This is a genomic window from Butyrivibrio sp. AE2005, assembly GCF_000686965.1.
Taxonomy (GTDB): Bacteria; Bacillota; Clostridia; order Lachnospirales; family Lachnospiraceae; genus Butyrivibrio; species Butyrivibrio hungatei_A.
The window spans coordinates 1-115,343 of record NZ_JMMD01000006.1; the positions used below are offsets into that span (position 1 = coordinate 1).

At 40.2% G+C, this 115,343-nt stretch carries 98 protein-coding genes, 3 tRNA genes, 1 pseudogene and 2 other annotated features (1 of these 104 running past the window's edge); of the genes and pseudogenes, 18 read left to right on the forward strand and 84 right to left on the reverse strand.

The features are described from left to right. The 3 genes from DL92_RS18490 to DL92_RS0106730 form a co-directional block, all read right to left on the reverse strand. A partial coding sequence (locus DL92_RS18490) for an IS200/IS605 family transposase (protein WP_034468629.1) occupies positions 1-165 on the reverse strand: 165 nt, incomplete at its 3' end. Positions 166-356: 191 nt separating this feature from the next. Next, positions 357-1,049, reverse strand: a complete 693-nt coding sequence (locus tag DL92_RS0106725; RefSeq protein WP_026667259.1) for an SdpI family protein — start codon at positions 1,047-1,049, stop codon at positions 357-359. Continuing rightward, complete coding sequence (locus DL92_RS0106730; RefSeq protein ID WP_026656397.1) at positions 1,046-1,315, reverse strand: autorepressor SdpR family transcription factor; 270 nt, start codon at positions 1,313-1,315, stop codon at positions 1,046-1,048. Before DL92_RS0106730 ends, DL92_RS0106725 begins: the two co-directional genes overlap by 4 nt. Positions 1,316-1,538: 223 nt before the next feature. On the opposite strand from DL92_RS0106730, the gene DL92_RS20155 reads away from it, so the two are divergent. Further along, complete coding sequence (locus tag DL92_RS20155) at positions 1,539-2,426, forward strand: helix-turn-helix domain-containing protein (RefSeq protein WP_051625248.1); 888 nt, start codon at positions 1,539-1,541, stop codon at positions 2,424-2,426. A gap of 105 nt (positions 2,427-2,531) precedes the next feature. On the opposite strand, the gene DL92_RS0106740 is transcribed toward DL92_RS20155, so the two are convergent. After that, entirely contained in the window at positions 2,532-3,074 is a 543-nt protein-coding gene (locus DL92_RS0106740) for a hypothetical protein (protein ID WP_034462134.1), read from the reverse strand. Beyond that, a complete protein-coding gene (locus DL92_RS0106745; protein WP_026667260.1) occupies positions 3,061-3,957 on the reverse strand; it encodes a LysR family transcriptional regulator in 897 nt (298 codons plus the stop codon). Before DL92_RS0106745 ends, DL92_RS0106740 begins: the two co-directional genes overlap by 14 nt. A gap of 325 nt (positions 3,958-4,282) precedes the next feature. Between DL92_RS0106745 and DL92_RS0106750 the strand changes: the two genes are divergently transcribed. Continuing rightward, positions 4,283-4,807 carry a hypothetical protein gene (locus tag DL92_RS0106750; RefSeq protein ID WP_026667261.1) on the forward strand — a complete coding sequence of 175 codons (525 nt, stop codon included), beginning with the start codon at positions 4,283-4,285 and terminating at the stop codon, positions 4,805-4,807. A 115-nt stretch (positions 4,808-4,922) separates the two neighbouring features. Here DL92_RS0106750 and DL92_RS18500 read toward each other — a convergent pair whose 3' ends face one another. The 15 genes and pseudogenes from DL92_RS18500 to DL92_RS0106820 form a co-directional block, all read right to left on the reverse strand. Next, positions 4,923-5,213, reverse strand: coding sequence for a hypothetical protein (locus DL92_RS18500; RefSeq protein WP_051625249.1), 291 nt, complete (start codon positions 5,211-5,213; stop codon positions 4,923-4,925). Positions 5,214-5,228: 15 nt separating this feature from the next. Then, positions 5,229-7,802 (reverse strand): ABC transporter permease, encoded by a 2,574-nt coding sequence (locus tag DL92_RS0106760; RefSeq protein ID WP_026667262.1) that lies wholly within the window; start codon positions 7,800-7,802, stop codon positions 5,229-5,231. Continuing rightward, positions 7,799-8,494, reverse strand: a complete 696-nt coding sequence (locus tag DL92_RS0106765; RefSeq protein ID WP_026656391.1) for an ABC transporter ATP-binding protein — start codon at positions 8,492-8,494, stop codon at positions 7,799-7,801. The genes DL92_RS0106760 and DL92_RS0106765 overlap by 4 nt, the downstream gene beginning before the upstream one ends. Positions 8,495-8,607: 113 nt before the next feature. Then, entirely contained in the window at positions 8,608-9,606 is a 999-nt protein-coding gene (locus DL92_RS0106770) for a sensor histidine kinase (protein WP_026667263.1), read from the reverse strand. Positions 9,607-9,754: 148 nt separating this feature from the next. Then, positions 9,755-10,159: a GNAT family N-acetyltransferase gene (locus DL92_RS0106775; RefSeq protein WP_026656389.1), complete on the reverse strand. Its 405-nt coding sequence runs from the start codon at positions 10,157-10,159 to the stop codon at positions 9,755-9,757. Positions 10,160-10,168: 9 nt separating this feature from the next. Next, positions 10,169-10,246: pseudogene (locus DL92_RS21785) on the reverse strand (GNAT family N-acetyltransferase); the annotation flags it as partial. 374 nt (positions 10,247-10,620) lie between these two features. Continuing rightward, positions 10,621-10,764 (reverse strand): acetyltransferase, encoded by a 144-nt coding sequence (locus DL92_RS20680; RefSeq protein WP_081811920.1) that lies wholly within the window; start codon positions 10,762-10,764, stop codon positions 10,621-10,623. Next, on the reverse strand, positions 10,745-11,269 hold the full coding sequence (locus DL92_RS18510) for a virulence RhuM family protein (protein ID WP_081816845.1): 525 nt from the start codon (positions 11,267-11,269) through the stop codon (positions 10,745-10,747). The genes DL92_RS20680 and DL92_RS18510 overlap by 20 nt, the downstream gene beginning before the upstream one ends. Further along, on the reverse strand, positions 11,266-11,472 hold the full coding sequence (locus tag DL92_RS0106790) for a helix-turn-helix domain-containing protein (protein ID WP_026667264.1): 207 nt from the start codon (positions 11,470-11,472) through the stop codon (positions 11,266-11,268). Before DL92_RS0106790 ends, DL92_RS18510 begins: the two co-directional genes overlap by 4 nt. A gap of 71 nt (positions 11,473-11,543) precedes the next feature. Further along, positions 11,544-12,023, reverse strand: coding sequence for a GNAT family N-acetyltransferase (locus tag DL92_RS0106795; protein ID WP_026667265.1), 480 nt, complete (start codon positions 12,021-12,023; stop codon positions 11,544-11,546). Then, positions 12,016-13,599 carry a 23S rRNA (uracil(1939)-C(5))-methyltransferase RlmD gene (rlmD, locus tag DL92_RS18515; RefSeq protein ID WP_081816846.1) on the reverse strand — a complete coding sequence of 528 codons (1,584 nt, stop codon included), beginning with the start codon at positions 13,597-13,599 and terminating at the stop codon, positions 12,016-12,018. The genes DL92_RS0106795 and rlmD overlap by 8 nt, the downstream gene beginning before the upstream one ends. 15 nt (positions 13,600-13,614) lie before the next feature. Continuing rightward, complete coding sequence (gene trmL / locus DL92_RS0106805) at positions 13,615-14,106, reverse strand: tRNA (uridine(34)/cytosine(34)/5-carboxymethylaminomethyluridine(34)-2'-O)-methyltransferase TrmL (protein WP_026667266.1); 492 nt, start codon at positions 14,104-14,106, stop codon at positions 13,615-13,617. A 9-nt stretch (positions 14,107-14,115) separates the two neighbouring features. Next, entirely contained in the window at positions 14,116-15,552 is a 1,437-nt protein-coding gene (locus DL92_RS0106810) for a sensor histidine kinase (protein WP_026656385.1), read from the reverse strand. Next, a complete protein-coding gene (locus DL92_RS0106815; protein ID WP_026656384.1) occupies positions 15,553-16,254 on the reverse strand; it encodes a response regulator transcription factor in 702 nt (233 codons plus the stop codon). It abuts the gene before it with no gap. Between the two features lie 15 nt (positions 16,255-16,269). Continuing rightward, entirely contained in the window at positions 16,270-18,663 is a 2,394-nt protein-coding gene (locus DL92_RS0106820; protein WP_026667267.1) for an endonuclease MutS2, read from the reverse strand. Between the two features lie 147 nt (positions 18,664-18,810). Between DL92_RS0106820 and DL92_RS18520 the strand changes: the two genes are divergently transcribed. Together DL92_RS18520 and DL92_RS0106830 are read left to right on the forward strand one after the other, a co-directional pair. Continuing rightward, on the forward strand, positions 18,811-20,172 hold the full coding sequence (locus DL92_RS18520) for a S1C family serine protease (protein WP_051199098.1): 1,362 nt from the start codon (positions 18,811-18,813) through the stop codon (positions 20,170-20,172). Positions 20,173-20,192: 20 nt separating this feature from the next. Continuing rightward, positions 20,193-21,140: a 3'-5' exoribonuclease YhaM family protein gene (locus tag DL92_RS0106830; RefSeq protein ID WP_026667268.1), complete on the forward strand. Its 948-nt coding sequence runs from the start codon at positions 20,193-20,195 to the stop codon at positions 21,138-21,140. Between the two features lie 47 nt (positions 21,141-21,187). On the opposite strand, the gene DL92_RS0106835 is transcribed toward DL92_RS0106830, so the two are convergent. From DL92_RS0106835 to DL92_RS0106850, 4 genes are all read right to left on the reverse strand, one after another. Then, positions 21,188-22,345 (reverse strand): pyridoxal phosphate-dependent aminotransferase, encoded by a 1,158-nt coding sequence (locus DL92_RS0106835; RefSeq protein ID WP_026656381.1) that lies wholly within the window; start codon positions 22,343-22,345, stop codon positions 21,188-21,190. Then, positions 22,342-22,824: an Lrp/AsnC family transcriptional regulator gene (locus DL92_RS0106840; RefSeq protein WP_026656380.1), complete on the reverse strand. Its 483-nt coding sequence runs from the start codon at positions 22,822-22,824 to the stop codon at positions 22,342-22,344. The genes DL92_RS0106835 and DL92_RS0106840 overlap by 4 nt, the downstream gene beginning before the upstream one ends. A gap of 74 nt (positions 22,825-22,898) precedes the next feature. Continuing rightward, a complete protein-coding gene (locus DL92_RS0106845; RefSeq protein ID WP_026667269.1) occupies positions 22,899-23,879 on the reverse strand; it encodes an AIR synthase-related protein in 981 nt (326 codons plus the stop codon). Between the two features lie 26 nt (positions 23,880-23,905). Then, entirely contained in the window at positions 23,906-25,555 is a 1,650-nt protein-coding gene (locus tag DL92_RS0106850) for a VanW family protein (RefSeq protein ID WP_026656378.1), read from the reverse strand. A gap of 204 nt (positions 25,556-25,759) precedes the next feature. On the opposite strand from DL92_RS0106850, the gene DL92_RS0106855 reads away from it, so the two are divergent. Further along, positions 25,760-26,335 (forward strand): hypothetical protein, encoded by a 576-nt coding sequence (locus tag DL92_RS0106855; protein ID WP_026667270.1) that lies wholly within the window; start codon positions 25,760-25,762, stop codon positions 26,333-26,335. Between the two features lie 247 nt (positions 26,336-26,582). Here the strand turns inward: DL92_RS0106855 and DL92_RS0106860 are convergent, their stop codons facing one another. From DL92_RS0106860 to DL92_RS0106920, 13 genes are all read right to left on the reverse strand, one after another. After that, positions 26,583-27,737 carry a toxic anion resistance protein gene (locus DL92_RS0106860; protein WP_026656376.1) on the reverse strand — a complete coding sequence of 385 codons (1,155 nt, stop codon included), beginning with the start codon at positions 27,735-27,737 and terminating at the stop codon, positions 26,583-26,585. 27 nt (positions 27,738-27,764) lie between these two features. Continuing rightward, positions 27,765-28,970 (reverse strand): 5-bromo-4-chloroindolyl phosphate hydrolysis family protein, encoded by a 1,206-nt coding sequence (locus DL92_RS20160; protein ID WP_051625250.1) that lies wholly within the window; start codon positions 28,968-28,970, stop codon positions 27,765-27,767. Positions 28,971-29,149: 179 nt separating this feature from the next. Next, positions 29,150-31,630: a glycogen/starch/alpha-glucan phosphorylase gene (locus DL92_RS0106870; protein ID WP_026667271.1), complete on the reverse strand. Its 2,481-nt coding sequence runs from the start codon at positions 31,628-31,630 to the stop codon at positions 29,150-29,152. Positions 31,631-31,790: 160 nt separating this feature from the next. Further along, positions 31,791-34,982, reverse strand: a complete 3,192-nt coding sequence (gene ileS, locus DL92_RS0106875) for an isoleucine--tRNA ligase (RefSeq protein ID WP_026667272.1) — start codon at positions 34,980-34,982, stop codon at positions 31,791-31,793. Between the two features lie 47 nt (positions 34,983-35,029). Then, positions 35,030-35,280 (reverse strand) — a binding site (T-box leader). Between the two features lie 83 nt (positions 35,281-35,363). Next, the gene (locus DL92_RS0106880) at positions 35,364-36,434 is read right to left on the reverse strand and encodes a threonine aldolase family protein (protein ID WP_026656373.1); all 1,071 of its coding nucleotides are present in this window, start codon (positions 36,432-36,434) and stop codon (positions 35,364-35,366) included. Positions 36,435-36,458: 24 nt separating this feature from the next. Next, on the reverse strand, positions 36,459-36,929 hold the full coding sequence (locus DL92_RS0106885; RefSeq protein ID WP_026656372.1) for a GAF domain-containing protein: 471 nt from the start codon (positions 36,927-36,929) through the stop codon (positions 36,459-36,461). A 122-nt stretch (positions 36,930-37,051) separates the two neighbouring features. Beyond that, positions 37,052-37,990 carry an ABC transporter ATP-binding protein gene (locus DL92_RS0106890; protein WP_026656371.1) on the reverse strand — a complete coding sequence of 313 codons (939 nt, stop codon included), beginning with the start codon at positions 37,988-37,990 and terminating at the stop codon, positions 37,052-37,054. Then, entirely contained in the window at positions 37,974-39,110 is a 1,137-nt protein-coding gene (locus tag DL92_RS0106895; RefSeq protein ID WP_026667273.1) for an ABC transporter ATP-binding protein, read from the reverse strand. Before DL92_RS0106895 ends, DL92_RS0106890 begins: the two co-directional genes overlap by 17 nt. A gap of 6 nt (positions 39,111-39,116) precedes the next feature. Then, on the reverse strand, positions 39,117-40,172 hold the full coding sequence (locus tag DL92_RS0106900; protein ID WP_026656369.1) for an ABC transporter permease: 1,056 nt from the start codon (positions 40,170-40,172) through the stop codon (positions 39,117-39,119). Position 40,173: 1 nt separating this feature from the next. Next, the gene (locus DL92_RS0106905; RefSeq protein WP_026656368.1) at positions 40,174-41,109 is read right to left on the reverse strand and encodes an ABC transporter permease; all 936 of its coding nucleotides are present in this window, start codon (positions 41,107-41,109) and stop codon (positions 40,174-40,176) included. A gap of 80 nt (positions 41,110-41,189) precedes the next feature. Further along, positions 41,190-42,884, reverse strand: coding sequence for a peptide ABC transporter substrate-binding protein (locus tag DL92_RS0106910; protein WP_026656367.1), 1,695 nt, complete (start codon positions 42,882-42,884; stop codon positions 41,190-41,192). A gap of 218 nt (positions 42,885-43,102) precedes the next feature. Then, positions 43,103-43,175: transfer RNA gene (locus tag DL92_RS0106915), tRNA-Gly, on the reverse strand. A gap of 142 nt (positions 43,176-43,317) precedes the next feature. Beyond that, the gene (locus DL92_RS0106920) at positions 43,318-44,538 is read right to left on the reverse strand and encodes a class I SAM-dependent rRNA methyltransferase (protein ID WP_026667274.1); all 1,221 of its coding nucleotides are present in this window, start codon (positions 44,536-44,538) and stop codon (positions 43,318-43,320) included. Between the two features lie 153 nt (positions 44,539-44,691). On the opposite strand from DL92_RS0106920, the gene DL92_RS0106925 reads away from it, so the two are divergent. The 3 genes from DL92_RS0106925 to DL92_RS0106935 all read left to right on the forward strand — a co-directional run bounded on the left by DL92_RS0106925 (position 44,692) and on the right by DL92_RS0106935 (position 48,180). Then, positions 44,692-44,764 (forward strand) — tRNA-Gly (locus DL92_RS0106925). 83 nt (positions 44,765-44,847) lie between these two features. Beyond that, complete coding sequence (locus DL92_RS0106930) at positions 44,848-46,413, forward strand: hypothetical protein (protein ID WP_026667275.1); 1,566 nt, start codon at positions 44,848-44,850, stop codon at positions 46,411-46,413. Positions 46,414-46,488: 75 nt separating this feature from the next. Beyond that, positions 46,489-48,180: a hypothetical protein gene (locus DL92_RS0106935; RefSeq protein WP_026667276.1), complete on the forward strand. Its 1,692-nt coding sequence runs from the start codon at positions 46,489-46,491 to the stop codon at positions 48,178-48,180. A 63-nt stretch (positions 48,181-48,243) separates the two neighbouring features. Here DL92_RS0106935 and DL92_RS0106940 read toward each other — a convergent pair whose 3' ends face one another. The 16 genes from DL92_RS0106940 to DL92_RS0107015 form a co-directional block, all read right to left on the reverse strand. Next, complete coding sequence (locus tag DL92_RS0106940) at positions 48,244-49,389, reverse strand: ABC transporter permease (protein ID WP_026667277.1); 1,146 nt, start codon at positions 49,387-49,389, stop codon at positions 48,244-48,246. Positions 49,390-49,404: 15 nt separating this feature from the next. Then, complete coding sequence (locus DL92_RS0106945) at positions 49,405-50,097, reverse strand: ABC transporter ATP-binding protein (protein WP_026667278.1); 693 nt, start codon at positions 50,095-50,097, stop codon at positions 49,405-49,407. After that, positions 50,088-50,807: a hypothetical protein gene (locus DL92_RS0106950; RefSeq protein WP_155841063.1), complete on the reverse strand. Its 720-nt coding sequence runs from the start codon at positions 50,805-50,807 to the stop codon at positions 50,088-50,090. Before DL92_RS0106950 ends, DL92_RS0106945 begins: the two co-directional genes overlap by 10 nt. Next, entirely contained in the window at positions 50,779-51,273 is a 495-nt protein-coding gene (locus DL92_RS0106955; RefSeq protein ID WP_051594198.1) for an RNA polymerase sigma factor, read from the reverse strand. The genes DL92_RS0106950 and DL92_RS0106955 overlap by 29 nt, the downstream gene beginning before the upstream one ends. Before the next feature lie 152 nt (positions 51,274-51,425). Continuing rightward, positions 51,426-53,555 carry a transglutaminase-like domain-containing protein gene (locus tag DL92_RS0106960; protein WP_026656360.1) on the reverse strand — a complete coding sequence of 710 codons (2,130 nt, stop codon included), beginning with the start codon at positions 53,553-53,555 and terminating at the stop codon, positions 51,426-51,428. 64 nt (positions 53,556-53,619) lie between these two features. Further along, complete coding sequence (locus DL92_RS0106965) at positions 53,620-54,690, reverse strand: DUF58 domain-containing protein (RefSeq protein WP_026656359.1); 1,071 nt, start codon at positions 54,688-54,690, stop codon at positions 53,620-53,622. Next, positions 54,687-55,610, reverse strand: coding sequence for an AAA family ATPase (locus tag DL92_RS0106970; RefSeq protein WP_026656358.1), 924 nt, complete (start codon positions 55,608-55,610; stop codon positions 54,687-54,689). Before DL92_RS0106970 ends, DL92_RS0106965 begins: the two co-directional genes overlap by 4 nt. Positions 55,611-55,700: 90 nt before the next feature. Further along, on the reverse strand, positions 55,701-56,018 hold the full coding sequence (locus DL92_RS0106975; RefSeq protein ID WP_026656357.1) for a hypothetical protein: 318 nt from the start codon (positions 56,016-56,018) through the stop codon (positions 55,701-55,703). Positions 56,019-56,156: 138 nt separating this feature from the next. Continuing rightward, positions 56,157-57,293, reverse strand: coding sequence for a helix-turn-helix domain-containing protein (locus DL92_RS20165; protein WP_051594197.1), 1,137 nt, complete (start codon positions 57,291-57,293; stop codon positions 56,157-56,159). 1,009 nt (positions 57,294-58,302) lie between these two features. Then, positions 58,303-60,009 carry an ABC transporter ATP-binding protein gene (locus DL92_RS0106985; RefSeq protein ID WP_026667281.1) on the reverse strand — a complete coding sequence of 569 codons (1,707 nt, stop codon included), beginning with the start codon at positions 60,007-60,009 and terminating at the stop codon, positions 58,303-58,305. A gap of 4 nt (positions 60,010-60,013) precedes the next feature. Next, positions 60,014-60,274 carry a CXXX repeat peptide modification system protein gene (locus DL92_RS18535; RefSeq protein ID WP_034468640.1) on the reverse strand — a complete coding sequence of 87 codons (261 nt, stop codon included), beginning with the start codon at positions 60,272-60,274 and terminating at the stop codon, positions 60,014-60,016. A gap of 18 nt (positions 60,275-60,292) precedes the next feature. Next, positions 60,293-62,467, reverse strand: a complete 2,175-nt coding sequence (locus tag DL92_RS0106995) for a radical SAM peptide maturase, CXXX-repeat target family (protein WP_026667282.1) — start codon at positions 62,465-62,467, stop codon at positions 60,293-60,295. A 226-nt stretch (positions 62,468-62,693) separates the two neighbouring features. Next, positions 62,694-62,978, reverse strand: coding sequence for a transcriptional regulator (locus DL92_RS0107000; protein ID WP_026667283.1), 285 nt, complete (start codon positions 62,976-62,978; stop codon positions 62,694-62,696). Next, positions 62,968-63,651 carry a hypothetical protein gene (locus tag DL92_RS0107005; RefSeq protein WP_026667284.1) on the reverse strand — a complete coding sequence of 228 codons (684 nt, stop codon included), beginning with the start codon at positions 63,649-63,651 and terminating at the stop codon, positions 62,968-62,970. The genes DL92_RS0107000 and DL92_RS0107005 overlap by 11 nt, the downstream gene beginning before the upstream one ends. A 59-nt stretch (positions 63,652-63,710) precedes the next feature. Continuing rightward, complete coding sequence (locus tag DL92_RS18540) at positions 63,711-64,397, reverse strand: ABC transporter ATP-binding protein (RefSeq protein ID WP_081816848.1); 687 nt, start codon at positions 64,395-64,397, stop codon at positions 63,711-63,713. Continuing rightward, positions 64,394-65,716: an FtsX-like permease family protein gene (locus tag DL92_RS0107015; protein WP_026667285.1), complete on the reverse strand. Its 1,323-nt coding sequence runs from the start codon at positions 65,714-65,716 to the stop codon at positions 64,394-64,396. The genes DL92_RS18540 and DL92_RS0107015 overlap by 4 nt, the downstream gene beginning before the upstream one ends. A 388-nt stretch (positions 65,717-66,104) precedes the next feature. Here DL92_RS0107015 and DL92_RS18545 point away from each other — a divergent pair, with 388 nt between their 5' ends. Then, positions 66,105-66,887: a LytR/AlgR family response regulator transcription factor gene (locus tag DL92_RS18545; RefSeq protein WP_051625252.1), complete on the forward strand. Its 783-nt coding sequence runs from the start codon at positions 66,105-66,107 to the stop codon at positions 66,885-66,887. Between the two features lie 466 nt (positions 66,888-67,353). Here the strand turns inward: DL92_RS18545 and DL92_RS0107025 are convergent. The 17 genes from DL92_RS0107025 to DL92_RS0107105 form a co-directional block, all read right to left on the reverse strand. Beyond that, positions 67,354-67,427 (reverse strand) — tRNA-Pro (locus tag DL92_RS0107025). A 71-nt stretch (positions 67,428-67,498) separates the two neighbouring features. Then, entirely contained in the window at positions 67,499-68,572 is a 1,074-nt protein-coding gene (locus DL92_RS18550) for an AAA family ATPase (protein ID WP_051625253.1), read from the reverse strand. Positions 68,573-68,647: 75 nt separating this feature from the next. Then, a complete protein-coding gene (locus DL92_RS0107035) occupies positions 68,648-70,306 on the reverse strand; it encodes a DUF5722 domain-containing protein (RefSeq protein ID WP_026667286.1) in 1,659 nt (552 codons plus the stop codon). Positions 70,307-70,367: 61 nt separating this feature from the next. Continuing rightward, positions 70,368-71,570: an FprA family A-type flavoprotein gene (locus DL92_RS0107040; protein WP_026667287.1), complete on the reverse strand. Its 1,203-nt coding sequence runs from the start codon at positions 71,568-71,570 to the stop codon at positions 70,368-70,370. Between the two features lie 88 nt (positions 71,571-71,658). After that, positions 71,659-74,757 (reverse strand): hybrid sensor histidine kinase/response regulator, encoded by a 3,099-nt coding sequence (locus DL92_RS20170; protein WP_197027240.1) that lies wholly within the window; start codon positions 74,755-74,757, stop codon positions 71,659-71,661. A 17-nt stretch (positions 74,758-74,774) separates the two neighbouring features. Continuing rightward, positions 74,775-76,070 carry an ABC transporter substrate-binding protein gene (locus DL92_RS0107050; protein WP_026667288.1) on the reverse strand — a complete coding sequence of 432 codons (1,296 nt, stop codon included), beginning with the start codon at positions 76,068-76,070 and terminating at the stop codon, positions 74,775-74,777. 27 nt (positions 76,071-76,097) lie between these two features. After that, positions 76,098-76,604 (reverse strand): flavin reductase, encoded by a 507-nt coding sequence (locus DL92_RS0107055; protein WP_026656353.1) that lies wholly within the window; start codon positions 76,602-76,604, stop codon positions 76,098-76,100. Between the two features lie 25 nt (positions 76,605-76,629). Beyond that, positions 76,630-77,133 (reverse strand): GreA/GreB family elongation factor, encoded by a 504-nt coding sequence (locus DL92_RS0107060; RefSeq protein WP_026656352.1) that lies wholly within the window; start codon positions 77,131-77,133, stop codon positions 76,630-76,632. Positions 77,134-77,217: 84 nt separating this feature from the next. Next, entirely contained in the window at positions 77,218-78,081 is an 864-nt protein-coding gene (gene fba, locus DL92_RS0107065; RefSeq protein ID WP_026656351.1) for a class II fructose-1,6-bisphosphate aldolase, read from the reverse strand. 116 nt (positions 78,082-78,197) lie between these two features. Further along, the gene (locus tag DL92_RS0107070) at positions 78,198-80,291 is read right to left on the reverse strand and encodes a glycoside hydrolase family 13 protein (protein ID WP_026667289.1); all 2,094 of its coding nucleotides are present in this window, start codon (positions 80,289-80,291) and stop codon (positions 78,198-78,200) included. 254 nt (positions 80,292-80,545) lie between these two features. After that, a complete protein-coding gene (gene ftsH / locus DL92_RS0107075) occupies positions 80,546-82,405 on the reverse strand; it encodes an ATP-dependent zinc metalloprotease FtsH (protein WP_026656350.1) in 1,860 nt (619 codons plus the stop codon). A 43-nt stretch (positions 82,406-82,448) separates the two neighbouring features. Further along, the gene (gene hpt, locus DL92_RS0107080) at positions 82,449-82,973 is read right to left on the reverse strand and encodes a hypoxanthine phosphoribosyltransferase (protein ID WP_026656349.1); all 525 of its coding nucleotides are present in this window, start codon (positions 82,971-82,973) and stop codon (positions 82,449-82,451) included. Next, positions 82,966-84,342 carry a tRNA lysidine(34) synthetase TilS gene (gene tilS, locus DL92_RS18560; RefSeq protein WP_051625255.1) on the reverse strand — a complete coding sequence of 459 codons (1,377 nt, stop codon included), beginning with the start codon at positions 84,340-84,342 and terminating at the stop codon, positions 82,966-82,968. The genes hpt and tilS overlap by 8 nt, the downstream gene beginning before the upstream one ends. A 122-nt stretch (positions 84,343-84,464) precedes the next feature. Continuing rightward, complete coding sequence (locus DL92_RS0107090; RefSeq protein ID WP_026656347.1) at positions 84,465-84,776, reverse strand: FtsB family cell division protein; 312 nt, start codon at positions 84,774-84,776, stop codon at positions 84,465-84,467. 59 nt (positions 84,777-84,835) lie between these two features. Then, positions 84,836-85,075, reverse strand: a complete 240-nt coding sequence (locus DL92_RS0107095) for an RNA-binding S4 domain-containing protein (protein WP_026656346.1) — start codon at positions 85,073-85,075, stop codon at positions 84,836-84,838. Next, positions 85,076-86,905: a PEGA domain-containing protein gene (locus DL92_RS0107100; protein WP_026667290.1), complete on the reverse strand. Its 1,830-nt coding sequence runs from the start codon at positions 86,903-86,905 to the stop codon at positions 85,076-85,078. Between the two features lie 24 nt (positions 86,906-86,929). Further along, positions 86,930-88,264, reverse strand: coding sequence for a CCA tRNA nucleotidyltransferase (locus DL92_RS0107105; RefSeq protein WP_026667291.1), 1,335 nt, complete (start codon positions 88,262-88,264; stop codon positions 86,930-86,932). Between the two features lie 100 nt (positions 88,265-88,364). Between DL92_RS0107105 and DL92_RS0107110 the strand changes: the two genes are divergently transcribed. The 7 genes from DL92_RS0107110 to DL92_RS0107140 all read left to right on the forward strand — a co-directional run bounded on the left by DL92_RS0107110 (position 88,365) and on the right by DL92_RS0107140 (position 98,892). After that, positions 88,365-90,140, forward strand: a complete 1,776-nt coding sequence (locus tag DL92_RS0107110) for a GGDEF domain-containing protein (RefSeq protein WP_026656342.1) — start codon at positions 88,365-88,367, stop codon at positions 90,138-90,140. Then, positions 90,133-91,818 (forward strand): GGDEF domain-containing protein, encoded by a 1,686-nt coding sequence (locus tag DL92_RS0107115; RefSeq protein WP_026667292.1) that lies wholly within the window; start codon positions 90,133-90,135, stop codon positions 91,816-91,818. The genes DL92_RS0107110 and DL92_RS0107115 overlap by 8 nt, the downstream gene beginning before the upstream one ends. Before the next feature lie 158 nt (positions 91,819-91,976). Next, positions 91,977-93,281 carry an ABC transporter substrate-binding protein gene (locus tag DL92_RS0107120; protein WP_026667293.1) on the forward strand — a complete coding sequence of 435 codons (1,305 nt, stop codon included), beginning with the start codon at positions 91,977-91,979 and terminating at the stop codon, positions 93,279-93,281. Between the two features lie 15 nt (positions 93,282-93,296). Continuing rightward, positions 93,297-95,060, forward strand: a complete 1,764-nt coding sequence (locus DL92_RS0107125) for a methyl-accepting chemotaxis protein (protein WP_026656339.1) — start codon at positions 93,297-93,299, stop codon at positions 95,058-95,060. Positions 95,061-95,263: 203 nt separating this feature from the next. Beyond that, on the forward strand, positions 95,264-95,926 hold the full coding sequence (locus DL92_RS0107130) for a hypothetical protein (RefSeq protein WP_026656337.1): 663 nt from the start codon (positions 95,264-95,266) through the stop codon (positions 95,924-95,926). A gap of 25 nt (positions 95,927-95,951) precedes the next feature. After that, positions 95,952-96,626 (forward strand): hypothetical protein, encoded by a 675-nt coding sequence (locus tag DL92_RS0107135; RefSeq protein WP_026656336.1) that lies wholly within the window; start codon positions 95,952-95,954, stop codon positions 96,624-96,626. A gap of 49 nt (positions 96,627-96,675) precedes the next feature. Next, complete coding sequence (locus DL92_RS0107140; RefSeq protein WP_026667294.1) at positions 96,676-98,892, forward strand: type 2 periplasmic-binding domain-containing protein; 2,217 nt, start codon at positions 96,676-96,678, stop codon at positions 98,890-98,892. 92 nt (positions 98,893-98,984) lie between these two features. Here the strand turns inward: DL92_RS0107140 and proS are convergent, their stop codons facing one another. The 7 genes from proS to murI all read right to left on the reverse strand — a co-directional run bounded on the left by proS (position 98,985) and on the right by murI (position 106,786). Further along, positions 98,985-100,418: a proline--tRNA ligase gene (proS, locus tag DL92_RS0107145; protein ID WP_026513399.1), complete on the reverse strand. Its 1,434-nt coding sequence runs from the start codon at positions 100,416-100,418 to the stop codon at positions 98,985-98,987. A gap of 105 nt (positions 100,419-100,523) precedes the next feature. Beyond that, positions 100,524-100,733, reverse strand: a binding site (T-box leader). A gap of 68 nt (positions 100,734-100,801) precedes the next feature. Then, on the reverse strand, positions 100,802-101,218 hold the full coding sequence (locus DL92_RS0107150; RefSeq protein ID WP_026656333.1) for a putative toxin-antitoxin system toxin component, PIN family: 417 nt from the start codon (positions 101,216-101,218) through the stop codon (positions 100,802-100,804). Between the two features lies 1 nt (position 101,219). Continuing rightward, positions 101,220-101,519 (reverse strand): type II toxin-antitoxin system RelB/DinJ family antitoxin, encoded by a 300-nt coding sequence (locus tag DL92_RS0107155; protein WP_026656332.1) that lies wholly within the window; start codon positions 101,517-101,519, stop codon positions 101,220-101,222. Between the two features lie 274 nt (positions 101,520-101,793). Further along, a complete protein-coding gene (locus DL92_RS0107160; protein WP_026656331.1) occupies positions 101,794-102,816 on the reverse strand; it encodes a sugar kinase in 1,023 nt (340 codons plus the stop codon). 148 nt (positions 102,817-102,964) lie between these two features. Then, complete coding sequence (gene nrdG / locus DL92_RS0107165) at positions 102,965-103,513, reverse strand: anaerobic ribonucleoside-triphosphate reductase activating protein (RefSeq protein ID WP_026667295.1); 549 nt, start codon at positions 103,511-103,513, stop codon at positions 102,965-102,967. Between the two features lie 91 nt (positions 103,514-103,604). Continuing rightward, the gene (nrdD, locus tag DL92_RS0107170; RefSeq protein WP_026656330.1) at positions 103,605-105,836 is read right to left on the reverse strand and encodes an anaerobic ribonucleoside-triphosphate reductase; all 2,232 of its coding nucleotides are present in this window, start codon (positions 105,834-105,836) and stop codon (positions 103,605-103,607) included. 131 nt (positions 105,837-105,967) lie between these two features. Further along, positions 105,968-106,786, reverse strand: coding sequence for a glutamate racemase (murI, locus tag DL92_RS0107175; RefSeq protein WP_026667296.1), 819 nt, complete (start codon positions 106,784-106,786; stop codon positions 105,968-105,970). Positions 106,787-106,820: 34 nt separating this feature from the next. On the opposite strand from murI, the gene DL92_RS0107180 reads away from it, so the two are divergent. Next, positions 106,821-107,273 carry a hypothetical protein gene (locus tag DL92_RS0107180; RefSeq protein ID WP_026667297.1) on the forward strand — a complete coding sequence of 151 codons (453 nt, stop codon included), beginning with the start codon at positions 106,821-106,823 and terminating at the stop codon, positions 107,271-107,273. Here the strand turns inward: DL92_RS0107180 and DL92_RS0107185 are convergent. From DL92_RS0107185 to trmB, 3 genes are read right to left on the reverse strand one after another with little or no spacing between them, the layout of a single operon-like run. Further along, positions 107,256-108,716, reverse strand: coding sequence for an SH3 domain-containing protein (locus DL92_RS0107185; protein ID WP_026667298.1), 1,461 nt, complete (start codon positions 108,714-108,716; stop codon positions 107,256-107,258). The genes DL92_RS0107180 and DL92_RS0107185 overlap by 18 nt on opposite strands. A gap of 34 nt (positions 108,717-108,750) precedes the next feature. After that, positions 108,751-109,071, reverse strand: coding sequence for a thioredoxin (gene trxA / locus DL92_RS0107190; RefSeq protein ID WP_026656325.1), 321 nt, complete (start codon positions 109,069-109,071; stop codon positions 108,751-108,753). Positions 109,072-109,074: 3 nt separating this feature from the next. Further along, the gene (trmB, locus tag DL92_RS0107195) at positions 109,075-109,725 is read right to left on the reverse strand and encodes a tRNA (guanosine(46)-N7)-methyltransferase TrmB (protein ID WP_026656324.1); all 651 of its coding nucleotides are present in this window, start codon (positions 109,723-109,725) and stop codon (positions 109,075-109,077) included. Between the two features lie 164 nt (positions 109,726-109,889). Here trmB and DL92_RS20685 point away from each other — a divergent pair, with 164 nt between their 5' ends. After that, on the forward strand, positions 109,890-112,418 hold the full coding sequence (locus DL92_RS20685) for a putative glycoside hydrolase (RefSeq protein ID WP_242845839.1): 2,529 nt from the start codon (positions 109,890-109,892) through the stop codon (positions 112,416-112,418). A 20-nt stretch (positions 112,419-112,438) separates the two neighbouring features. Here the strand turns inward: DL92_RS20685 and DL92_RS0107210 are convergent, their stop codons facing one another. The 4 genes from DL92_RS0107210 to DL92_RS0107225 form a co-directional block, all read right to left on the reverse strand. Beyond that, positions 112,439-113,374 (reverse strand): 3'-5' exonuclease, encoded by a 936-nt coding sequence (locus DL92_RS0107210; protein WP_026656323.1) that lies wholly within the window; start codon positions 113,372-113,374, stop codon positions 112,439-112,441. A 27-nt stretch (positions 113,375-113,401) separates the two neighbouring features. After that, complete coding sequence (locus DL92_RS0107215) at positions 113,402-114,214, reverse strand: YlmH/Sll1252 family protein (RefSeq protein WP_026667299.1); 813 nt, start codon at positions 114,212-114,214, stop codon at positions 113,402-113,404. Next, positions 114,211-114,720 carry an NUDIX hydrolase gene (locus tag DL92_RS0107220; protein ID WP_026667300.1) on the reverse strand — a complete coding sequence of 170 codons (510 nt, stop codon included), beginning with the start codon at positions 114,718-114,720 and terminating at the stop codon, positions 114,211-114,213. The genes DL92_RS0107215 and DL92_RS0107220 overlap by 4 nt, the downstream gene beginning before the upstream one ends. Positions 114,721-115,058: 338 nt before the next feature. Further along, positions 115,059-115,343 carry the 3' portion of a clostripain-related cysteine peptidase gene (locus DL92_RS0107225; RefSeq protein WP_026667301.1) on the reverse strand. It continues 2,160 nt past the right edge of the window, so only the last 285 of its 2,445 coding nucleotides appear in the window; the start codon falls outside the window, past its right edge; its stop codon occupies positions 115,059-115,061.

Here is a 115,343-nt window from a genome sequence, read left to right on the forward strand (position 1 = left end):
TTCTGCCTCTATTATCTCTACACCTTTCCTCTTGCATAATGTACTGAGAATATTTGCAATGTCCTGCTTGATCTGACCATACGCAACCTTTCTCCTGAACTTAGGTGCAAATACTATGTGATACTTACACTCCCATCTAGTGTGTGATAAACTATTCATGTCCATTTTGGACTACCTCCTGTGCTTTACTTTGGTTGGCGAACCGTAGTAATTCTAGCACGGGAGGTTTTTTACTGTAAGCTGAAGCAGCTGTTGTCCCCCTGCATAGCAGGGGGTTTTATTAAAGATGCTACACAACAAAAGAGCCCTACGTGGATTTCAGGCATTTTCGCGTAGGGCTCGTCTTTTTAATTGAATTAGTTTTCTCTCTTTTCAGCTTTATATACTTTATACGCATAGGCAAAGCTTGCGACAGCTGCTACGCTTACATATCCCACCGAAATCGCCGTTGCAACGGACGAGTTCTGTACTATAAATGAAGTGATAATCGTAAGAACTCCGGCAACAACAAATGCTACACCACCGAAATGATTACTCTTTCTCCAAGTAGTGTCATTATACATGCTCCAGCTTATCCTAACACCGACCGTCCCGTTGATTCGCGTTTTGGGCATGGCATTTCCCAGCCAAATAAATAGCAGCCCCATCATTATTACTGTCACTTTCCCGATATCAACCACTTGTTTCGTCGCTCCTAAGATAGCCCCTTTATATTCTCCATACAAGATAAATCCCTGCATTACCGCATACATTAAAGCCATTCCAACACCAACATAACTGATTACTTTAGCGTTAGATTTTGCTTCAGCGCATTCTTTTTCATCAGTGTTTTTTAAAGCCTTTTTCTCATAATAACCAATACATATTGCCCAGATAAGAGACATAAACAGAATCATAATCGGAAAGATGAAGTTTTCATTCTTAGAGCCCCACCGTGTAACATTTCCGGCCGCATCATAATGCATCGGAACTCTTTCAGGAATAAACTGAATCGCAACAGCTGTTCCGATTAAAGAAAAAAGAGAAATACTCCACATTAGTTTTTTCATCGCTTTCCACCTCCAAACTGTCCAATCCACAAAATCAGCTCCTCAAATACTGTTGCGTTGATCTCATAATAGATAAAATTTTTCTGCTTATATTCCATGATGAGGTCAGCACTTTTAAGGAGTTTTAGGTGATAAGACAGAGCTGCCGGCGTTATTTCAAGCTTTTCCGCAATCTCTCCGGCATTCATCCTGCCATCCTTTAGCATCACAAGAATATCTCGACGCTGCTTATCGGCAAGCACCTTAAATATATTTGTTTCACCCATAAATATACTCACTCTCACATGCTATTTAAAAATTTTTTTAAATACTATAGCAATAGTATGACCACGCCATCTCTTCGTCAAGAGCTATTTAAAATATTTTTTAAATACCAGCAACAGATCTTCCGTCCGCTCCCAGCATCAATATAACAACGTTCTCGTTACGATAGATTGATAATCGCCATTCCGACTGATACACTTAAAGTGCAAAAGGGAGGCGGTACACATGGATAAAATGAAAACCGGTACTCTAATCAAAGAAGCAAGAATAAAAAAGAACTATACACAAAGTGAGTTAGGCGATTTACTTGGCGTCAGTAACAAAGCTGTTTCGAGATGGGAAAAAGGAGAAAGTTTTCCTGATGTTGGATTGTTGGAAAACCTGGCAACTACTCTTGATCTACGAATTCAAGAAATTGTTACCGGAATCAAAGACGAACACGATGAAGCTGCATTGATTGAGATTGTCAGAGCCGCAAAGCTTCAACAACGCGAGAATAAAAGAAAAAATATCAGGCACTGTTTACAAATCGTGCCCCTTCTTTGTTGCATATTATCCGGATTTTCGGCGCTAGGAAATAACAGCTTTATCTTTGACAGTAAACCTACTTGGGAATATGTACTATTTATGGTAATTACATTTATCACGGTAGTGATCGTCTACTTCTCAAATCAACAATCACATGACAATTTAAATAAGTTTTCCACAATTTCAAAGCTACTTTCAACGCTAACTCTTTTGGGCAGCGTTTTATCAGCGTGGATTATTATGCTAAAGACCGCAAATGGCTCAATCCCTTTCGGAATAGATCCATCATCAATAGGGCCATTTATGAATAACATCTTAGTAATAACGTTCACTGTAAACCTGATATTACTGATCATCCAAATGTATAGATACGAAAAGCATGACGAAGCTGTCCATTGGGGATGGTTTATTTCCATCGCCGCAATTTATCTTACTACGTTATACGGAGATTGTATGCATAACATGAACACTTTCCAAGGTATGATAAAAGATCTTATCATTAGAACCGCGATTGTAACTATTGCTACAGGGATTTCAAAGATATTTATTTCCATAGTGAGAGCATCTAATAATCATTTTTTATAATCGAAACCCGCCTATATTTATGTAACTATTATTTTTTATGTTGACAATTAAGTCTAACTTCTTTAAGATATGAATCAAGAAATGGGTTTTTTACCGTACGTGTCGCTATCGACAGCCAAGCGGGTTGCTCGTTTCTTTTTTTATGTTTATAAGATCATAAAGATACTTCTTACCATTTTGATCGTGTCTAATAATCAGATAAATATGGAAAACATTGTATCTTTCAATTTCACCATTATCTTCATAAACAGGTAATGCAAATCGTGATTCAAAACGATACCAACCTTTAGCTGCATCAATTGCATGCTTCCGTTTCTTATTTTCTGTATAACAGCCATTAAAGGCAATTTCAATCATCTCACCAAGCCCCTGCGCTGCATTAGCTTTTGCTTTGGCATAAGCACCTTTCAAAGAATTGGAATACTCTGAGTGCGCATATTCATCTGGAAGATCTTTGCCAAAATAAACAACGTCGTTTATCTCTGCATTTTTATAAACATCTCCAACATGATCCTTTAAATACTCTTCAACATAATCCCAATCAATTGACCTTTTCCCTTTAAAAATAATGTCATTTATTACAACAATGTTGTTTCCATTTGCATCCTTTATTACAGACACGTTTCTTTCTCTACTACTTTTCCCCATAATTTTCCTTATCTCTCATAATAATTTCAGCCAAAGCTTTTATTGCTTTGTTCTGTTTTTTATCCTTATGGATTAAAACCTGTGAATATATGGGAAAATCTTCTCCCTTCCACGTAAGACGCTTGAGTTTGCCTGTTTTTATTTCATTTTCCGAAGTAATATCCGGTATAAACGCTACGCCTAATCCGTTGATTGCAAATTGTTTCAATATTTCTTTACTGCTTGTTTCCAGAACTATATTCGGAGAAATTTCATGCCTATCAAGATCAGAAATCAACATATGTCTAAAATTACAGTTATGCCCAGTCAATAAAAGCGGAACATTCTTTAGATCTTTTTCTCGAATAGTTTTATCTACAACAGGATTTGTTGGTGATGCGTAAAAGCCCAGACTTTCCCGTTTCTTATGCAGAATTTTAACCCTTTCATCCTCAATTAGCGGGTTTAGAGTATATACCATATCAAGCTCTCCCTTCTGAAGAAGCTCGGGAATATCATCATGTGTAACAAACTGTATCCTAATTTCTGTTCGTGGATTATTCTTGGTATACTCCATCAAAATTCGTGGGAATCTACTTACACAAAGAGACTCAGATACGCCCAATTTCAATACGCCTGCAGGATTTTCTTCATCTGTTACATCAAGACGAATTTCTCTCTCTAACTGAAGCATCTTCTCTGCATATGCTATTAGACGTTCCCCCGACGAAGTGATTGAAATAGTTTTCCCAAGACGCTCAAACAACACACATCCCAGTTCATCCTCCAACTGCTTAATCTGCGTTGTAACAGTAGACTGCGCATACCCCAGGCTACTTGCCGCCGCAGAAAAACTTTTCATTTCTGATATTTTCAAAAAAGTACTTAACTGTGTAATTGTCATACTCAATCTCCATATTAAATAATTTACGAGAATATATACTCCTTGACACATATGATACTTCGTTATAATGTAGCATCATAGAAATGTGGTTTTGTGCCGTACGGTTTAATACCTATGCGGGGTACTACGTTTCTTTTTTTATGTCTATTACATGATTGTTTCAATCTGAATTACTCTTTGTCCTTTTTCATTTATTACTATTAATGCTATACATTTCCAATCATTCAATATATTTGAATTATATAATTATTTATTTCAATTTTACTGATATCAAATCCAATGATATTATACGGTCATATCCAATTAAGCGCAAGGAGGTTTTCTTATGAATGAACTATGTAAAATAATTAAAGATACAGTAAAGCCAAACTTTTTAAATATTCGCACTTCCATACGTACCTATGACAGAGACGCCCTATGCTGCGGAGCTCCTTGCTGGAGATGGGCATATCACGCTCTTCACTCAGCCGACAAATGGTTTATCAATCCATTCGTTTACGAAGAGCCTATCTTCCACGAAAACGGAATGGACAATCCCGAAAATCCGACAAGCGTTATTTTATCCGATGCCCAGCTCCTGTCATATCTTGATCTGATAGAAAAGAAAACCATGAATTATCTGGATTCCCTTACGGATAATATGCTCTATGAAAAACCGGAAAACTGCATCTATACTCGTATGGAACTTGTACTTCGCCAATACAGGCACCTGTCCTTCCATACCGGAATGCTTAATGGACAAACTGCTGTAGCTACTGAAAAATTCCCCATGTGGGTCTCAGAAACAGATCAATTTGTTGACGACGGTATTTTGTTTGGGCGATATCGCAAAAGCAATTTATCTCTATAAATCAATCTCATCCTGCTTCTTTTTAAAAAAAGTTCCACTCAAAAGAATTCTTTTTCTTCTGAGTGGAACTGACTTACATATACACATATCGGAATATCTATGTTTTTTCACAATTTTAATATTGCAATAAGCTCTTCGCCGTCCTTATCTCCGTTTTCTTTGAAGCCACTGTATTCTCTGGCTCATACAAAAGCCAGCAATACTCTGCCTCGCCGCACGGATACGTTCTTATAAACTCTAATGCCAGCTTTACAGCTTCTTTTCCATATCCATTTCCTATTATCGCCGTATAAGCCTCGATAATACTAACATCATTAGATGCCACAAAACTTTTCTGATCTTCCGAAACTTGTAATTTCAAAAGATCCCAAACATTTTTTCCATTCACTTTTTCAAGTCGTATCATATCATGCCTCACTCTTTACACAGCATCCTCTTTAAGAACCTCAATGATATTGTCGTTCTTAATCTTGTTTACACTAAGCGCCATGCTGATTCCAAGAATTCCAAATACCGAAGCCGTAACCGCGCCATACATGACCGGATCCGGATTAAAAATGAACAGATTCGAATTAAACGTGCTATACATAAGATAGCTCAGCAAAAGAGATATCGGAATTCCCAGTATAAGTGCCCTAATTCCGTAAAGAAGTGTTTCTAGTCTTATCATCTTCTTAAATCCGCTATTTTCAAGGCCCACCGACTTATACATGGCAAACTCTTTTCTCCTAAGAAGCATTCCGGTTGAAATCGTATTTACTATATTTGCAATCGCAATAAGCGTAAGGAGAATCGTAAAGCCATACATTGCAGTTTTCAGTATAAGCGTGACCGTATCAAATATCTGTAATGAATCCGCAATATCAGCGCAATAATAGTTGTGATATCCATAATTTTCCAAAATAGAATATATCTTGTCATGGACTTCTTTATGCTTCGAGGTTTCAACCCCCAGATCAACCGTAAGCTTATCTTCGGGAAGCACTTCTTTTGCCTTGTCATAGTACATGGATGCGGGTACAAACACCTCAATGCCATTCTTAGGTGCCAGGTTTAAAATGCGATTGTTTTCGTCATATTTGACTAATCCCGAAATCTCTATGGCCGGAGGATTCCCCATCGCATTATCGTAGTGAAGGACCTGCCCTATTATCCCGTCATTAAATACTTCACTGGACTTTCTCTCGTGAAAAAAATCATTTAACAACACTCCGCGCAATGTATCGCCATAGTAAGCACTTTTATCCAGGCCATTATCTTCAAGTATCCTGTCAAAGTCCTTATCATCCACTATGCATACTGCCATTCCAGCGAGGCTTATATCCGCAAATCCGGGTAAAAGAAATTTTGGATCTGCAATATCTGTATTGGCAAGCTCGGTGGTTGAATCCGGAGCTTTATTAAACCAAAACTGGATCATACTTGCACTGTACACATTATCTACTCCCTCTATCTTGCTAATGTCACTTCGAAGCCTGTCACTCTCCGAAAGCGAACATGATGCCACGATCTGATAAGGGATATCGATTTCAAACTTATTGGCTCTTGCTAAGGAATTGCAAAAAAAGTTTGTTGTCAGGAACAAAATTACTGAAACCGCTAAGGTTGCGGTTATAACTTTACCTTTTACACCGTTCCTTTTTAAGTTTTTGTAAGCCAGCTCGCCTTCATATCCAAAGATTTTTCCTATCAAGGGATTTACGCGAAGGCTCCTTGCTTTAACTTTCACCACATTGTTTTGGCGCAGAGCTTCAATCGGCATAACTTTTGACGCCTTGATTGCCGGAATAAATGATGAAACAAATATTGTGAGTGCCGCAAAAAATACGATGGCAGCTATTACATAGTGATTGCATACTACAGGAATGCCACCGCTCATACCTTCAGCACCGGCCAGTAAATCCGCCTCGAGTATCTTTTTTCCAAGAACCGCCAAAGTCATCTTCGTACCGATATAGCCAAGCAAAAGCCCTAAAGGGATCCCTATTCCACCTAGAACAATTCCCTCGTAGTATATTGAAAATCTCTTTTGCTTAGATGTAGCTCCGACACTTGCCAGCATTCCAAGATAGCGCATTCTCTCTGTGAGGGACATTCCTATGGAATTGAATATTAAGATAATTGATGTAGCTATGACTATTGCAAGGGCAACAGCCATCATGGCAAAAAATGCCTTGTATGAACCGCTACTGTCTTCAAACGCAAAGCAACTAATTAGATACTCTGTATTATATTCACACTTGTCGATTCCATATTCTGCTGTAATGCTGTTAAGTTGCTTAATCGCTGTATGATCGCATTTCTTAAGTAAAATCAGCACTTGAGCTTTTTCAGGAAAATAGTCATCATCCATTCCTCGCAGAATGTCCCAATTACCGGTCGGCCTGTTCCCATGAAGAATTGCTGTTACTGTACAGGTTTCTGTTGACTCAGCCTTAAACTGTTCGTCCGACCTGTAATTACCTGCCAGATAAGCAAAATCTTCAAGCCCGTTATCAATATACCTGTATCCCTGATCAAAGGTAAGAGAATCACCTATCTTAAGATCATCCAGGCCATTATCAATTAGAAACTGCTCTTCAACCGCTATTTCAGAAGAATTTTTAGGGAGCACTCCGTCATAATCCGCTACTACTCCCATGGATAAATAGCCATTATCCACATGATCGATATTTCCAATTCGGAATCTGTCTTCTTTATCATTTAAAAGTCTGACGCCGGTTATTTTTTCTTCTGCATCACAAATTCCTACCGAAGCTATCCTTTTATCTTCTTTCAAAGAAACATACTGCTCATGCGTAATCTCACTAAACCGCGCATGTACATTTCCTTCTGTCTGTATTGCCAGAAGCCCAAAGAACTTAAAGAAAGAAAAAACGCCCAGAACAATAGCACTTATAAGTGCCGTAGATGCTGCAATTCCAAGAATTGTAACGATGGATCTTTTCTTGTTTCCAAGAAGGTGTCTTAATGTCAGGGTTGATATAATATTCATGACACCATCACCCCTTCCTTCTTACTGTCGCGTGTGATCTTACCATCTTCGATCGTGATGACTCTGTCAGCAGAAAGAGCTATTCTCTCATCATGAGTTATGATGATAACAGTCTGATTATTTTCTTTATTGAACTTGCGAAGCAGTGCTATGATTTCCTTACTGTTCTCTGAATCCAGGTTACCTGTAGGCTCATCAGCAAGAAGCAGCGCAGGATGATTCATAAGCGCCCTTCCTATAGACACTCTCTGTTGCTGGCCTCCTGAGAGCTGATTCGGAAGATGAGATAATCTTTCTTTTAATCCAAGCTTTTCAACCAGATCGTTAAGAAGCTTTTTATCAGCCTTTTTTCCATCCAGTAAAATTGGAAGTGTCATATTCTCTTCTACGTTCAGGATAGGAATAAGATTATAAAACTGATAGATAAGACCTATATTTCTTCTGCGAAAGATTGCAAGCTTGGTCTCATCAAGCTTGCCGATATCTGTCCCTGCGATAGTGCAAGTACCCGATGTAGGAACATCCACTCCTCCAAGGATGTGAAGAAGTGTTGATTTTCCTGAACCGGAAGGTCCTACTATTGCCACAAACTCTCCCTGCTCTATATCAAAAGAGACATCTTTAAGAGCGTCAACTCTTGTCTCCCCTGTTCCATATACTTTACAAAGGTTTCTGATTTCCAGAATGTTCATTTTTCTTTTGTCTCCCTTCTCATGCAAAAAACATGTCGAATATCTTATTCATGAGAATAGAATATAGCTTCCATCTTACAATCAAGTGACTATACAATTACAGATTTGTCATTTTAGATAAGTGTTTTGTAAAATCTCAAACAGAACCTCGTTCCCACGCCTTCAGTACTTTCTACAACAATATCTCCGCGCTGTCCCGTAATGATTGTCTTTGCAAGAGCAAGTCCTATGCCAACACTGTCTTTTCCTGCATTTTTCCCTTTATAGAAACGTTCAAAAACATGCGGCAGATCTTCTTCCGCTATTCCGCAGCCCGTATCTTCAACGGATATCTCCTTATAGATGTTTGTGTCGGATGTTTTTATTGAAAGCATGCCGCCGCTCTCCATATGTTCGATGCAGTTTTTCACAATATTCTGAATGGCTTCTATGGTCCAGTTTTTATCGCACTTAACAGACATATTAAAAACGTCGTGTGTATAGCTTATATTCTTAAGCTCCATCTGTATCTCAAAAGGTTTTATGACTTCTCTGATAAGTTCGTCGACTTCTGTTTCTTCAGGCTTCATGATTATTGTTCCGGCATCGATCTTAGATAGCTTTAAAAGAGTCTGGATCAGCCAGTTCATCCTATCCAACTGATTTGATTGTGTCGTAAGAAATTCATCGCGCTTATTCTTATCATCCTCAATTTTGAGCAGATCGTTCATTACTATCATGGACGTAAGCGGAGTTTTTAACTGATGACTTATATCCGCAATGGCATCTGCCAGCGCCACTTTGTCTTTTGCCAAAAGATCTTTCTGGTAGCTGAGCGTAGACGTGGTTTTATAGATGTTCGTTTTAAGAAGCGACAGCTCTCCTTCTTCCTGATCGAGGATTCCCACTGTTTCATCTCCCGCAAGAACTCTTACCAAGTACGAATTGAGTTTGTCTATATCGTTATACCTGCGTTTTGTGAAAAAAATAAATCCGCTCCCCAAAGCAATCCCCAATATCACCAATAAAATAAAAGCGGTTATGCCACATAAAACATATCCGCATAAAGACGCAACAACTGTAAATACAGCTGCTGCACAGATAATATATCTGATTTCTTTATTTTTCAGCATATCAAATGCCTCCCAATCGCTGTACGACTCTCTATATTCATTCTAAGCCCGAAAAAAATTTGTTAGCTTTTTTTATTTCTACAAAAAAACTGATGTAATACACTACCGCACCGATAACATAGGATGCAAGAATTTAGTAGTGCATTTCTTATGTCCATAGAGAAGTTATAAACATTGGCGAAGCATCATCACTTTTCTCAAACCCGCAGTTTTGGTAAAAATGCATTTCTTTGTCATAAGCAATTACAGCAATTCTTAGATAGCTATGATACTTCTCTTTAATCATATCGATCAGTGTTCTGCCAATCTTTTGATTATGGTATTCAGGATTCACCAACAGATAATGCACATATGCATTCATTATTCCATCATCCATAGCACATACCATTCCGACAAGCTTATCCCCGTCATATGCAGAAAAAACAGTGTTAAAATTTTTCATTGCGATACATAATTTCTCCGGATAATGACCTGATGACCAGTTAACTGAAAGAAATAATTCTTCCAATTCATTTTTAGTAAAATCATGTTTATCTGTATATTTGATGTCCAACGTTGCCTCCTAAATCAGTTCCATTTCAGATTCCATCTTAACAAAACCATATTTCTCATATAGAGGTCGCCCCATTTCTGTCGCCTCGCATTCTCATGATTACCTCCTATGCGACATCTGTTTATCCAGATTGTCACAACAAAGATATTGTATACAATGCTATAAGCACGCGTAAATACTAATATAATTATATTCCGGGCATCTCGGCTGTCTGCTATCTTCAGATTTGTCACATGAAATCCATAGTGTTCTTGCACCCACTCCACAATCTCTTTGTACGTCGCCTTAGCCTCTGCACTTGTGAGATCAAGCTCGTCCATATCTACCTTTACGTTGATATGATGCTTAGCCTCATGAAGTTTGGACAATAAACATACAGTTTCGACTGTCGTCCGACTGAGCAACCGAATTTCCATCACAATAGCAACTACTGATTATTACTTATCTGCCTTCGGTTCATATCAATCATTCAAATAATCAGGATCGATTCTGACCATCTCAGCAAGCGCTTTGTTTCTGTAATTCAAGTCGTCACGAAGCGTAAATCCCTGTGATTCCCAAAAAGCATTGCCTTTTTCATTCTTTTTAAATGCTACACTCAGCAAAAATATCTGTAATCTGCTGCCAGATACGCCGTTCGCTGGCTCGGATTGAACGAACACGCTCCAATAACTCGCGGAAGTAATCTTTTCCGAAAGCAGTTTTCCCTTGCTTCAGACGGTCGTCATCCAGAACAAAACCTTTTGTCATGTATTCCTTAAGAACGGTAGTTGCCCAGATGCGAAATTTAGTTGCTTTAATTGAATTTACACGATATCCAACAGAAATAATTGCGTCCAGATTATAGAAAACCGGCGTTCTCTTTACATCTCTGTTTCCTTCTCTTTGAACTATTTCCATTTTGGAAATAGTTGCCTCCTTCACCAATTCACCTTCATCGTATATATTCGAAAGGTGCTTCGATATGTCAGGCACTTTGACACCAAAAAGCTCTGCCATCGCCTTCTGTGTTATCCAGATACTTTCATCTTTAATATATGCATCAACAGAAACATCCCCTTCATCGGAATGATAGAGAACCATTTCCATCTGCTTATCAAAATCTCTCATAAAAGTTTCTCCCCCTTTACCTTCATCAGTTCTTCATATTTCAACTGATAGGCAATAAGCCTCGGAATATACTCCGGAGGAGTTCTTCGCCCCGCCTCCCAGTCTTCCAATGTACGAACAGGGATACCCGTATGCTCTGAAAACTCTTTACGTGACATCCCTGTGCTTTCTCTCAAGTCTCTTATCGATTTGGCTATATCCATATTATCACCTCGCATTGCGTGCTTGTGATCGTAGTATATCACGTAACGCTAGTTATCGCAATGCGTGGATCCTAAAGTTTTAATCGCATATCTGTATACTTCTGAACCTTATCTTCAAACCCCAGTTTTTTATATATAGGATATCCTTCATCCGTTGCTACCAGATCAATGCGGCATATCTGATGCTCTTTGGCATATTCAATCATATTGCTCATAAGGCTCGTACAGATTCCTTTACCACGGTATTCTTCTTCTGTGTATACGCTTAGAACTTCTGAATCCAATCCATTTAGAAAAAATGGATTTGCCGGCTTCTCGATAATCAACAGATAAGCCGCAGCAACAAGCCTGCCCTCTGCTCTTGCTACAAACGCAATCAGCTTTTTCCCAAGTTCTCTCTCAAAATATCCCGGAAGCTGTTTTTCCATACCTTCTCTTTCTTCATCGGTTAATGAGCCAAAATCATCTGTCATATATAGAATTCTAAGCCTTACAAGTTCCGGAATATCGCTTATTGTTGCCGTATCGTATATAATACTTTCCTTATCCATCCACTTCACCGCCTTTCGAGTCTTTAATCCGATAGTAATCCTCCATCTTCACATTCAGTTTCACATAGAAATCTGCTTTTCGGTTGCTCACACGCTCAAGGAGCACACAGCTTTCCACATGCACAGTCCAAGGAAACATATCGCAGGGACGAATTGCTTTTATCTCATACCCGCCGTCTGCAAGAATGCGAAGATCTCTTGCGAGTGTTGCGGAGTCGCAACTTACGTACACAATCCTCTCAGGCTGCATCTTAAGCATTGTTTCAAGGCAGACCAAGTCGCAGCCTTTTCTTGGCGGATCGACTACGATCACATCGGGATGAAGGCTGGAGCCGTCGTCTCCGCCGGATACAGTCTTTCTCTTTTTCTCATAAAACTCAGGAAGGACTTCTTCAGCTTTGCCGCAGTAGAACTCTGCATTAGATATTCCGTTTCGCTCGGCATTTCGCTTTGCATCCTCGATTGCTTCGGGAATAACCTCGATACCGTAGACTCTGCCTGCAGTCTTTGCCATAGACAAAGTAATGGTTCCTATTCCGCAGTATAGATCCCACACAGTTTCTTTTCCCGTAAGCGAAGCATATTCAATCGCCTGCTCATACAATTTCTTTGTCTGCACAGGGTTAACCTGATAAAAAGAAAGCGGCGATATCTCGAATTTAAGTCCGCACAAAGTATCACTTATTGTATCTTTTCCCCAGATAGTATGAACTTCAAGCCCCATGATAACATTGGTCTTCTCCGTATTGATACTGACTGAGATACTGCTCATGCCCTTAACTTTAGAAAGCTTCTCGACAAGCGCCTTTTGTCCGCCGATATACTCAACCTGCGCACCACCTGCCCCTGCCTTCGCTTTCTTCGAAGCGCCTGAAGCCGCGCGATAATTGATAACAAGACACACCATTATCTCGCCGCTTGCAAAGCCTTTTCTGATAAGCACATGGCGAACAAGCCCTTTTCCCGACACTTCATCATATGGGCGCACATGATTATCGATCATATGAGACCTTACAATCTCCATGATCTCTTCATTTTCTTTTACACCTATACAGCAGGATGTCATAGGAATGATATTGTGCGATCTACCGGCATAAAAGCCTGTAACAACCTTGCCCTCTTTGTCACAACCGACAGGAAACTGCGCTTTATTTCTGTATTCCCAAGGCTCATCCATTCCGATGATAGGCTTCATCACACTATCAACAAACTCCGCGTCAAATCCGCCGAGTCTTACGATATTGTTTCTTACCTTGTTCTGCTTGAATTCAAGCTGTCTCTCATAAGACATGCTCTGAATCTGACATCCGCCGCACTGCCTCGCCACGGGACACTTCGGCGTTATACGATGCTCCGAAGGCTCAAGAACCTCTTCAAGATGCGCATAAGCATAGTTCTTCTTCGCCTTCATTATCTTCGCTTTAACTTTATCTCCGATAACTGCGTCCTTAATAAAAAGGGTATAGCCATTTATTTTGCCTATGCCCTCTCCATCATTCCCAATATCGGTTATATCGACTGTCAGGATATCATCCTTCTTGTAACCCGCAGTCGCAATTTCCTTTTTACCACTCATATATCCCACCTGATGTTACTTCCAGTGAAGCCTGTGAAGTTCGCCTTCTTTCTCAAGCCCCTCAAAATCATTCTGTCTCAGCGCCTCGTACAAAACAATCGCCACAGAATTGGACAGATTCAAAGATCTGATATCATTTCCCATAGGAATCCTGATACAGTTCTCCTCGTTCTCCACAAGAATCTCCTCAGGAATTCCGGCGCTCTCTTTTCCAAACATGATGAAATCATCCATGCCAAAAGAGACCTCGGTATAAGAGCGCTTTGCCTTTGTGGTAGCCATCCAGATCTTTGCCCTGGGGTGCTTTTCCTTGAAATCATTAAAGTCCATGTACCTTGTAACGTCGAGTCTTTCCCAGTAGTCCATTCCCGCGCGCTTTAGCTCTTTTTCATTGAGCCTGAATCCAAGCGGCTCTATAAGATGCAGCGAAGTTCCCGTAGCAACACATGTCCTTCCGATATTTCCTGTATTCTGCGGTATCTCCGGCTGATGTAAAACTATATGCATATCTTTCTATTACTCCTCGTCATCCGCATCCATGGATTTTGCCTTCGGAAGGGAAAAGATAAATTCCGTTCCGACGCCCTCTGTACTGATGACATTTATATTTTCTTCGTGTGCTTTGATTATCTCTTTTACAATGGCAAGGCCAAGGCCCGTGCCCTTCTTATCCTTACCTCTCGAAAGATCCGATTTGTAGAATCTGTCGAAAATAAGCTTCTGATCGTCCTTCGGGATTCCTATTCCGCTGTCTTTTACGGAAACAAATACCTTGCTGTGCTTCTCTGTAGTCTCGATCTTAATCGCAGAATTCTTATTGCTGAACTTGATCGCGTTATCAACAAGATTGTAAAGAACCTGCTGTATCTTGCTCATATCCGCACTTACAAGCATCTTGTCATCTGTGAGCACCAGATTGATCGCGATATTCTTGTTAAGGCATGTTCCTTCGAAAGACTCCGCAACCGTCCTGATAATGCTGTTTATGTCAAAATCGCTCTTATCAAGAAGCATCCCCGTTGTATTCAGATTGTTAAGAGTAAGCATCTCGTTTGTGAGCTTGGTAAGTCTGTCCGTTTCGTTGATAACTATTCCCAGATATCTGTCATGCATCTCAGGCGGTATCGTTCCGTCCTGCATTGCAACAAGATACCCTTTTATGGACGTAAGCGGCGATCTGAAATCATGCGAAACATTGGCGATGAATTTCCTCTGATCGTCCTCCTGCCTTGCTATCTCACCCGCCATATATGAAAGCGAAGCCGCAAGATATCCCATCTCATCCTCTGACTCAACAGAGAACTCGTAGCTCATATTTCCCACCGCGTACTGCTCGGTCGCGGTCGTGATCTTCCTAAGCGGCATATACACAAGCTCAGTGAAGAAGATAAGGATTATCAGGGACAAAAGAAATAACACAAGCAGCATCAGATACGAAATATCAAGAAACGCATTCGCCGACGCCTTTATTTCCGACAAAGGTTCATGAATAACAACATATGCCTGAACCTTCCAGTTAGCCGTTATAGGAGCAAAAACGCTTAAGTTTTCCTCGCTTAACTGTCCCCAGAAATCTCCTATCGTGTAATAAGAATTTCCGATAACCGTCGGATCAAAGTCCTTTATCGCAATTTCCTCGTTCTGCTTAAAAACCCTTGAAGAATCAAGCACAAGTCTTCCCGAAGGGTTAACTATCCAGATTACAGATTTATCCATGTACATGGACAAAGACACCAGCTGCTGATGAACCGTCTCAAGCGAAGCCATATTTGTATAAAGATCCGCCGCGTATGTATTTGCTATCTGCGTTGCGACGCGGTACATGTTGTCGGCCTTATCACGCCTCAAACGCTCAAAAGTCATGCTGTACACAAATGTCGCCACAACAATAAATCCGAAAATACCAAACAGCAAATATGCTAAAAGAAACTTTAAATAAAGTGTCCGTTTCATTTACTGTTGCACCTCAAATTTGTAACCGATTCCCCAGATCGTTGCTATTCTCCAGTTATCATGGTCATTGATCTTCTCTCTGAGTCTTTTGATATGCACATCAACCGTTCTTGTGTCACCGACGTACTCATATCCCCAGATCTGATCAAGAAGCTGCTCTCTTGTAAAAACATGGTTCGGCGAAGCGGCAAGGAAATACAAAAGTTCCATTTCCTTCGGCGGCATATCGACTCTTTCTCCCATGTATGTCACAGAATAATTGGTCATATTGATCTCAAGGTTAGGATATCTCACAACCTTGTCGTCCGACTCTGTGGTCTCCTGCGTCTGCGGTTTGTATCTTCTAAGAACCGCCTTAACTCTTGCGACAAGTTCTTTTGAATCAAACGGCTTTTCCATATAGTCGTCCGCACCCATCTCAAGTCCCAGAACCTTATCAAAAACCTCTCCTTTTGCGGAAAGCATGATTATCGGAACCTGCGAAGTTGCCCTGAGCTCTCTGCACACCTGATATCCGTCTATTCCCGGAAGCATCAGGTCAAGAAGCACCAGATTGGGCTTGAAACTGTCAAAAGCATTTATCGCAGACTCACCGTCGTTACATATTCTTGTTTCAAAACACTCTTTTACAAGATATAACGAAATGAGCTCCGCAATATTATTATCATCATCTACTATCAGAATTTTCTGTTTACTAACCATATCCTATTATTTCCCTCACTTTATAAACGTCACTATGGTAACTCCTGCATCTCCCTCGCCGAATTCTCCCAATTTAAAAGATTTAACATACGGAACCGACTTAAGATGAGCATGAACTGCCTGTCTTAAAATTCCCGCACCTTTTCCGTGCACGACTCTCACATTGTTAAGATGTGACATATATGCATCGTCCAAATATTTATCAAGAGCGGCGATCGCATCATCACTGTTCTTGCCGATAAGATTCACCTCTGTTTTTATGCTTGCTGCGCGCGAAAGATCCATCTTACCGCTTCCCGAAGATCTTCCGTAAAATTTCTTCATTGCAGCCTTTCCATCATCCTCTTTTATGAGAACAAGATCTCTGATGTTTGCCTTAGTACGCATAATTCCACACTGCACATAGAGATTTCCGTCCTTATCAGGCTTTGAGCTTATTGTGCCTTTAAGCCCCATGGATACTATCTTTACGGATTCACCGAGCTTAAGTTGTGATTCTTTCAGGATAGGATGTGTCTCTTTTGCCTTCTCTTTTTTTGCAGATATCACTTTATTCTTGTCAGAAATCTTCTGACCTACACCGGTTCTGGCTCTCTCAAGATCCTGCATTGACGCTCCGGGACCGGCTTTTCTAAATACTCTTATAGTCTCATCCGCAACATTCTTGGCTTCCTGCAGAATATCCCTTGCCTGCTCGTTAGCTTCCCTGATAATGTCATCGCGCTGCTTATCAAGCTTGTCAGATTTCTCTTCAAGGCGCTTCTTGAGCTCTTCAACCTCTTTTTTGTATTCTGCGATCTCAAGCCTCTCGGACTCGATCGTCTTTCTGCTCATTTCAAGATCCGCAAGAAGATCCTCAAACTTTTTATCCTCAGTGCTTATCTGCTCTTTTGCCGCATCGATAATTTCTTCCGAAAGACCAAGCTTAGAAGAGATTGCAAAAGCGTTACTCTTTCCGGGAATACCGATAAGAAGCCTGTATGTGGGCTTAAGTGACTCCACATCAAACTCGCAGCTTGCATTCTGCACGCCCTCAGTATTGAGCGCATAAACTTTAAGCTCACTATAGTGCGTCGTTGCAAGCGTCCTGATATTTCTCTTATGAAGATCGTTAAGTATCGAAATGGCAAGAGCCGCTCCCTCAGTGGGATCCGTTCCCGCACCAAGCTCATCAAAAAGACACAGCGAATTCTCGTCTGCATTTTTGAGGATCGAAACTGTATTTGTCATATGTGATGAGAACGTTGAAAGAGACTGCTCAATACTCTGCTCGTCTCCAATATCCGCATACACTTCATCGAACACCGAAAGCTCAGACCTGTCACCTGCCGGTATCGCAAGTCCCGCCTGTCCCATTATGGTCAAAAGACCTACTGTCTTAAGCGTTACAGTCTTACCACCGGTATTGGGGCCCGTAATTATGAGCATTCCAAAGTCTTTTCCGGCATAAACATCTATCGGAACAACCTTGTTCTTGTCGATAAGAGGATGTCTGCCCTTCCTGATATCAAAATAGTGACGGTCGTTGAACACAGGCGGAATCGCATTGATCTCAAGCGCATAAGATGCCTTGGCAAAAACAAAATCAAGATCCGTCATTATCTCAGAGTTATATCTGATATCATTTACATGCTCCGAAACTTTTACGCTAAGCTCAGCAAGAATCTTATCAATCTCAGCACTTTCATGAAGCATAAGCTCTTTTAACTTGTTGTTGAGCTCAACCACTGCCGCAGGCTCGATAAAAAGAGTCGATCCCGAAGACGACTGGTCGTGAACAAGTCCGTTTATCTGTGACTTATACTCCGCCTTAACAGGAATACAATATCTGTCTCCACGCATGGTAACGACCGCATCCTGAAGATATGTCCTCATGGATCCGTTAATCATCCTGCCGAGCTGCTCATGTATCCTGTCGTTGGTAAGCATAATATCGCGTCTGATATGCTTGAGCGCAGGGCTCGCATCGGAACTTATCTCATCTTCCGAAACAATGCACCTTCTGATTTCCTGCGCAACAAAAGTAAGCGGCTCCAAAAGTTCAAAGCTCTCTGAAAGAGAATCTCTTGATTCGCCGTCTCTCTGCGGTCTTCCGTATGACTTTACCCTGTTTACGTTATCCAAAAAAGCCGCTACCTTGAGAAGATTGGCCGCGTCCAAAGAGCTTCCGATCTTGAGTGCCTTGAGAACACCTGTAAAATCCTTGTTATCTCCAAAAGAAACCGAACCTTTTTTGAATATCCTGTCGATTCCGTCTTTTGTCTTCTGTAGATTTTTTCTGATCTCTTTTATATCAGACGACGGCTCAAGCTCCCTGCAAAGCTTCTTTCCGGGTTCTGAGCTTGCATGTTCCGTAAGTTTCTCTGTTATTTTATCGTACTCGAGTACATGAAGTGCTTTCTGATTCATCCTATAGTCCTTAATACCACATCTTTTACACAATTATCCAAATTACAGTTTATCATTTATAAGACCCTGTGGCTAGTGTCCTTAGTGCCCTACTAGTATTCAGCCGTAAAAGCGGATATAATTGGAGAGTAAAACGGAGGAAATGATATGCCTTTTAATGATCAGGACGAAAACAAAAAAGATACCTCGTTTATAAGCGAAAAGATAAAACAGCGCCCCATAAACAGAAAGAAACTTATACAAAGAACGATAATAACTGCTTCAATGGCAGTCGTATTCGGACTTGTTTCGTGTCTTACATTTCTTCTGCTACAGCCTCTTTTGAGTGACAAACTATATCCCGAAAGCCAGCCCGAGCCGATCACGCTCCCGGAAGAATCCGCCAGTGACGAGCTGACTCCCGAGGAAATGTTTGCAGACGATAATGAAATTGCTGAAAATGAGGCTCAGATCAATGAAGAAAATCAGAAAAACCAGCTGGAAGAGGCTATTGCTTCTTACGCTTTAAACGGATCTGACTTTGCAAAAATAATGACGTCTTCTCTTAAAGGCGTAGCAGATGAAGCATCCAGAAGCATTGTAAGAGTAACCGGCGTTTCCAACAACACCGACTGGTTCAGCGACTCTTTTGAGAACAACGGTGCATCGGGAGTTATCGTTGCGGACAACGGAACGGCTCTTTTTATCCTTGTTCCGTCATCTGCAGTAAAAAATGCCAAGAACATCAGAGTAACATTTAGTGATGAATCCATGGCTGATGCTGAGATGTGCCTAACCGACAACGTAACAAAACTGTGCGTTATCAGCGTCAAACTCTCATCCATGCAAGAATCCACCAAGGAAACGATAAAAACTGCAGATTTTGCAAATACCAATTTCACCAATCTGACTGCAGTCCCTGTTATTGCGATTGGAAGCCCCACAGGTATTCAAAGATCTGTTTCTATCGGACTGATAACTTCTGATAAGTCTCCACTTTATCTGGCAGACTCAAATTATAAGATAATTACAACCGATATGCCCGGAAACAGCGACAGCACAGGCGCCATTATTGATTTAAACGGTAAGCTTCTCGGTATCATCGATATGACTCACAACAGTGAAGAGAACAAGAAAAATCGCAAAGTTTTGGAAAATCACATATCTGCGATAGCAATAACCGAGTTGAGAAACCTCATAGAGGACCTTTCCAACAAGAAACCTCGCGCTTATTTCGGAGTCTATGGCAAAAATATTCCTGCTGCAATACGTGATGAAATGAACATGCCGCAGGGAGCCTATGTTACTTCCACGGAAGAATCTTCACCTGCAAGAAAAGCTCTGATCCAGAGCGGCGACATCATAACAAAGCTCAACAACGAAGACATTATCTCTTTTGACGCTTTTGTGAAAAAGCTTGCTGATTGCGCCCCGGATGATATAATATCAGTTACTGTAATGAGACAATCAACCAAAGGTTATACAGAGATTAAAACGCAGGTTACGCTTGAAAGCGCAACTCACGATTAATTTTTAGGAAGAGGCTTTCAATGAAATTTTTAAAAGACTTAAGACCCGGCGACAGAATAGCAGATATCTACATGTGCAAACACAAGTTAAGTGCCACCACGAAGAACGGAAAAGAGTATTTCTCCGTTACTCTTCAGGACAAAACAGGCACCGTGGATGCCAAGATCTGGGAGCCCAACAGTGAAGGAATCGACGACTTCGACGACGCAGACTATCTTGATATTTTCGGCGAAGTAACAAGTTTTAACGGCGCAATTCAGATCAACGTTAAACGTGCAAGAAAATGCCACGAAGGCGAGTACGATCCCGCGCTGTACCTTCCCGTATCATCTAAAGACAACGACGTAATGTACAAAGAACTACTCGGAATAATCGGAACCATTGAAAATCCTTATCTCAAGAAGCTCCTGGAAGAATTCTTTGTACAGGACGAGGATTTTATAAACAAGTTCCGCAAATCAAGCGCAGCAAAAACTGTTCACCACGGCTTTATCGGCGGACTTTTGGAGCACACTCTCAGCGTAACAAAACTTTGCGATTACTACTGCAAGTCTTATCCCGTTCTTAAAAGGGACCTGCTCCTTACTGCAGCAATGTGCCACGATATCGGTAAAACAAGAGAGCTTAGCCTTTTCCCCACAAACGATTACACGGATGAAGGTCAGTTCCTTGGACATATCGTTATCGGTGCCGAGATGATAAACGATAAGGTGAAAAACATTAATGGCTTCCCCACTCTCTTAAAGCAGGAGATCATACACTGCATTCTTGCTCACCACGGGGAATACGAGTACGGTTCACCCAAGAAGCCTTCAATTATCGAGGCTGTAGCGCTCAACCTTGCAGATAATACCGACGCCAAGATGGAGACATTCACAGAAATCCTGAACAACATAACAGAGCCCGGTTGGCAGGGATACAATAAGTTATTTGAAACAAATCTTTATGATTCGAAATTAGATATCTGATCATGATAGAGCAAAACCCCGAAGGAACCTTCCTTCGGGGTATTTTTTTATAATCTTGATATAAAGTTTTCAAGTCTCTCCATTGCAGCCTTAAGATTCTCCAGCGAATATGCATATGATATTCTGATATATCCTTCTCCGCAGTCACCAAAAGCTGTTCCGGGAACAACCGCAAGCTTCTCTTCTTTGAGTAGTCTCGTACAGAAGTCATCACTTGTCATTCCAAATTTCTTAATGCAAGGGAACACATAAAATGCTCCATATGGCTCAAAACAAGGAAGTCCGATGCGCTTAAACTCGTTAAGAAGATATCTTCTTCTGTGGTTGTACTGCTCACGCATCATCTTAACATCATCATCGCCGTTTTTGAGTGCCTCTACAGCAGCATACTGGCTGGTTGTCGGAGCACACATGATTGCGAACTGATGAATCTTGACCATCTGCGCCATGATTTCTTCAGGTCCGCAAGCGTATCCAAGTCTCCAACCGGTCATGGCATATGCCTTAGAGAAACCGTTTATCAAAATAGTTCTCTCTTTCATTCCGGGAAGTGAAACAATAGATACATGCTTTCCCTTGTATGTAAGTTCTCCGTATATTTCGTCGGAAATGATATAAAGATCTTTTTCTCTTACAACTTCTGCGATCTTTTCAAGATCCTCTTTTTCCATAACCGCACCTGTCGGGTTATTTGGGAATGGAAGCACCAGAATCTTGGTCTTATCCGTTACCTTCTCAAGAACTTCTTCCGCTGTAAGTCTGAACTCATTTTCTTCCTTAAGCTCTATTATAACAGGCTTTGCATCGGCAAGTATTGCGCAGGGCTCGTATGAAACATAGCTGGGCTGAGGAATGAGAACCTCATCTCCCGGATCTATCATTGCTCTAAGTGCAAGGTCGATTGCTTCAGATCCACCTACCGTTACAAAAATCTCTTTTATCGGATCATAGGTCACTCCCTGAGTTCTCTTGATATACTCAGAAATTTCCGTCCTAAGCTCCTTTAATCCGGAGTTGGAAGTATAGAATGTTCTTCCCTTCTCCAGTGAATAGATGCCCTCATCTCTTATATGCCAGGGTGTATCAAAATCAGGCTCTCCCACCCCCAGTGATATTGCCCCTTCTGTTTCCTGAACAATGTCAAAAAACTTTCTGATGCCCGAGGGCTTTATATCAACAATCTTCTTACCTATCGGATTTCTCATGGTGTTATCTTCTCCCTTGTGTCTTCGTACTTTCTGGTCAGTATTGTTCCGTGATCCTTGTATTTCTTGAGAATAAAGTGTGTCGCGGTACTGAGCACAGTATCAAGTGTAGCAAGCTTATTGTTTACAAAGCCCGCCACTTCCTGCAGAGTTTTGCCTTCAAGAATTACCATAAGGTCAAAACCTCCGCTCATGAGATAGACACTCTTAACTTCGGGATATTTGTATATTCTCTCAGCGATGCTATCAAAACCAAGGCCTCTCTGAGGTGTAACCTTAACTTCTATAAGGGCATTCACCTTATCAATGCTTGTCTTTGACCAGTCAACCATTGTATGATAACCGCAAATTACACCTTCGTCCTCAAGGGCTTTAAGCTCATTTGCGACTGTTATTTCTTCTGAACCGATAAGAACGCTAAGTTCCTTAACATCTATACGGCTGTTTTTCTCAATAATCGTTAAAATTTCTTCTCTGATGCTCATAACTTATCTCCATCCTCCTGTTATTCATCCCGATATATATAATACTACAAAAATCGGTTTCTGAGCATTTATCCCAGTATTTTATGTATCATATCGCATCCCGGCATATCCAGAAACCTTGATTCATCTGCATTTGTGATAATCTTGTCGTTTCCACTTTTTAAATATCCGACAACTTTCGCGGGTATTCCCTCTTTTTCCAGCTCTGCGACCAGTCTGTCACCATCTTCACACGCAAAAAGAAGTGCACCTCCCGACAAAAGCTGATATGGATTAATCTCATAAAACTCGCAGATTTCTACCGTTTCCTGTCGTATCGGAATACTTTTTAAATCCACGCAAAGTCCGGTTCCAGCACGCTCTGCGATATCCCAAAGTGAGGCGTATACTCCCCCGTTCGAAATATCGGTAACAGCAACTGCGCCGGACTTAATGGCGACTGCAGCCTCTTTCGCGACACTAAGATAATTTTTAAAATCAATCGCATCTCTGATAAATGGATCCGGGTATTTGACGCAGAGCTCATCATGTCCCTGCTGCGCCAACATTGCTGTTCCTTCAAGCCCTATCCACTTTGTAATAACAAGTGCCAGACCATCTTTAAGATTGTCATTCTTGCCTATATCAAAACCGGCATCCTTCGTAGTTCCTACGCAGTTTGCTGTTATAACAGGTCTTGTAACTGCACTTGTCACCTCTGTGTGTCCACCCGCATAGGTAACTCCATATTCATTGCATGCCGCTATTATGTCCCTTACGATTGCTTTTAACTGTTTTTCCTCAGTCTCCTCGGGAAGAAGAATTGACACTGTCACATGTGAAGGCTCGATTCCATGAATGACAATATTACCGATTGCTTTCATAGCCGCATAATAACCTGCACATGCGACATTTTCAGTAACCGGACATACTGCGGAGTAAACCTTCTCAGACTCAGAAAAAGCGCAGTCTGTCCCTACAGCTGCGCTAGTCTCTTTTCTATGTTCTGTTTTTATCAATTTCAACACGGATCTCTTAAGAGTATTCTCTGAAATTTTGCCTATCTTCATGCCTTCTCCGAGTATTGATCAGTTTTTTAGCCTTCGCTTAATACGCTCTTTTTCTTTTTCGTTCCTTCAGCTACAGGCTTATCATTTCTTGCTTCTGCACCATCAAGCTCTGATTCTGTAGTAGCAGTCTTCTTTTTATCAGAATCTGACTCTGTACTTACGCTTGCTGTTACAGACTTCTTCTTACCAAGCTCCTGTGCAACATTACGTACAGTCTTAATTTCTTTAGACTCCATTGCTAACTTAAGCTCATCAATATCTGCCTGTGTTGCACCCTTTGTTCCAACCATGATGATTCTGGGAACCATGTTGTATGTGCTTGTATTGATTATCTTAGTTGCGGATTCAACACCATCTTCCTCAACAACCTTGCAAAGCTGAGACTTATATCCAAGGTGAGCAGACTGCATTCCAACATAGCCAAGTGCCTGTGAAGGATCTGTCATGTACTTGTCTTCTGAAGCAGGTGTCTTATCAAGAATAATGCTCTTGTATGTAACTTTTCTTCCTGCAGGTCTGTTGTCATGTCCATAAATTGTGAATGTGACATGCTTATCAGGTGTGCAGACAGCCTCAATGTAAATAGGCGAATCTGTATTGTTTCTAAACTTGAAATCCTTACCGCCTGACTGCGCAATAGCAGCATCTGCAGAAGGCTCAACGTAAGACACGATCATTGAATGATTGTGTCTCTCTGTAACGTCAAGTTCTGCCAAAAGAACTGCGTTATAAAGAGTTGATGATACCTGACAGATACCACCACCGATACTCTCAACAACAAGACCGTTCAAGTATGAACCGGCCGGATAATAACCATTTTCCTCACTGAATGGTGTGATTGTATCAAGAACTGAAAGCTCCTGTCCGGGCTCAAGTCTGATTCCATCCAAACGGGCGCACGCATTTTCAATATTCGCACTTCTTGCGGCACCTGAATCTCTGTATCCTGTAGTGTATGTTCCGAGAACATCACTCATCTTCTGCAATTCATCTAAATTTTTGAAAGCATCAACAGTCTTTACTGCAAGCTCAACCTCATTGTTTTCAGGAGTCCATGAATTGGCAATAAAGTCCTTAATGATTGCTTTGGATTCATCAGAATTTACGATGTATGCTGTCATTCCTGATGTCTGCTTATCGCCTTCACCTTCCTTACGAGCCTGTTCTCTCTTATCCTTGTTGACCTTTTTAGCTTTTTCTTCTTTCTCTTTTTCCTTCTCAAGGTCTATCTTTTCCAGATTTTCATTGAATTCCGTATTACATTTACGGATTATCGTTGTAAGGGCTTCGTCATCAATACCATAATCGATATCGAACTTAACGGCATTCTCTTCAACATCCTTGCCTTCTTTGTATCTCTCTACTACGTTGCCTTCGTGTCCAACAGCATACGCATCCTTGACAACATCAGGGTTTCCCCATGATATTCCCAAATCTGAGCCCTTAACCGGAATCTTTTTTCCGTTTCCACCTGTGAGAATCAATTCACCATCAACTACTTCTTTTACCTTGCTGGCAACAGCCTCCTTAGCTTCTTCGATCGTCATCCCAGACGCATCGATGTCCCCGATCATTACGCCCTTTGCTATCGTGTTGCTTGCAGCCGAAACCTGTTCCACCGGAATAGCTGCTAAAGTAAGTACCGAAAGAGCGAGTCCGCAAAAAAATCTCTTCATAATACTTCCACTTCCTACTTTCCTTTTGTCCTAATTTGTCCTATAAGCGTTATTTTGTGCTAAAATTGTACGTGAAAAACTATCAAATGTGTTTATGGAAGGTAATTATAGATGAAATTTCCCTTTTTAGCAAGTATTATTATTGTCGCATTTTTTTTTAATGTTAGCATGCGTCGAGTTAGCAGGAAAGAAGAGGCTCGCGAGATGAGCTTCTGGGAAAAAGAACGAAAATCCAACAATGTCAGAAGAAAAAGTCTCGAAAATCTCGATTATATCTGCATTCCCGTAGACGTTCTTCCGTTCGGAACATCCGGAAGCAACAAAGAACTTGAAAATTCTGAACAAAATGTGCTCGCATTGAAGGATGAAAAGATTGTCAATCTCACGGGAATCACCAACACCGATCTAAAGTTGGAGTACGGAACCGCCAATATTACTGAGCTTTCGCTCTACGATCAAAACTATACCGCTCTTGTTCGCGCACTTCAAAACTGGGGCAAAGCACTTTACGATGCAGGCCGCTACGAGGACGCTGCCAAAGTTCTTGAGTTTGCCGTAAAAACCAGATCGGATATCACTGCAACCTATAAACTTCTGATCGACATGTACAAGACAAAATTATTTCTTAGTGCTCCCGAGATTGAAAAGAAGATTAATTCATTAATTCCTATAGCAGATAATCTTAACTCACTTAGCAGACTAACAATTCTTAAGCTTCTCGGATGTGATGTGACAACCGATAAAAAACATGCTTCTGCTCATAAGATTAATGCCACTTAATAGATTGCAAAATAATATGTTTTTAAAACACTATATTAATAGGAAGAAACTCATTCAATTTTGACTCCTTTTCATTAATATTAGCATTAGAAAAATTATTTTAATCGCCATCAGATTAAACATTTTCAACGACTAATATAATCCTTGCGAATCAAAAAAGCATCTTTTCAGATCTGTTTGATAAAAATCTGAAAAGATGCTTTTCTATTTTTTATATTTTGCGGAATAACGTTAATCTAAATTTCGACTAATTTTTAGCTGCCTGAAGTAGTTTATCTTTTAACTGATTTTCAATTTGTGTAAGCTCAGCTTCGGCTTCTCGACGCTTTTCTTTTCCTTCTGTTTGAATTTTAAGAACCTCATCGAGTGTAGAAATAAGAGATTCGTTTGTATGTTTTAATGTATCAATATCCACGATTCCGCGTTCGGCTTCTTTCGCACTCTCAATTGTAGCAACCTTAAGTGCATCAGCATTCTTCTTTAAAAGCTTGTTCGTCATATCGTTAACTTCTCTTTCAGCCTTTGCAGCCTGTGTTGAATGCTCTATACCGATTGCGATTACCATCTGATTCTTCCAAAGAGGGATTGTATTTACGATGGTTGACTGGATTTTCTCAGCCATAACGGTATTTGAACTCTGTACCATTCTGATCTGAGGACCTGTCTGCATTGCAATTGTCCTTGTAAGTTCAAGATCGTAGATTTTTTTCTCAAATCTATCGCAAAGACTTGCAAAATCCTTCGCTTTTTCAGCATCTTCGGGAAGTCCCGATTCTGCTGCTTTTTTCTGAAGATCTACAAGTGTAGTGTTTCTCTCTTCTTCAAGTTTCTTCTTTCCAGCAAGAATATACATAGAGAGCTCTTTGAAATAATTGAGATTGAGCTCATACATTCTGTCGAGAATCTCAACATCTTTCATAAGTGTAACCTGATGCTTCTCAAGCTCGTTACTTATGGTCTGAACGTTTGTCTCAACTTTGCTGTATTTAGCCTTGATTGCTTCGAACTTGTTGGCGCCTCTTTTAAACAACGCTTTAAGTCCCTTCTCATCTTCAGCTATCTCAAAGTCCTTGAGCTGTGTAACAAGGTCGGTGATCATTCCGCCTACTTCGCCCATATCCTTAGTTTTTACGTTATCAAGCGCTTTCTCGGAAAAATCTGCAAGTTTCTTCTGCGTTCCAACGCCGTAATTCATAATTCCCGATGAATTCGAAATATCTATCTGCTTGCTGAATTCTTCAACCTGCTTGAGTTCTTCGGCTGAAAGCTGCGCTTCCATAGCTACATTTCCGTTATCCTTAGCGTTTTCTTTGGGTTCTTCCTGCGTAGCCTGTGCTTCTTCCGCGCCAAAAGACAAAGTAGGTGCAGCAGGTGCTGCATCGAAATTAAATTCTTCGCTCATAAATCCTCCTTAAAATCATTACCCTAATTACTCTTTCATCTGCATGGCAACACCACTCTCGGTCAATCCGTCCTGTGCCATCATTGTTTTCATAACTGAAATATCCGAAGAAATATCCCATGCCATATCCTGGAACATACTATCAAGAAGTTTCTCAAATGCCATATTTATGGTATCCATTGCCTGGCTTATTTCTTTCTTGGTCTGAACTATATTCTCCCCGGCATCAGGCTGCTTATCAAGTTCAACATAAGCAGAAAGAAGTTTTCTGGTGGTAGGAAGATAATAATTCATCAATTTGTGAAGATCGTCCGCGCTCTGGTTGTCTTTTTTAACCTGAGCAAAAATCCTGTTCATGATTTCTTCCAAACGATACAACTTATCGGACATCTCCTCGGTATCTGGAATAACATCATTTATCTTTCTTACAAATTTAATATAGTCATCGCCTTCTTCCAGAATACTTCTGACTTCAGACGTCATGCCTTCGAGGTCTGCTTTCTTTGCCGCATCTTTTTCAAGTGCTCTCTTTTCTCTTTCGAGTTTGTCCTGTTCTGCACCGATATAGAGATTATATGCATTATCGGTGATCATCAGATTTTTCTCTTTGGCATCAAATCTGGCTCTGGGAAGGAACCCTGCTTTTATCATCTCTTTAAGTTCCCTGACAACCTCTTTATCTGTCTTAAGCAACTTTGCAGCAAGTTTACTTATCTCAAAATACTCCACATCTCCGACGAGTTGTCCGTATTCATAAAATTTCTTGGTGAGACTAAGCTTTTTGGCCCCTTTAAAAACCTGATAAACACAAAATAATAAAAGAAAAGCCGGAAGTACAGCAACAGGATGCGCACCTGCGGCAAGTAACACGGCAAGTGACACCGGCATCAGGCATACCGTGCCGATACTTCCAAATAATATCGAACCGGTTCCGTTATATCTGGAAACTCTTTTCATTAAAAAAGGTATCTGCTTTAACGGTCTGGCCTGTGTATAAGGTACATAGCCGGTCTTTCGCTCATAGTTATACCCATATTTCTGTCCGCCGGGTCTATTCTGTCTTCCGCTCGCATAAGTTGTTTTTCTGTCTATAGATGTGACAGTAACCGCCTTTACCGTATTTGCTATGTCGGAAGCAAGCTTACTGTAGTCATTCTTTTCAATCGCTATTGAGACATCTCGCAAAATATCTTTGCCCATGTCCGCAAGCTCATCGGGTAAATTCTTTGCCATCTGTTCCTCCATACGCCCAATACTTTTTATCTGATAACTATCAAAATAAAAAACAAGCGTACATATAATTTTACAGTATTATATCACAAAAGACAATTTCTCAAAAATACGTCAAAATGGGTTCCCGAAGAATCGGTCAACTCTCCGGAAACCCACTGTTTATAGCACTTATTCCTTTTTTACTTTACGGGAAGTTCAACTTTATCAAGCTTCCAAACTTCGTCTACATACTCCTGAATAGTTCTGTCAGATGAAAACTTTCCGCAGCATGCGGTGTTCAAAAGAGCCATCCTTGCCCAGCGCTTCTTATCAGCATATGCTTCCGATATTCTTCTCTGCGCCTCAAGGTATGCCTCGAAATCCTTCAAAATAAAGTATTGGTCGGCCTTCGAAGAATTATTTGTATTAAGAAGGCAGTTATAAAGCGGTCTAAAGAGCTCTTTATTCTTTGAGAACGTTCCGTCAACCAGCATATTAAGAACAGTCTTTACGTTAGGATTGTTATTGTAAATGTCCATGGGATTATAGCCGCCGTTTTTCTCATAGTCCATTACTTCCTGAGAAGAAAGGCCGAAAATAAAGGCATTCTCTTCACCCACTTCATTTACAATCTCGACATTGGCACCATCCATGGTTCCAAGTGTAACGGCTCCGTTGAGCATCATCTTCATGTTTCCCGTTCCTGAAGCTTCTTTACTTGCTGTTGAGATCTGCTCGGAAACATCCGCTGCCGCAAAGATAAGTTCAGCGTTTGATACCCTGTAATCCTCGATAAATACAACCTTTATCTTGCCTCCGATAGAAGCATCTTTGTTGATGACATCCGCCACTGAATTAATTAACTTAATTGTTAGCTTAGCAGTTAAGTAACCCGCAGCGGCCTTTGCTCCGAAGATATATGTCTTGGGATAAAAGTCTTTATTCGGATGGCTCTTGATGTCATGATACTTATACATAACCTGCAGAATATTAAGGAGCTGTCTCTTATATTCATGAAGCCTTTTTACCTGAACATCAAATATGGAATTGGGATCAACTTCTATGTTGTTATGCTCAAGAATATATTTCGCCAAACGCTCTTTATTCTTGTGCTTGATCTCCATAAACTCAGCCTGTGCCTTCTTGTCATCCACATAGCTTTTTAGCTTGTCCATCTGAGAAAGATCTGTTACCCAGCCGTCTCCTATCTTCGCTGTGATCCAATCGGCCAAAAGAGGGTTCGCGTGAAGAAGGAACCTTCTCTGAGTAATTCCGTTTGTTTTATTATTAAACTTCTCAGGCATCATCTCATAGAAATCCTTAAGCTCTCTCTTCTTAAGAATCTCGGTATGAAGCTGAGCAACGCCGTTTACAGAATGTCCTCCGACAATCGCAAGGTGCGCCATTTTTACCTGATTGTCATAGAGAATTGCCATGCTCCTTATCTTGGACTGAACATCCATTCCCGGAGAATTTGTGTACTGTCTCATTATCTGATCCACAAATCTTCTGTTTATCTCATCAACAATCTGATATATTCTGGGCAAAAGTCTCTGGAACAAATCAACCGGCCATTTTTCCAGCGCTTCTGACATTATGGTGTGGTTCGTATAGCAACATGTCTTAACAGTTACTTCCCACGCCTCATCCCAGGTGAGATAATACTCGTCCATAAGAAGACGCATAAGTTCGGCAACCGCAACAGTCGGATGTGTATCGTTAAGCTGGAATACTGCTTTTGTGTAGAATTTCTTGATATTGTCATGATCCTTTAGGTATCTCTTAAGCGCAGTCTGCACCGATGCGGATATAAAGAAATACTGCTGTTTTAATCTGAGCTCTTTTCCCGCGATATGATTGTCGTTCGGGTAAAGAACTTCGCAAAGCTGGCTTGCAAGGTTCTCCTGCTCTACAGCTTTCTGATAATCGCCCTTATCAAAAGAATCAAGCTGGAAGCACTGTATCGGCTCCGCATCCCATATTCTCAAGGTGTTGACCATACCGTTTCCGTATCCGAGGATAGGAAGATCGTACGGAATTGCTCTTACAACCTGATATCCTTCCTGTTTAAATACTGTCCTTCCGGTATCATCGGTATAGACATTTACATATCCGCCAAACTTAACCTCTTTGGCATATTCACTTCTTCTAAGTTCAAAGGGATTTCCGTTTTCAAGCCATGCATCAGGTACTTCGACCTGATATCCGTCGCGGATTGTCTGCTTGAACATTCCGTACTTATAGCGGATTCCGCAACCGTAAGCCATATACCCAAGAGTTGCCAAAGAATCGAGGAAACATGCCGCAAGTCTTCCAAGACCACCGTTTCCAAGCGCGGGATCGGGTTCCTGGTCCTCTACGACATTAACGTCTATTCCAAGCTCATCCAAAGCCTCTTTTACCGCTTTATAAGCCTGAAGATTTATAAGATTGTTCCCAAATGCCCTACCCATGAGAAATTCCATGGACATATAGTAAACTATCTTAGGATCCTGCTCTGCCGCAGCTTTCTGAGTGGTCATCCAGTGATCTATAATGGCATCTTTTATTGCATACGCCGAAGCCTGGTATACCTCCTGCGGAGTAGCCTCTTCCATTGTTTTCCTGTAAAGAGTCTTCACATTATATAACACGCTTCGCACAAACAATTCTTTGTCAAAAGGTAATGTTTTCTTCTTCATGCTGCCTCCTAAAAAAATATTGCGATGATATTTTTCCTACCGAGACTGTTACGTTAATATTTTACCGCAAAACCGACTATTATTCCACTCATATAAAGGCACAAAAATAGCCTTAGAGAAATCTTGTTTCCCTAAGGCTATACGTTTTAACAATAATATATCAGACTTTCTCTACGCCGATAGTAACCTTCTCGCCGTTGATATCCCATTCTTTTGCATTTGCTACATCTTTGCCGAATACGATCTCATTAGCAAGAACCTTGGTTGCGATGCTGTCGTTATTATCCTTAACGATTGCTGCAAGCTTATCGTTTCCGTTAAGTGATACTTTGATGTGATCCATTACTTCAAAGCCGGAATCCTTACGCATTGTCTGGATCTTACTGATAACTTCAAGTACAAATCCTTCTTTGATAAGCTCTTCTGAAAGGTTTGTATCAAGAACAACAGTGATTCCCCAGTTCTCCTGAGAAATGAATCCTTCCTTCTGCGCGATCTCGATAAGGAGGTCATCCTTAACAAGCTCTACATCAACATCATTTACGTTGAACTTGATGCTTCCGTTTGTATTAAGCTCGTCCATTGTGGCATTACCGTCAAGCTTTTCAAGATATGCCTTGATCGCTCCGATATTCTTGCCGTACTTAGGTCCGAGTGTCTTAAGCTGAGGCTTGAAGCTGTAGCTTGTAAAGTCTCTTACATCATCTGTGAAAGATACTTCCTTAACATTGAGCTCTTCTCTGATTATCTCTTTGTAGAACTCGCCAACAGTCTCTTCTGCCTTAACATACATTGTTCCGATAGGCTGACGGTTCTTGATATTTGCTGCATTTCTTGCCGCACGTCCGAGAACTACGATATCAAGAACTTCTTCCATATCCTTCTCAAGCTTCTGATCGATGAATGACTCATCTACAGCAGGGAAGTCGCAGAGATGGATACTCTCCGGAGCATCAGCGAAGCTGTTTCTTACAAGATTCTGATAGATTTCCTCAGTCATGAAAGGAACCATCGGTGCTGCAGCCTTGCAGATTGTTACAAGTGCAGTGTAAAGAGTCATGTAAGCAGAAATCTTATCCTGTTCCATTCCCTTTGCCCAGAAACGCTCTCTGCTACGACGAACATACCAGTTGGACATCTCGTCGACAAAGTTATCAAGTGCCTTTCCTGCTTCAGGAATTCTATAGTTTTCAAGGTTCTCATCAACTGCTTTTACACAGCTGTTGAGCTTTGAAAGAAGCCATTTATCCATTACAGTGAGCTTATCAGGCTCAAGTTTGTAATTAGCTGCATCGAATCCGTCAATATTTGCATAAAGAACGAAGAATGCATATGTATTCCAAAGTGTTCCAAGGAACTTACGCTGTCCTTCCTGTACGGCATCACCTGAGAAACGGCTTGGAAGCCAAGGTGCGCTGTTTACATAGAAATACCATCTGATCGCATCTGCACCGTATTTTGCAAGTGCATCGAAAGGATCTACCGCATTACCCTTGGACTTACTCATCTTCTGTCCATTTTCATCCTGTACAAGTCCGAGAACTATAACGTTCTTAAACGCAGGCTTGTTGAAAAGAAGTGTTGCCTCAGCATGAAGTGAATAGAACCATCCTCTTGTCTGATCGACAGCTTCCGAAATGAACTGAGCAGGGAACTGCTTCTCAAAGAGTTCCTTGTTCTCAAATGGATAGTGGAGCTGAGCGAAAGGCATTGCTCCTGAATCGAACCAGCAGTCGATAACTTCTTTTACACGGTGCATTTTCTTGCCGCACTTAGGACAAGTAATCTCAAATTTATCAATATAAGGTCTGTGAAGTTCTGTAGTCTCAGCTGAAGGATCTCCGGAAAGCTCAGCGAGCTCTTTTCTTGAACCAACTGAAAGCTGGTGTCCGCAGTCATCACACTCCCAGATATTAAGAGGTGTTCCCCAATATCTGTCACGTGAGATACCCCAGTCCTGAATATTCTCAAGCCAGTCACCGAAACGTCCCTTACCGATTGACTCAGGAATCCAGTTGATCTCTTTGTTGTTGCGGATAAGGTCGTCCTTAACTTCTGTAACCTTGATGAACCAAGATGAACGAGCATAGTAAAGAAGGGGGGTTCCACATCTCCAGCAGTGAGGATAATCGTGCTCCATCTTAGGTGCAGCGAACAAAAGACCTCTCTTATCAAGATCTTTTAATACCTCGGGATCCGCACTTACAGCGCCCTCATCCATTTCTTTCTGAGTAGGCTTACATCTCATTCCGCCAAAAGGTGTCTCGGGTCTTAATTTTCCCTCTGAATCTACCATCTGTACAAGAGGAGCGTCATACTTACGTCCGACACGAGCATCGTCTTCACCGAATGCAGGAGCGATATGTACGATACCTGTACCGTCTGACATGGTTACGTATGTATCACAATAGATAAAGAATGCTTTCTTATGCTGTTTCTGAGCTTCGTCAGCCGCACACTGATACAAAGGCTCATACTCTTTGTACTCAAGGTCTGTTCCTACGTATGTTTCGAGAACTTCGTACGCCTTCTGACCTTCTTCTTTTACAAGAGAGCCAAGCACCTTATCTGCAAGTGCCTCGGCAAGATAATATACATTGCCGTCAACAGCCTTAACCTTGATATATTTCTCATCAGGGTTAACGCAAAGACCGATATTTGAAGGAAGTGTCCAAGGTGTTGTTGTCCATGCAAGGAAATAAGCATCCTCATCCTTTACCTTGAAACGAACTACCGCTGTACGCTCTTTCAAAAGCTTATAGCCCTGAGCAACCTCGTGTGATGAAAGAGGTGTTCCGCAACGGGGACAGTAAGGAACTACCTTGAAGCCCTTGTAAAGAAGACCTTTTTTCCATATCTCGTTAAGAGCCCACCACTCGGACTCGATGAAATTGTCATCATATGTGATGTAGGGGTGTTCCATATCAGCCCAGAAACCTACTGTGCCGGAGAAATCCTCCCACATTCCCTTATATTTCCATACGGATTCCTTACATTTCTGGATGAAAGGCTCCATTCCGTATTCTTCAATCTGCTCTTTTCCATCAAGATTAAGGAGTTTCTCAACTTCAAGCTCAACAGGAAGACCGTGTGTGTCCCAGCCTGCCTTACGAGGAACTGTATAACCCTTCATTGTACGGTATCTGGGAATCATATCCTTGATAGCACGTGTAAGAACGTGTCCGATATGAGGCTTTCCGTTAGCTGTCGGAGGGCCGTCATAGAACATATACATTTCACCCTTACTTCTGGTATCTACACTTTTTTTGAAAATGTCTTCTTTTTTCCAGAACTCTTCAATCTTCTTTTCTCTGCCGACAAAGTTCATGTCTGTTTCAACTTTGTTATACATTTGAAAACTCCTCTCTTTCAAATAAATAAGACCTCGTCCTTTTTTGTAAAAAGGACGAGGTCGTTAATTTACACTCGTTATACCACCTGTTTACACATACGCGCCAAGATCTGTCATACAACATCCCGGTTGAATACGCTCCCCGTTAACGCCGGGATACACGTCAAAATCTACTGTCATTTCGATTTCGCAGCTCAGAAGTGATTTTCTGTCAGTTCCTACTCGCACCGGTTCGCACCAACCACCGGCTCTCTGAAAGCTTTCAAATACTGCGTACTGTCTTCGTCATAGCTTTTTTATCTTCTTTAATAATGCATTATATTACTACTAATCTCCTAAATACGCAAGTCTGATTTTTAGCCTGCTAAGCTAACCAGATTATCATAAATAGCTAAGAAGCCTCTCAACATCGGCTGTCTCGGTAGCCCAATCTGTTGCGAATCTGATTACGGTATGATCTTCGTCGTATTTCTCCCAGAATCCGTATCTGACATTCTTGCTAAGCTCCTCCAATTTTTCATTGGAAACCACAACAAATTGCTGGTTTGTGGGAGAATCAAGGAATATCTTGTATCCTTTGCTCTTAAGACCTTCTTTTAACAGATCTGCCGCTTCGATAGCTTTTTTGCTGATATCAAAGTAGAGATTGTCAGTAAACAATGTGTCAAACTGAAGTCCAAGAAGCCATCCCTTTGCAAGAAGCGCACCGTGCTGCTTGATCACAGGAATCGGATGCTTCGTTGTTACGCCCTTGGTGAAAACAACCGCTTCGCCAAAGAGTGCGCCGACCTTAGTACCGCCGATATAGAAAACATCCGCATATTTTGCGATATCCTCTATAGTCACATCGGTTCTTTTGCTCATAAGACCGTATCCGAGCCTTGCTCCGTCTATAAAGAGCGGAATATTATACTTCTTGCAGACACTTGAGATACTCTCAAGTTCTTTTTTCGTATAAAGAGTTCCGTATTCTGTAGGATGCGAAATATAAACCGCTCCCGGAAATACCATGTGCTCATGGTTTGCGTCATCATAGAAATTTGAAATAAGCTTATCCACTTCGGCTGCGGACAACTTACCTATATCCGATCCGTATTTCTCAGTATCCTTCTCTTCTCCGCGTCCTGGAACCGTAAGTACCTTGTGTCCCGCATGCTCAATGGCGCCCGCCTCATGTGCCGCAATATGTCCGGTTTCAGCCGCAACGATTCCCTCATATGGCTGAAGGAGCATATCGATTATTGTCTGATTGGTCTGCGTTCCGCCTACAAGGAAAAAGACCTCTCCGTCAGGACATCCGCACACTTTCTTTATCTTCTCGGCAGCGCTCTTGCAGTACTCATCCGTGCCGTAACCGTCTATCTGCTCAAAATTTGTCTCCGTAAGGCGCTTTAAGATCTGCGGATGCGCGCCCTTTGTATAATCACTGGAAAATGAAATTCTATTATCCATACTCTTATCCTCTTTATGCTTTTATTAATCAAAAGAAACTGTGGAAAAATCTATTACTTCTTCCAAAGTCTTTGCAAACAGTTCAAGTCCTGCCTTGTCATCTTCGTTAAATCTGTTAAGGCTGGGGCTGTCTATATCAAGCACTCCCACAACCTTGCCATCTTTGTGAAGCGGTACAACAATCTCCGAATTGGACGCACTGTCACATGCGATATGTCCTGCAAATTCGTGAACATTCGCAACAAGCTGTGTCTCATCGTTTTCTGCCGCTGTTCCGCAAACACCCTTTCCAAGCCGGATTCTGATGCATGCAACTTTTCCCTGGAATGGCCCAAGTAAAAGAGATCCTTTATCCATAAGGTAAAAACCTGCCCAGTTCAGGTCTTCCATATTGCCATATAAAAGCGCTGAGGCATTGGACAACACCGGAATGAAATTAGGTTCATCTTCTGCCATAACTTTTATCTGTGCAGCAAGCAACTTGTAATCTGTCATGTATGATACTCCTTATACAAAATCATTTCGTTGTTTAACGAAAAAAGTGGATATGAACTTTTATCCATATCCACGATTCTAACACCATTTTATCTTGTGCACAATCTATTTTCGCAATGCTATTATACCCTTGTCCAAGCCTCGAATTCTTCATCCGTACACTTCACAAAATGAGTTCCGTCAACCAGATGTTCCGTTCCTTTGTTGTAGTCAAGTCCCGATGTCTTGTAGTCGTAACTTATTGCTTCACGATTCTTCTCAAGCTCAGGATTGGGAATAGGAATTGCCGATAAAAGACTCTTTGTATATGGATGAATCGGATTATTAAAAATTTCATCCGTTGTACCTGTCTCAAGAAGATGTCCCAAGTGCAAAACACCTATCCTGTCCGAAATATACTTAACCATTGAAAGATCATGTGCAATAAAAAGATATGCTGTTCCAAGCTCCTCCTGAATGTCCTTCATAAGGTTTACGACCTGTGCCTGAATGGAAACATCAAGTGCAGAAATACACTCATCGGCTATAACAAGCTTGGGATTCAAGATAAGAGCTCTTGCAATACCGACTCTCTGCCTCTGTCCGCCCGAAAACTGATGAGGATAGCGGTCCGCATGCTCCTTGGCAAGTCCAACCTTATTAAGGATTGCCTCTACTTTTTTATCCCTTTCCTCTTTGCTCTTGCAAACATGGTGGATATCAAGGGCTTCTCCGATGATATCTTTGATCTTCTTTCTGGGATTGAGCGAAGCCATCGGATCCTGGAAGATCATCTGCATCTGAACCCTTAAATTTTCCTTGGTCTCTTTGTTCATCTTTCCGGAAATATCCATTCCATCAAAAGTGATCTTACCGTCCGTCGGATCGTATAGTCTTATGATACTTCTGCCAATCGTAGATTTTCCCGATCCCGACTCACCGACAAGACCGTAAGTCTCGCCCGGATAAACCTTAAAGCTGACATTTTCCACAGCCTTAACCGTAAATGTCTTACTGACGGGAAAATACTGCCTAAGTCCCTCTACTTCAAGGAGAGGCGCTGCATTATAATTCGCTGCCATTTGCCTGTGCCTCCTTTTTCATTCTCTGAATTCTTGCCTTTAGTTCTGCCGGCATCTCAACCTTTGGTGCCCTCTCATCAAGGAGCCATGTTGCTGCAAAATGACTTTCTGTTATCTTGAACATAGGTGGCTCAAGCTTGTCGTCAATCTCCAGAGCATAAGCATTTCTTGGAGCAAAGGCATCACCCTCTTTTTCATGCAAAAGATTCGGTGGTGAACCCGGAATCGTATAAAGTCTGTCATCGTCAGTTCCAAGATCGGGCATAGCCGATAAAAGTCCCCAGGTATACGGATGTCTCGGATCGTAGAATATCTCATTGATCTTACCGACTTCTACAATCTTACCTGCATACATAACATTTACGTAATCCGCAACCTTAGCCACAACTCCGAGATCATGGGTAATATAGATAACCGCAATATCTCTTTCCTTCTGAACCTTTTTGATAAGTTCAAGAATCTTGGCCTGAATATTAACGTCAAGAGCTGTTGTAGGTTCGTCGCAGATAAGAAGATCTGGATTACATGAAAGAGCTATTGCTATAACCACTCGCTGTCTCATACCACCGGATAGCTGATGCGGATACTGTTTCATTCTCTTTTCTGCATCCTCAATACCGACTTCCTTTAAAAGCTCTACCGATCTTTTATATGCATCTGCTTTATCAAGCTTGTAATGCCAGATCATGCCTTCCATGATCTGCTTGCCGATAGTCATTGTAGGATCAAGGCTTGTCATCGGATCCTGAAATACCATTGCCATCCTTCGACCGTTGATATGCTTTCTGATCCACTTTTTGTCCTGCTTTAAAATATCTGCTTCTTTCCACTGCGCAGTCTCATCACTGTCAGGGTTATAATCAATCCCGCCTTTGTTATCGCGATATCTGTAGATGATCTCTCCCGAATTAACCTCGGCGTTCTTGGCAAGGATACCCATTGCAGCACGCATCGTTACAGATTTTCCCGAACCTGACTCCCCAACTATGGCAACAGTCTCGCCCTGATAAAGCTCTAAATTTACTCCGCGAATCGCATGTACTTTTCCCGCGGTAGTCTTAAAGGTGATGTCAAGATCTTTGACATCAAGTATTTTTTCTCTTCTATTATTTCCACTCATGTCAGATCACATCTCCTTTAACTTTGGATCAAGCGCTTCTCTGAGCCCGTCTGCCACAAGGTTAAAACTAAGCATCAAAAGAGCCATAACGATGATAGGCGGAATTATCTGATAAGGATGTGTTGTAAAGCTGTTAAATCCTTCAGAAATAAGTGATCCCAGCGAGCACCTAGGTACAGGGATTCCAAGTCCTACAAACGAAAGAAACGCTTCTGTAAAAATAGCTGTAGGAATAGAGAACATAACCTGTGTGATAATAGGTCCGATAATGTTTGGAAGTACCTCACTAAATATGATATGCATATTTCCCGCACCTAAAGTTCTGGATGCAAGGACAAATTCCTGCTCTTTTAACTTAAGCATCTCTGCTCTGGCAATTCTACTCATTCCAACCCACTCGGTGAGCATAAGGGCTATGATTATAGTGATCATACCCGGCTTAAATAACAGGAGAAGAAGCGTAACTATTACAAGCCTTGGAATACCGTTGGCAATCTCTAAGATTCTCTGAAGTACCATGTCCACTTTGCCTCCAAAGTATCCGGAAATAAGACCGTAACTCATACCGATGATCATATCGATAATAGCTGCCGCAACAGCGATAATAAGCGAAACCTGTGCTCCCGACCATGTTCTGGTCCAGATATCTCTGCCAAAGTTATCGCTTCCAAACCAGTAAAATGTATCAGGCAACTTTTTTTCAAAGTAATAGTTCACTGTCTTGGTTCCTGATGTAGTCTTGATATTTTCATGTCCGTCAAAAAAGCCTGTGTACTCAATGATCGGTATTCTCGGCGCAAGATTCTTATTCTCTAAGTTCTGTCCCGAATAGGTATACTCATTCATAACAGGACCTATAAAGGCAAAAAATGAAATAATAAGAACAAAGACAAGACCTATAACAGCGCTCTTCTTACGCCAAAATCTTGCTACTACTTCTTTCCAAAAATTCTGCGACGCAAAATTTGTATCAACATAATCATCCGCTGTTTTTCCTTTTAATCTGAAATCCGCTTCTACAGGGACATAGGAGTTTGCCTTATCAAAAGTTGCTTCTGCCATATCAGTCTCCCTCCTTTGCCACACGAATTCTGGGATCTATCACGCCGTAGAGAATATCTACAACAAGCATGATGCCGATGTACATAGCTGAATATATAAAGCTAAGAGCTATAACAACGTTATAGTCATTAGACTGGATTGCGTTTACTAACAATGAACCTACTCCTGGTATAGAAAAGATTTTTTCAACAACAAGCGAACCTGTCATAAGATCAACAACAAGTGGCGCCAATACTGTAATAATAGGAATAAGGGCGTTTCTTAAAGCATGTGAAAACACGAGCTTGTTGCCCGAAAGTCCCTTGGATTCAGCAAGAAGCATATAATCCGAGCCCAAAACTTCGATCATTTCTGCTCTCGTGAATCTTGCAATTGAAGCCATAGTAAACATGGAAAGTGATACTGAAGGTAATACACTTGAACGAACAACATCCTTTGCCGAATAGAGCATAGGGAACCAGTCCAGCTTAAATCCGAACTGATAAGAAAGTGCCAGTGCAAAAACATATGACGGAACCGATACGCCGATAACTGAGATTACTGTTGCAAACGTATCCCAAGCGGTATCTCTTTTGAACGCCGCAAGAAGTCCCAATAAAAGGCCAATTATTGCCCCTATAAATACTGCAGCAAATCCAACGCCGATAGAAATCGGAAGTCTGGATGCGATCAGCTGTGTGATAGGGGTATTCTTGGAAATCTTGTAGCTGACTCCAAGGTCTCCTTTGAACATATTGACAACATAATGAAAAAACTGAATGACAATCGGTTTATCCAGTCCATATTTGGCGTACAACGCAGCTTTTTGAGATTCATTCAGCTTCTCATCATTAAACGGTGAGCCCGGCATAAGCTGCATCAGTATAAAAAGAATCAGTGTAATTGCCAGCAATGTAAAGATTGCTGTGATCACTCGTTTTAATACATATTTTTTCATAGCTACCCCAAAAGATTAAAACGAGATGAAAAGTAGAAAAAACACTACTCTTCCTCTCGCAAAAGTTTTAGTTTATTTGATTATTTCTTTTCTGCATTCTTGTAAACTCTGTTAAGTGCTACAGGGTGGAATTCAATACCACTTACGTTTGTTGAAATAAGCTCTGCATTGCACTGCGTATAAAGCGGGAAAATAACCGCTTCATCCATTACAAGCTTTTCTGCCCTATATAGTGCTGTCCAACGTGCTTTTGGATCCATTGCTGTCGAACCTGTTGTACAATCAGCAATGATCTCATCGTATTCAGAATTGCTCCAGAAGCCATAGTTGTTGGCATTCTTTGTTACCCACATTCCGAGGTATGTCATAGGATCTGCGTAGTCAGGTCCCCAACGTGTAAGACCAAGTTCAAAATCACCTTCCTGCATACGCTGAACCCTTTCCTTCTTGGGCATCTGCTGAAGTTCAACAGTAAGTCCCGGAAGAGTTGTCTCAAGCTGTTCCTTAACAACCTGTGCCACCTTGATTGGAGCATCGTCTGCATCGTGAATCATTGTTACAGTAATTTCTTTTTCGCCAAGTTCTTCAAGTCCATTGTTCCAATATTCTACGGCTGCATCTGCATCATATCTGCAAACATCTTTGAACTTCTCCTGATTGGCTGAGAAATCCGATCCGTCAGGGCCGGTTGCAAAGTCCATAGGGACTGCCGTATAAGTAGGAGCTGAACCATCCTTAAGAACATCTGTTGTAATTGCTTCACGGTTAAGTGCCATTGTGATGGCATAACGAATATTTTTATTCTGAAGTTCCTTTACTTCTTTCATGTTAGGGCTGATGTACCAGAGATATCCTGCACCGATTGCCTTATATGAAGGATCGTCTTTTACCTGATCAACCTGCTCACCGTTAACAAGAGTAGTATCAAGATCTCCGCTCTGGTAACTCATAAGAGCCTGCTGTGAATCCTGAATTACCTGATAGTTAAGAGCCACAAGTTTAACTTTGTCTGAATCATAGTAGTCAGGGTTCTTGATAAGACGAATCGTTGTTGCTGCCGGCTGGTACTCATCAAGGATGAATGCTCCATTTGAAAGAGTTGTCTCGGGGCTCGTTGCATATGTATCTGCACAGCTCTCAAAGAACGTCTGGTTTACCGGATAGAATGTCGGGAAATACATAAGACTGAGGAAATAGCTTACAGGTACATTAAGCTTAACTTCAAGAGTCTTTTCATCAACTGCTTTTACACCAAGCTCATGCTTATCCTTTGTTCCATCTATGATTTCCTGGGCATTTACAATCTGTCCGATATCACTGAGCATATATGAATACTCAGAAGCAACTTCGGGATCAACTGCTCTCTGCCAAGCAAATACGAAGTCTGCTGCAGTTACAGGACGTCCATTACTCCAGTTTGCATCATTGCGGATATGGAAGGTATAGGTAAGACCATCTTCCGAAATATCTACCCTATCAGCAAGAGCATTTACTGCCTTTCCGTCTGCATCCATCTGCATAAGGCCATCTGTATAGTCAGCGATAACTTCAAAAGATGTACCGTCTGTAGCCTGCTGAGGATCAAGCGATTCAACAGGTGTCTCAATCATAACATTGAGATTCCCTTCCGCACTTTTTTTTGAATCAGCCGAATCTGTTTCATTTGAAGTAGTGTCATTCTGCTCTGACACGCCGCTTACTGCAGAACTTCCGCAACCAATCATGCTAAGCGTAAGTGCTGAAGCAAGCACGATTGATAATAACTTTTTCTTCATGGATAATTCCTCCTATATACCTTATACATGTATACAATCTCATATAGTAATTATAATCGAGATTAATGGGCAAATGTCAATGAAAACTTTTTCGCAATGCCAAAATAATACTTCAGCGCGTCAAAGACAGTGGGAAGTAGTGATATGTAAACCGGTGAAGACCATTCTGATTTACAAGTATGAAAAAAACCTCAGATAATCAAATCTGAGGTTTTAAGAGCGATAGACGGGGCTCGAACCCGCGGTCTCGACCTTGGCAAGGTCGCGCGTTACCAACTACGCCACTATCGCATATATCTAAAGTCGCTTGCGCGACAGCAATAGTAATGTTATACCAATCAGAAAAATCTGTCAACAGAAAAACAAATTTTTTATGCAAAGAAAAATGCCCCGACACTGGTGATTACACACTTGTGCCAAGGCATTATTTTTATTACATCTCATCACAAACCTGATATATAACAAATTTAAGGTAATATGACGCAGCTCCGCCTACAAGGATCGGATGGTCTGCCGCCTGTTGTCTGAATTCAACCTGCTTGAGCCTCTTGTGCGCATCTCTTGCTGCATCCTGAATTGTTTTGAGGAAAAGTTCCTCATCCATAAAGTGTGAGCAAGAGCATGTTGCAAGGTATCCGCCGTCCTTAACAAGCTTCATTCCGCGCATATTGATCTCTTTGTACCCTGTTGTAGCTTTCTTTACAGAAGCTCTGGACTTTGTAAATGCCGGAGGATCGAGAATAACAACATCAAACTTTTCGCCTTTTTTCTCAAGGTCGGGAAGAAGTTCAAATACGTCGGCACATTGGAATTTCGCTATATTCTCAAGTCCGTTGAGCTCAGCGTTTTCTTCAGCCTGCTTGCATCCAAGATCTGATGCATCGACACCAAGAACCGACTCCGCTCCGTTTGCGGCGCAGTTAAGCGCAAATGAGCCTGTATGTGTGAAGCAGTCCAGCACCTTTTTACCCTTACAAAAAGAAGCTATGGCTTTTCTGTTATTCTTTTGATCAAGGAAAAATCCCGTCTTCTGGCCATTCTCAACGTCAACGTAGTACTTGACCCCATTCTCGGTAATGATAACTTTTGTGTCGAAGGAATCTCCGATAAAGCCCTTAACTCTCTCAAGTCCCTCGAGCTCTCTTACCTTTGCATCACTTCTCTCGTACACGCCACGGATCTTAACTCCGTCTTCAAGAAGAACTTTTTTACAAAGATCGATAATAAGCTCTTTCATTCTGTCCGTTCCAAGAGCAAGTGACTCAATTACAAGAACATCCGAGAACTTATCAATCGTAATTCCGGGTAAGAAATCTGCTTCTCCAAAAATAAGTCTGCAAGAGAGCTGCTCAATAGGCTCATTTGTTGCCATAACAGCCTTTCTATATTCCCAGGCATTACGAATTCTCTTTTCTATAAGCTCCTTGGTAATCGGATGATCCTTCTTTCTGGACATCATTCTGACTCTGATCTTAGATACAGTATTGATAAAACCATATCCCATGAAATAACCGTCAAAATCATGAAGTTCTATAATGTCTCCGTTATCAAAAGAGCCTTCCACTCTGTCTATTTCATTATCGTAAACCCAGAGTCCGCCTGCCTTAAGCTCTCGACCCTGTCCTTTTTTCAGAAATGCCTTGGCATCAGAAATTTTTATATCCAAATCTATGTCCTCTCTATATTTACATAATTAAAATTCTATCAACGCAAGATAATATACCACATTTTTGCAAATACATGTTGACAATGTAGTAAATTTATTCTAAAATCAATTCGTTGTCACAGTTGTGATGGCCACGTAAATGCGATAGTGGCGTAGTTGGTAACGCGCGACCTTGCCAAGGTCGAGACCGCGGGTTCGAGCCCCGTCTATCGCTCTACGAACCCCGAATAGATTTCGGGGAATTTTTTTGCTCTTTTTTATCAAAATAGTTGTGCACGTAATTACAGTGAGGAAACTATGTTTAATTGGATCTACAAGCATCAGAAATTTGTATTGTCCCTACTCATCTCATTTTTTTTCATTTCTATTATTCCAATATGCATTATTGCAGGATATGACTGTGCATCAGGAGACGATTATAACTATGGCTCGGGTCCTCACTTGGCATATCTTTCTACCGGTTCCGTGTTGGCAGCCGTTTCTGCGGCATGTAAAACCACAGTAGACATATGGCACAATTGGCAGGGAACTTGGTTTGATGTCTTTGCCTTTTGCCTTCATCCGGAAGTCTTTTCCGACAGCGCATACGTAATTGTTCCATATATTTTTATGATCATGCAGATTGCTGCAGTATGCTATTTTTCTTATTATTTCTTAAAAGTAAAATGGAAAATTGACGGCTTTTATTGGTTAATGGTTGCTGCAATCTTCCTTCTTTTCAGTTTCCAGTTGGTTCCTTCACAGAAAGCAGCATTTTTCTGGTGGGTTGGCTGTATACATTACTGCATGCCATTCTGCTTATCGCTTGTCACGATTGCTCTTACAGATCGATTTTTAACACTTAACAAACTATCAGATCTGATATGGATCTCGCTTGGATATACCTTATTGGGAGGCGCTACATATCCTGCTTCTCTCCTGGTTTTCTTGTCAGGGATTATTCTTTTGCTCGTCAAATACATGATAGAGAATAGAAGCGATAAAAAAGATCTTTTCTTGATCATTCCTTATGTTTTGGAATTAATTGGTCTTGGAATCAGCATGATTGCTCCCGGAAATGCAAACAGGGCAGCCGCAGATTTAGCTGAAGGTGCTGAACCTGCCGGTGGTTTAATCGCAACAATAGTTAGCAGTATAATTTTTTCAGTACAAGATGCCGTAACATACTTCTTTGCAGAAAAGAGCTTTATTCTCATTGCTCTTATTATAGTAGTGCTTATTACATGTGCGTTTTTTAAACAAAACAGATTTAATATAAACAATCATGTATTTGCACATCCGCTGTTATTCGTTATAACACTGTTCCTTCTAAATGCGAGCGTCTATGCTCCCAGAATGTATACCGGCAACACACCGTCTTCAGGCTATATGAACTTTAACTTGTGGATATGCTTTTCATGTATGATCGCTATAGTCATATATCTGTGCGGCTGGGCTTATACAGTAAAGAGTATCAAGTTCCGACTTCCGGAATATGCCGAAACAATCGGAACAATATTAAGCGTAATTGCCATCATGTTTATTATGGTTCTTGGAAGGCACGGCGTAAAAGAATATACCGATTATATCTGCCTTGACTATTATCTTTCCGGACAAGCCGATGATTTCAGGGATCAAATAAGATTGCAAAAACAACTTATGGAAGATCCCACAGTCACTGATGTCGTTGTACCCGAAATAAACTTTGAGCAGGGTCCTCTTATGCATATGCCTGTATTTTCAGACCCTGAAAACATAAATAGCTATATGACTTCAGCTTTCTACGGGAAAAACAGTTGCAGATCCATTCCCAGAGCCGAATGGTTTGAAAAATACAACATTGATAACATTGATAATGATAATCTCTTGGAACAAAAACAATAAAAATGGCGCCATCTTACATGGTGGCGCTATCTCTAATTCTTCTAAATACATTATTCAAATATCATGGAGAAAAAAATGAAATCGCAATTCTCAAAGCATAAGTCTCTCTTAATTTTCATTACAACAGTAATAATGTGTGGTTTCAGCATTATGGGCGGTTGCCTTGACTACGCCGGAAATGATGATACTTTTAGAAATCTTATCAGCGCCGGGGCATTCGGAGATATCTTCAACTTCTATATGCCAAACAGCAATATACTCTATGGAGTACCTGCTTATCTTCTAAATATGATACTCCCGCAGATCAATTGGTATTATTGGATCATGGTCGGCCTCAGTGTAATTTCTATATCTGCATCTTGCAGCATATGTCTTGAAAAATGCGATCTCTTTTTAGCTGAAGCAATAACCGTCTTTATAAATATCATACTTGCGAGAGACTACTATATCGCGGTGCAGTACACCAAATCCGCTTCATTGTGGATTATATCCGGCTTTATCATCATATTTCATTCGATATGCAAAGAGAATCTGCATTGGATATGGGGCGCATTGCTCTTTGTATATGGAACCTCGGAACGCTTTAAGTGTATGTTAATGGCACTCCCTTTTTTCGCAGTATTTATAACAGTGTTCTATTTAGCGAATTACAAACAGCAGAATCTTCCAAAATTTAAAGTCATTATAAAACCGGTAATTGCGCTTGTACTTGGAATTATTATTCTATTGGTTTCCGAGCACTCCTTTAGGGCACTTCATCCCGAATGGAAAGAATACTGGGAATATGATCAGGCAAGCGTTAATCTGCGCGATTATATGTGTCTGGATTACACGCACAATCCCTCAGAATATGATTCAATCAATACTGATGAAAATGATATTGCGCTTTACGGCAATTGGTTATTTGGTGATACTGATTTTTACGATATTTACTGGCTCAAAAAGGTATATTCTATTGAACAGCCCTTCAACAATTGCAAAATCAGACTTAGTGTCGACATTATAAAGCAGACATTCATTAACTTATTTAATATTCCCACCCGAAATCCTTTCGAAAGCTTAGGTCCCGTATTCCTTACCTGGATTTTCATTGTATTTTTTCTGCTTAGAAAAAACTATCCCGATAAATTATTCGGATTAGGTATTTTAGGCTGTGTAGTAATGATGTATTGGTACTTTGCCTGCATTAACAGATATATGTGGAGAGTTGAAATAGGAGTATTTTTATCGGCAGTATTCCTTTCCGGATTCTATCTGTCCAAAGCTCAGCAAGACATTAGCCGCGTACCGTCGAAAAAGACTCGTGCTTTGTTTATCTGTATTGCGGTGATACTTTTCGGAGCTTATTCAGTAGGTATGACATACCAATGGAGATACGTCAAGGACAAGCATATTGTTGAACATGAAGCGGATATATCCGGACGTTTGGAAACATTTGTTGAAAATCCGGAAAATTTCTATATTTTGACTGATTTTTATGTAACAAATAATCCCGCATCGCTCACTTATGCAAAATGGAATAATTTATTCAGCAATTCATGCTACGCCGGAAACTGGGTATTGCCATCACCTACAGCGTTACATTCTGCGCGTGAACATGGTTTAGATAATCCAATGACCGCACTTATCAGCCAGAAACCCGTCTTTCTTCACTGCGATTCGGAAGATAAGCGAAACATGATCATTACACATCTTAAAAAGATTTCAAAACATGATATTGAAGCTACCGAATTTCCTGACAATATCTGGAAATTAGAAGTACGATAATATTGTTAAAGGGATAATCAAGCCATCTAAACACTTGATTATCCCTTCTCTTTTTCTATAGTTTTAATTACTCTTTATCTCATACTTATCATAAAATACATATCCTGCAACAATAAATGCAATCGAAAACAAGATATACACAATCGGTGCGATCTGGTAAGACATAAAGTACTTTCCGATTCTTATCAACCTATAGTCGTACAGAATCGATGAAGATACCATCGTTCCGGGCAACATATACAGGATTTGCGATAACACTCTTAACTTTAACGGCACATGAAGCGTAGCCACTAACAAACCTATAAATGAACCAATAACTATTGTCATCGTAGCTACGCCATTTCTTGTGACATTTGATAAAAAAAGCGCAAATGATGAAATAAGTAGTATTCCGCAGAAAAGAAGCATTAATATAATTACAAGCAGTTCACCTATGGTCATATCAATTCGCGCAAGAGGACGATATGACTGTACCATGCAATCCATCCCTGTAATTCCCCACCTGCACGCGGCATACGCATAGAAAGTAATAAGCAAGACAATGATACATACGAAAATATAACTCATTCCTGCAAGTATCTTGGCAAAATAAAGCTCTTTATTCCCGTTTATTGCCACTCTAAGCATAGGATCGGTTTTTCTCTGAGTTTCTGATGCAAAAATCATCGAAAGACTTGCACCAATAATTATTGCCATAAGTAACATATAATTTGTAGTTCCTTCAAGTATACCGCCCGATCTGATAGTCTCATGGAACAAAAACGGCTTATCAACCTCTTTTTCCTTATTTGCCCAGAAGCCGATTTCTCCCTGCGTAAGGCGCATGGCGTCATAGCCTTCTTGTATGTTCTTCTCTCTTTTCGAATATACCGTATCAATATCAAGTTCTTTTATCGGTGCTCTGTAACCGATAGTTTCCTCCATCCAAGCTGATAATTGCTCATACCCTTTTCTGTTTTCATCTTGAATATTTCCGGCATCATCGGATATTTCCTTTAACTCATTCAATAAACTCTGATCGACAGCCCTGTCATCTATCTCTTGGTACTTTTCCAAATCCTTCGGAGTAATATTGCCACTCACTTCAAATTCACCTTGAATAAACGCAAAGCAGAACGCAACAATAAATGTTACCAGCGCAACTTTATTCTTCAATATTTTTAAAAGCTCATATTTGTACAGCATCCCAAAACAATGTCTTTTTTCCATAATTATCCTCCGGTCTTATTGCTTAAATGTATTCAGGTAAAAATCCTCTAAACTTCCATCCTCTTCTTTCCATGTTCCCTGCCATACTATCTGTCCTTCATTCATCATAACTATCCTGTCAGCTATGTGCTCAATATCAGATACAATATGCGTGGACAAAAGAACTATCGCCTCATCTCCAAGCTTCTCAATAAGCTCCCTAAATCTCACTCTCTCCTTGGGATCAAGCCCTGCCGTGGGCTCATCCAAAACAAGCACTTCCGGGCGATTTATAAGCGCCTGCGCTATTCCTAAGCGTTGTTTCATTCCTCCGGAATAATTTTTGACCTTTTTGCCTGCAACATCCTCAAGCCCTACAAGCTTTAAAAGCTCTGTCGTCCTTGCTTTCGCAGCTTTCTTATTGAGTCCTTTCAGCGCGCAGAAATACATCAAAAAATCTTTTCCCGAAAACTCAGGATAATATCCAAAATCCTGTGGCAAATATCCCAGTAAATTTCTGAATTCCTCTGATCTGACAGGAATACCGTCATAAGTTATTTCTCCGCTTGTCGGTGACAGCAATCCTACCATCATACGCATAAGCGTTGTCTTACCTGCGCCATTTGCGCCAAGAAGTCCGGTTACACCTTTTTCAAGGTTTAGACTCATCCTGTCTACTGCAATTTTGTTTTCATATTGCTTTGTAAGCCTGTCTATCTTTAATTCCATATAAGCTCCTCCAACTTAACTGTCTTTTTCACTTCAATTGTCTGAAATACCAATACTACGAGCAGCAATGCCATCACTTTGGATGCATCCGTACTGTCTGTCACGTGCATATTGTATATAAGCTCTCGCACGCAAAATACCGCCAAAGCAACACCAAAGGGAATCGCGATATGAATGTTCTCATTATCTTTTCCCCAACTTCTGCAATGTCTTTCTGCCTCCATCGAAAGGATACTTGTAACAACATACGGGATAAGCAGCCTTGCCATAACTATAAGACACCCTTTCTCATGCGCTCCCGGCGTAAAGACTGCGAGTAACATTATTGTAAAAAAATGTGCCATCGCAATTACAGCCATCTTGGCAAAATATGCTCCCTTTGCGGAAAAACGAGTTGTTCCTTCAAGTTCTGACATATCATGCATCTTTGCCCTGCATACCTCGACCAGACCAAAGCAAGCAAAAAATGGCATTATCTTAGCTATCATTTCTACTTTTTCACTTTCCAGGCCGCCAATACTAAATATCGCCCATGCCAGAATAAGGATTGAGACTATCCAAACTCTTTTGCGTATATAACGGGCCTGCAGTGCAAGCATATTAATAAAACCAACTTTCTCAAATTGCTGCTTTTTTCTGATACTGCGGATAAACGCATCTTTTTTCATATTGTCGGGAGCCTCACAGTAATTCTTCAGCAAGCTTTTCATCTCTGAATCTCTCATCGTTTCCCCTTTCCAAGAGCGTTGATAACCTGCTCTTTGCCTCTTTTAACCTTCTATAGACCGCAAACCTTGATAATCCGGTAACTTTACATATCTCGGACATAGGCTCGTCATTTACATATCTGAGTATCAATAATTCCCTGTCTTCATCAGACAGTTCATAGAGCGCCTGCTTCACTGACAACTTATCCACAATCGTATTTTCAAATCCGTTCTGAATCCACATTTCTTCTGTGTAATCCTCAAAATTTGTCAGCTCGGGCCTATTTTTCCGATACTCATCTATACACAGATTTCTTGCGATTGTGTATAAGTATCTGTCAGGGTATTCGCAATCCGCGCCGAGGAATCGTAAGAATGTTTCCTGCGTCAGGTCTTCTGCCAGTGCTTTGTTATGTACTTTAAAGTAGCAATATCGATATATCTTGTCATAATACTGTTCTATTTCCATGGAAATTGTCTCACATCCTCCCTTCTATAATGTTAGACGTTAGCCGCATGATAAATGTGCGCAAAAAATTTATTTTTTTTATTTTAAAGGGATAATCAAGCCATATAAAAGTTTGACTATCCCTCAATATATCTATTTTGTAGCCCCAAACTCTATCGCATTAATTTTTTTCGCATTTCAAAAGCAAGCTCATTTTCTTCAGCCGTTGGCTCTGTGCCATCCCCGTTTCCGTATACCACACGGTAAAAGACATCAAACACTTTGCCAAGTTCCTCCCGAATATCCTCGGGTGCAGCTTCCGTAAACTCAAACAACAGTCCCTTGTCTGTGAGCGTACCTCCCGAGCGCTTTATAAGGCTCTTTTTTATCTGTTCGACATCGTAAAAGAGCTTCTGCCTTGGTGTTCCGTATCTGTAGCGCAAAATCTTTATTAAATATACTCCAAGAGCCAATATGATTATAATGGCCGCGGTAAAGATTACAGTCGGTAGAAAAACCTTAAATGCCAAAAGTGCGGAGACTTTCTCATCTTCTCCCTCTTCATCACCATGAACAGGAATTTTTGACGAATCATACGGATTGATTCCGCCATGATATTCTGCAGTCCATCCATCATCCGCATTAACTCCGCTCCTATGCCAGGAAGTAGCTGATAAAGCGTAATAAGCCCCTGTCGGCTCAAACGGAATCCAGCCAACATTCTCTATATAAGCCTCAGGCCAGACATGTGCGCACCCTGAACTGACTTCATATTTATCTTTCCTGTCAAAAGGAAATGCATATCTAAATCCGCTTGCTGCCCTTGCAGGAATCCCCGAAAGTCGCAGTAACATTATCATGGAAGATGTATAGTGGACACAATATCCTTTTTTCGTATCAAAAAGAAATCTCTCCGCGATATCCGCCATTCCCTCCGCCGTACTCATATTTGATTCGGAATTATATCCTCCGACTGCATCCTTGCTGTACGGATACTGTCTGAGATATTCCTCCAAAAACCTGCACTTATCATAGTCTGATTCAGCTCCTGAAGTAACCTTATCCGCAAGCTCCTTAAGTTCCGGGGTGACTCCCGTCACGTCAAGATACTCGCTTTTTGCGCCGTTCCCAATCTCAGCCAAAGCCTCCTCATACTCATCACGGCTCATCATCTCGGTAAATTGTATTCCCCATAGCCCACTAACATAGTCGCATACTTCATCATATGTGAGCTTTGGAAGTTCTGTGGGCGCATCTTTTAACATCGAGGTAAGCTCAGGACTTGCGTAGTCTATATCCAGATACTTTACACTTATTCTATATCCCTTTCTGTGAGCTTTTTCGCTGACGCCTTCCCGAACTTTTTTCTCGCCCTCGGTCACCAGTAGCGCTCTCGACGGCACTATCACATCCTTTGTGTCTATATAAGCATACTCAAGGTCAATGTTCGAAACTTCAGTAAACGTCAGCGCCCTTTCCCTGTCTGTCCCATTTGCATACAAAAAAGCTATAAATTCGGCAAACTGCGCCTTATCTGTTCCTATTCCGCCCGCAAGATACAGCGTCTTTCTAAGCTTTGTATTTTTCCCCGTCTCCTCATCCAAATATGTATAATAAGGCGCGTCTATAGACTCGATAATAAGCTGCGTTCTTTCGCCCTCTGTGATCTTTTTTCCGGTTGAGGTAAAAGAACTGTAGCCTGCCGTATAACTGTCTCCAAAAGTAGACGCAAAGCGGTAAGATACATCAGAAGCAATACTTTCAATCCTGTAGACAAACCTCTGACCCAGATCAACAACTTTATTCCAGTCTATAGGCTCTTTTTTCATAGGAAATATCAACGTAACCATCGCAATGATCAGGAAATAATAAATTGGAAACGAAGCCTTGTTCTTTTCGAAGAAAAAAGTCTGAACAGCCGAAAGTGTCAGCGCTGCAAGGCATATGCACATAACTTTCTCTGCTAAATTTTCTCCCGTAAAGCGACTCTTTCCAATAAAAAGCCCAATTACAACAATATCCAACAAAATAACCGCATATAGAAGTTTCTTTTCCCTACTTGGTATAAAATGAATCGCCAGCCTCAGAACCACGCCAAAGACCATCGAAGGCAGAAGAACCGGAATGGCCGATAAATCTTTTAACAAAAAGAATAAGAAAAAAGCTGGAACAGCTGAAAGGACAGCCGAAGCAATTCCCGAAACAAAGAGGCGGAATATATAGTAAAGTCCTGTAAACAACATAAAGAAAACTATCGCCCAAAATGGGAAAGAAACGTCTCCGGCAAATGCATTATCACCCATACCCCCTCTGATGATTTCTGAAAAAACCGCAGCAAAAGAAAAGGCAAATAGTGTACATACCGCCTCAGTCGCAAATACTGATAAAATTTTCTTCCGCCCCGGGATTTTCAGTGATAACAATCCATGTTTCTCTGTCATTTTTATTACTCCTGCAAGCTTTTGCCAGATCACAGATTTTGGTATATTCCAAATCCGATGAATAGAACACGCCGTCTGAAACCGCGTTATAAAAATCCATGAAACTCTCTCTCGAATCAACAAGCTTCTCTCTTACCGTTCCTGCGGGATATACGATTGTCACGGGAATTCCCTGATTTCCAAACAGCCATGCCGCCGAAACCACAAACTCAAGGAAATAATCACGCTTTATAAGAAACTCCGTATCCTGCTCACTCTCAGGCGTATTATCGGCATTCATCAGGATAGACAACGTTCTTTTTTCCATCTTGTCAGGAACTCTGACCATCAGCTTTGAAGCCTTGGCTGAGACTTTCCAGTTAACAGACGAAAGACTGTCGCCTTTTATATACGGACGTATGTCATTTCCCGGAATGTCTTCAAGAATCCTCTCGCTCTTATGCCCGCGGCTGCTGTACAGGTTCTCAAGGTCCAGCGCCTTCCCTGCAATCTCAGTTATCCTCGGCTTTACAACAGCCCTAAATGAATACGGAATATTAAATCTCGCGGAAATAATATGAAACGGATCTGTAAAAGATACATTCTCGATTCCGACATCATAAACTCCCGCAAAAAGGCAATTAATGCCCGAAAACAACTCTTTTTTCTCATGAATATCAAGTGAAAGCTTTGTTTTATCCGGAATTTCATAGAGATTACACCGGCTTTTGAATGTGCCGATCTCCATATTGTGAATAGGAAGAACCCCCGCATTTTCGATAAGCGTGCGGTACTTGTGATCCTCACCTTTGGTGAGCTTGTGGACTTCGACCTCCTGATAGACTCTCAGAAAGGCATAATTTAAAACAATATATATTACCGAAACAGGAATGATCAAAAGAAGCGCAAAAAGTGGCGCATAAGCAACAGGACCGCCATAAAAACTTGCAAAAATTATGCCGGCTACAAGTGCTGTAAGATAGATGATCAGTCCTTTTTTATTAATTGTTATCTTCATGGTACGATTACTTTTCCAAGAATGGTCTTGATCAGATCTTCGCTCGTTATATGGCTGAGCCTTGCTTCTTTCGTAAGTATCAGTCTGTGAGGAAGTGTAAGTTTAGCCGCATCTGCGATATCTTCAGGGATGCAATAATCTCTTCCCACAAGGTATGCTTTGGCCTGAGCGCATCTTAACATGGACAAAAGAGCTCTCGGCGAAGCACCTACCGCAATCTCAGGCTTATTTCTGGTCGCATCTGTAATACTTACTGCATAGCTTCGAAGATTTTCTTTTACAGTGACAGAGGCTACGTCTTTTCTCATATCCAGGATATCTTTTCCCGAAAGAACGGATTCAGTCTCTTCATGGAGCTGCCCCAAAAGAAATCTCTCCGCCATATCTTCCGATGCTTTCGTATCAGGATATCCCACCGACAATTTGATCATGAAACGGTCAAGTTGAGCTTCGGGAAGCGGATACGTTCCCGCCATATCCACGGGATTCTGCGTTCCTATTACCATAAACGGCTGCGGAACATCAATAGGTTTACCGTCTATAGTAACCCTGTGCTCTTCCATTACTTCCAAGAGAGCCGACTGCGTCTTTGGCGAGGTCCTGTTAAGCTCATCCGCAAGGACAATATTGCTCACAACAGGTCCCGGCATCACAGAGAATTCTCCTTTTTTCGAATCGTAGATTGAAATACCCGTTATATCTGACGGCATCGTATCAGGAGTACACTGAATCCTCGCAAAAGAAAGCGACACGGAGTCCGCAAGCGCCTTTGCAAGCGTCGTCTTACCAACTCCCGGCACATCCTCCAAAAGAACATGGCCGTCAGCCAAAAGTGCTATGATAATCTTCTCGATCACATCACCCTTTCCGACTATCCTCTTCCCTATGCTGTCCTCCAATTTCTGCACTGATTCATTCATAGTGCACACCTCCTGCGACTCGACCTATATTACTATTATAACGATATTTAGTGCATAGAAAAAGCTAGGAGCGAAAACTCCCAGCTTTTATCATTTAGTCTCATACAAGACCCCGGTATAGTTTGCACACTTCATACCGTAGTCAAGATCTTCGGAATGGTCATATTTAAGGTTTCCCTTAAACCATTTTCCGTCTTCATATTCCTCAAAACCTATAATGTCCTGAATTTCCTGTTCTGTTGCGTAATTGATCTTTACGCTCTTGATCTTATGTTCAGTTTTTTTATACAAAAAACTTCCTGTGAATACTGCAGCGATAATAATAAAAGTAAATATAAATGCTATTAAATTCGCTCTTCGTAGTCGCCTACATAAATTGTCTATTCTTTCTGTTCCTTCCAAATTCATCCTAGGTCCTCCCTTTCTACAAAAAAAGACACTATCATTTAGATGCATTTTTTCAAAAAAGACAGAAAAAACACCCCCTGCAGACTATATAATACTACAAGAGGGCGATTTTATCAATAAATCGTCAGTTTTTACCCGTTATTGTTCCTTAATACTGTGCCAATATTCTTTGGCTTCGTTATGCCAATATTTCTTTGCTTCCTTATACTCTTTTGTTTCTTTTGCCGGATATAATTCGGGAGTATCGGCAAATAACAGTTCAATAGTTTCTATTGCAGAAGATCCCAGATCATCAAATCCATACGGCGTAAAATCCTCTTTTGCATGCCAAAATTTCATGCCGTTATGAAATGCATTATTCGGATCTGCATCATATCTCTTTGCAAGCGCACCGGCTTCATCGATAAGCCTTTTCATAGAATCATGTTCTTTTAGAAGGCACAGAGTCATGGCTTTAATTATGAGAAGATTGATTTTTAATTTAGTAGCATAGCAAATATTACCGTTTTCGGCAGATTCAATGTATGCAATTCCTCTGTCAAGAATGTCATATGCTTCTTTAAAATCCTTTTTCGTTCCTCGGGATGCAACTATGGAAGACATATTAAGTGCTATGTCATGTTCTCTCATAAGATTATAAAGCATTGCTTTTGTACATCTGGCCAGTGCTTCCTCAGTCTCCCCCTTTGAAAACAACAAACGCGCACTTTCTATATCCGCGATTCCCATATGATTTATCTTGTTAAACTCGATCAACGCGCCATCTGTATCATTAAAACTCTTTAATCTTGCGATATCCATTCTTATCGAAACTTCAGTGACGCTCAAATTGTCATTTTGTGAGAAGTATTTCAGTGCTCGCTCATAAAGCTGCACCGCATGTTTGGCATCGTCTTCTTTTCCGCCGTTGATAAAGAGAACATTATACAAAGTCGCACAGGCCATGATTATCTTAAAACAAGTAGGATAGCGGACTAAAGCCTTTTCCGCTTCTGAAACAGCCTCGTCTAATTTTTGTTCCGTGGTTAAATTGCATAGTCTATGATAAATATCATCAATACTTTTGGAGGAAAGATTATATCCCAAAAGAACGTCCATAGAAACATTAAAAAAGTCTGCAAGTTCCATCATCGTCATTATATCCGGAACTGTGCTTCCGCTTTCCCATTTTGATACCGCGCCGACTGTAACTCCAAAAGTTTCAGCTAGTTCTTCCTGTGTAAGGCTCATTTCTTTTCGGTACTTCTTGATGTTTTGGCTTAGCTCAAGTCTCATAGGGATGCGCCTCCTTTATAGCATTATGAGTTAATTATATAGAGAATAAATTGTGTTGATTTACACTTAAAATTGACCCCCGTGGGTCAAATTTACTTGACAATCAACATTTGTAACTCTCAAGTGCTTTTTCTGTAATTTCGACAATTTATATTTCTGAGTCCTTAGGATTTTAGATGATATTGCCTATGTTTAACGTTTAGTCAACACACAAATAATTCCGAAAAGCTCAACACAGACTAAAATCCATACAAAAAAACACCAAGGTGAGTAGTAAATAAAATTACTACTCACCTACTTAGCGTAACTAATACGCATTTACTATGTGTCGAGTTTAGTATATGTCATCAGCTTATACCTGAAAACTCTGAGTGCTTTATTAAATATTATATTTTTGAATAATCGTATCCATTAACAGTACATTTGTTAGCACAATTAAATTTGAGCCCCAGCTAAATTATGACCATAACAGTTGTTACCACACTCACCACTACACTGATTATCACATTTAGCACTACATCCCCAGTTACAACTTCCACTACAACTTCCACTACATGCGTGATAGCACGCTAAGCAAAAGCCAAGTAACTGAACTGAATGTGAGTTATTAATTCTACTTTCGTAATTCATTAAATCTCCTCCTAATCATTATTAAGGTTTATACGAAGAATTACCAGCACACGAGCCATGACAGTTAGCAGCACATAATCCGCTACATCCCAAAGAACATGCACCCTTGCAAGGACACCAAACTGCTAACATAACGCCTCGATTTGAGTCCATACCTAATTTGCTTTGATATAGTCCATTCATTCTTATTCCCCCTTTCCGAGTCAATAATAGTTATGATTACTTATTCATAACATATTTCAAGTACTCATAACGACTCTTGTATAACTCTTATGTGCATAATAAATCCAGCTATGACTTGAACCATTTTATCACCAAAGATATTATGCTTTTGGAGTTTCATATCATCAAAATTGTATTAACGAATATACTAATTTTTTTACTTGAACATTTCTCTATACAAACCTTCATTTTCTATAAGTTCAGAATTGGTTCCCTCAGAAATAATGCCTCCAGAAGTCATCACAAAAATTTTGTCACTTTTTTCCACCGAGCTAAGCTTATGACTAATCATTACGATGATCCTTGTTTGAGAAAGCTCCTTTAAATAATTCATAACGTCTGTTTCTACTCTACCATCAAGATCCGAAGTGATTTCATCGCATAACCAAAGGCTCGAATCTTTCAACGCTGCTCGCGCTATAGATATTTTTTGTTTCGTTCCACTTGATAAAAAACCCCCACCTTCACCAACAATTGTCTCGTACTTATTTTCTTGGCTCTGTATATATTCATAAAGACCAACTTTTCTGCATACAAAATCAATTCGTTCCGTATCAATTGGCCTCCCTAATGTTAAGTTGTATTTAATAGTTTCATTAAAAAGGAAAGGCTGCTTTGGAATATAACTAACCCGCTCTCTATACTCATAAAGAGAAATCTTTTTAAAATATTCACCATTTATTAAAATAGTTCCTTTTTCCCATTCATATAAGCCTAATAAAACCTTTAAAACAGTAGTTTTCCCGACTCCATTAATCCCTACAATCGTATATAATCCCGTATGCTCTATTTTTAGGCTAAAATCATCTAAGATTTTTCTATTGTTGTAGCAAAAAGACAGGTTTTCTATTTGAATAGTATTAATCTTTTCTTTTGCGTAAAGGCACTCTTTTACATCCTCCGACGATTCATTCAAAACTTCATTTATTCTGTCAATATTTACGTCACACGAAGCAAAATTCATGACATACGACATAACTTGCGAAGCTGTTTGAAAAAGTTGTCTAATATACTGATTAAATGAAACATATCTTCCTATGGTCAATTTATTGCAACTAATCAAGAAAGCCGCGCATAAAATACCGCTCATATCAAATAAAATATTTAGCGCCTTTTGAGTACCCCCCATTTTCGCTTGCGTTCTATATAGACATTTTGACAACATCAAGTTATCACTATATGCAGCACTAATCTTTTGAATAATATTTTCCTGATAATTAAAACTCTTGATACCTTCAAAATTCGAGAATACCTCATTAATAATCCCCATATACTTATCAGTAAATATTTTCAACTTAGTTTTTACCATTTTATATTCTTTTTTGAATAGGATGGTCCCCAAATATAGAATTGGCATAAACCCCATTGCTAATATAGTTAACTCTTTTGACAGTACCACTGCAAAATATATTGAAATTCCTACATTAATTATTACCTGTAGAATCCCTGTTAAAAATCCAATATATGTCCCAGCGATTTCATTAGTGTCTCCTTCTAGTCGATTTATTAGTTCCCCTTTTGAATAACAGTCCAACCCACTCATTTTCATGCAAATTATATGATTTAGAACATCTTTTTTCATTTCGTTTGACACGCTTTGTGTAACAGTGCTACCAAAATAATCTTCAATAGTTGCAATGATAATTCCAATCATTTCTAGAATTGTCATATACACAGCATTTTTCAATAATGACGCAAAATCACTCTTAAGCATTGCATCAATTATGATTCCAAACAAAAATGGGGTTACTCCATTAATTATTGTGCCTATTAATACCAAACATATCAAAAAGACAATGGCGCTTTTTTTATTAATAAAATATTTGCTTACTATAAACAGTTTTTGCTTTCTATTGTCATCCATATCTTTAAACTAGCAATATTTCGCAAGTTGCAAATAATATTTGCCAATCGCCATCTGGTTTGCTAGCCCATCCATATTTTTTACTCTTACTTCCCCACCAATTGCGCATTGCCTCATTTACTATAAACATCTCTTCATTTACTTTTATTTTTTCTTCTGGATTTAAATCTATTTTCATCAAGTTACGTAATGCTACGTTTTTTTCATGCAAAACTTCTATATCGCGCTTTTCTTCCTCTGTTACTTTACCAACTACTGTTGCCATTCCATTCCTCCACCTGTTTTACATTGGATAAAATCCAAGTTTTCTATTGTCTAATCTATCAATCACTTTTTTTATTGGATCCAATCCACTTTCTTCTTTAATCTCATGTGCAAATAAAATCTTCTCTTTACATTCATCTTGGATCATTTTAGCCACTCTTTTTTCTATATGACTTTTTTTACATTGAACAGCCGATGGTATATTGACTTCATTTGTTCTCTTTTTATTATGATACACGCAGTCTGCACAATGAAAGGCGTCACACATATTACACAAAGGTGCATATTCCTGAGTATATAATTGCGCATTTTTAATATTTGTCTCGCCCTGGTTAATATGACCAATAGGTTCTTCAGTATCATCTGAATAAAATGCCGGACAAATATATAAATTTCCATCAGGGCCAAGCGTAATATTCTTATCCCCTGCTCCACAATTTTCATGCTTCTCAAGAAGCAATTCATCAGTCAGAATGTTTACCTCCTTTTGTAATACACCTTTTTTATTAATATCTTCAACAATCATCTCCTTAACCTTCAGCAATTCGTTTTCATATTTTTTCAAGTCGAATTCATAGTCCAAATCAAGGATATTAATATTAAATCTATTAACCTTATTCCATAATTTACAAATCGTATCAGATATTTTTACAACACTATCTTTATCAAAATTTAAAACAATATTGTCTATCTTTTCATCTAATACTATTTCATCTACCTCAGCCACATCTATGACTGGTAACACATCTCTATATATTGCACATGCTTCATTGTAATAATTCAATGGAACTATATGAAGAATTCTATACTCTTCAAATTCTTCACAATCAATAAAATCATTTCCTAGCTTTGAATGAATAAAAACAGGTTTATAGAAATGATCTTTTGCATATTTAAGACCATCCAAAATCATTTCTTTTTCCATCGATATCATCAATCCTGTCATGTTGCCTTTATTGCTTTGTGAACAGCAATTTACATAATTATTTGATAAAAGAAAATTCAAAGCCACCTTTTCATGTGTATAGTTTTCTCTTTCAATACCATATCTATTAAATAATTTATTAAAATAGTAATTATTCGCACGTACTCGCGCTTTATGCATTTTACATATGTATTTTGCCCTTTGAAAATTTGTTGCAGAGTCGGATGCATCATAATTAAATCCTTGACAAAAACTACATCCTTTTGCAATAGAGCAGTTTAAACACTCGCTATCACTTTGTAAATCATATGTAACAACCTGAAAAGGTCTCACTTTATCAAAATCAATACCTTCATCAACATTTCCTATTGAGTACTCTTCCTTTTCATTTAATGAATACGCGCAATATCTCATGCAAGGAAACAATTTGCCATCAACGCCCACAGCTATCATCTTGCCCGCTCCACAACTTGTTTGCTTAAGATCTTCTTCTGTATATGGCTGACCAATCGAATCGTCAAATAACGTACAGTAGTTTTCATTCTGTAGGCCATTGTCCAATATGTAATCTGCCAATTCTTTTAACTGATTCTCAAAAATCTCATCATCACCATCTTTCCAAACATCTTCAAATACAACATTAGCAGCAACTTCTGGAATACCTTCATTCCATAAGCCAATAACACTATCTTTCAAGTATTTAAGATCATCACTAGCAAATGTAACTTTTGTAGAACCGACAAATTGATGTTTCCATATATCCACATTCTTTTTTATAACATCATATGATCCTGAACCATCTGGAAAAACTCTTTGCAAATCATGCTTTTCCTTTATTCCATCTATAGTGATAGTGATTCCAACTTTATCCTCATTTTTTTTAATAAAGTCTTGAATTCTCTTATCCAAATAATTAACGCCATTCGTGCAAATACTAATTCGATAATTCCAATACCAAGAACTACCCGCCAAGAAAGATTTCAATTTAAAATAATCACAAATCTTATCAATAAGTTCTATCTCCAACAAAGGTTCGCCACCAATAAAATCTAATGTGACTGCCTCCTGTAAACGAAAATCTCCATCAAAAACATAATCAATAAATTTTTTTGCTACTTCAAAAGACATTCTTTTATTTGAACATTTATGTGTTATGTAACAGTATTTACATCTCAAATTGCAATCCTCAGTCACGATAAATGTTAAAGATTGTGCATTACCTCCATTCCATGATGTCAATTGTTTTCCTACTGTGTATTCGTTCCCCACTATGCGTCTCCTTCTAAGTAAAAATTTTTTAGTCACCATAAAAAACCAATATTTTACATATAAATGTTTGCCCTGTTATTTTCGCAACATACTTTACCATATAAATTTAAATCATACAGGTAAATGTCATTTTTCCACCATTTTAGGTAATAAATAAATATATTTCGCGCTTACTATAAAAAAGGACTGTCATTATGATGACAGCCCTTAAATCATTAAACTAACACTATTGTTTTATTATGTTTTCTAACATTTCAACATATTCAATTAATTGCGCTCTCCCATACTCTGTAATTATACATGTGGTCTGAGGTTTGTTTTTAACGAACTCCTTTTCCACCATCACAAATCCCGAATCAGCCATTTTTTTTATTTGAGCACCTAGATTCCCATCCGTAGCCGACGTTATGTCTTTCAATTCACTAAAGCTTTTTTGACCAGTTAATAATGAAGACAAGATTGCCAGTCTAAGTTTTGAATGAAAAGCTTCAGGTATTGAGTTAATCTCCATGTTCTTTTGCTCCTATCTTCAAATACCATCCTAAAAAAAACATACCAAGTATCATAATGCACTTTACACTTATACTACTAAGAGGCATTTGCGCACCACCTTGCCCTCCAAAGTTTCCATAAGTTATTTCCTTCATGCTTGCAAATAAGACAAAATATAAAATACTATATAATGAAGTACACGCGGTTATTATAATCCTTTTTGTAAGTATACCAGTCATAAATAAAGCAAATATTACCGGGAGAACTTCTATTAATTCCCTGCATCTCCATAATGCTATCAATCTATCATCATTTCCAATTGGCAATAGTCTTATATACAAAAAAGAAAGTACGTAAGAGCCAATCAAGACCATCCCCCATATCTTTATCATTCCCTCACTGATATCATTATTAGTAGCTTTTATTTTTTTGTAATAAATAATAAACAAGCTTATATACCCAACAAATCGTAACAAGCGATATCCTTGTCCCAAAAACTGTACAATCCAACTACCATCTCCAACAAAACTTCTAATAAAATAAGCAGTTTCCTCAATAATCCAAGCAATTCCATTAACTACGCCTATACAAATAAAAAACTTGGCTACCTTTGCAAAATCCTTCTGAGTTCTCACTATTACTGCTTTTATTAAAGAAATATCGTCTAATGCATTTTCTATCGTTCTATCCATTGTTATCCTCTCCTACTATTAATTGCCTAAATTATTTTTCCTTATTCTTTCTATTTTAATCAATATGTCTTTCCATCCATAATGCTTACAATTCTATCGCAACAGTCCGCTATCTCTTTATCATGAGTTACTAATACCATCGAAATTTTTAATTCTTTCTGTATATTAATTAATAAATCCATAACTATTTTACTAGTTTGAGTATCGAGGTTTCCTGTTGGTTCATCTGCCAATAGTAATGATGGAAAGTTAATTAACGCACGGCCTATTGCTGCACGTTGTTTTTCACCTCCAGATAATTCACAAGGATAATGATCAATTCTATCACCTATCTGAAGCATTTCAGCCATAGTTTCTACTCTTTCCAAAGCCTTTTCTATGTCCTGATGATCTAAAATGCATGGCAAAATCATATTTTCCTTTATAGTCATATTTTCAAGTAGTTTGTAATCCTGAAATACAAATCCTATTTGAGTTCTCCTATATATTTCTAATTGTTCATTATTGTATCCTGAAAGTATTTCTCCTTTATAGCGTATTTCTCCACTTGTAGGAAAAAGAATTCCACCTAGCATTTTTAGTAAAGTAGTTTTTCCACACCCTGATTTCCCCATAATGGCAACCGATTCATTTTTATTAATTTGAAACGAAACATCATTTATTACATCTATCCGTTTTCTTTCTAATGTCATCGGATTTTCAATATAATAGTGTTTTTCCAAATTATATGCATGAATTAGATTCAATTTGCACCTCCATTCCTGTATTTATCTTGCCTTAGTACCCTTTTTTTTGCATATAAATAACCACCAAATTGCAGAACCCAAAAGAAAAGTACTACGCTTAAATATTTAATAACTTCCACATTCCATAATTGAGATAATTTTGATACCTTCTCCTGATATATATAATCGCAAAAAAAGAAAAACATTCCCATAATAGAAGCCATCACTCCAGGTAATAAAAACAATTTTTTTATTCTTCCCCGAAGAAAACTTTCGTAATCATAACTCTGTATTCCCAAATTAAAAAGTATTTCACGCTGTTTTATATCATTTTTTATATCTATAAATAGTTTTTCAAGAATAATCACCTGCGCTTCTAAAACTATAGATAATGCTAGTATAATAAATAATATTTCAATACCAATAAAAACATTATCTGAAGAAGTATTAGAAGCAAACAATCCTCCAAATACAAATGAAAATAACAAATTAACTGAATAAATTGCACAAATCATACTTCCATTCAAGCGATACTCCGAAATGAAATCCACCCAAGATAAAAGTTTTTCAAAATATCTTTGTTTATTTTTTGAAAACAACTTTTTTATAACATGACCATTTACCTGTAATAAAAAATAAACTCCAACTATATGTAACAACACAGATAACATCATTTTACCAACTGAGTATTTAGCCAATAGCACTAACGAAATTGTAAAACATATAAACGCAGCATATTCCGAAATCCCATATGATATGCAATCTCTGTGCTTTTTTTCAGTCCCATTGCTAAGTCCTTCCATATATTCTACTAGACAAACCTTACTTTGTTTCCATTTCATAATAATAAGCGTCCCTAACATTACAAAAACAAACAAACATAGAATTATGCCAAATATAATTGCTGAAACCATAACCATATTTTGAAATGATATCTTGAAAATACTTGTTAATACAATATTGCTAATTACAGAACTCAAAATGACAATAAAAATAATTGAAAATATAAAGAGTGGGCAATATTCTTTACATAATGTAGTCCAAAAATCTTTATTAGAAATTCCCAATATAAGTAGCAAATTATATTTTTCCGCATGTTTCTTAATATATCCTTCTAATGAATAACGGAATATTGCAAAACAAACCAAAATCAACACACTGACAATTAGAAATAAACAATTCCCTATACCCTGTACATTCTCAAAATCGCACTCCAGACAATAATATATAAAAAAGTCTGCTGAAAAATAAAAAGGAAAAACCGGTAAACAACACATCACATACAATTCAAAATTATCTTTCACATGCTTTGTAAAGATAGTCGAGCAAAAATCAGTCATAATTTTCTCCTTGTACTCTATTTTATAGAGTTCTCTATTTTATCTTACTCTATATTGAGATATTATTCAACCTCTATACATATCTTTTTGCTCAATTCTTACACAAACACCCCTATGTAGTGCTTTTTTATTATTCTATTGCGTATTTCTTTCCAATTATGTAGAATAATTATCAATTATGTGAATAATAATAAAAGAGGACTTTTTGCAATTATGACTAGAAAACACTTACTCGAACACTGCAAAAAACATATTTTTTCATTATTAACTCATGAAATAGCTTCAGCCACAAATTACACCATGCAGAATAAGCGACATAAACCCTTACACATTTTACTTATCGAACCAATATTTTTTAAGTATTCAAAATCAAAAGAGGGCATTACTAATGCTAAGAATAGCAATTTGTGATGACGACCTCAAATTTGCTGAAAATCTCGAAAACCTTATTCTGGCTGATAGTTACAAACTTGGAATTATAGTAGAAACAGACATTTATACAGATGGAAAATTTCTATTAAACAGTATCCAGGCCGATGATTCCTTCGACCTAATTTTTTTGGATATTGAGATGAAACACATTGACGGTATTTCTGCAGCAAAAAAAATACGTGAAACCAATCGTTTGGTACTGTTTATTTTCATCTCTAATTATGACAATTATTTTCCAGACTTGTTTGAAGTAGAAGCATTCCGCTTTCTTTCAAAACCACTAAACAAAAGCAAATTTAGTCGGTATTTATTAGAAGCATACAAACGCACAGAAGAAACTGCCACGTATTTTCAATTTACTTTTAAACGAGAAATTCAAAGAATCCCACTTAAAGATATTGTTTATTTTGAAAGTCACAAGCGTACAATTCATATTTTTCGACAAGATGGAAGTTCAACATTTTTTTATGGAAAATTAAATGCTGTTGAAAAGGAATTATCCGAAAGTAAATTCCTTTTTTTCCGTACACATCAATCATTTTTGGTCAATTATACTTATATTACGAAAATGAATTTCTTTTATGTTACTATAAATTTAAATGGAAAAGAAATTGAATTAAAAATAAGTCAAGACCGTAGAAAAAATGTACGAAACAGGCTCTGTGAAATGGCAGCCAGAAAAATGGGGGGGGGTATAGGCAATAAGACCTCTACCCCATTTTTCTGGCTACCAAATTAGTAACGATCAAACATATATGCTAACAGCGCTCGTGGTTTTAAGTTTGTCGCAATGTTCTCTTTTATTATTTATCTGTCTCTTCCAATTTCTCATGTTCATTATTTTCCTGAAAACGCTCAAATCCACACAGTTCACTCGTAAGCATATATACTTTTCTATAACATCGCATAAATCTTGATTCAAAATTGCTCTTGGATTATTGAAAATCTCATTGTAACAAGCTTTCAAATCAACCCAATTTCGGTCATTATCATCAGTAGCAACTTATATATCAACGCGATTATGAACAGAAAGCCTCATCTCGTCCACAAAGCCAATCCATTGAAATCCCACATGTATAAATAATATTTATTATCGCATCAACATTAGGCTTTATTGTACCACTCTCTTAGGTAGACAATGTAGATAAAACAAAGAGAATAAAAAATAAGGATCTGCAAATCCGCAAACCCTTGAAAATACTGAGTCGGAATGACAGGATTCGAACCTGCGGCCTCTGCGTCCCGAACGCAGCGCTCTACCAAACTGAGCCACATTCCGTAGTGCTGCCTGAAAAAAATCTGACAGCAAATCTGATTATATCAGTCATATTACTATTTTTCAATACCTTGTTACTCTTCAGCCTCTTTCTTCTCTAACCCGCTAAGTTCCTTAAGATCGTCAAGGCATATCGTCATCATATCTTCATTTGAAGGTGCTTCGAGAGTGGATACACGCTTTGCCTGATTGGTGATGATCTCTTCGAAAAGATTTCTTATCTCTCTGGCATTGGCGAAATTGTCTATACTTCCCATCTTTCTGGAAGTTATAAGTGCCCTGATCTGGTGCTTAACGTCCTCTTCTACCTTGTAATCATATTTATTGCAGTTCATGTAAAATATTTCTTCAAGTTCGTCCACCGAATAATCGGGGAACTCGATATATTTGTTGAATCTCGACTTTAATCCCGGATTACTTTCTATGAATTTCTTCATAGGCTCTGTGTAGCCCGCAACTATCACAACAAAATCTTTTCTGTTATCTTCCATTGCCTTAAGTATGGTATCTATGGCTTCCTGTCCAAAAGCATCATCCTTCTGGGAAAGTGCATATGCCTCGTCGATAAAGAGGACTCCGCCCATAGCTTTTTTTATCTGCTCGGTAGTCTTGATCGCAGTCTGTCCGACATATCCCGCAACAAGTCCCGATCTGTCCACCTCAACGAGCTGTCCTTTTGAAAGAACTCCTATCTGCTTATAAATCTTTGCGATTATTCTCGCAACGGTTGTCTTTCCTGTTCCCGGATTCCCCGTAAATACCAGGTGTAGTGAAACAGGTACAGATTTAAGTCCCTGCTCCTGCCTTGCTTTCTGAACCTTAACAAAAGCGGTGAGTTCTTTTACATCATCCTTTATGGATCCAAGGCCTATGAGTTTCTCAAGCGCCTCCATGGGATCTTCTTCAGGTTCCTCATCCTTCTTTTCTTCCGAAGAATTAAGGTTTCCGTCAGCAGCAAAAAGAGCCTTTGCTTCATCAAGCGCATTCTGCGCATTTTTCATAGCATCGACTTTATCTTCCACAGTCTTATCACTAACGGCCTCTTTAGCGCTATCTTCTTTCTTAACGTTTTCTTTCCCTGCTGAAGGCATGGAAACAGGTGTAGAAAAAAAATCACCATAAAGGCTTCCCAAAAGATCTTTGCTCATAAATAATACTCCATACTTATAGTAAACGACACATCCTTACGGATGTGTCGAGTCTAATTCAGTCTATTGTTAATCTCAGTCGTTCAAAAACCAACCGTTTCTGCTCATAAATGTTCTGTTTGCCACCAAAGCATCTACATCCTGTCCGATTATCTTGGATGCTTTTGCCTTGTAAGTTCCTGCCTCTTTTGTATCCATATACTTGTAAGCATCATAAGACTGTTTCTTGCTTCCGTCAAGGTTTTTAAGTCCCTGAGCTATATGGCTCTCCATTTCATGCGCATCATCAGTCTCTCTGAACAGGATAAAGCTTGTGATATATGGATTGCTCTGAGCCATCGTATATGCATATACGATTGACGCAAGCTGTGCGTCCTCGCCAAAGCTTGAAGTATAACCAATCTCAGAAAGTGAGATCTGCCTTACATTTCCTGCAGGATTAAGCATCTCCTCACGGTTCATATAATCTGTAAGAAGATAGATATTCTCAATCGTAATATATGGTGTACCAAGAGATGTGCTTACATACTGGGACTGCTGCTTCCAAGCGTAAGGGTCAAACAAAGGTGCATTGTAAGGATGTACCGAAAGTGACCAGTCAACGTTTCCTTCACGCCTCATATAATAGTTAAATCTATCAAGATATTCTTTTGCAAGGAAACATCCCGGATTTGACTTTCTGTTCCACTCCTGATCGATAGAGTTATATACTCTTGCGTTCGCATTTACACTCTTGATACCGTTGTAGAATATTCTAAATGCCTTTACATACTCACTTACGTTGAGCTCAAGATTTGTTGAGTCCATGTAGTACCATTCTGTTCTGGCATTTATCTCGTTTCCGATTACCCAGTTATCAACAGTTCCAAACTGTCCGCCTGAATATCTCTGCGCAAGGAATGCTGCGATAGCCTTAAGGTGCTGTGTACCTTCATCCTCTTTGGTATTCATTGCATATCCGGGACATACATGCTCATCTCTTGAAAGAGGATGTATAAGATCTGCCCCTGCAGCTGTCTTATTATTCAAAATAGTAAGAGTAAGCTGGAAGTTATTGATCGAACACCATCTTACAAAGCCGTCATACTGCTGAAGTGCAGCCGTATTAAACTGATATGTCTTTCCGTCATATGCAAACTCAGTTGTAGGATAAGCTCCGTTTGTTGAAGGTCCTACTATATCACCCATGTAGAGGTTATATACCATCTGTGCTACGCCGAGATCCTTAAATGTCGCAGCGTCCGCATCATTTGGAAGAATACCCTTCATACCATGGTCGTTTCTTCCGACCGTTTTGGATGCGATTGCTTCGGGATTTGTGATATAGTGTTCATCACTCACCTGAACCATTGATCCGCCACTCTTTACAGCAACAAGGAATTTCTTGGAAAGATTTGACTCTTTTGTTCCAAGTGCAAGGTCAAACTTAAAAGTAGCACTCTTACCCTTCTCTGTTGTTGCCACAACATTACCTGTTACGCCGTCCTGATAAACCTCATCTGCATAAAGATAATATTTGCCGTCATCAGATCCCGGCAAACTGCTTGCAGAAACATTAACAACAACACTGTCTCCGGAAATAGTACATGAATCAATACTTACTACTCTTCCTGCAGCTTCTGCAACACTGCCGTTTTCCCCGTTTAAAGTATCATATGTACCAGCTGCACCAAGAACCGCTCCCGCTGTCATTATGATACCGATGATCATCTTAAAAGTATTACTTCTTTTCACAACCTTCCTCCACATCGTATTACGATATTTCTAATATTAAATTTCTTTTTTGAGTTTATACTTAAAAGCTTGAATTTGCAACAGCATCGGCAAATGCCTGAACTGCATCCGTATCACCTGCAGAAAGAGCACTCTTAATAGTCAGATTCTGTTCAAGTATTTTGACATTCTTAAGTGTTGCAAGTTTATCTGTCATGAGCTTAACCGTAACAGGTGCCCATGTTCCGTTCTGTCCGAGGGCAAATATCCTGTTCTGAACTCCAAGCGCGATCATATCGTTTATGAACGCTTCCATCGGAGGATAGATTCCGCCGTTATATGTAGGACAGATAAGAACTATCTTACTGCATCTCCAAACTTCGCCTATAAGATATGACACATCTGTACCTGAAACGTCATATACTTTAACGTTCTTTCCTGTCTTTTCTCTTACAGAAGCTGCAACGGCCTCTGCAGCGCTCGCTGTATGTCCGTAAAGACTTCCGTAAACAACTGCGATATCATCCGTCTCTGCCGTATATGTGCTCCACTTCTGATATTTATCGAGAAGCCAGCCTATATTTTCTCTCCATACGGGACCGTGAAGTGAAAGTATCAACTTAATATCAAGTCCTGCCGCCTTCTTAAGAACTGTCTGAACCGGCATGCCATACTTACCTACAATGTTCGCGTAATATCTTCTTGCGGAATTAAGGAAATCGTTCTCATAATCATACTCATCCGCAAACAGTCCGCCATCGAGTGCTCCGAATGTACCGAATGCATCTGCAGCGAAAAGAGCTTTCGATGTAACATCATATGCCATCAATACCTCGGGCCAATGAACCATGGGAGCATCAACAAATTTGAATGTATGCTTTCCTGTTGAGAGTTCATCCCCCTCTTTTACTTCCAATTTTTTATAGTTTTCAGACTCGGGAAAAAACTGCTTCATAAACTCAAAAGATTTGCTCGAGCTGACCACTGTAACCTCAGGAAACATCGTAACTACAGTGTTTATAAGAGAACAGTGATCGGGCTCCATATGAAGTACCACAAGATAGTCCAATTTTTTACCCGAAATAACTGTCTTAAGATTCTCAAGATATTGGTCTGAAATTGTTATATCAGCAGTGTCAAAAACTGCCGTCTTCTCATCGTCAATAAAATAGCTGTTGTATGAAACGCCTTCGGGAATCGGAAAAATATTCTCAAATCTTGCAAGTCTTCTGTCACTTCCTCCGATCCAGAAAATATCATCAATTACTTTTTTTATGCCATTCATATAAGCCTCTCCTCTCAAAAAGATAATTTGCAATGATATAAAAACAGGGACTACAGTATGCCTCTGTACTCCCTATTTTCTCATAATTTCACGCTTTTTTAAACTCCATTATTGTCTTTTCGACAACCCTTATATCTATAGGTTTAGAAATGTGTGCATTCATTCCCGAATCATAACTCTTTTGGATGTCGTCGGCATATGCGTTTGCAGTCATGGCAATTATCGGTATTTTCTGCGCCCATTCGTCCTTTAGGCCACGTATCAGGATAGTCGCTTCGTATCCGTTCATAACAGGCATCTGAATATCCATCAGGATCATGTCAAAATCGCCTTCCTTTGAACTCTTTACTTTCTCTACCGCATCCTGTCCGTTTACGCACCTTATAACCGATGCTCCTTCCATAGCCAGAAGCTCTGTCAGAATATCCGCGTTGATATCATTGTCTTCCACAGCAAGGAATTTCATTCCTTTAAGCGGATTCTCCGTCTCTTCATATTTTTCTTCCGTTATCCTCTTTTCAATGTCATTTAGCGACTGCTTGAGACTTGATATAAAGAGTGGCTTCTGCAAAAGATCATTTGCCCCTGCCTCTTTTGCCTCGTCTTCGATAGACTCAAAATCATCCGCCATAACTATGATCAAAGTTGTCGCTGATTTTGACTTATCTTTTGCCCTGATATTCTTTACAATTTCAGGTGCCGTCATATTCTGTACTTTCTGGTCCACAAGAACAAGGTCTACAGGTGTATCCTCAGCCTGGCAGACATCTATAAGATGAAGTGCTCCAAATCCCGTTGGCGCTTCCATCACATCAACACCGTCGATATTAAGCTTCTCCGCAAGCTGTTCACACTCACTGTGTTTGCTGTCGATAAAAAGAATCCTTCTTATGCCGTGACACTTCCAGAAATCAACGTCTGCTTCATCCACAGCCTGAAGCCTCAAATTGACTGTAAAAATACTTCCTTTTCCTTCCTCACTTTCTACTCTTATAGTGCCTCCCATAAGCTCTACAAGATTTCTCGTTATCGCCATTCCAAGGCCGGTTCCCTGAATCTCTTTATTTACATGACTTTCTTCTCTTGAAAAAGCCTCGAAAATCTTCTCCTTGTACTCAGCCTTCATTCCTATGCCGTTATCCTTTACGATAAAGGTCAGATCCCTAAAACCTTCCGATGCCGATTCAGACTCGATTATAGTAAACTCGATTCTTCCTCCCTCACCTGTATACTTAATGGCATTGCTGAGTATATTCATGAGGATCTCATTAATTCTCTGCTTGTCACCCAAAAATACATCGTGCTCAAGTCCTTCTGTATTAACGATATATTTCTGCCTTTTTGTCTTGGCCTGATATCCTATTACTGAGTTGATCTCTTCAAGGAGTATTCCCATCGCCATTTCCTTGATATCAAGTGTAGTCGTTCCGCTCTCAATCTTACTCATATCAAGTACTTCATTAAGTAGTGCCAACAAACTCCTTGACGCAAGGCTTATCTTTCTGGAATATTCCCTTACTTTTTCGGGCTCATCCGAGTGCTTTTCGATAAGAAGCGTAAAGCCTGTTATCGCATTCATAGGAGTCCTGAAATCATGCGACATATTTGCAAGGAAATTTGTCTTCGCTTTGTTAGCCGCTTCTGCCGCGTTAAATGCCTCTTGAAGCTGATGGTTTCTCTCCATCTCCTGTGTCCTGTCATACAGGGCTATCGCAAGTCTTCTTCCGCTGTCATCTATTGTGCAGGCTACAGCGCCTCTGTAATACAGGTCCGTATTGAGAATAAAGTTATGCAGCTTTATCTCATCCACGATCTCAACTTTACCTGTTTGGGCACACCTTTCAAATATCGTACTAAGTCTGTCATCTTTGCCGGGTTTTTGCACGATATTTATGTTTCTTATATCCTTAAAAAGTTCCTTTGAAGGAATACCCAAAATATCCGCAGCATTGGCTGTAAGAAATTCAACACCAAAACTCTTGGCATTTACAATCGCGAGAATATCGTTGTTTTTTTCAACCACGAAATCAAATAACCAGTCTCTGTAATGGATATCATTTTCCTTAAGGAACAACTCCCTCTCGTTCCTTCTCTTAATCTCATCAACCATTGCCTTAAGCTGGGCAGCCATACTTATCATCGCATCATACAGCTGTCCTATCTCGTCTTTTTCCTCATCGACAATGGCCACTTCAAAGTCGCCTCGTTTTATGTCTTCGGCAATGATATTCAGTCCTTCAATTCTTGAGCACAGACGATTTGCCATCTGCGATGCTATAACAAACCCAAGTACGAGGATTGTAATGGCTATGATAAGGTCACCCAAAAGAATCGTGATCTCATCCGCAAGCATTTCCCTGCTGTCGATATAATAATAAAGCTTCCAGCCGTTATTCATTTCTCCGGCCTTGATTATCAGGTAATCATCTGTCGACTTAAACCCGTCAAGTTCTGCATATTTACCTTCCAAAATATCTTCTATTACTTTTCTGTCCAGTTCACTGCTTCTAAGTTCCTTTTTGGTGACTATCTTATTTGATGAATCAACGATTGCAAGTCCGTTGTCCATATACCTTGTACTCGTGGTAGCTGAAAAAAATCTCTTTTTATCCACCTTTAAAGTTATCATTCCGATCATCTTGGAAGTAGTCGCCGCATCAAGGAGAGATTTTATGATATACACATCTCCCTTTCCGTTCATAACCCATATGCTTCCGTTTTCACTTTTGCACATCTCATACCACTTTTTTACTTCTTCATCTTCGGGATAACTTAAGAATTCGCCTATCCTATCCTCCTTTATCTTTTCCGAATAGATATGTATTTCTTCAATGTCGTTGTCACTTCCGATGTAATACCATATAAGCGGCTCGATTGTTTCCGTCATCTCGGCTGAAAGAGTGTATGGATCTGCATCTGCATGATCGAGGGCGCCTCTGAATGCTTCCTCATATGAAAAAAACTTGATTACATCAGTCTCTCTTTTTACCCCCGTTTCTATACCATTAAATATTACCTCGGCACTTCCCTGCATAGATGCTTTCGTAAGCTCCGTAACATTGCTCTTGGAAACCACATATGCATAAATACCGATGATAATAATAGGCAGTACTACAAGCATGGCAAAAATAGCTTTAAGCTTATGCTTTATGCTTCTTAGTTTTAAAAGTTTAAGTAAGCCGTCCATACTTTTTCCTCTAGACATCAGTTGCCTTCAACGATTGCTTTAACCTTCTCGTCTATCCTCTTAAAAGCATCTTCAAGATTTTCCCTTCCAAGTAACACCTGCTGGAACTCATTTTCAAGCTCAACAGAGATCTCTCTGCTGTAATATCCCCATCCCGTATAGGGCAAATAAAGATTGTTCTCAAGCGCATCTTGTAAATTGTCGAACTCATGCGGCGAATCAAATTTGACATTCTTAAGATAGGTTTTGCTGCCCGGCGAATCTTTCCAGATTGCCTTCTGTCCCATAAGCGTGGTTAAAGACCTTGCAACCTCCAGTACATCACTGACATTATCGCCGTCGTTTACCACCGCAAAACCATATTCGCATCCGCCCGTCAAAAGTTCCGTTCCGTCATCCTTTCCGCCGAACGCTATCGTCCCCAGATTTATTGAAGGATTTTCTTTGTATATCTGGTTATAATCCTCAGGTCCACCGGATAAAAGAACTGTCTTACCATCCGCAAACTCTTTTATCGCCGCCTTTTTATCCATAAGACACATGTCTTTGGTAAAGATCTCATCCTCGATCATCTTGTACCACATTTCCATGTGCGGATATACCTCTTCGTAAAAAGAGGCTTTTCCCTGCCCGAGTCTTTCTCCAAAGTCTTCACCTTCAGGAGTTCTGAAGTAAGACGCCTGCATTATTGCCATTGCACTGCTTGCAAGGCCTTCTTTATCCTTTAATCCGGATGACAACGGTTTCATTCCGTGCTTTCGTATTGTTGCGCACATATCATAGAAATCCATATATTCTGAAGGCGGTTTAAAACTGAACTTTTCAAAATAATCTTTGTTTATATAAAAACATTCATACGCGCTGACACCCGGAATCGCATAATATTCATCCATATATTTGAATTTATCGAGTGCTTCTTCGTCAAATCCGTTGACCATCTTTGTAAGAGGCACAAGATATCCGCCTCTTGCGTATCTTTTGGCCATATTTTCTGTTACAAAGATGATATCGGCCGCACCATCATAAGAAATCTGTGAATCGATCACAGACTCATAGTTGGTTCGCTGTACATACGTATATTCAAAATCATATTTGGGAAATCTTTCAGCCAGATAGGCTTTGAAATTTGTGATATAAGAATCCTCGTACCACGTAGCAATACGTATTTCTTTACGGGTATTCTCCTCTTTTGGCGCAAGAACAACCTGTTGTGCATTATCAGATACTTCTGCACAACTGCACAAAAAAGACATCGTAACCGTGACAGAAATGAATATGTCTAAAAAGAGCCTTAGCATTTTGACGTTCTTCATATATTCCTCATAAGATAGCCTGATCTGTTATTTCAACAATATCGTCTGTACCTCACCCACATACATAATGTACCGATCATTATCAAGATGCAGGTCGCGGATTATACTCTTATCAATAAAACTGCTCTCATCAAAGGGATGCGCATATAAAACTTTGCAGGGTATTACCTCATTGGCTTCATCAATAAAAGGTATTCCTTCATAGCTATTGACGTTAAGCCTGGATCCGGCAATCTTATCCTCATCTCTTCCCGATACCATTCCAAGGTATTTAAGAACTCCGCGATAAGCCTCCTGATCCACAAAGCTTATGGAATATTCCCCTGATTTATCAATGCACTCTCTTGTATATCTGTTTGCGCGAACAAATATGAAAGTGACTCTTTTATTCCATACGTATCCCACTCCGCCCCAAGGAGCGGAGACTGCATTTATTTTTTCGCCATTCTTACAGGTAATAATTATCTTCTGTCCAACAAAACTGTACGCACCCTCTTCGATATCTTCAGGGTTTACCGGTTGAAATGCGTGCATAATACCTCCATCTCGGAAATACCGATTAGAAATCTCTTATTTTGTCGTTATCAGTTAATCCTGTATTTTCTATTTTTGTTATCGTTACACCGTAACTATATTCTTCACTTACTTTAATAGTAACATGGTCTCCTACTTTATGTCCAAGTAATTGTTTTCCAAGCGGGGACTCGATGCTGATAAGTCCCTTAAGAGAATTCTGTCGCATTGTTGTAACTATTTTATACGTTTCTTCGCTCTTATCTTCGTCAAGAACAACCGTAACCGACTTGTTCATTCCGACCTGATCTTCTTTGCTGTCGTCATCAATTACTTTAGCGGTCTTGATCATTCTCTCAAGGAATCTGATTCTGCTCTCATTCTGGTTCTTGGCTTTCTTGGCTGCGTAATACTCGAAGTTCTCAGAAAGATCGCCCTGTGCACGAGCTTCCTTTACATGCTCAAGAAGTTCCTTTCTCACAACAACTTTGCGGTGTTCAATCTCCGCTTCCATGTCCTCTATATCTTTTTTTGTAAGTTCGTTATGCATATTTTCACCTCTGTAGTTGATAAAAAGGCGAAGCCAAACGGCTTCGCCTCGTTAATTTTATAAGTTGCCCACGGAAATAAACGATCAAGCCTTTCCAACTGATCCGAAGAGCTCCATCTTCTCCTTAACTGTAGCCTTGATAGCATCAGCACCGGGAGCAAGAAGCTTACGAGGGTCAAATCCCTTACCTTCAAGATCTTTACCTGCTTCAACATATTTACGTGTTGCTTCTGCGAATGAAAGCTGGCACTCTGTGTTAACGTTGATCTTTGATACACCAAGTGAGATAGCCTTCTTGATCATTTCTGCAGGAATTCCTGTACCACCGTGAAGAACGAGAGGCATTGCTCCTGTCTTCTGCTGGATAGCATCGAGAACGTCGAATCTAAGTCCCGGCCATCCTTCAGGATATTTACCATGAATGTTACCGATACCTGCAGCAAGCATATCTACGCCAAGATCAGCGATTCTCTTACACTCGTTGGGATCTGCACACTCACCCATTCCAACTACTCCGTCTTCCTCTCCACCGATTGAACCAACTTCTGCCTCGATAGAAAGTCCGAGATGATGAGCAACGTTTACAAGCTCTGTTGTCTTAGCAACGTTCTCCTCGATATCATAATGTGAGCCATCAAACATGATTGATGTGAATCCGGCCTCAACGCACTTATAACATCCGTCGTATGTACCATGATCTAAGTGAAGCGCAACGGGAACTGTAATTCCAAGGCACTTATCCATTGCCTTAACCATTGCTGATACTGTCTCAAATCCTGTCATGTACTTACCTGCGCCCTCAGATACACCAAGGATAACAGGAGAATTAAGCTCCTGAGCTGTTAACAGGATAGACTTTGTCCACTCAAGGTTATTGATGTTAAACTGGCCTACTGCGTAGTGACCTTCTTTTGCTTTTACAAGCATGTCTTTTGCGGATACTAACATAGTTTATCTCCCTTACATTATATTTTTGTAGGCGCTACATTATCCCCACGCCTTATTGAACGACTAAATCTATTATATACTTACCTTCCTAAAAAATAAAGTTAATCATTTCACAATCATTCAAAGCTGATGAAGTTGTCAGCCCAGAATCCTTCTGATGACGAAGGTGCGGTGCTGTCGTACCTAAGGATCAGTCCCGATTTTCTCGATACCGTAACCGTAAGAATACCGTCTTTTACCCTCATATTGCTTGGTTTATCGATAAATCCCTTTCCGTCGGTAAGCATAAGCTGTGTAAGAAGCGCTTCCTTCGGAATTCCTATGGGCATAACATCGATTTCTTTGGTAACCTCATATTCATTGTTGTTTATCACAACAATAGATGCCGCTGTCCTGTTAAATCTTCCGTATGCAAGGAAATTAAAGTCTGCGTACATTTCTCTTATCGAACCTTCCGAGAATTCCTTATGCTTCTTGTGAATTTTTATCATCTTCTTGTGATATTCAAGCATCTCAAGGTCTTCTTTGCCCCACGGATAAGTTCTCCTGTTATCGGGGTCCGTAAATCCGCAAAGGCCGACCTCATCACCGTAGTATATCGTCGGCGCACCGGGCCATGTCATCTGGATCATCACCGCTTCGCGCATTACAGGCTTACTTATTCCTGTATTTGCCGAAGACGCCATAAGCGTGCTGCTCCTTCCGACCTTTTGGCTCGTCCTTGTAAGGAATCTCGAGTGGTCGTGATTGGACAGCTCATTCATTGCCGTATACAAGGAAGGCATAGTGAAATTCTCGCCTCCTATATATAACATCGTATCAAAAAACTCCCTGGCATTTCCTATACGCGTCGGCTTAAACTCATCGCTGTGCTTGTCCATTCCCGTAAGGAACCATGTTACAGGATCCATGAAAGCATCATAGTTCATAACCGTATCCCACTCATCGCCCATAAGCCAGCTCGCAGCGGGGCCATACTGCTCAGCGAGGATTATCGCCTTAGGATTTGCTTTTTTTACCTCTTCTCTAAACCTCTTCCAGAAATAATGATTATATTCCTGCGAGTGTCCAAGATCGGCCGCAACGTCAAGTCTCCATCCGTCTGCGTTATACGGAGGTGAAACCCACTTTCTTCCAATGTTTAATATATATTCTTCAAGCTTCTTAGAGCCCTCGTAATTTAGCTTGGGAAGCGTATCATATCCCCACCAGCCGTCATAGTGCGGATTATATGGCCAGGCATCTCTCGTAAAAGCAAAGAAATCATGATAAGGACTGTCCTTAGAAACATAGGCGCCCGGCTCATATCCCTTGCTGTTCTCGTAAATCCTCTCTCTGTCCATCCACTTATTAAATGAACCGCAGTGATTGAACACACCGTCCAATATAACCTTGATACCGCGTTTATGCGCTTCGCTTACCAGCTCTGCAAATAGCTTATCACTCGCTTCAAGGTTCTTTTGATCGGTAACACGCTTGATATATTTGGTTGCTTTTGTGTTATCATGCTCATTATTTCCAAGCACGCTTCCACCATCCTCAACAATCTTGCCGAAATGAGGATCTATATGATCATAATCCTGGGTATCATACTTGTGACAGGAAGGCGATACAAACAGCGGGTTAAAATAGATCGCATCTATCCCAAGATCCTTGAGATAATCAAGCTTATCCATAACGCCCTTAAGATCGCCGCCATAGAACTCTCCGAAATCATACTGAGGATCGGGGTATCTTTCCCACTCACCTACTTTCAGCACGTTTCTTCCGTTATAAGAATATTCACCGGAAACAACGTCGTTATCCTTGTCTCCGTTACAGAATCTTTCCACGAATATCTGATATATCACCGCACCCTTGGCCCATTTGGGCGTTGACAGGCCGGGATATACCTTGAAATTCATGCTTTCCATTATATTGGTAACGGCGCCTCTCTTATCATAGTAAAAAAAGCTACCGTCCATTCCTTCGATTTCAAAAAAATAACTCGTAGGCTCTTCACCTACATTTACGGATGCATCGTAATAATCAAACTCTCCCGATGTCTCCGAACATGTCATGGGATGTCTTTCGCCTTTCCACACGAGAATAATTTCAGATGCCTCAGCCCTCCTGCATCTGAATCGTATATCTACCTTTCTGTTTTTGTCCGGTTCCGCAGGCCTTAGGTAGTCTAAGGTCATATCATGGAAAAACGCTCTCTCATTCATAAGTCATTCCCACCGGTCATATTCGCGCACATTTAGGCCGCGTAGACTCCGAAATATTCGTATATAAAGCAAAAAAGACAGCATAGCTGTCTTTTCTAAGAGAAGGTATTTCTTTCTTATGGGGTATAGCAAAAAACTATATAATGTATTGGGGGGTTACGCATATTATACTAACACCCACCCAAACCCGCGTAAAGACTAACACTTCACAAATTTATCAAAAACAGCTATGAGTTTTTGTGCAATTTTCACAATCAGATTTCTAATGCATAATCGATATCAACGTTGTGACCTTCGAATAATGCTTCAAATTCTTCTCTTCCGATCTTCTCCTTTTCTATGAGGAGTGCTGAACTGCTGTGCAGAATGTCCTCATACTTAAGAATAATCTCTTTTGCCTTTGCGTAACACTTGTCTATTATGGTCTTTACTTCTTTATCAATCTCGCCTGACATAAGCTCACTGTGCTTCTTTGAATGAGATATATCATAGCCGATAAATACGTCTTCTTCATTATCATCGTAGTTTACAACACCGATGGTCTCTGACATTCCGTACTTGGTAACCATGCTTCTGGCTTCCTGTGTAGCTTTTCTGATGTCGCTTGATGCACCTGTTGTAATATCACCGAAGATGATCTCTTCTGCGATTCTTCCACCGAGAGATACCATGATCTCCTGAAGCATCTTGTTCTTTGTAAGGAACATATCATCATTCTCGGGAAGAGGCATTGTATAGCCTGCTGCGCCAAGTCCTGTAGGAATGATAGATATTGTATGCACAGGGCCTACATCCGGAAGAAGGTGGAACAGGATCGCATGACCTGTCTCGTGATAAGCCGTTATCTTCTTTTCCTTCTCGGAAATGATCTTACTGTGCTTCTCAGTTCCGATTCCAACCTGAGTAAACGCTCTGTTTATATCAGCGGGAGTAATAAACTTCCTGCTGTCTACCGCCGCATTTATAGCTGCTTCATTAAGAAGGTTCTCAAGATCTGCGCCTGTAAATCCGGCAGTTGTCTGAGCAAGCTGCTTAAGATCCACATCGCTTCCGAGAGGCTTATTATGTGCATGAACCTTAAGGATTGCCTCTCTTTCACCAATGTCAGGTCTTGTTACCGTAATCTTTCTGTCAAATCGTCCGGGTCTTAATATGGCAGGATCGAGGATATCTACTCTGTTTGTGGCAGCCATTACGATAATACCCTCATTCACACCAAAGCCGTCCATCTCGACAAGCATCTGGTTAAGTGTCTGCTCTCTCTCGTCGTGTCCTCCGCCCATACCTGTACCGCGTCGTCTTGCAACCGCATCAATCTCATCAATAAAGATTATGCAAGGCGCATTCTTCTTAGCCTCGGTAAAAAGATCTCTTACTCTGGATGCACCTACACCAACGAACATTTCTACGAAATCGGAACCTGAAATACTAAAGAACGGAACGCCCGCTTCACCTGCAACGGCTCTTGCAAGGAGTGTCTTACCTGTTCCGGGTGCACCTTCAAGGAGAACACCCTTGGGAATTCTGGCTCCGACAGCCGTGAATTTGCCGGGATCCTTCAAGAATTCGATTATCTCAGCAAGCTGCTCTTTTTCTTCCTTAAGTCCCGCTACATCATTAAGCTTGACCTTGTTTTCATCACCTGTGGATAATTTGGCTCTGCTCTTTCCAAAGTTCATCATTCGGCTGTTTCCCGAACTGCTCGCCTGCATATTGCTAAACATAGAGAAAACGAATACCATTACGATAAGTCCCACTATAACGGGAATGATTCCATTTATAAGTACATTCTCAGACGGAATGTCTTTTACCTCTGTCTTAACACCCTTTTCTGTACAAATGCTCTCAACCTTGGTCACATCAGTTGTGTAGAATGTCACATCATCTGCCGCGTTGTTGAAGCTTACTCTTACAGAACCTGTAGGTGTCTCGGAATTGGGCATGATCATTACATATGCGACTGTATCTGCATTAAGATCGCGCTCAAATTCATTCATGGAATATGCGCCTGACTGGCTTGAAATAAAACTCTTGCCATATTCGATGAATATCACGCAAACAAGTAATACTACTACAAATAGAAAAATTGAATTAAAACTTTTATTCCGGTTCAATTGCTTATGTTCCCCTTTCGGAAGCTTTTTTATGACGCCTTTATCAATTAAATTCTACTACTCCGATATACGGAAGGTTACGATATCTCTGATCGTAGTCAAGTCCGTATCCTACAACAAACTCATCGGGAATATTAAATCCCGTATAGTCCACCTTTACATCTGTAACTCTGCGCTCAGGCTTATCAAGGAGTGTGCAAAGCTTGATGCTTGCAGGCTCTCTGTCGCCGAGCATCTTGATAAGATAAGACAACGTTCTTCCCGAATCAACAATATCCTCTACTATAATAACATGTCTGTCCTTAAGAGGTTCATCAAGATCCTTTACAATCTTAACTACACCGCTTGACTTAGTTGAACTGCCATAGCTTGATGCTGACATGAAATCCATCGTAACAGGGACTGTGATACGCTTTGCAAGCTCACACATAAAGAACACTCCGCCCTTTAAAACACATACAAGGTGCACTGTCTCACCCTGATAATCTCTGCTGATTGCTTCCCCAAGCTCCTTTATCCTCTTGTCAACTTCATCTTCTGTCAATAAAACGCGAACTGATTCAGCCACAGTAATTTCCTCCATCCAAAAAATTTATAGCCAAAATACTTTTTGTATCTTCACTCACCTTGGTATTAGCACTTATTCTGTACCCCGGAACCCACAAAACATGGTCTCCGTCAGCCATTACATAGATACTGTCTCTTCTGTCTATAGGAATTTTGACATCTGTCATGAACTTCGACAGCTTTTTCTTATGAATGCCGCTTCCCATCTCAATAAATATATAATCATCGGGTCTTCTGCATCTAAAAACGGCTGCTTGTATTCTATCACAATCGAACCATTTAGTATACGTACCGCGCGGAATACTTGAGCCTTTTACAAACTCTCTGACGCTTGCCTCCATCCTTCCAAGTCCCGGAATGTCATAACCTGCCTCACCGTCTTTTTTTACCCGGTCAAAAAAATCTATAACAAGCGAATTATCAAGGCTTTCCACCACTTTCTTCGAAAGAGTAAGTATGTCGTACTCTCTCTTTGCGACAAGCCCGTACGGAAGGTCGACATACGCCGTCCCGCTTTCCGATACCATGATATCCGTCACCGCATCAACGTGACTTGCCGTTATGTCTTTCCTGTTTGGTGTAAGCATCTCGAAACACCTTAAGATCACGTTCTTTTGGATAAAAAGATCTACGCTCTTAAGAACCTTCAACTCTATTCTGACACTTTTTCCGTCAAAGGTACAAGCCTTGTCAAAAAGCTCTCCCGTGACCTTACATATAAAGTCATCCGCGAGGGCAAAATCAGACGCTGCTCTGCACAGATGCTTTACCGCCTCTGCATTTATATTATCGGTCATATAAGGAATAAGCTCGTTTCTGACCTTGTTCCTCGTATGGATATTCTCGTCGTTGGTAGCATCGTGGCAAAAAGATATTCCTTCTCCCGCAAGATACTCCTCAATTTCCTGTCTCGTAACGCACAATAAGGGCCTTATCACATTATCCCTAACGGCACGTATGGCACCCGCACCATGAAGCCCCGTTCCTCGAAGGAGATTTAAAAGAAGTGTCTCTGCCACGTCGTTTCTGTGATGTGCAACCGCAATCTTAACGGCGCCCTCTTTCTCAGCTATCTTGCGAAAAGCCTCGTATCTTACATTCCGTCCCGCTTCTTCTTCGGTCAGCTTATTTTCTCTTGCAATTCCGGGGACATCCTCTTCCACCAGATAATAACGTATTCCCCGTTCTTCACAGAAGCTACGGGTAAACTCTGCGTCTTTTCCCGCTTCTTCCCTGATCCCGTGATTTACATGGACCGCAACAAGCCCGATGCCAAGGAGCTCTCTTAACTTATACAAGACCAGCAAAAGTGCGACAGAATCCGCTCCTCCCGAAAATCCCACAAGGATCTTTTCTCCGGAAACTGCCATTTTATTGGCTCTTATATAGTTTAGTACGGTGTTTTCGAATCTGTTCATATTGAAAAATTAAAGCGCAGACCTATACGTACCCGTATCATTGTCTGCGCTGTGCTCCGCAAAATAATAACAAATTACCTGTCCTCAATTTTAAAAACAATCTCACCGGGATAAACCAGTCCAAGTTTATCCTTAGCGGTTTCTTCTATATATTTTCGTGTCTGGGTATATCTTTCAAATTCGGCTATTTCCTTGCCCCTTGCAACCTCGGCATCGATCTGGGCATTGAGGTAAGCTTCCTTCTCCTCATACTCATTAACCTTCTCAAAAAGACTGATGCTCTTTATGGACACAACAGTCGCAAGAATTATAACCACACACGACGCGAGCGCGATGCCCGCTTTATTTTGAAAACTACGCCTTTTGTAGCGTGCTTTTGTCGCCATATCGCACCTCTTCAAATGCTTTTATATATTTTTATTTTAATACATGCTATAAAAGCCTGTCAAATGTAGCGATATAGCTCTGTTACGTCTTCTTTGTGTATTGTTTCCCGCACATCAAGCACTTCGACATTCACATCTTTATTACCAAATCCGATGGTTATCTTATCTCCGACTTTTACATCGGCAGAAGCCTTTGCAGGTCTTCCGTTTATCTGAACTCTTCCCGCATCGCAGGCTTCATTCGCTACTGTGCGTCTTTTTATCAATCTTGTTACTTTTAAATACTTATCTAATCTCATTTATTCCTCTCCTGATGCGGTATTTGCCGCATCACTGTTGTTATTTTTATCTTTCCCTGTCTTATCTTTGTTGTCACCGGCTTTTTTACCGTCTTTATTATCAGAGTCTTTCTTATTTACAGACGTTGTCTCATCTTCTTTTGTCGAACTCTTATTAGCTGCGTCTGCTGTTGACTTTTTTGACGGACTTTCATCTTCCTCGGAAGAAGCCGTGCTTGCATAGTGCGCGATTGCAGTCGTTTTCTCTGTGGCTGCGGATGTATCGGACTTTTCCGATGAAGAAGGAGTCTCCTTCTTACCTAAGTCATGCGTTGTAGATTCGGATGCTGCCTTAGACGGATTCTCTGCCTGTTTTTCAGTCGAAGCGGCTGTGGGGCTCTCTTCAGACTTAGGCTTAGTCTCAGTATCCTCCTTCACTTTTGCCATCTCACCCAGGTTATATGACACATCCGACTCATCCGCGTCTATGTTTACACGAAGGCTCTTCGTATTATAACCATTTTTCCTAAGTATTATCTCATGATTTCCTGAAACCTTTTTAAGGCTGGTCGGCACTACACCAATATAATTTCCGTCAAAAAACAGCTCCGCTCCCTCAGGCGAATCCACATAAACCTTATAACCTTCGATAACCTTGTTCTTCTGGTTCTTCGTCTTGTCCTTGTCGGTTATGCTTGAAGCCGATGTTGCGGCAGAGCTCTTTCCCGGAAGTGACGCAACAGAAACAGCGCTCGTTGACTTATTTGTCTTATCATATGATGAAGAAAAAGACGAACTGTCCGATGATGAGCTGTTTGATGAATCCGCATTATCAGAATCAGGCTCAAGTTCTATCTTTACCACAGATTTAGGCGTACCCACCTTAAGATACTTGTTCTGTGTGATATATCCTTCGGCCATTACCTTGAGATTGTGGTAACCGTAGCTTACTGACTTTGAAGTATCGGCAAAAACCTGCTCCCCGTCGATGTAAATCTCGGCATCTGCGGGAGTTACCTCAAATGACACAAGTCCCTCTTTTGGCTTGGTTATCTTGACATTTCTCGTATCAATGACGGTTTCCCGGTTCCTGTTTATTGTAACATTTGTTTTATACTCTGCTCCGTTTCCGATGATCTGCAGATTATAATCGCCCTCGGGCGCACTTAAGAGCATATTGGGAGAAATCTTGTAAATAACGTCATTATCAAGCTCAAGCCATGCTCCGACAAGACTGTGTTCATCAACAGTGTCGGATGACAGGCTGACATAACCGTGTCCGCTTGTAACAACAACGCTGTATACCTCTTTTCCAATTCCGTATGCCTTGATATTGTCGGTCGTAAGTACATTTTCTGCTATGGCAGGCGCTCCGTCCGCAAGTATCAGCGTTCTTGAATCAAGCTTGTAAGTTTCTCCCAGTATTCTTGCGGTTCCGTCTCCCCTTACAAGTTCGTGACTACGCGTATCATCAATAGTCCACGCTTCATCCGATACCTTAAGCGAAGTGATATGCTTGCTGCTCTTAAGGAAATTGACATCAACAATCTGACCTTCTTCTAAGAGTCTCGCCGACATGGGCGTTCCCCTTAAGTCGTACATCATGCTTGTATTGTCATATTTAAGGGTATACGTCTTTCCCGTAGAATGATTTCTGAATCTGATTTCCTTATTTTCCGAATCTATGGAGCGAATCGAAGCAGTGTCGGAAGAATCGTATTTTCCGATAAGCGATACGCTCTTCTTTTCATTTTTTACGGCGGCACTTACATCTGCGCTGTATACGCAGGTAAAAACGGCCGCAAGAAACACTGCCGTAAATGCTCTTACAGATCTCATGATTATTCTCATGTTCATCCCCTCATACATGATCTTTTAAAAGAATTTTTTTAACTGCTCAGAATCCAGCAGATATTCTTTAGTATTGTGCGAAGGCTCGTCAATGACGTCTTCAAGCATAGCTCCGAGCACTTCTCCTATCTGCTTTCCGGGAGTCACTCCCAGAGCGATAAGGTCTTTGCCGTTAACCGCAAGCTTCTTAAGGCTCACGCACTCGCCTTCCTTTTTTATATTCTCATAAAGAGCTCTTGAATCCTCAATATTCTTGAGCTTTTCTTCGCGGTAATACTCGCTCTGAGCCATTGTATCCGCATATTTCACATCAAGAAGAAAAGGAAACTCATCCTCTCCCACTCTGTTCATGGTTCTTCGCACATTCTTTGCGGTAGCGGGGAACCTGTCATCGTGGTACTTAATAAGGTTGCACACCCTGTCCATGGTGTTTCTGTCAAACTTAAGGCGTCTGAAAATGTCATGTGCCATCTTCTCGCCAAGCTGTGCATGGCCATGGAAATGGTTAACGCCTTCTTCATCCGTTGTTATCGTCAAAGGCTTCGCTATATCATGCAAAAACATTGTCAGCCTTAAAACTTTATCGTTTCTCACATATCCGAGCGACTTGATAATGTGCTCTCCGACGTTGTACATATGATGGGGATTATCCTGAGAAGTCTCCATGCACGCATCAAATTCGGGAAGTATCACCTTAGTGATTCCAAGTTCGTACATAACCTGCGCTTTTTCCGGATGGTCGGAAACAAGAAGCTTTACAAGCTCAGTCTGGATTCTCTCTGCGCTTATCTTGGAAAGCGTAGACGCAAGCTCTTTTATTGCCTCTTTTGTCTTCTCTTCTATATCATAATCAAGCTGGGCCGAAAACCTGACGGCTCTCATTATGCGAAGTGCATCTTCGGAAAACCTCTCTGCAGGCTCTCCAACGCATCTTATCAGCTTATTCTCAAGATCTTCGATTCCTCCGAACCTGTCTATAAGCCCTTCTTCCTCGTTATAAGCCATGGCATTTATGGTAAAGTCACGGCGTCTCATATCTTCGGTGAGACTCTTTGTAAATGTCACTTCACTTGGATGTCTGTTATCTTCGTACTTTCCGTCTATTCTGTACGTTGTGACTTCATATCCCTCTTTATCCATCAAAACGGTGACCGTTCCGTGTTCAATTCCCGTATCAACCGTTCGTTTAAAAAGCTTTTTTATATCTTCAGGCAAAGCATTTGTTGTTATGTCCCAGTCACCCGGTTCTCTTGAAAGAAGCGCATCTCTTACACATCCTCCGACAACATATGCTTCAAAACCAGCTTTATGCATGGTATCCAATATCTTTTTTGCATTTTCCGGTAGTTTAATAATCATACCTTCATAATAGCCCAAAGAATATCAAATGTGAATAATACTCTAGGAATTTTCTCAATCTCGATATATACTTAATATATGAAATTATGAGGGAATCAGAATGAAATTTAGAATTAACAACAATTTGATAGCAGTAGGCTTCTTACTGCTTATCTTGGTGGGTATATTTTCATTTGTGAAAATTATTGATTCTTCCTACCAATATACCTCAGAGTTAATACCGATAGATGATGGTTGGACCGTTACTTATAACGGCAAAGAAATAGCTACAAACAAGAATCTTAACGACGTACAAGTACCTGTTATCAATGAAGGCGATACGTTTTCTTTGACCAGAGTACTTCCTCCGATTCGTGATGATTCGTTATGCCTCTACTTTTATTCGATGCACAGCATCGTTGATGTTAATATTCGTCATTATGCCGAGCGTTCCAAGAAAGCCGATAAGCTTGAAAATTGGCAAATATACACTTACGGTAGAGATTTGTACAGCCAGACCACAGAAGTTCCAAACAGATACAATCACGTTCCTATTGTAAAAGGCTATTCTGAAGAGGAAATCACGATCACCTTCATCGGCACAAGAGAAGCATCATTTTCTTCGCTGTCTCCTTTTGTTATAGGTTCAAGTGTTGATATATTATCCTATCATCTTTTAAGTAATACAATTAATTTGTTTGCCGGAGTATTCCTTGTAGTGCTCGGGCTTGTTCTTATAGTCATTTCTCCTTATATGTTCTTGTATCACAATAAGGAATCCCGACTATTTTTCAGCGGGCTTACTTCACTCCTATTCGGAACATACATTGTTGCCAGATTTGATTTCATCGATATGCTTATAAATAACCCGATGACTAACTCGTTTTGCGAATATTCATCGTTTATTTGTATGCCTATCTCTATTTTGGGCTATTTCATTTCAATATTCAGGGGCAAACTCAAGAGATTCTTGAAACTCCTTGTAATATTTGATTTCCTTCTTTTCGCCGGAATGACAATCCTGCACTTGTCTACGATCAAGCGTTTTTCTGCTATGACAGCCTTTATTCAGGGTTACATTGTCAGCGAGACCATTATGGTTCTGGTAATTCTGGTAAAAAACAGAAAGCATTTCCGAAACTCACAGAACAGAAATCTCAATTCAGATATGTTCTTCCTCATAGGTGTTGTGACATTCATTATATCTTCCTCCATAGATATAGCTATGTTCAACATCCATAAGTATTCAAGCAACCGCGGATATTCCCAGAACTACGGTAACGGATTTACTTTTGGCGCCGTTATCTTCGTCTCCTGCCTGCTTATCAGTTACATGTTCTACAGTATCTACAGTAGCAAGATTTCTTCACTGCAGGAGAGATTGTCTGATTTCGCTTACACCGATCCTCTGACGGGTCTTTCAAACAGAGCCCGTTGCGAACAGGTAATGAATGTTATATCTCAGGATCGCAGTATATATGTAATCATCAGTATCGACCTGAACAAGCTGAAAATGGTCAACGATACATACGGTCACCACGAAGGCGACCGCTTGCTTACCGGCTTTGCAACAATTTTGACAGATTGCTTCTGGGATGCAAACCTCATCGGTCGTATGGGTGGAGACGAATTTGTCGTTATAATGCTTGGCGAACATGCATCAAGCTGTACCAAGAGAATACACGAATTCCACTCTCTTATGTCCGACTGGAACCTTAAGGAGCAGGTCTTCCAGTATAGTGCTTCTTACGGCTACGCATACAGCTACGAGGTTCCGAACGCATCCTCAAACGAAGTATATATGCTCGCAGATTCAAGAATGTATGAAATGAAAAAAGAACATCACGGACGTAAAGAAATGGAACACGAGATGGAGGAGGTGAATGCCAATGCGTAAACATATCACCTTCGCCCTTTCATCAATCTTTTTTATTGCGCTTATATCATTTGTATTTACCACATTCCTCAAGGTCGTACCCTGGTATCCGCAGTTCAAACTTCAAAAAGGATGGGTAATTACTTATAAGAACCAGCAGTACTTAAACACAGATATATCAAACTTAAGTGACCAGCTTGGTCTTACCTTCTCACGAGGAGACAAGATAACGCTGACAAGGCCGAGTCCTCTTACTAAGAACAATGCGCCGTTCCCTTATCTTGTATTTAAGACCCAGCACTGCGCTTACGAAGTATTTCTTGACGGTTATACCATTGCAAAAGAGAACCTGGATGCCCGTACAGACGGCTCCTTCATTGGAACAGGCTACAACATTATTCCTCTGAAAAGAGATTTTGAAGGAAAAAAACTGTCAATTGATCTATACGTAGTTGAAAATGATACGAAGATCAATATCATTACCCCGCTTCTGGGTAACTACGACGATATATACAGATTCCTTTTGTATACTGCGGCATATCCGCTCCTAACGGGAATGTTCCTTATCGTTTTCGGACACATTTTCCTATTGATCTCACTTGTCCTGTACATGAGATCTTCGGGCGTATTTACACAGATTATATGCTCGCTTATCGTAATACTTTTGGGCCTCTGGCTCTTAACAACATTTGACTGCACAACGTTCCTTATTACCAAGGAAATGACCACGTTCCTAAGTTATATATCGCTATACCTGCTTGTCCCGTGCATATATCTGCTTATATACAACCTGCACAAGCAAAATGTTTATTCGGTCATCGCAGTACTTGGCTTTGCGACACTGGCATTCAGCATACTTTTTATTGTTCTTCACTTATTGAACAAAGTGCACATACATCATTTCCTGATGCCTTACTACATATTGTCAACGCTGTCGTTCCTTGCGCTGATCATGTACAACATAAAGGACCTTAGGAGCAAAACACGGAATCCTTCAACGCAGATCATCATGTTTGGTATCACATTCGTAAGTTTGAGCTTTATGCTGCTTGTCTTTTTCGACATGTTGAACAAGAATGTCGACTGCAGAGACAGCTTTATAATGAGATTCCTGATTCCTTCGGCCGCACTGTTCTTCGTAGTAACGCAGCTGCTTAACCACTTTGTATTCATGACAAAGTTCTATGCTCAGCGAAAAGAATATGCATCTCTTACACAACTTGCCTACGAGGATGCGCTTACACGACTTCCCAACAGAGCAAGCTGTGATATGAAGCTCAACGACCTTGAACGCTCCGATCTTGACTACTGTATCGTCAGCCTTGACCTTAACGGTCTGAAACAGGTTAACGATAACGACGGTCACCCCGCCGGAGATAAGCTTATCAAGAGCTTTGCGGATGCGCTTTCCAAGGTATTTAGCAGAAAAGGCGACTGCTTCAGAACAGGTGGTGACGAATTCCTCGCCATATTCGACAGTATACGCCGCGAAGAACTTGATGCCCTACTTAAGAAGTTAGACGATCTTCTCCTGGAACTTGACAAAGAAGATCCTGACGTAAACCACAGCGTATCTTACGGATATGCTTTCCGTTCCGAAACAGAGGAACAGGATGTCCATTCGGTATTCATGCTTGCCGACAAGAAGATGTACGATGCAAAGCGCAAGCACTACGCAGAGATTGGAAAAACAAGATAATACAGCTTTTATCGATGAAGACTCGCGGTTTTCCGCGGGTCTTTTGTAATATTATGAAAATTTCATGAATTTTTTATCACTTCTGCATCTATTTATTAGATAATAATATTATGGAATATCGTAAACATTAATATCTGTCATCAAGAAAAGAGGTCTGTATGAAAAAACTTTTTATCGCCTTTTTAATCTCGTTGTTGGCAATAAACAATGTTTTAACCGGATGCGGTAAAAAAACTTCGACTGAATCTGAAGTTTCAGAAGCCACTCCCGTCGAAAAAATCACCCTCCTAAATACAAAGAGTGAAGTCGCAACACAGATGGAAACTCTTGCTTCCAAGTACACTCAGGAAACAGGAATAACTGTGGAAGTTATGGGAGTTGATGCAGGCGCAGATGTTCAGGCAATGATAAAGGGTTACTATCTGTCTGACCAGATGCCGGATATTATCTCTTGCGAAGCCTCCGGTTTTTCAAACTGGGAAGGACTTCTTGTCGATCTGAGCGATCAGAACTGGGTCAGCCGTACTGATGCTGAATTCGTAGATTCCAAGTACGGCACACTTGGCTTTCCCTTCACAACAGAAGCAATCGGGCTTGCATATAACGCAGATATCCTCTCTAAATGCGGAGTCGATCCTTCTTCCATAACAGGCCCCGCGTCGATGAGATCTGCTTTTGAAACAATAGATGCCAAAAAAGATGAACTTGGACTGAGAGCTGTTATAGGCTATTTTACCGAAGCTGAAAACCTCGGCTGGTCAGCGGGTAACCACATCTTTGGCGCATACATCGACTCAGGCCTCGACAGATCCGATACAACATACATCGACCTTCTTAACGACGGCGGCAAACTCGATGAGTCCAGATTCATGGACTATGCCGCGATGATAGGTCTTTTTAATGAATACTCCGATCCCGATTTGAAAACTACAGGAGAATATGCCGATCAGGTAAAAAACTTTGCTTCAGGCAAATATGCATTTATCACTCAGGGCTCATGGATCGGCGCAGCAATGACCGGCGACAACGCAAGCGAATATGCTTCTGCGGGAAACTTCAAAGTCGGAATGATCCCATATGCATTTCAGGATGGCATGGACACAATACTTACAAGCGCACCGTCTTGGTGGGCTATACCCAAAGAAGGTCAGGTGGAAGCTGCCAAAGCATTCCTTGAATGGTGCTCAGAGTCATCCGCACAGAAGATTCTCGTTGAAGAAGCCGGATTCGTAAGCCCGTTCACCGATTGTACCTTCGTAGCCTCAGATCCTTTTGCTTCTGTGATCTCTGAATATATCTCTTCCGGCAAAACTTCAAACTGGCACTGGATGGACATGCCTTCAGGACTTGGACAGAGAGGTCTTTCTTTTGCCTTCCAAAAATATGCATCCGGCGAGCTTGACGCCAAGGGGTTCATGGAAGAGATCAAATCTATTGCAACCAAATGGTATGAGACACTTTAAGGAGGAGGTAGAAACATGAAGGACAATACTAAGGTAGTTATCAAAAAGAAAGATTCCATTGTGTTCCAGTTATCTGCCTTGAACTTGCTGATGCTCATATCATTCTTTATTGTAATGTACATGGTCATGTCTGCCATGAAAACATCTACAACAAGCAGTATCAACATGTTTGACTCGATGATGGATCTTTCAACGCATGAAGCCAAGTTAAAATCCGATGTCATGAACCTCTATGACCAGACAACAGGTTACATATCTGCAAATGCCGTTGAAACACAGACGGCTCTTTTACCCCAGATAAACGTAGCCAAACAGGACATCACGGCTGACATAGAAACACTAAAAAGTAATTTTTCCCAGTATAATGACGAGGAAGCAACCGCACAACTTGAAGAGATCACAGCCCAGTATCAGAGGCTTACAACACTTATAGACTCGGCTATTGAAAAAAGTGATGCCGGAGACAAGGAATCCGCTTACAATATCCTTTTTGACAAAGCCGAGATCCAGAAGATTGCCATCTTCCATTCGTCAAAAGCCCTTGATAATGCCATTGCAAAATCCTCAAAAGAGACCACCAATACAATGAACTTCTTGTTCAAAAAAGGTAGTTATTTCGGCATTGCAGGCGTACTTGCGATGCTGCTGCTTATCACATTCAACTTCCTTATAAGTTATAAGAACATTGTCAAAAAGATTGAGCGCATCAGCGGCGAAGTCAACACAATGATCACCAACATTGAAGGCGGAAACGGCGACCTCACGGCAAGAATAAAGACAAAAACAAAATCCGAGCTTCTTTACATCACAGTAGGTATCAACCACTTCATTGAAACACTTCAGGGAATTATGAAGGATGTAAAAAACGGATCGCTCGTCCTTACAAGTTCGTCCGAAAAGGTTGTTTCACAGCTTCGCATGGCGGATGACAACGTGACCAACACTTCTGCAGCCCTTGAAGAACTCTCGGCAAATATGGAGACTGTAGCCGGAACTGTATCATCCATCAATGACCGAGTTGAAGACGTAAAGGCAGCTGCCCAAGAAATCACTGAACAGGCTCTTTCGGGAACAGAAACAGCCATCACTGTTAAGCAGGAGGCTAATGAAGTCAAAGCCCGCGTCAACCAAAAGAAGATTGCCGCTAGCGACCACGTATCACAACTCTCTGAGGTACTTTCAAAATCTGTGCAGGATTCCGAAAAGGTCAGCCAGATCAACGAGCTTACCAATGTCATCTTGGATATAGCAAAACACACTAATCTCCTCGCACTCAATGCTTCGATTGAGGCCGCACGTGCAGGCGAAGCGGGTAAAGGATTCTCCGTAGTAGCAACAGAGATAAGCACCCTCGCCGAAAACAGTAGACGAACTGCTGCAAATATCCAGGATATAAGTGCAGAAGTTACAGAAGCGGTTCGAAGACTTGCAGACAACGCCCAGTCCACGCTTGATTACATCAACGGAACAGTACTCGGTGATTATGATGACTTCGTAGAAACAGGTGAAAAATATGAGCACACCGCGGATATCATGAGCGATTCCTTCGCCGCATTTGATGATAAAGCGTCTCACCTCAACCAGATCATGCAAGAAATGGTCGAATCAGTAAGAATGATAACCGAATCCATAAAAGAAAGCTCTATTGCCATCACATCTTCTGCCGAAAGCTCATCTGAAATCGTCGGAGGAATTAAAAAGATTTCTGAAGCTATCAATGAAAATAATGAGATTACCGAGCAACTAAACGATACAACGCAGAAATTCAAATCGTTATAAGTATTACAATATAGCCTTCCTCTAAGACGGGCCTTCCTCATGAAGTCCCGTCTTTTCTATATTCTTGATGTTTTTTGTCTAAAAGAAGATTAATTTGCTCCTACGGTTGACAACATTTACCCCCCCATGTTATAAGTGTATTAATTCAATTAACACAGATGGCATTTTGACATTGTCATTGCACTAATAAAAAGGAGAGACCTATGAAAAAGAAAACAACGACAGCAATTTTATTAGCAACTACAATGATGCTCGCACTTATGGGATGCGGCGCTGCTTCAGAATCATCCTCTGACGCTAACGCTCCTGTAGCAGAAATAAACGAAAAAGCAGACAGTGACTCGGCAGATACTGATAAAGAAGAAAAGGATGATACTGACATAGAAGCAGACACAGAAACCTCAACAGAATCGGCAGCTCCTGCAGATTCCGCTGCTATAGCTGAATCTGCAATTGAATATAAAGGAGAGAAATTCTCAGCACTTGACGACCTCCAGGCTTCACTTGATAAGGCAGGATCTGTTGCTGAACCCGCTTCCGGATATCCTATCGAAATGGAAACCAGAAATTGCCTATATGCTTTTGATATGATCAATAAAGAGAACGACGAATGGGGTCTCCATTTCACGTCTTTTGATGACAATGGTAAAGAAGCTATTATGCAGGTATCCAGTAATGACCCAAACTCAAAGACATCTAAAGGCATACATCCCGGAAGCACCAAAGACGAGCTTATCGCAGCATACGGAGAACAAAAGCCTGATGAACTCGGCTGGTATTCCTATGAATTCGATAACTACTCAATGTACTTCAAAGTAGAAAATGACAAAGTGACACTGATTGGTTCAGAAAATTTGGCAAAATGAATAGGATAATAATGAGGATAACGATATGAAGAAAAAGACAACAACAGCAATTTTACTCGCGGCTACAATGATGCTCGCTCTTATGGGATGTGGCGCAGCTTCTACAGATACTTCATCTTCAGATGCTGCTTCTGTTGCAGAAGTTAATACAGATTCAGAATCAAATACATCCGGCGATACCAACAACGAAGCAAATGCTGATGCAAGCTCAGACAGTGCTTCTGTAGATTCTTCTGAATCAGCAGACACTGCTACTGCTTCAACTGATGATTCATTTACATATAAGAATGAAACACTTTCTATTCTTGATGATCTCCAAACCACTCTTGATAAGATAAACACCGTAGGAACTCCTTGTCCTAGCAGCCCTATAGAAGAAGCGGATGGCTCACATTTATACTTATATGATTCAGATGCAAACGATTCCAACTTTCTAATGGAAACATTTATTAGTAACGGAACCGAAACTGTCGGTCATATTGGACTTATTGGTCCTGACGCAAAAACAGCTAAAGGAATAGGTATCGGAAGTACAGTAGAAGATCTCACTTCAGCCTATGGTGAACCTACCCGCAAATCCCTCAAATCAAATACATATAACTATGAATTTGATAAACTCACCATCGCCTTTATGATAAAAGATGGAAAAATAACCAATGTTGATTACCTTAACTCAGATTTTTTAAATTCCAGAAAGTAACACTTTTTGAACTAACTCTTCAAGCTTCGCAAATTTGGAGAACCACAACATGATTAAAAAAATACCTCCACTAAATAAAACTATATGCTCCATTCTCTCTTTTACCCTTCTTGCCACCGCAGTAACAGGCTGTGGCAAGAAAGATACCGAGAGGAAGATCACAGATCCGCTAAATCCCGAAGTGTCTACTATGTTAAGTGACTCTCAGACTATGCCTAAAGACTATATTTTTAAGCAGACCGATTATGAAGGCATCCTCAATAAAGACGATTATGTTGAGTATCTTGACTACATCGAAGGCAAGGTAAGAGCCGTTACTTTGGGTAAAGACGCCAAATTCAAGTATCTCTTTGTCAACAAGGATGGTTCTGACGCGCAATCTTTTGACCTTCCACTAGATGGAAAAGAGATCTCTGATATCATTTGCACTTCGGATAAAGACGGAAATCTCTATACTTATTACTATACGAATGAATCTTGTCTTAAGAAGTTTGATAATACCGGAAATGAAGTCCTAAGTAAAACACTTGATTTTGAAATCTATGATATGTACTGTAGCGATAAATACGGACTTGTTCTTAATACTTCACGCGGCATCGAAACATTTAGCGATCAGGCTGACTCTACAATTTTAATAAAGTTAGAGGATGCTCAGAAAAACTTTGATTCAGATGCTTTTTTCCTATATAAAGGCTCAAAGGATCAGTTCTTTATTGAAGGAGCAACTTCTGACGATGTCCCCATATTAGCTAAGGTTGATCTTGATAATAAATCTTTTGGCAAAACAAGTAAGGCCTGCTCGGAAAGACACTACTCCTATCAAAGCGGTGAAGGATATGATCTTTATTCACAAGATTATAACGGAATATACGGCTACGACTATGAATCCGATAAAATGACCAAACTGCTTGATCTTGATGATTCGTGCATAGACAGACTGAACTTTTTAGGCTGGATTGCAATAAATGATAAGGAATTATTTGCTGAAACACTTGATTTCAATTCAAATATCCATTTTTCTACTTTAACTAAAGTTGATCCCGCAGATGTACCGGATAAAACAATGCTCACTTTGGGTGGCGCCTGCTTCACAGCTGATGTAACCATGGCAGTAAACGTATTCAACAAATCCAGTGATAAATATAAGGTAAAAGTCATTGATTATTCTGACTCCTACCCTGAAGATGAGCTTGATGATATTCTGCAGGCATTTAATCAGGATATTCTCGCAGGAAAAGCTCCCGATATCTTCTGCTTTTCATATTATTTTGCTCCGAACATTGACAGTTATGCAAATAAAGGCGTACTGATGGATCTTTCATCTGCTTTTGATAAAGGCGGAGCGCTGGGCGATGTAGAAATTCTCCCTAATATATATGAGATGATGAAAACAGGCGACAAGGTGTATTCTGTTTATCCTTCGTTCGTATACAATACTCTTCTAATGAAGGAAAGTGCCGCAGGTGGTAAGACATCTCTTTCGTTAAAAGAGTATGACGACTTGAATCTCAAAGATTCAATGGATGGAAATAAGTTCATTAATACAAGTATTCAGACAGCAGGTGATAAGTTCATCGATTGGAATAACAAGAAATGTAATCTTAAATGCCCTGAATTTATAGAGATTCTTGAATATGCCAAAAAATTAAACAGCGGCAAGAAAAAAACCGCTGCATCAGATGATGAAGAGATTGAAGTCGTTGATGAGCTTCCGTCCATCAATAGTAACGGCATACTCTGTGATCAGGATTTATATGGATTTAACTCTTTTACAGACATAGAACAGAATGAATTAAAGGATAAGGTGGCAATTCTTGGTTTTCCTAACAATAGCGGTGAAACTACAACAATGATAACTCCATTCAACCAGTTATGTGTTAGCGCATCTTCCAAATGCCCCGAGGGTGCACTGGAATTTATAAAAAGTTATTGTACTGATCCCGCAATTAATGACGTTTCTACTTTCCCTTCAGATAAGGCTCTTTTTGAATCTTATATGAAAAAGGCTACGGAGCCGGCTGCATCAGAAGAAGACGCTATCGTGTATACAAATTGTCATGAGGTAAAACTAAAGCCTCTTCCTGCGGATGAAGCTCAAAAGCTCTACGACAGTATTCTTTCATGCAAGGCAATACACAGGCTTGATTCAAAGATTGATTCCTTCGTTACTGAAGAAACTGCCGCATTCTTCGATGGGCAGAAATCAGCCGAAGAAGTTGCGGATGTTATCAATAACCGAATTCAGACATATTTAAATGAGCAGTAATTAGCTTTTGCGTTAATAATAACGGGCGCGAGAAATTTATTAGATTTCTCGCGCCCGCTCTATTATCATTTTTTACTTGATAAAAGGATTTATCAATATGCTCTTCCCCAGTAAACCATCTTCTTAGCAGGCTTGCCGCAGATAGGGCAAACATCTGAGATGTTCTCCTGCTCGAAAGGCATACAACGGCTTGTTACGTTGAATTCTTCCTTTATCTTGTCTTCGCACTCGCGGTCTCCGCACCACATAGCCTTTACGAAGCCCTTTGTCTCCTTGAAGTTCTCAGCGAACTCTTCTTTATTGTGAGCAACAAATGTATGCTCTTCAAGGTGCTTCTTTGCTCTTGCGAACATATCTTTCTGGATCTGATCGAGGAGCTCACCGACTTTTGCAGATACTTCAGAGATAGCGCACTCAATCTTTTCTCTTGTATCTCTTCTTACAAGTACGCACTTTCCTGCCTCGAGGTCCTTAGGTCCAATCTCTACACGTACAGGAATTCCTCTCATCTCCTGCTCTGCGAACTTGAATCCGGGTGTTCTGTCTGTATCGTCTGTCTTTACTCTGTAATCTGAAAGGCTCTTTGCGATATCATAAGCTGCATCGAGAACGCCCTCTTTCTTCTGCTGGATAGGTATAACAACAACCTGGATAGGCGCGATCTTAGGAGGAACAACGAGTCCTGAGTTGTCGCCGTGTACCATGATCATAGCTCCGATAGTACGTGTTGTAAGTCCCCATGAAGTCTGATTTACATAGTGAAGTTTGTTGTCTTTACCCGCATACTGGATTTCGAATGCCTTGGCAAATCCATCACCAAAGTTGTGGCTGGTTGCGCTCTGAAGAGCTCTTCCGTCATGCATAAGTGCCTCAACTGTGTATGTAGCCTCAGCTCCTGCAAACTTTTCTTTATCTGTCTTCTGTCCCTTGATTACAGGGATAGCCATATCATTCTCAAGGAAGTCAGCGTATACGTTAAGCATCTGCTGTGTACGCTCTTCTGCTTCTTCAAATGTAGCGTGTGCTGTGTGGCCTTCCTGCCAGAGGAATTCCCTGCTTCTAAGGAAAGGTCTTGTTTCTTTTTCCCAACGAACAACGCTGCACCACTGGTTGAGCACCTGGGGGAGGTCTTTGTATGAGTGGATCTCTCCTCTGTAATAATCACAGAAAAGTGTCTCTGATGTAGGACGTACGCAGTATCTCTCTGTAAGAGGCTCGAGTCCGCCGTGTGTTACCCACGCAACTTCAGGTGCGAAGCCTTCTACGTGGTCCTTCTCCTTCTGAAGAAGTGACTCAGGGATAAACATGGGAAGGTATGCGTTCTGTACTCCTGTTGCCTTGAATCTTGCATCAAGGTGTTTCTGAATGAGCTCCCAGATTGCATATCCCGCAGGTTTGATTACCATACATCCCTTAATATTGGAATAACTTACGAGATCGGCTTTGATACACACATCGGTATACCATTGTGTGAAATCTTCATCCATAGATGTGATCTCTGATACGAGTTTCTTGTTGTCAGCCATTTCTTTTCTCCTTTTTTGCAATTAAGTGTTTCCGGGAACTTTGAGAGACGCTTTTTTATCAGAAAGGATTTTTCTATGATATAAAAAAGAACCCTCAAATCCCCTAACAGGGACCGAAGATTCTCGGCGGTACCACCCTATTTAAACCCAGCATACTCTGCTGTGGTCTCACTCAATTTAACCCTTAACGCGGGAAACGCTGTATTTTCATACAGGACTCCAAGGTAGGTTCGCTGTTTATACGTAAAAACCTCACACCAACGGCTCTCTCTCTGAAACGCTTACGCAGTTACTATTCCTCTTCAACGTCGTATTATTTAAAGTTGATTTTATTAACATTTAGAAAGATTGTCAAGTGGACAACCTATTCCTCAGTGTTTCTCTTAAATGGTGTATCTTTTGATTATCTCAATCATTTCTGCAGGTGTTACTATAAAATCCTTTATTGGATAATGTTTTTGATTTCCTGTAACAAGATATGAATCATCATCTCGTGTTTCCATCGCAACTTCATAAAAAATCAAATCATCCATATCAATCAATATTTCACCTGTGGGTTTTGGAAATATCTCAACGCCATATTTTTCAATCATATTTAAAACATTCATTATTTTTTCTTCACTGAACTTAAACTTTTTTCTGTGAAGTACATCAGAATATTCTTCAATAATATCTTTATGATACAGTGGTGTAATAATTCCACCGACGATTGCATTAAAAATCTTAACTGTCGCAGAATCTTCATTTTTACTCAGAAGTGCAGAGATAAAAACGTTTGTATCAATTACTGCATATATCATATTACTTGTGACCCTTCTTACGTTCCAATCTTGCTTCTGCTATTTCTGAATTAATCTCTTCCAATGACATTTCAGGAAGATCCTCCGCCTCATTACGAAGTGCATAAAATGCATCTTTAAAATCTTCTCTCTTCGATTCCTGTAATCTTACATCAAAGGGAAGTCCTTTTACCTGCTTACTTTTTTTTAGAAATATTCTGAAAGCAGTAGGTAAATCCAGGCCTAACTCTTCATAAATTCTTGCAACTTCTTGTTTTAACTCTTTATCTGCTCTGAACTGAATTAATACTTGTTCCGCCATACTAACACCTCTTTTTAGCGCATACAATCACATGCATTATTTATACATATTCAATGCTTTTATAATATTATTATATATCATAATAACTACATTTTCAAACACGCGCACTTCACTCATACTTTTTTTTCAACAGTATAATAATATAGAAAAGATTTATTTATAATGTAAAAAAAGACCGGTGGGTCCGGTCTTTTCCGCAAGATTACTCCTGCTTGTAGAGGTTTTATAAAGGAAATACGTTATGGCGAACGTAAATCGGCAAATTCATTTGTCCTCAGCGATCAAGCTCGCTGGTAGGACCTCCGGCATTGTGATTCTTGATGATGCTGTCAATCTCTTTCAGATCACTCGCGGGAAGATCTCCCGGAATAGTATTCTTGACACTTGAGGTTGCATTACCGTATTCAAGCGCCTTCTGAACATCATCGTACTTAAGCATTCCGTATAATACACCGGATACATAAGCATCGCCGGAACCAATCCTGTCTATTACATCTATATCCGCATATGGCGCCTCGGTATAAAACCGGTCGTTCTTGGCGTCATATATGGTAGACGTAAAGTTGTGCTTTCTGGGGCTTATAACCTGTCGTTGAGTTGTGCAAACTACTTCGACAGGATATTCCTCAGTATAGCTCTTCATTATATCGAAGAGCTCGCCATCTTTCTGCATCATGCGTCGGGATGTTTCCTCCGACACAAAAAGAATATTTACATAAGGGAGGATCTTCTTTATTGCAGTTCTGGCGTCTTCTTCGCTCCAAAGGTTGGCACGGTAGTTACAATCAAATGATACCTTGGCGCCACCTTCCTTGAATCTCTTTATCATCTCAGTTGCAACTTCACAAGTGTTCTTATTAAGTGCAAGTGAAATTCCGCTTGTATGAAACATTCTTGTAGATGTATACACACTCTCAGGAATCTCTGACAAAGAAATTCTTGTTATTGAAGAATTCATTCTGTCGTAGACTATGGATGGTTTGCGTGGTGCAGCACCGTTTTCGTAGTAATATATTCCAAGTCTTGCCTCAGGTGACTCATCATAGATAAGATAATCATCCGATACACCCTCGAAACGGATTCGGTTCTTAATAAAAGTTCCGAGTGCGTTCTGTGGAAGTCTTGAAATGACTCCTGTACGGAGTCCCAAAAGCGCTACGCCTGATGCTACATTGAGTTCAGAGCCGCCGGCTCTTTTGTCAAAAACATCTCCGCGTGTCATACGCTCATAATTTGGCGGCGAAAGACGAAGCATAATCTCTCCAAAAGTTAGAAGATCAAATCTCTCGTCTCTCATAGCTGCCTCCTCATAGCCGTAACGGCTTTCGCGTTCAATAAGTACTGCTCACGTTAATTATAATATATCAAAAATTTTTGTATTGTAAGTGCTTACATTGTGGCGAACATTGCAAAAGTTGCACTGGTTTTTTCGATTTTTTGTACATCTAGATCCTTGAGCAGTCTCTGTCATTATACTTGGAAAGCACTATTTTTCCCGCTTTCAGCGTTTCCTTCATATCGATAACTCTCTGATTGGACGATCCTCTGAACCTGAGCATCAGATCTTTTTTATCAAGTTCAAACTCTCCATCAACGAGTATATCTGTCATGGAAAGAATGGCATCGGTGTCATCCCCGTGACATCTCTTGTTTTCAGTGTCTGTAAGCTCTTCCAAAGTGTATCCGGAATAGATCCAGATAGTCGCCTTGGGAACTTCTTTTTTTATCCGCTCAAGGAGCGGTCTTATCTCTTTCTGGTTGGCTATTTCCATAGGCTCTCCTCCGAGAATTGTGAGGCCGTCGATATAGCTTGGCTTGAGAGATTCAACAATCTCATATTCCACTTCTTTTGTATATTTCTGTCCGTAATTAAAGTCCCATGTCATTTCATTGAAACAACCTTTGCAATGATGTGTGCATCCACTCACAAAAAATGAGGTTCTGCATCCTATTCCGTTTGCTACATCACTGTAATATATCTGTCCGTAATTCATTTCTCGCCTTTCTTAAAAAATCTCCCAGACTGTAATAAAAGCCGGGATAATTCTCCCGGCTTTTACATAGTAGGTCTAAATCAGTAACCAATCAAAGCTTAGGTGTCGCCATATGGAGCACTCTTTCTTTGATCTCCTGTGTACGTCCCTGGTTCCAGAACTGTGTTCCGATATAACCGCAGGTACGTCTTGCTACATTCATCTTGTTCTGGTCTCTGTTACCGCAATTAGGGCACTCCCAAATAAGCTTTCCGTCTGTATCTGTAACAATCTTGATCTCCCCATCATAACCGCAGCATTGACAGAAATCTGATTTGGTATTGAGCTCAGCATACATGATGTTTTCATATATATATTTCATTACTGAAATAACCGCTTCAATATTGCTATTCATATCAGGTACTTCTACATAGCTTATTGCTCCGCCGGGCGAAAGTGCCTGGAACTCGGACTCAAACTTAAGCTTTGTAAATGCATCGATCTGCTCAGTAACATGAACATGATAGCTGTTTGTAATGTAGTTTTTGTCTGTAACGTCAGGAATAATTCCAAAACGCTTCTGCAGACATTTTGCAAATTTATATGTTGTTGACTCAAGAGGTGTTCCGTAAAGGCTGAATGAAATATTTGTCTCAGCTCTCCACTTAGCACACTTGTCGTTGAGGAACTGCATTACTTTTAATGCGAAGTCTTTTCCCTTAGCATCTGTATGGGAAACGCCCTTCATATATCTTGTACATTCGCAAAGACCTGCATATCCGAGTGATATTGTCGAATAGTTTCCAAAGAGAAGATTATCGATTGTCTCACCCTTCTGAAGTCTTGCAAGTGCACCGTTCTGCCAAAGAATAGGAGCTACATCGGAAGGTGTTCCGAGAAGTCTCTCATGTCTGCACATGAGTGCTCTCTTACAGAGTTCTGTTCTCTCTTCCATTATCTCCCAGAACTTTTTCTCATCCTTATTTGATGTACATGCTACGTCTACAAGGTTGATTGTAACAACGCCTTGATTGAATCTTCCGTAGTATTTGTGATCGCCCTCTTTGTAGTTCTGCGCATGAGCCTTGTTGCCCTTGTTGCACAATCCTTCGGGAACATTCTCGTTGTCGGGAGTAAGGAAACTTCTGCATCCCATGCAAGGATAAACGTCTCCGCCCTTAAGTTCCTTCATCTTCTTAGCTGAGATGTAGTCGGGAACGAGTCTCTTTGCTGTACACTTGGCAGCAAGCTCTGTGAGATACCAGTACTTGGAATCCTCATGGATGTTGTCCTCGTCAAGAACGTAGATAAGCTTAGGGAATGCAGGTGTGATAAGCTGTCCCTTTTCGTTCTTAACTCCGGTGATACGCTGCTTGAGCATTTCCTCGATGACCATGGCAAGGTCTTCTCTTGTCTGTCCTTCGGGAACTTCATCAAGATACATATAAACTGTTATGAAAGGTGCCTGTCCGTTTGTGGTCATAAGTGTGATGACCTGATACTGGATTACCTGACATCCTCTCTCTACTTCTTTTTTTACACGCATCTCTGCGATGTCATTTACCTGCTTCTTGTTGATCTTCATTCCGGCTGTCTCGAACTCGAGAGCAACTTCCTTACGGAATTTCTGTCTGCTGACATCAACAAAAGGAACAAGGTGTGAAAGTGTGATACTCTGTCCGCCGTACTGTGAGCTTGCAATCTGCGCGATCGCCTGTGTTGCGATGTTGCATGCTGTAGAGAAGCTCTTGGGACGTTCTATCATTGTCTCTGAAATAACTGTTCCGTTCTGAAGCATATCCTCCAGATTTACAAGGCAACAGTTATGCATATGCTGTGCGAAATAATCAGAATCATGGAAATGGATAAGTCCTGCCTCATGCGCTCTTACCACGTCTTCGGGCAAAAGAAATCTTCTGGTAATGTCCTTACTAACCTCACCGGCCATGTAATCTCTCTGTACGCTATTTACTGTAGGATTCTTATTGGAGTTTTCCTGCTTAACTTCCTCGTTATTGCACTCAATAAGAGACATAATCTGCTCATCAGTCGTGTTAGACTTTCTGACAAGAGCATGTTTATAGCGGTATGTAATGTATTTTCTGGCAACCTCGTACTTGCCTGATTTCATGAGTCCATCCTCAACCATATCCTGGATTTCCTCAACGCTTGCTGCACGAGTAAGAGATGCGCACTGATTCTCCACGCTTCTTTCGATGTCGCTGATCTGGCCTGCGGTTAATTTCTTCTCGTCGGTAACTTCGTTATTTGCCTTCTCAATAGCCGCAAGAATCTTATTGCCATCAAATGCAACTTCTTTACCGCTTCTCTTAATGATCTTCATAAGAACCCCCTTCTTTTATTTTACAAAAAAACTGTTTTCGCAATCACGATGTTTTCTAATCGAATAACAATATATTGTGGTCGCATAACTATGATAATACTTTATCTAGTAAAAAACAAGAAGGAGAATTATTATTTTTTTCTTACATTTTCTAACCGATTATGTAGTATTTTCAAATGTTCAAGCTCTGTCTCACTCGTTATCGGTTTTCCGGAATAAAAATATTCTGTTTTCGATTGTTCCAACATCTTGTGTACATCATCAAAAATAACTACATTATCTGGTGCCTTAGATAATTCTATTCCGAGAACCTCAGCTAAATGCTTTACTGTACCGTGATTTCCATCAATAAGAAGGGTCTCATCACCAAAAATCTGTCTGTACGCAGGTTTAAAGTAGTTAAAGTGCGTACATCCAAGTACAAGTGCACAATATTCTTCCATATTATATGGTTCAAACTGTTTCTTTATATAATCAAGGACCTCTTCCGAATCAAACTCAGCTCTTTCCGCAAACTCAACGAGCCTTGGCATCGGCAGAAGGTCTACTCTGTGATGTTCATCTACTCTGTGCAGAAGGTCTTTTAACTTATCTTCTCTAATGGTCACGGGGGTCGCGATTACCATAATACGCTTCTTATCCGTTCCCTCAACAGCGGGCTTTACAGCCGGTTCCATTCCCAAGATAGGAATGCTGTATCTTTTCCTAAGTTCCTTAATTGCTACGCTGGTTGCGGTATTACAAGCTACTACTATCGCTTCCGCTCCCCTTTCAAGCAAAAACTCCGTGATGCCGATCGAATAACTAAGGATCTGCTCCGGGGTTTTTAATCCATACGGTACATGCTCTGTATCAGCGTAAAATATGTAATTTTGCTCCGGAAGGTAATGATAGGCTTCATGAAGCACAGAAAGCCCACCTATCCCGGAATCAAAAATACCGATCTTCATTTTTGATTTCCTCTGTATATGCTATACTTTAATTATGAATGATAAAAAAATTGACGAACTTCAGAAATTGTACGACAACTCAAAAGTCGGTGCCTTGGTTCAGGAGATTTGCGAATATTACGCAACAAGAGATGACTATGAAGACAACTCCTATCAGGAAGAAATTGAACCTCATGAAGTAGTTGAGTCTGTTTATATTCTCTTTTGTCTACAGAGCAGAGAACAGATACTTGATGAATTCTCTCTTATACAGAAAAAATATCCTTCTCTGTATACCTGTGTCAGTGCCCTGCACAACAATCTTCTGGTAAATATGGATTATCGTCTGCTGGAGGCAAGTTCTGCCCAAAAAATCGCAGACTATGCCAAGGATACCACTTCCGATGAAATTCTCACCCACGCTGATACTTTTTCACGTTCGGAAAGTTCTCTATCGGAAGCAATGGATAAATTCTACTCTTGGCTTCACTCAAGGATTCTCGCTTAGATAATCCATAGATGCGTACACTGCCTTACCTTTATAATTAATAAGTGCCCATGATCCGTCATTGCTTACTGCAATTCTCTTAAGTTCATCTCCGTCTTTTGCCTTAGTAACGATATCACTGCTCGTGCTTGGCGAAGATCTGAGATTCAGGAACTCATAATTTACAACAACTTTATCATTTGTCTCCGTATATCCTTCGGGGATATCAATATCACCTTTTCCACCCCCGTTATCATCCTCACTATCGTCATCGCCATCTTTATCTTTCTGCGATTCCGTAGCTGTTTTTTCAGAATCAGGAGAAGCTACCTTATTAATAAGCTTCGCCTTTACAATAAACACAAGACACATGAGAATAATTATTCCGGTAACAACAGAAGCGATTCTTACCATCAAGAGCTTTGTCTGCTCATCGATTCCGTTATCATCATAATAATCTTCATCATATTCATCTTCGTAATAATCTCTTCCACGACGGCGATAGCGATCATCATCACGATAATCGTCTCTCTCGTCACGGCGTCTCGGACGATCGTCTCTTCTCGGCATATATTCGTCATCACGACGTCTCGAACGGTCATCTCTTCTTGGTGCATATTCATCATCGCGATATCTTAGACGGCCATCATCTCTTCTTGGCGGGTATCCATCATCACGACGCATAGGGCGATCATCACCTCTTCTTGGCGGGTATCCATCATCTCGGCGCATAGAACGTTCCTCATCTCTTCTCGGCGGGTATCCATCATCACGACGCATGGGGCGATCATCACCTCTTCTCGGCGGATATCCATCATCACGACGCATGGGACGCTCGTCATCTCTTCTCGGCGGGTATCCGTCATCACGGCGCATTGCGCGGTCATCATCTCTTCTCGGCGGATATCCATCATCTCGGCGCATAGGACGATCGTCGTCTCTTCTTGGGATTCGACTGTCATCACGATTATCTGCGCGCTCTCTTCTTTGCATATCAGGGTCTTCAGGTTGTCCGTCAGTTTGCTCTCTTTGGCGGAAATATGCCTCGCGCTCTTCCGCATTGAAAAAATTATAGGGATCGGCAATCTCGATATCACCCGCATCCTCATGCTGATTATTCTCAGATACGGTGTTTACCTGTGGTATATCCTGAGTCTGACCGACATTGTCCTGATTATTGGCATGATCGTTATGGTCATCATAATCACGCTGATCATCATGGTTACTCTGTCCGTAATTCTGACCTTCGTAATCCTGCTGATCATCCTCATGCCCGTCATAGTCATGTTCATCATACTCATGGTCATCATAAGCCTGACCATCATGATCACGGCTATCGTAGTCATGCTTGTCATAATCCTGCATGTCTTCATACATATCGCCCGTATAATATCTCTCGTCCGGATCGTATGTATCGTAGTCATCTCTCTTCCTATAATTTTCAAAGTTTGTAATCTTTGGCAAAACCTTAATCTCCTCTTTAAAAAGGTGCTGACTGTTAAGCCAGCACTTTATCGATTATAGACTGTAATTTTGTCTTGTTCTGAGCTCCTATTGCTGTCTCAGTAAGCTCTCCATTCTTGAATAAAGCGAACATCGGAATGGACATTACATTGTACTTCTGAGCTATGTCGGGTGCCTGGTCAACATTTATCTTTCCGACCTTAAGCTCTCCTTCGTATTCCTCTGCAAGTTCGTCTATAACAGGTGACATCATCTTACATGGTCCGCACCAGTCTGCTGCAAAATCAACAAGCACCGGCAAGTTACTTTTCAAAACTTCTTCTTCGAAGTTCTGACTGTTTAGCGTGTAGTCCATAGGTTAGTCCCCCTTTCTACTGATCACGTACTTAAAAATCGGATTTCCAAGTGACGAAAACTTTTCCTCATATTCAGTCATCACATTTCCTTCGTTCATGACTTCATCATTATGAAGGTCGTATGTAATGGCATCAATATTCCATCCGGCAGGCTCTACCTCATCGCGTGCGAATGTGAAAAGACCTTCATTATCAGTCTTAAATTCCACAACGCCGTCCTCTTTTAATATTTTATCATATCGCTTCAGAAACTCGCGGGAAGGAAGTCGCCTTTTGGCATGTCTGTCCTTTGGCCAAGGATCTGAAAAATTCAAATAAATTCTACCAACTTCTGATTCATCAAATACTTCCGTAATATCTTCCGCATCCATTCTTATAAAGATAACATTTGGAAGTTGCAACTCTTCCTGCTTCTGTATCGCACGAAGAAGTACGCTCGAATATTTTTCTATTCCTACATAATTAATATTAGGATGAAGCGCCGCCATATCCATTATGAAACGACCCTTGCCCATTCCTATCTCGATATGAATCTCATTATCGTTTCCAAATATTTCTTTTTTCCAAAGTCCTTTTTTCTGCTCAGGGTCCTTAACAGTGTACTTACTCTCAGCAATAACTTCTCTCGAACCCGCTATATTACGTAATCGCATTTTTTAAATTCCACCTATCCTTTATAAAGAATTTTACAACATTTGCCCTTGAATGGGAAGTATTGTATTATTTACATACTATGAACTTTTTTAATGACTTCCATAATAAAAACAGAATAAGATGTATCGCTGCTTCATTCTCAATGTTTTTTGCAGCTTTTTTTATGTTGCAAACAGCAGTCCACGCAGAAACAGGCGATCCCACCGAAGAGGCACTTAAGCAAAAAGAAGCTCCGATTCAAAGTAATTCCATACAAGGATGGCCCGAAGGACCTGTCATACCGGCAGAAGCTGCCATTTTGATGGATGCGAATACGAAGACTATTCTCTATTCGAAAAATATCGATGAGAAACTCTATCCCGCAAGTACGACAAAAATTATGACTTGTCTTCTTGCTGTGGAGAATGCCAAATTGGATGAGCAGGTTGTTTTCTCTCACGATGCTGTCTTTAGTGTTCCAAGAGACGGATCTAATCTCGGAATAGATGAAGGTGAATCAATTTCTCTTGAAGAAGCTCTTTTCGGAATTATGGTTGGAAGTGCAAACGAAGTTGCCAATGCGGTCGCTGAACATGTAGGCGGAAGCATAGACAAATTTGTTGATATGATGAATGCCCGGGCAAAAGAACTTGGATGTAAGAATACTCACTTTTCAAACACCAACGGTATTCAAGCTGACGATCACTATACCAGCGCCTATGACCTTGCACTTATCGCCAGAGAATTCTTTAGTAATGATCTGTTATGTAAAGTCGGAAATACTCCAAACTACCATTTTACCGCAACAGAAACACAGCCTGATGAATTCCCTGTCCACAACAAGCATAAGCTTATAAACGGTGAAATTAAATATGACGGCATCGTTGGAGGTAAAACAGGTTATACAGATCTTGCCCGTGAAACTCTTGTTACATGTGCGGAAAGAGACGGTATGAGACTTATCTGTGTTGTACTTAAAGATGAGTCACCGGAACAGTTCAATGATACAGTTACACTTTTCAATTACGGCTTCAATAATTTCCGTGCTGAGAAAGTTGCTGATGTGGACAAAAGATATATGCCGGATGATTCTCTTTTCTTTGAGTCAGATAATGATGTGTTTGGTAAGTCGGGAACAATCCTTAATCTTAATCCAAAAGATTATGTTATTCTTCCCGTCAATGCATCTGTTGAAGATACCGACTATGAGATCTCATATGATTTTACTCCTGAAGAACAGGCTAAGGCAGGCAATGCTCTTGCAAAGGTTATATACAGCTACAAAGGTATCCCTATAGGAAACGCCCATGTATGCTACTTTGAACAGAACGGAACACCCTCACAATTAGCCAATGCGTATCATTCGATTTTTATCAATGTAAAGATACTTATTATGTGTGCCGGAGTCTTTGTTGTTCTAATGACCTTAGTCGCGTCTGTTGCAACAAGGATTGCAGCTAACAGAACATTCCATAGCAGAAGCGACCGAATTAGATACAACAGGAGAAAGCGAGAATTTAATAAAGGACATATCCGGTATAAAAAAATATATATTATTGTAGCTGTTATAGTTATCGCAATTATCTGCTTCGGTTTGTTTATCTTTTTTAATTCCAAATCACAAAAAGATACTCATACAAAAAATACGGATGAGATTAAACCGGAAACACCTGTTATAGAAGAATCAGCTGATAACATGGATGTGTGGAAAGAAAATCATTTAAAGGTAAAAGGCATATATGTCACAGGTCCAACAGCCGGAACAGATAAGCTTGACGATATCATTAGTCTTATAAACGAAACAGAACTAAATACAATTGTTCTTGATGTTAAAGATGACAATGGAAACATTACCTTTAAAATGGATAATGAAAATGTCCTAGAAATGAACTCCGGCATTGCCTACATAAAAGACATTAGTGCACTTTTAAAAAAGTTAAAAGAAAATGATATATATGTAATTGCAAGAATAGCTTGTTTCAAAGATCCTATATTGGCAAAAGCTCATCCTGAGCTTGCTCTTACATCTTCTGACAATACACCTATAACTGATGCCAATGGGAATGCTTGGGTGAACCCATGTAAAGAAGAAGTGTGGAATTATATTATTAGCCTTGTGAACAGTTGTTGTGCTCTCGGTTTTGATGAAGTGCAACTTGATTATGTTAGATTTCCGGTTGGACAAAAAGCTGATGATGCCTTATATGATCTCGTTTCAGATGATGATGATGCCCGTAGAAATTATATCACTGAGTTCTTAGCCAAAGTAACTGAAGAGGGGCATAAACATAACATTCCTGTATCAGCTGATGTTTTTGGAACAATAATCAATAGTAACAAAGACTCAAAACACGTCGGCCAGGATTATGTAAATCTTGTCTCCAATTTAGATATCATCTGTCCAATGATCTATCCATCTCATTATGCAGACGGAGAATTTAAATTAGATGTTCCCGATGCCCATCCTTACGATACGGTTAATAAAGCACTTGAAAAATCTAATGAAATCTTAAAGCCAATTTCAAATAATAATCATGCTGTTATTCGGCCATGGCTTCAAGCGTTCACCGCAACCTGGGTAAAAGGACATATAAAATATGAGGGAAAAGAAATACGAGCGCAAATCCAAGCCGTATATGACGCCGGTTATGACGAATGGATACTATGGAATTCTAATAGCAATTACAATATTGATGCATTAACAAAAAGCTGAAAAAAGCAGAACCCATTATATTATGGGGTCTGCCTTTTTTTTACCTTCCTCTGTCTTTGTTTCATGGTCTCAACTTCTTCAGGTGAAATGAACCTGCAAGTTTTGACAACATATAGTCTTCCGTTCTCAGCTTTTTTTATCCTGACTTTTGCCTTCATAAAACCATGCTTGTCACAACATGCAACTGCATAGTAATGTTTGCCGTTTGGAGAAAACCATTTTATCTTACGTCTTATGTTCTTATGACATATGTAGCACTTGGTGCTCATTATCTCCATATTTTCAAGGATATCTTCTTTGGTATCAAATTCCCTTGAAATATATTTTTCATAGCTGTCAAAAACAATCTTGATTTCCTGCTTCTTGGTCTTAGGTGTTACATAGGTGTCAAAAGATATCCTCTCAAGAACTCTTTCTTTAAACCGCTGAAAAATCCTTGCCGTGTACTCCGCATCCCCCAGTGCTCTGTGGAACGGATTATCCGTATTAAGTCCCAGCTCTTCTACAGCCGATGAAAGTGCCTTTCTGGTACGTCCGTCATCAAACGCAAGACTATAGAGTTTTTGCACATCATAAAATGCAAGTGGTCTGTCCGATAAAAGCGGCATTCCAAAGAAGTCTAAATTCCTCTGAAATTCTGTAAGATCAAGAGGTCCCCAGCTGCAGAATTTTGGATCCTCTCCGCACCATTCCAAAAACTCTTTTGCCGCATCACAAAAATCTTCTCCGTTTTCAAGGTCTTCCATAGACAGATGAATAAGCTTTCCCGTTATCTTGTGCATCTGCTTGTGAACCTTAGGTTTTATCAGTTTTGAAAACTCGCCTATCTTAACCCTTTTCTCATTTAATTTCACAGCGCCTATTTCAACTATTTCGAATGAAAGAGTTTTACCGTCTATTGTAACAGGCGCTTCACCCTGATTCCACTCAAGGTCAAATACAATGTAATTACCCATAAAAAATCGCCTTCCTGTCAGGCTCCATTATACAAAAATTTTTACTTTTATAAACAGTCTGCCTTTTCTGGTCGTATTCTCTGTTCCGAGATAAATAAATTTGCCGTGTCCTCTTACCGAAACTCTGGCTCCTTCTTTGAGGTCATATCCGCCGCTATATGCAGTGCGTCCGTCTATGTATACAGACTCCGCTTCAATAAGCCTCTGCGCTTCCGATCTCGAAAGGTGATAAACAAAAGAAAGAATTGCATCTATTCTCTCCGATGCAACCGTGCCTCCGATTTCTTCGAATTTGGGTTCGATGTTGCACTCGGAAGATTTTACTGTTTCGCACTTCACGGAAGTATGCTTAATTCTAATAAGTTCTTTGCATATCATTTCTGCGATGTCACAAGTGGCATAAAGATACGCTTCATTTTCTCCTGCAAAGATATCTCCGATCTGATCTCTTTCTATTCCAAGATTCATGACCGCTCCGAGATAGTCTCTGTGACTGAGATTATCGGCGAATTTTGCATTCACCGGTTCTATTCTCACACAGGCAAGAACAGAAGGCTCTTCCTGCTCCGCCATTATAAAGCTCTCTTCATCCATGTAATCGGGGAGGAAACATACCATCGCTCTTTCAGCGTCTTTATTACCTCCGTACATAACGAAATGCGCACCATGATATTCGTGTACATTTGCAGGTATTTTTTCACTCGCAAGTATGTTGTAAAAAAGCGCCTGCTCGGATACGGACAAGAAGTCCGTGTGAGTGACAAAATTATTCATGTAAGCTCTTGTAGCAAGATCCTTTGCTCTTCCCGCAAGATAATCGCGTGATTTTTCTTCGTTCATTTTATATTTCTCAGATATTCCTTATGATCCATTTTCTTTCCGTCAAGAACAGCCTCTGTCAGGTTGTCTTTTCCGTCGTAAACAAGCTTCAGTGAAAAGAAGTCTTTTCTCTCTTCCAAGAGTTTAAAAAATATCTTGTCTCCTTCCCATAGATTGAGTCCGTAAACTTCACTCTTTTTTATCCATTCAAGTTTTCCTTCATCACAGTCACTCGGCTCTTCGTTTGGAGCAGGTGCGGTAAAGAGGGACATAAGCTCGTAGTCTCCTTTGCCGGAAACAAAGGTCACAAGTCCTCTGAAATTAAGCTCCTCTTTTGGTATGTCATAACCTGTCTCTTCAAGTATCTCTCTGTGCATACATTCTTCGGGACTTTCATCCGCTTCAAAGTGCCCTCCTACGCCGAGCCATTTGTCTTTGCTGATGTCGTTCTTTTTGGAGACTCTGTGGAGCATAAGATATCTGTCACCGCATTCGATGTAACACAAAGTTGTAAGTATGTCGTGCATTTATAACTCCCGTTGTAATGTGTTTATGGTTTTGAGTTTATTCTCTGAATAATCTTTTGCTTTTTATCTGTGTAATTTGTTATCGGATAACAGGGTAAAAAAAGGCTTAAAACGCACCTGCTTTTTATCCCCGGTTTTTGTGGTGAATTTCTTATCGTCAAAAATGCTGAAGCCCACTAACGGTGCAGTTTTTCGCGATTTTTACAAATCTAAAAATCACCCCGAAATTTATCCCGATTTTTACTCTGATTTTTATCCGTATTTTTTCTCTAAAACAACTCTTAAATCAACCTTCAAATTTACTCTGTATCGTTCATTTTTAAGAGCGTATTATTACATCAATGTTTAAGTGATTCTGTCCAATATTTTTGTCCATAAATATCTGTGAAACAATATGTCTCAAGAACCGCTCCGTCACCTACGGGAACATTGCTTATTTTCATATCGGACATTGCCCCTTTTACTGTGTATTTTTCTCCCAGTAAATAAGCCTTCTTGAAAGCCCTGTCATATCCGTAGAAATCACAGGTAAAATCAATCTCATCTCCCGCCTGCAATTCTGTGAGGTTCTTTGCTATGGTCTCTGTCTCGCCTTCAACGTAGTCATAGCAAACACCAGCAAC

Bases quoted from the DNA above. Each gene is read 5' to 3' on its own strand.
- DL92_RS0106845 (WP_026667269.1), bottom strand. From the start codon at position 23,879: ATGAAGATAGGCAAAATTTCAGAGAATACTCTTAAGAGATCCGTGTTG.
- DL92_RS0106770 (WP_026667263.1), bottom strand. From the start codon at position 9,606: ATGCTGAAAAATAAAGAAATCAGATATATTATCTGTGCAGCAGCTGTA.
- DL92_RS18520 (WP_051199098.1), top strand. From the start codon at position 18,811: ATGCCTTTTAATGATCAGGACGAAAACAAAAAAGATACCTCGTTTATA.
- DL92_RS0106975 (WP_026656357.1), bottom strand. From the start codon at position 56,018: ATGAATTTGGAAGGAACAGAAAGAATAGACAATTTATGTAGGCGACTA.
- DL92_RS0106745 (WP_026667260.1), bottom strand. From the start codon at position 3,957: ATGACAATTACACAGTTAAGTACTTTTTTGAAAATATCAGAAATGAAA.
- DL92_RS18550 (WP_051625253.1), bottom strand. From the start codon at position 68,572: ATGAGCAAAGATCTTTTGGGAAGCCTTTATGGTGATTTTTTTTCTACA.
- DL92_RS0107150 (WP_026656333.1), bottom strand. From the start codon at position 101,218: ATGATATATGCAGTAATTGATACAAACGTTTTTATCTCTGCACTTCTG.
- DL92_RS0106905 (WP_026656368.1), bottom strand. From the start codon at position 41,109: ATGAAAAAATATGTATTAAAACGAGTGATCACAGCAATCTTTACATTG.
- DL92_RS0107100 (WP_026667290.1), bottom strand. From the start codon at position 86,905: ATGAGAATAATCATGAGATCTGTAAGAGCATTTACGGCAGTGTTTCTT.
- DL92_RS20170 (WP_197027240.1), bottom strand. From the start codon at position 74,757: ATGGACGGCTTACTTAAACTTTTAAAACTAAGAAGCATAAAGCATAAG.
- tilS (WP_051625255.1), bottom strand. From the start codon at position 84,342: ATGGCAGTTTCCGGAGAAAAGATCCTTGTGGGATTTTCGGGAGGAGCG.
- DL92_RS0107050 (WP_026667288.1), bottom strand. From the start codon at position 76,070: ATGAAGAACGTCAAAATGCTAAGGCTCTTTTTAGACATATTCATTTCT.
- DL92_RS18535 (WP_034468640.1), bottom strand. From the start codon at position 60,274: ATGGCAACAGTAGTTGGTAAAGTAACAGAGGAAGAAAAGCGCGATATA.
- DL92_RS0107110 (WP_026656342.1), top strand. From the start codon at position 88,365: ATGAAATTTAGAATTAACAACAATTTGATAGCAGTAGGCTTCTTACTG.
- DL92_RS0106940 (WP_026667277.1), bottom strand. From the start codon at position 49,389: ATGGAAAAAAGACATTGTTTTGGGATGCTGTACAAATATGAGCTTTTA.
- DL92_RS18510 (WP_081816845.1), bottom strand. From the start codon at position 11,269: ATGAGAGATTTTGATAAGCAGATGGAAATGGTTCTCTATCATTCCGAT.
- DL92_RS0107135 (WP_026656336.1), top strand. From the start codon at position 95,952: ATGAAGAAAAAGACAACAACAGCAATTTTACTCGCGGCTACAATGATG.
- DL92_RS0106910 (WP_026656367.1), bottom strand. From the start codon at position 42,884: ATGAAGAAAAAGTTATTATCAATCGTGCTTGCTTCAGCACTTACGCTT.
- DL92_RS0107140 (WP_026667294.1), top strand. From the start codon at position 96,676: ATGATTAAAAAAATACCTCCACTAAATAAAACTATATGCTCCATTCTC.
- DL92_RS0106850 (WP_026656378.1), bottom strand. From the start codon at position 25,555: ATGAAGAGATTTTTTTGCGGACTCGCTCTTTCGGTACTTACTTTAGCA.
- DL92_RS0106835 (WP_026656381.1), bottom strand. From the start codon at position 22,345: ATGAGAAATCCGATAGGTAAGAAGATTGTTGATATAAAGCCCTCGGGC.
- DL92_RS0106985 (WP_026667281.1), bottom strand. From the start codon at position 60,009: ATGGATGACAATAGAAAGCAAAAACTGTTTATAGTAAGCAAATATTTT.
- DL92_RS0106860 (WP_026656376.1), bottom strand. From the start codon at position 27,737: ATGAGCGAAGAATTTAATTTCGATGCAGCACCTGCTGCACCTACTTTG.
- trmB (WP_026656324.1), bottom strand. From the start codon at position 109,725: ATGCGATTACGTAATATAGCGGGTTCGAGAGAAGTTATTGCTGAGAGT.
- murI (WP_026667296.1), bottom strand. From the start codon at position 106,786: ATGAAGATCGGTATTTTTGATTCCGGGATAGGTGGGCTTTCTGTGCTT.
- DL92_RS0106740 (WP_034462134.1), bottom strand. From the start codon at position 3,074: ATGGGGAAAAGTAGTAGAGAAAGAAACGTGTCTGTAATAAAGGATGCA.
- DL92_RS0106895 (WP_026667273.1), bottom strand. From the start codon at position 39,110: ATGAGTGGAAATAATAGAAGAGAAAAAATACTTGATGTCAAAGATCTT.
- DL92_RS0106815 (WP_026656384.1), bottom strand. From the start codon at position 16,254: ATGGTTAGTAAACAGAAAATTCTGATAGTAGATGATGATAATAATATT.
- DL92_RS0107215 (WP_026667299.1), bottom strand. From the start codon at position 114,214: ATGAACGAAGAAAAATCACGCGATTATCTTGCGGGAAGAGCAAAGGAT.
- DL92_RS0106830 (WP_026667268.1), top strand. From the start codon at position 20,193: ATGAAATTTTTAAAAGACTTAAGACCCGGCGACAGAATAGCAGATATC.
- rlmD (WP_081816846.1), bottom strand. From the start codon at position 13,599: ATGAGTGGTAAAAAGGAAATTGCGACTGCGGGTTACAAGAAGGATGAT.
- DL92_RS18500 (WP_051625249.1), bottom strand. From the start codon at position 5,213: ATGATACGACTTGAAAAAGTGAATGGAAAAAATGTTTGGGATCTTTTG.
- DL92_RS0107115 (WP_026667292.1), top strand. From the start codon at position 90,133: ATGCGTAAACATATCACCTTCGCCCTTTCATCAATCTTTTTTATTGCG.
- DL92_RS0107125 (WP_026656339.1), top strand. From the start codon at position 93,297: ATGAAGGACAATACTAAGGTAGTTATCAAAAAGAAAGATTCCATTGTG.
- DL92_RS0106970 (WP_026656358.1), bottom strand. From the start codon at position 55,610: ATGAATGAATCAGTGCAGAAATTGGAGGACAGCATAGGGAAGAGGATA.
- DL92_RS0107000 (WP_026667283.1), bottom strand. From the start codon at position 62,978: ATGGAGATTAACTCAATACCTGAAGCTTTTCATTCAAAACTTAGACTG.
- DL92_RS0107180 (WP_026667297.1), top strand. From the start codon at position 106,821: ATGAATGATAAAAAAATTGACGAACTTCAGAAATTGTACGACAACTCA.
- DL92_RS0107120 (WP_026667293.1), top strand. From the start codon at position 91,977: ATGAAAAAACTTTTTATCGCCTTTTTAATCTCGTTGTTGGCAATAAAC.
- DL92_RS0107095 (WP_026656346.1), bottom strand. From the start codon at position 85,075: ATGAGATTAGATAAGTATTTAAAAGTAACAAGATTGATAAAAAGACGC.
- DL92_RS0107105 (WP_026667291.1), bottom strand. From the start codon at position 88,264: ATGATTATTAAACTACCGGAAAATGCAAAAAAGATATTGGATACCATG.
- DL92_RS0106730 (WP_026656397.1), bottom strand. From the start codon at position 1,315: ATGGGTGAAACAAATATATTTAAGGTGCTTGCCGATAAGCAGCGTCGA.
- DL92_RS0106870 (WP_026667271.1), bottom strand. From the start codon at position 31,630: ATGAAGAAGAAAACATTACCTTTTGACAAAGAATTGTTTGTGCGAAGC.
- DL92_RS0106885 (WP_026656372.1), bottom strand. From the start codon at position 36,929: ATGACAGATTACAAGTTGCTTGCTGCACAGATAAAAGTTATGGCAGAA.
- DL92_RS20160 (WP_051625250.1), bottom strand. From the start codon at position 28,970: ATGGCAAAGAATTTACCCGATGAGCTTGCGGACATGGGCAAAGATATT.
- DL92_RS0107005 (WP_026667284.1), bottom strand. From the start codon at position 63,651: ATGGATAGAACGATAGAAAATGCATTAGACGATATTTCTTTAATAAAA.
- DL92_RS0106790 (WP_026667264.1), bottom strand. From the start codon at position 11,472: ATGGATATAGCCAAATCGATAAGAGACTTGAGAGAAAGCACAGGGATG.
- DL92_RS20155 (WP_051625248.1), top strand. From the start codon at position 1,539: ATGGATAAAATGAAAACCGGTACTCTAATCAAAGAAGCAAGAATAAAA.
- ileS (WP_026667272.1), bottom strand. From the start codon at position 34,982: ATGTATAACAAAGTTGAAACAGACATGAACTTTGTCGGCAGAGAAAAG.
- DL92_RS0107060 (WP_026656352.1), bottom strand. From the start codon at position 77,133: ATGCATAACGAACTTACAAAAAAAGATATAGAGGACATGGAAGCGGAG.
- DL92_RS0106890 (WP_026656371.1), bottom strand. From the start codon at position 37,990: ATGGCAGCGAATTATAATGCAGCGCCTCTCCTTGAAGTAGAGGGACTT.
- DL92_RS0106955 (WP_051594198.1), bottom strand. From the start codon at position 51,273: ATGGAAATAGAACAGTATTATGACAAGATATATCGATATTGCTACTTT.
- DL92_RS0107155 (WP_026656332.1), bottom strand. From the start codon at position 101,519: ATGGCGGAACAAGTATTAATTCAGTTCAGAGCAGATAAAGAGTTAAAA.
- DL92_RS0106965 (WP_026656359.1), bottom strand. From the start codon at position 54,690: ATGAAGATAACAATTAATAAAAAAGGACTGATCATCTATCTTACAGCA.
- fba (WP_026656351.1), bottom strand. From the start codon at position 78,081: ATGTTAGTATCCGCAAAAGACATGCTTGTAAAAGCAAAAGAAGGTCAC.
- DL92_RS0107040 (WP_026667287.1), bottom strand. From the start codon at position 71,570: ATGAATGGCATAAAAAAAGTAATTGATGATATTTTCTGGATCGGAGGA.
- DL92_RS20685 (WP_242845839.1), top strand. From the start codon at position 109,890: ATGTTGCAAACAGCAGTCCACGCAGAAACAGGCGATCCCACCGAAGAG.
- DL92_RS0106930 (WP_026667275.1), top strand. From the start codon at position 44,848: ATGTTTAATTGGATCTACAAGCATCAGAAATTTGTATTGTCCCTACTC.
- nrdG (WP_026667295.1), bottom strand. From the start codon at position 103,513: ATGAATTACGGACAGATATATTACAGTGATGTAGCAAACGGAATAGGA.
- DL92_RS20165 (WP_051594197.1), bottom strand. From the start codon at position 57,293: ATGAGACTTGAGCTAAGCCAAAACATCAAGAAGTACCGAAAAGAAATG.
- DL92_RS0107160 (WP_026656331.1), bottom strand. From the start codon at position 102,816: ATGAGAGACGAGAGATTTGATCTTCTAACTTTTGGAGAGATTATGCTT.
- DL92_RS0106795 (WP_026667265.1), bottom strand. From the start codon at position 12,023: ATGGATAAGGAAAGTATTATATACGATACGGCAACAATAAGCGATATT.
- DL92_RS0106750 (WP_026667261.1), top strand. From the start codon at position 4,283: ATGAATGAACTATGTAAAATAATTAAAGATACAGTAAAGCCAAACTTT.
- DL92_RS0107220 (WP_026667300.1), bottom strand. From the start codon at position 114,720: ATGCACGACATACTTACAACTTTGTGTTACATCGAATGCGGTGACAGA.
- trmL (WP_026667266.1), bottom strand. From the start codon at position 14,106: ATGCATATAGTTTTACATCAGCCGGAGATACCGCAGAATACAGGAAAT.
- DL92_RS0106810 (WP_026656385.1), bottom strand. From the start codon at position 15,552: ATGAAACGGACACTTTATTTAAAGTTTCTTTTAGCATATTTGCTGTTT.
- DL92_RS0106900 (WP_026656369.1), bottom strand. From the start codon at position 40,172: ATGGCAGAAGCAACTTTTGATAAGGCAAACTCCTATGTCCCTGTAGAA.
- DL92_RS0106950 (WP_155841063.1), bottom strand. From the start codon at position 50,807: ATGAAAAGCTTGCTGAAGAATTACTGTGAGGCTCCCGACAATATGAAA.
- DL92_RS0106935 (WP_026667276.1), top strand. From the start codon at position 46,489: ATGAAATCGCAATTCTCAAAGCATAAGTCTCTCTTAATTTTCATTACA.
- nrdD (WP_026656330.1), bottom strand. From the start codon at position 105,836: ATGAAGATCATTAAGAGAAGCGGTAAAGAAGTTGCATTTGATGGCAAT.
- trxA (WP_026656325.1), bottom strand. From the start codon at position 109,071: ATGGACTACACGCTAAACAGTCAGAACTTCGAAGAAGAAGTTTTGAAA.
- DL92_RS0106960 (WP_026656360.1), bottom strand. From the start codon at position 53,555: ATGGGTGATAATGCATTTGCCGGAGACGTTTCTTTCCCATTTTGGGCG.
- DL92_RS0106760 (WP_026667262.1), bottom strand. From the start codon at position 7,802: ATGAATATTATATCAACCCTGACATTAAGACACCTTCTTGGAAACAAG.
- DL92_RS0106725 (WP_026667259.1), bottom strand. From the start codon at position 1,049: ATGAAAAAACTAATGTGGAGTATTTCTCTTTTTTCTTTAATCGGAACA.
- DL92_RS0106820 (WP_026667267.1), bottom strand. From the start codon at position 18,663: ATGAATCAGAAAGCACTTCATGTACTCGAGTACGATAAAATAACAGAG.
- DL92_RS0106765 (WP_026656391.1), bottom strand. From the start codon at position 8,494: ATGAACATTCTGGAAATCAGAAACCTTTGTAAAGTATATGGAACAGGG.
- DL92_RS18545 (WP_051625252.1), top strand. From the start codon at position 66,105: ATGCTAAGAATAGCAATTTGTGATGACGACCTCAAATTTGCTGAAAAT.
- DL92_RS0107090 (WP_026656347.1), bottom strand. From the start codon at position 84,776: ATGGCGACAAAAGCACGCTACAAAAGGCGTAGTTTTCAAAATAAAGCG.
- DL92_RS0106855 (WP_026667270.1), top strand. From the start codon at position 25,760: ATGAGCTTCTGGGAAAAAGAACGAAAATCCAACAATGTCAGAAGAAAA.
- DL92_RS0106880 (WP_026656373.1), bottom strand. From the start codon at position 36,434: ATGGATAATAGAATTTCATTTTCCAGTGATTATACAAAGGGCGCGCAT.
- DL92_RS0107130 (WP_026656337.1), top strand. From the start codon at position 95,264: ATGAAAAAGAAAACAACGACAGCAATTTTATTAGCAACTACAATGATG.
- DL92_RS0107070 (WP_026667289.1), bottom strand. From the start codon at position 80,291: ATGAATGAGAGAGCGTTTTTCCATGATATGACCTTAGACTACCTAAGG.
- DL92_RS0107055 (WP_026656353.1), bottom strand. From the start codon at position 76,604: ATGCACGCATTTCAACCGGTAAACCCTGAAGATATCGAAGAGGGTGCG.
- DL92_RS0107015 (WP_026667285.1), bottom strand. From the start codon at position 65,716: ATGACTGATTTTTGCTCGACTATCTTTACAAAGCATGTGAAAGATAAT.
- proS (WP_026513399.1), bottom strand. From the start codon at position 100,418: ATGGCTGACAACAAGAAACTCGTATCAGAGATCACATCTATGGATGAA.
- DL92_RS0107210 (WP_026656323.1), bottom strand. From the start codon at position 113,374: ATGGGTAATTACATTGTATTTGACCTTGAGTGGAATCAGGGTGAAGCG.
- DL92_RS0106945 (WP_026667278.1), bottom strand. From the start codon at position 50,097: ATGGAATTAAAGATAGACAGGCTTACAAAGCAATATGAAAACAAAATT.